At 72.2% G+C, this 113,509-nt stretch carries 100 protein-coding genes (1 of these 100 cut by a window edge); 48 read left to right on the top strand and 52 right to left on the bottom strand.

All coding sequences use genetic code 11. The annotated features are described in order from the left end of the window. From ABZ842_RS08455 to ABZ842_RS08445, 3 genes are all read left to right on the top strand, one after another. A protein-coding gene (locus ABZ842_RS08455) for a nitrilase-related carbon-nitrogen hydrolase (protein ID WP_361533801.1) crosses the window boundary here: on the top strand, positions 1-708 show its 3' portion. 177 nt of this gene lie to the left of the window's left edge; the window shows 708 of its 885 coding nt (coding positions 178-885); its start codon lies off the left edge, out of view; the stop codon is at positions 706-708. After that, positions 705-1,664: a carbon-nitrogen hydrolase family protein gene (locus ABZ842_RS08450; protein WP_361533798.1), complete on the top strand. Its 960-nt coding sequence runs from the start codon at positions 705-707 to the stop codon at positions 1,662-1,664. Before ABZ842_RS08455 ends, ABZ842_RS08450 begins: the two co-directional genes overlap by 4 nt. Positions 1,665-2,026: 362 nt before the next feature. After that, complete coding sequence (locus tag ABZ842_RS08445; RefSeq protein ID WP_361533795.1) at positions 2,027-2,791, top strand: class I SAM-dependent methyltransferase; 765 nt, start codon at positions 2,027-2,029, stop codon at positions 2,789-2,791. Between the two features lie 219 nt (positions 2,792-3,010). On the opposite strand, the gene ABZ842_RS08440 is transcribed toward ABZ842_RS08445, so the two are convergent. The 7 genes from ABZ842_RS08440 to ABZ842_RS08410 all read right to left on the bottom strand — a co-directional run bounded on the left by ABZ842_RS08440 (position 3,011) and on the right by ABZ842_RS08410 (position 9,745). Next, positions 3,011-3,517, bottom strand: a complete 507-nt coding sequence (locus ABZ842_RS08440) for an SRPBCC family protein (protein WP_361533792.1) — start codon at positions 3,515-3,517, stop codon at positions 3,011-3,013. Beyond that, complete coding sequence (locus ABZ842_RS08435) at positions 3,514-3,882, bottom strand: metalloregulator ArsR/SmtB family transcription factor (RefSeq protein ID WP_361533789.1); 369 nt, start codon at positions 3,880-3,882, stop codon at positions 3,514-3,516. Before ABZ842_RS08435 ends, ABZ842_RS08440 begins: the two co-directional genes overlap by 4 nt. Positions 3,883-3,954: 72 nt before the next feature. After that, positions 3,955-4,791, bottom strand: a complete 837-nt coding sequence (locus ABZ842_RS08430; protein WP_361533786.1) for a hypothetical protein — start codon at positions 4,789-4,791, stop codon at positions 3,955-3,957. Positions 4,792-4,955: 164 nt separating this feature from the next. Continuing rightward, complete coding sequence (locus ABZ842_RS08425) at positions 4,956-5,510, bottom strand: GNAT family N-acetyltransferase (protein ID WP_361533783.1); 555 nt, start codon at positions 5,508-5,510, stop codon at positions 4,956-4,958. Between the two features lie 108 nt (positions 5,511-5,618). Then, a complete protein-coding gene (locus tag ABZ842_RS08420; protein WP_361533780.1) occupies positions 5,619-6,953 on the bottom strand; it encodes a VWA-like domain-containing protein in 1,335 nt (444 codons plus the stop codon). Then, entirely contained in the window at positions 6,950-8,191 is a 1,242-nt protein-coding gene (locus tag ABZ842_RS08415; RefSeq protein WP_361533777.1) for a MoxR family ATPase, read from the bottom strand. Before ABZ842_RS08415 ends, ABZ842_RS08420 begins: the two co-directional genes overlap by 4 nt. A 123-nt stretch (positions 8,192-8,314) precedes the next feature. After that, positions 8,315-9,745 (bottom strand): hypothetical protein, encoded by a 1,431-nt coding sequence (locus tag ABZ842_RS08410; protein WP_361533774.1) that lies wholly within the window; start codon positions 9,743-9,745, stop codon positions 8,315-8,317. A gap of 506 nt (positions 9,746-10,251) precedes the next feature. Here ABZ842_RS08410 and ABZ842_RS08405 point away from each other — a divergent pair. From ABZ842_RS08405 to ABZ842_RS08365, 9 genes are all read left to right on the top strand, one after another. Further along, positions 10,252-11,127 carry an SGNH/GDSL hydrolase family protein gene (locus ABZ842_RS08405; protein ID WP_361533771.1) on the top strand — a complete coding sequence of 292 codons (876 nt, stop codon included), beginning with the start codon at positions 10,252-10,254 and terminating at the stop codon, positions 11,125-11,127. A gap of 535 nt (positions 11,128-11,662) precedes the next feature. Beyond that, a complete protein-coding gene (locus ABZ842_RS08400) occupies positions 11,663-12,943 on the top strand; it encodes an alpha/beta fold hydrolase (RefSeq protein ID WP_361534340.1) in 1,281 nt (426 codons plus the stop codon). 13 nt (positions 12,944-12,956) lie between these two features. After that, positions 12,957-13,583, top strand: coding sequence for an MBL fold metallo-hydrolase (locus ABZ842_RS08395; RefSeq protein WP_361533768.1), 627 nt, complete (start codon positions 12,957-12,959; stop codon positions 13,581-13,583). A gap of 56 nt (positions 13,584-13,639) precedes the next feature. Beyond that, positions 13,640-14,419 (top strand): exodeoxyribonuclease III, encoded by a 780-nt coding sequence (locus tag ABZ842_RS08390; protein ID WP_361533765.1) that lies wholly within the window; start codon positions 13,640-13,642, stop codon positions 14,417-14,419. A 132-nt stretch (positions 14,420-14,551) separates the two neighbouring features. Next, entirely contained in the window at positions 14,552-14,998 is a 447-nt protein-coding gene (locus ABZ842_RS08385; RefSeq protein ID WP_361533762.1) for a DUF6278 family protein, read from the top strand. A gap of 211 nt (positions 14,999-15,209) precedes the next feature. Continuing rightward, entirely contained in the window at positions 15,210-15,956 is a 747-nt protein-coding gene (locus tag ABZ842_RS08380) for an amino acid ABC transporter ATP-binding protein (RefSeq protein WP_361533759.1), read from the top strand. Between the two features lie 12 nt (positions 15,957-15,968). Then, a complete protein-coding gene (locus ABZ842_RS08375) occupies positions 15,969-16,883 on the top strand; it encodes a glutamate ABC transporter substrate-binding protein (RefSeq protein WP_361533756.1) in 915 nt (304 codons plus the stop codon). A 17-nt stretch (positions 16,884-16,900) separates the two neighbouring features. Next, entirely contained in the window at positions 16,901-17,545 is a 645-nt protein-coding gene (locus ABZ842_RS08370; protein WP_361533753.1) for an amino acid ABC transporter permease, read from the top strand. Next, the gene (locus tag ABZ842_RS08365; protein WP_361533750.1) at positions 17,542-18,417 is read left to right on the top strand and encodes an amino acid ABC transporter permease; all 876 of its coding nucleotides are present in this window, start codon (positions 17,542-17,544) and stop codon (positions 18,415-18,417) included. Before ABZ842_RS08370 ends, ABZ842_RS08365 begins: the two co-directional genes overlap by 4 nt. Before the next feature lie 229 nt (positions 18,418-18,646). Here the strand turns inward: ABZ842_RS08365 and ABZ842_RS08360 are convergent, their stop codons facing one another. Beyond that, positions 18,647-19,378: a hypothetical protein gene (locus ABZ842_RS08360; RefSeq protein ID WP_361533747.1), complete on the bottom strand. Its 732-nt coding sequence runs from the start codon at positions 19,376-19,378 to the stop codon at positions 18,647-18,649. A 92-nt stretch (positions 19,379-19,470) separates the two neighbouring features. Here ABZ842_RS08360 and ggt point away from each other — a divergent pair, with 92 nt between their 5' ends. From ggt to ABZ842_RS08335, 5 genes are all read left to right on the top strand, one after another. After that, on the top strand, positions 19,471-21,294 hold the full coding sequence (ggt, locus tag ABZ842_RS08355; RefSeq protein ID WP_361533744.1) for a gamma-glutamyltransferase: 1,824 nt from the start codon (positions 19,471-19,473) through the stop codon (positions 21,292-21,294). Positions 21,295-21,490: 196 nt separating this feature from the next. Then, positions 21,491-22,291, top strand: a complete 801-nt coding sequence (locus ABZ842_RS08350; RefSeq protein WP_361533741.1) for a glycoside hydrolase family 75 protein — start codon at positions 21,491-21,493, stop codon at positions 22,289-22,291. 111 nt (positions 22,292-22,402) lie between these two features. After that, positions 22,403-22,657 (top strand): helix-turn-helix transcriptional regulator, encoded by a 255-nt coding sequence (locus tag ABZ842_RS08345; RefSeq protein ID WP_361533738.1) that lies wholly within the window; start codon positions 22,403-22,405, stop codon positions 22,655-22,657. A gap of 126 nt (positions 22,658-22,783) precedes the next feature. Further along, a complete protein-coding gene (locus ABZ842_RS08340; protein ID WP_361534337.1) occupies positions 22,784-23,995 on the top strand; it encodes an AAA family ATPase in 1,212 nt (403 codons plus the stop codon). Positions 23,996-24,310: 315 nt separating this feature from the next. After that, positions 24,311-25,942, top strand: a complete 1,632-nt coding sequence (locus ABZ842_RS08335; protein ID WP_361533735.1) for a VWA domain-containing protein — start codon at positions 24,311-24,313, stop codon at positions 25,940-25,942. Positions 25,943-25,957: 15 nt separating this feature from the next. Here ABZ842_RS08335 and ABZ842_RS08330 read toward each other — a convergent pair whose 3' ends face one another. Further along, positions 25,958-26,638, bottom strand: a complete 681-nt coding sequence (locus tag ABZ842_RS08330; protein ID WP_361533732.1) for an NAD(P)H-binding protein — start codon at positions 26,636-26,638, stop codon at positions 25,958-25,960. A gap of 82 nt (positions 26,639-26,720) precedes the next feature. Between ABZ842_RS08330 and ABZ842_RS08325 the strand changes: the two genes are divergently transcribed. The 6 genes from ABZ842_RS08325 to ABZ842_RS08300 all read left to right on the top strand — a co-directional run bounded on the left by ABZ842_RS08325 (position 26,721) and on the right by ABZ842_RS08300 (position 32,397). After that, a complete protein-coding gene (locus tag ABZ842_RS08325; protein ID WP_361533729.1) occupies positions 26,721-27,131 on the top strand; it encodes a helix-turn-helix domain-containing protein in 411 nt (136 codons plus the stop codon). Then, complete coding sequence (locus tag ABZ842_RS08320) at positions 27,128-27,556, top strand: PPOX class F420-dependent oxidoreductase (RefSeq protein WP_361533726.1); 429 nt, start codon at positions 27,128-27,130, stop codon at positions 27,554-27,556. The genes ABZ842_RS08325 and ABZ842_RS08320 overlap by 4 nt, the downstream gene beginning before the upstream one ends. A gap of 196 nt (positions 27,557-27,752) precedes the next feature. Then, on the top strand, positions 27,753-28,595 hold the full coding sequence (locus ABZ842_RS08315) for a nitrilase-related carbon-nitrogen hydrolase (protein WP_361533723.1): 843 nt from the start codon (positions 27,753-27,755) through the stop codon (positions 28,593-28,595). Then, on the top strand, positions 28,592-29,884 hold the full coding sequence (locus tag ABZ842_RS08310) for an aspartate aminotransferase family protein (protein ID WP_361533720.1): 1,293 nt from the start codon (positions 28,592-28,594) through the stop codon (positions 29,882-29,884). The genes ABZ842_RS08315 and ABZ842_RS08310 overlap by 4 nt, the downstream gene beginning before the upstream one ends. A gap of 80 nt (positions 29,885-29,964) precedes the next feature. Next, entirely contained in the window at positions 29,965-31,368 is a 1,404-nt protein-coding gene (gene hydA, locus ABZ842_RS08305) for a dihydropyrimidinase (protein WP_361533717.1), read from the top strand. Between the two features lie 27 nt (positions 31,369-31,395). Beyond that, complete coding sequence (locus ABZ842_RS08300; RefSeq protein WP_361533714.1) at positions 31,396-32,397, top strand: TIGR03842 family LLM class F420-dependent oxidoreductase; 1,002 nt, start codon at positions 31,396-31,398, stop codon at positions 32,395-32,397. A 297-nt stretch (positions 32,398-32,694) separates the two neighbouring features. On the opposite strand, the gene ABZ842_RS08295 is transcribed toward ABZ842_RS08300, so the two are convergent. Beyond that, positions 32,695-33,030, bottom strand: coding sequence for a VOC family protein (locus tag ABZ842_RS08295; protein ID WP_361533711.1), 336 nt, complete (start codon positions 33,028-33,030; stop codon positions 32,695-32,697). Positions 33,031-33,546: 516 nt separating this feature from the next. Between ABZ842_RS08295 and ABZ842_RS08290 the strand changes: the two genes are divergently transcribed. Next, a complete protein-coding gene (locus ABZ842_RS08290) occupies positions 33,547-34,059 on the top strand; it encodes a MarR family winged helix-turn-helix transcriptional regulator (RefSeq protein WP_361533708.1) in 513 nt (170 codons plus the stop codon). Between the two features lie 53 nt (positions 34,060-34,112). Here the strand turns inward: ABZ842_RS08290 and ABZ842_RS08285 are convergent, their stop codons facing one another. The 15 genes from ABZ842_RS08285 to ABZ842_RS08215 form a co-directional block, all read right to left on the bottom strand. Beyond that, positions 34,113-35,441 carry a cation:proton antiporter gene (locus ABZ842_RS08285; protein ID WP_361533705.1) on the bottom strand — a complete coding sequence of 443 codons (1,329 nt, stop codon included), beginning with the start codon at positions 35,439-35,441 and terminating at the stop codon, positions 34,113-34,115. Positions 35,442-35,619: 178 nt separating this feature from the next. Then, the gene (locus tag ABZ842_RS08280; RefSeq protein WP_361533702.1) at positions 35,620-36,279 is read right to left on the bottom strand and encodes a class I SAM-dependent methyltransferase; all 660 of its coding nucleotides are present in this window, start codon (positions 36,277-36,279) and stop codon (positions 35,620-35,622) included. A gap of 74 nt (positions 36,280-36,353) precedes the next feature. Beyond that, positions 36,354-37,916, bottom strand: coding sequence for an NAD(P)/FAD-dependent oxidoreductase (locus ABZ842_RS08275; protein WP_361533699.1), 1,563 nt, complete (start codon positions 37,914-37,916; stop codon positions 36,354-36,356). 91 nt (positions 37,917-38,007) lie between these two features. Next, positions 38,008-39,990, bottom strand: coding sequence for an adenosylmethionine--8-amino-7-oxononanoate transaminase (locus ABZ842_RS08270; protein ID WP_361534334.1), 1,983 nt, complete (start codon positions 39,988-39,990; stop codon positions 38,008-38,010). A gap of 175 nt (positions 39,991-40,165) precedes the next feature. Next, positions 40,166-40,933, bottom strand: a complete 768-nt coding sequence (locus ABZ842_RS08265) for a cyclase family protein (protein WP_361533696.1) — start codon at positions 40,931-40,933, stop codon at positions 40,166-40,168. Next, complete coding sequence (locus tag ABZ842_RS08260) at positions 40,921-41,439, bottom strand: aromatase/cyclase (RefSeq protein WP_361533693.1); 519 nt, start codon at positions 41,437-41,439, stop codon at positions 40,921-40,923. Before ABZ842_RS08260 ends, ABZ842_RS08265 begins: the two co-directional genes overlap by 13 nt. Positions 41,440-41,468: 29 nt before the next feature. Next, entirely contained in the window at positions 41,469-41,702 is a 234-nt protein-coding gene (locus ABZ842_RS08255) for a phosphopantetheine-binding protein (RefSeq protein ID WP_361533690.1), read from the bottom strand. 24 nt (positions 41,703-41,726) lie between these two features. Further along, the gene (locus ABZ842_RS08250) at positions 41,727-42,932 is read right to left on the bottom strand and encodes a beta-ketoacyl synthase N-terminal-like domain-containing protein (RefSeq protein WP_361533687.1); all 1,206 of its coding nucleotides are present in this window, start codon (positions 42,930-42,932) and stop codon (positions 41,727-41,729) included. Then, positions 42,929-44,203, bottom strand: coding sequence for a beta-ketoacyl-[acyl-carrier-protein] synthase family protein (locus tag ABZ842_RS08245; RefSeq protein WP_361533684.1), 1,275 nt, complete (start codon positions 44,201-44,203; stop codon positions 42,929-42,931). The genes ABZ842_RS08250 and ABZ842_RS08245 overlap by 4 nt, the downstream gene beginning before the upstream one ends. Beyond that, on the bottom strand, positions 44,200-45,213 hold the full coding sequence (locus ABZ842_RS08240; protein ID WP_361533681.1) for a class I SAM-dependent methyltransferase: 1,014 nt from the start codon (positions 45,211-45,213) through the stop codon (positions 44,200-44,202). Before ABZ842_RS08240 ends, ABZ842_RS08245 begins: the two co-directional genes overlap by 4 nt. Continuing rightward, entirely contained in the window at positions 45,206-45,949 is a 744-nt protein-coding gene (locus ABZ842_RS08235; protein ID WP_361533678.1) for an SDR family oxidoreductase, read from the bottom strand. The genes ABZ842_RS08240 and ABZ842_RS08235 overlap by 8 nt, the downstream gene beginning before the upstream one ends. Next, positions 45,946-46,275 carry a hypothetical protein gene (locus ABZ842_RS08230; RefSeq protein WP_361533675.1) on the bottom strand — a complete coding sequence of 110 codons (330 nt, stop codon included), beginning with the start codon at positions 46,273-46,275 and terminating at the stop codon, positions 45,946-45,948. The genes ABZ842_RS08235 and ABZ842_RS08230 overlap by 4 nt, the downstream gene beginning before the upstream one ends. Further along, entirely contained in the window at positions 46,272-47,348 is a 1,077-nt protein-coding gene (locus ABZ842_RS08225; protein ID WP_361533672.1) for an amidohydrolase family protein, read from the bottom strand. Before ABZ842_RS08225 ends, ABZ842_RS08230 begins: the two co-directional genes overlap by 4 nt. Further along, complete coding sequence (locus ABZ842_RS08220; RefSeq protein ID WP_361533669.1) at positions 47,345-48,646, bottom strand: NAD(P)/FAD-dependent oxidoreductase; 1,302 nt, start codon at positions 48,644-48,646, stop codon at positions 47,345-47,347. Before ABZ842_RS08220 ends, ABZ842_RS08225 begins: the two co-directional genes overlap by 4 nt. A 42-nt stretch (positions 48,647-48,688) precedes the next feature. Next, positions 48,689-49,642, bottom strand: coding sequence for an ACP S-malonyltransferase (locus tag ABZ842_RS08215; RefSeq protein WP_361533666.1), 954 nt, complete (start codon positions 49,640-49,642; stop codon positions 48,689-48,691). 657 nt (positions 49,643-50,299) lie between these two features. Between ABZ842_RS08215 and ABZ842_RS08210 the strand changes: the two genes are divergently transcribed. From ABZ842_RS08210 to ABZ842_RS08200, 3 genes are all read left to right on the top strand, one after another. Then, positions 50,300-51,553 carry a cytochrome P450 gene (locus tag ABZ842_RS08210; protein WP_361533663.1) on the top strand — a complete coding sequence of 418 codons (1,254 nt, stop codon included), beginning with the start codon at positions 50,300-50,302 and terminating at the stop codon, positions 51,551-51,553. A gap of 143 nt (positions 51,554-51,696) precedes the next feature. Further along, entirely contained in the window at positions 51,697-52,866 is a 1,170-nt protein-coding gene (locus ABZ842_RS08205; RefSeq protein WP_361533660.1) for an MFS transporter, read from the top strand. Between the two features lie 225 nt (positions 52,867-53,091). Next, on the top strand, positions 53,092-54,003 hold the full coding sequence (locus ABZ842_RS08200) for a glycoside hydrolase family 19 protein (RefSeq protein WP_361533657.1): 912 nt from the start codon (positions 53,092-53,094) through the stop codon (positions 54,001-54,003). A gap of 216 nt (positions 54,004-54,219) precedes the next feature. Here the strand turns inward: ABZ842_RS08200 and ABZ842_RS08195 are convergent, their stop codons facing one another. The 3 genes from ABZ842_RS08195 to ABZ842_RS08185 all read right to left on the bottom strand — a co-directional run bounded on the left by ABZ842_RS08195 (position 54,220) and on the right by ABZ842_RS08185 (position 57,075). Then, entirely contained in the window at positions 54,220-55,287 is a 1,068-nt protein-coding gene (locus ABZ842_RS08195) for a biotin/lipoate A/B protein ligase family protein (RefSeq protein WP_361533654.1), read from the bottom strand. Positions 55,288-55,365: 78 nt separating this feature from the next. Next, complete coding sequence (locus tag ABZ842_RS08190; protein ID WP_361533651.1) at positions 55,366-55,968, bottom strand: hypothetical protein; 603 nt, start codon at positions 55,966-55,968, stop codon at positions 55,366-55,368. 321 nt (positions 55,969-56,289) lie between these two features. Continuing rightward, positions 56,290-57,075, bottom strand: a complete 786-nt coding sequence (locus tag ABZ842_RS08185) for a TIGR02569 family protein (protein ID WP_361533648.1) — start codon at positions 57,073-57,075, stop codon at positions 56,290-56,292. Between the two features lie 198 nt (positions 57,076-57,273). Between ABZ842_RS08185 and ABZ842_RS08180 the strand changes: the two genes are divergently transcribed. The 6 genes from ABZ842_RS08180 (at position 57,274) to ABZ842_RS08155 (ending at position 63,260) form a co-directional block, all read left to right on the top strand. Next, positions 57,274-58,071, top strand: a complete 798-nt coding sequence (locus ABZ842_RS08180) for an inositol monophosphatase family protein (protein WP_361533645.1) — start codon at positions 57,274-57,276, stop codon at positions 58,069-58,071. Between the two features lie 148 nt (positions 58,072-58,219). Further along, positions 58,220-59,638 carry an NAD(P)/FAD-dependent oxidoreductase gene (locus ABZ842_RS08175; protein ID WP_361533642.1) on the top strand — a complete coding sequence of 473 codons (1,419 nt, stop codon included), beginning with the start codon at positions 58,220-58,222 and terminating at the stop codon, positions 59,636-59,638. Between the two features lie 40 nt (positions 59,639-59,678). Then, positions 59,679-60,209, top strand: coding sequence for an O-acetyl-ADP-ribose deacetylase (locus ABZ842_RS08170; protein ID WP_361533639.1), 531 nt, complete (start codon positions 59,679-59,681; stop codon positions 60,207-60,209). Between the two features lie 130 nt (positions 60,210-60,339). Further along, complete coding sequence (locus tag ABZ842_RS08165) at positions 60,340-61,821, top strand: AlkA N-terminal domain-containing protein (protein WP_361533636.1); 1,482 nt, start codon at positions 60,340-60,342, stop codon at positions 61,819-61,821. Positions 61,822-61,897: 76 nt separating this feature from the next. After that, positions 61,898-62,458, top strand: a complete 561-nt coding sequence (locus tag ABZ842_RS08160) for a methylated-DNA--[protein]-cysteine S-methyltransferase (RefSeq protein ID WP_361533633.1) — start codon at positions 61,898-61,900, stop codon at positions 62,456-62,458. 82 nt (positions 62,459-62,540) lie between these two features. Beyond that, a complete protein-coding gene (locus ABZ842_RS08155) occupies positions 62,541-63,260 on the top strand; it encodes a Sir2 family NAD-dependent protein deacetylase (protein WP_361533630.1) in 720 nt (239 codons plus the stop codon). A 33-nt stretch (positions 63,261-63,293) separates the two neighbouring features. Here the strand turns inward: ABZ842_RS08155 and ABZ842_RS08150 are convergent, their stop codons facing one another. From ABZ842_RS08150 to ABZ842_RS08140, 3 genes are all read right to left on the bottom strand, one after another. Next, the gene (locus tag ABZ842_RS08150) at positions 63,294-63,881 is read right to left on the bottom strand and encodes a DUF6506 family protein (RefSeq protein ID WP_361533627.1); all 588 of its coding nucleotides are present in this window, start codon (positions 63,879-63,881) and stop codon (positions 63,294-63,296) included. A gap of 119 nt (positions 63,882-64,000) precedes the next feature. Next, complete coding sequence (locus tag ABZ842_RS08145) at positions 64,001-64,507, bottom strand: NUDIX hydrolase (RefSeq protein ID WP_361533624.1); 507 nt, start codon at positions 64,505-64,507, stop codon at positions 64,001-64,003. 261 nt (positions 64,508-64,768) lie between these two features. Further along, positions 64,769-65,878 carry an ADP-ribosylglycohydrolase family protein gene (locus ABZ842_RS08140; RefSeq protein ID WP_361533621.1) on the bottom strand — a complete coding sequence of 370 codons (1,110 nt, stop codon included), beginning with the start codon at positions 65,876-65,878 and terminating at the stop codon, positions 64,769-64,771. Between the two features lie 62 nt (positions 65,879-65,940). On the opposite strand from ABZ842_RS08140, the gene ABZ842_RS08135 reads away from it, so the two are divergent. Continuing rightward, positions 65,941-67,653, top strand: a complete 1,713-nt coding sequence (locus ABZ842_RS08135; RefSeq protein WP_361533618.1) for a GNAT family N-acetyltransferase — start codon at positions 65,941-65,943, stop codon at positions 67,651-67,653. 8 nt (positions 67,654-67,661) lie between these two features. Here the strand turns inward: ABZ842_RS08135 and ABZ842_RS08130 are convergent, their stop codons facing one another. The 15 genes from ABZ842_RS08130 to ABZ842_RS08060 all read right to left on the bottom strand — a co-directional run bounded on the left by ABZ842_RS08130 (position 67,662) and on the right by ABZ842_RS08060 (position 89,082). Next, positions 67,662-68,885, bottom strand: a complete 1,224-nt coding sequence (locus ABZ842_RS08130) for a hypothetical protein (protein WP_361533615.1) — start codon at positions 68,883-68,885, stop codon at positions 67,662-67,664. An 86-nt stretch (positions 68,886-68,971) separates the two neighbouring features. Then, positions 68,972-71,266 carry a hypothetical protein gene (locus tag ABZ842_RS08125; RefSeq protein WP_361533612.1) on the bottom strand — a complete coding sequence of 765 codons (2,295 nt, stop codon included), beginning with the start codon at positions 71,264-71,266 and terminating at the stop codon, positions 68,972-68,974. After that, positions 71,259-72,083, bottom strand: coding sequence for a hypothetical protein (locus tag ABZ842_RS08120; protein WP_361533609.1), 825 nt, complete (start codon positions 72,081-72,083; stop codon positions 71,259-71,261). The genes ABZ842_RS08125 and ABZ842_RS08120 overlap by 8 nt, the downstream gene beginning before the upstream one ends. A 143-nt stretch (positions 72,084-72,226) precedes the next feature. Beyond that, a complete protein-coding gene (locus ABZ842_RS08115; RefSeq protein ID WP_361533606.1) occupies positions 72,227-72,961 on the bottom strand; it encodes a Crp/Fnr family transcriptional regulator in 735 nt (244 codons plus the stop codon). Between the two features lie 134 nt (positions 72,962-73,095). After that, positions 73,096-74,946 (bottom strand): AMP-binding protein, encoded by a 1,851-nt coding sequence (locus ABZ842_RS08110; protein WP_361533603.1) that lies wholly within the window; start codon positions 74,944-74,946, stop codon positions 73,096-73,098. A 147-nt stretch (positions 74,947-75,093) separates the two neighbouring features. Beyond that, on the bottom strand, positions 75,094-75,948 hold the full coding sequence (gene pssA, locus ABZ842_RS08105; protein ID WP_361534331.1) for a CDP-diacylglycerol--serine O-phosphatidyltransferase: 855 nt from the start codon (positions 75,946-75,948) through the stop codon (positions 75,094-75,096). Next, positions 75,941-76,600 (bottom strand): phosphatidylserine decarboxylase, encoded by a 660-nt coding sequence (locus ABZ842_RS08100; protein ID WP_361533600.1) that lies wholly within the window; start codon positions 76,598-76,600, stop codon positions 75,941-75,943. Before ABZ842_RS08100 ends, pssA begins: the two co-directional genes overlap by 8 nt. Positions 76,601-76,781: 181 nt before the next feature. Beyond that, complete coding sequence (locus ABZ842_RS08095; RefSeq protein WP_361533597.1) at positions 76,782-77,987, bottom strand: acyl-CoA dehydrogenase family protein; 1,206 nt, start codon at positions 77,985-77,987, stop codon at positions 76,782-76,784. Then, a complete protein-coding gene (locus ABZ842_RS08090) occupies positions 77,984-78,502 on the bottom strand; it encodes a MaoC family dehydratase (protein ID WP_361534328.1) in 519 nt (172 codons plus the stop codon). Before ABZ842_RS08090 ends, ABZ842_RS08095 begins: the two co-directional genes overlap by 4 nt. A gap of 5 nt (positions 78,503-78,507) precedes the next feature. Beyond that, entirely contained in the window at positions 78,508-79,479 is a 972-nt protein-coding gene (locus ABZ842_RS08085; RefSeq protein ID WP_361533594.1) for a CoA ester lyase, read from the bottom strand. Continuing rightward, the gene (locus ABZ842_RS08080) at positions 79,476-81,488 is read right to left on the bottom strand and encodes a protein meaA (protein ID WP_361533591.1); all 2,013 of its coding nucleotides are present in this window, start codon (positions 81,486-81,488) and stop codon (positions 79,476-79,478) included. Before ABZ842_RS08080 ends, ABZ842_RS08085 begins: the two co-directional genes overlap by 4 nt. Before the next feature lie 23 nt (positions 81,489-81,511). Next, positions 81,512-82,885 (bottom strand): crotonyl-CoA carboxylase/reductase, encoded by a 1,374-nt coding sequence (ccrA, locus tag ABZ842_RS08075; protein WP_361533588.1) that lies wholly within the window; start codon positions 82,883-82,885, stop codon positions 81,512-81,514. 388 nt (positions 82,886-83,273) lie between these two features. After that, positions 83,274-86,150, bottom strand: coding sequence for a Tat pathway signal sequence domain protein (locus ABZ842_RS08070; protein WP_361533585.1), 2,877 nt, complete (start codon positions 86,148-86,150; stop codon positions 83,274-83,276). Between the two features lie 179 nt (positions 86,151-86,329). Continuing rightward, positions 86,330-87,214, bottom strand: coding sequence for a TetR family transcriptional regulator (locus ABZ842_RS08065; protein ID WP_361533582.1), 885 nt, complete (start codon positions 87,212-87,214; stop codon positions 86,330-86,332). 83 nt (positions 87,215-87,297) lie between these two features. After that, entirely contained in the window at positions 87,298-89,082 is a 1,785-nt protein-coding gene (locus tag ABZ842_RS08060) for a 3-hydroxybutyryl-CoA dehydrogenase (RefSeq protein ID WP_361533579.1), read from the bottom strand. A gap of 417 nt (positions 89,083-89,499) precedes the next feature. Between ABZ842_RS08060 and ABZ842_RS08055 the strand changes: the two genes are divergently transcribed. Continuing rightward, complete coding sequence (locus tag ABZ842_RS08055) at positions 89,500-90,069, top strand: adenylosuccinate lyase (protein WP_361533576.1); 570 nt, start codon at positions 89,500-89,502, stop codon at positions 90,067-90,069. Positions 90,070-90,129: 60 nt separating this feature from the next. Here ABZ842_RS08055 and ABZ842_RS08050 read toward each other — a convergent pair whose 3' ends face one another. After that, entirely contained in the window at positions 90,130-90,720 is a 591-nt protein-coding gene (locus tag ABZ842_RS08050) for a hypothetical protein (RefSeq protein WP_361533573.1), read from the bottom strand. A gap of 286 nt (positions 90,721-91,006) precedes the next feature. Between ABZ842_RS08050 and ABZ842_RS08045 the strand changes: the two genes are divergently transcribed. Next, positions 91,007-92,407, top strand: a complete 1,401-nt coding sequence (locus ABZ842_RS08045; RefSeq protein ID WP_361533570.1) for a helix-turn-helix domain-containing protein — start codon at positions 91,007-91,009, stop codon at positions 92,405-92,407. Between the two features lie 39 nt (positions 92,408-92,446). Here ABZ842_RS08045 and ABZ842_RS08040 read toward each other — a convergent pair whose 3' ends face one another. Continuing rightward, on the bottom strand, positions 92,447-92,971 hold the full coding sequence (locus ABZ842_RS08040; protein WP_361533567.1) for a GNAT family N-acetyltransferase: 525 nt from the start codon (positions 92,969-92,971) through the stop codon (positions 92,447-92,449). Positions 92,972-93,039: 68 nt separating this feature from the next. Beyond that, positions 93,040-94,092, bottom strand: coding sequence for an Rv2578c family radical SAM protein (locus ABZ842_RS08035; RefSeq protein ID WP_361533564.1), 1,053 nt, complete (start codon positions 94,090-94,092; stop codon positions 93,040-93,042). Between the two features lie 199 nt (positions 94,093-94,291). Here ABZ842_RS08035 and ABZ842_RS08030 point away from each other — a divergent pair, with 199 nt between their 5' ends. The 8 genes from ABZ842_RS08030 to ABZ842_RS07995 all read left to right on the top strand — a co-directional run bounded on the left by ABZ842_RS08030 (position 94,292) and on the right by ABZ842_RS07995 (position 106,416). After that, the gene (locus tag ABZ842_RS08030) at positions 94,292-94,738 is read left to right on the top strand and encodes an SRPBCC family protein (RefSeq protein WP_361533561.1); all 447 of its coding nucleotides are present in this window, start codon (positions 94,292-94,294) and stop codon (positions 94,736-94,738) included. Positions 94,739-95,050: 312 nt separating this feature from the next. Further along, positions 95,051-97,483: an MFS transporter gene (locus tag ABZ842_RS08025; RefSeq protein ID WP_361533558.1), complete on the top strand. Its 2,433-nt coding sequence runs from the start codon at positions 95,051-95,053 to the stop codon at positions 97,481-97,483. A gap of 180 nt (positions 97,484-97,663) precedes the next feature. Continuing rightward, positions 97,664-100,252 (top strand): SpoIIE family protein phosphatase, encoded by a 2,589-nt coding sequence (locus ABZ842_RS08020; protein WP_361533555.1) that lies wholly within the window; start codon positions 97,664-97,666, stop codon positions 100,250-100,252. Positions 100,253-100,413: 161 nt separating this feature from the next. After that, entirely contained in the window at positions 100,414-101,160 is a 747-nt protein-coding gene (locus tag ABZ842_RS08015; RefSeq protein ID WP_361533552.1) for a class I SAM-dependent methyltransferase, read from the top strand. A 61-nt stretch (positions 101,161-101,221) separates the two neighbouring features. After that, the gene (locus tag ABZ842_RS08010; RefSeq protein WP_361533549.1) at positions 101,222-102,055 is read left to right on the top strand and encodes a M55 family metallopeptidase; all 834 of its coding nucleotides are present in this window, start codon (positions 101,222-101,224) and stop codon (positions 102,053-102,055) included. Next, on the top strand, positions 102,048-103,412 hold the full coding sequence (locus ABZ842_RS08005) for a M20/M25/M40 family metallo-hydrolase (RefSeq protein ID WP_361533546.1): 1,365 nt from the start codon (positions 102,048-102,050) through the stop codon (positions 103,410-103,412). Before ABZ842_RS08010 ends, ABZ842_RS08005 begins: the two co-directional genes overlap by 8 nt. Before the next feature lie 11 nt (positions 103,413-103,423). Then, positions 103,424-105,436, top strand: coding sequence for a prolyl oligopeptidase family serine peptidase (locus tag ABZ842_RS08000; protein ID WP_361533543.1), 2,013 nt, complete (start codon positions 103,424-103,426; stop codon positions 105,434-105,436). Beyond that, entirely contained in the window at positions 105,433-106,416 is a 984-nt protein-coding gene (locus ABZ842_RS07995; protein ID WP_361533540.1) for an LD-carboxypeptidase, read from the top strand. Before ABZ842_RS08000 ends, ABZ842_RS07995 begins: the two co-directional genes overlap by 4 nt. A 248-nt stretch (positions 106,417-106,664) precedes the next feature. Here the strand turns inward: ABZ842_RS07995 and ABZ842_RS07990 are convergent, their stop codons facing one another. Next, positions 106,665-107,732, bottom strand: coding sequence for an adenosine deaminase (locus tag ABZ842_RS07990; protein WP_361533537.1), 1,068 nt, complete (start codon positions 107,730-107,732; stop codon positions 106,665-106,667). Positions 107,733-107,755: 23 nt separating this feature from the next. After that, on the bottom strand, positions 107,756-108,502 hold the full coding sequence (locus tag ABZ842_RS07985) for a GntR family transcriptional regulator (protein ID WP_361533534.1): 747 nt from the start codon (positions 108,500-108,502) through the stop codon (positions 107,756-107,758). 171 nt (positions 108,503-108,673) lie between these two features. Here ABZ842_RS07985 and ABZ842_RS07980 point away from each other — a divergent pair, with 171 nt between their 5' ends. From ABZ842_RS07980 to ABZ842_RS07965, 4 genes are all read left to right on the top strand, one after another. Then, the gene (locus tag ABZ842_RS07980; RefSeq protein ID WP_361533531.1) at positions 108,674-108,925 is read left to right on the top strand and encodes a lipopolysaccharide assembly protein LapA domain-containing protein; all 252 of its coding nucleotides are present in this window, start codon (positions 108,674-108,676) and stop codon (positions 108,923-108,925) included. 79 nt (positions 108,926-109,004) lie between these two features. After that, positions 109,005-109,577: a GNAT family protein gene (locus tag ABZ842_RS07975; protein ID WP_361533528.1), complete on the top strand. Its 573-nt coding sequence runs from the start codon at positions 109,005-109,007 to the stop codon at positions 109,575-109,577. 31 nt (positions 109,578-109,608) lie between these two features. Beyond that, positions 109,609-110,508 (top strand): arginase family protein, encoded by a 900-nt coding sequence (locus ABZ842_RS07970; protein ID WP_361533525.1) that lies wholly within the window; start codon positions 109,609-109,611, stop codon positions 110,506-110,508. Between the two features lie 132 nt (positions 110,509-110,640). Further along, positions 110,641-112,611: a DUF5107 domain-containing protein gene (locus ABZ842_RS07965; RefSeq protein WP_361533522.1), complete on the top strand. Its 1,971-nt coding sequence runs from the start codon at positions 110,641-110,643 to the stop codon at positions 112,609-112,611. A gap of 43 nt (positions 112,612-112,654) precedes the next feature. Here the strand turns inward: ABZ842_RS07965 and ABZ842_RS07960 are convergent, their stop codons facing one another. Continuing rightward, positions 112,655-113,008, bottom strand: a complete 354-nt coding sequence (locus ABZ842_RS07960; RefSeq protein ID WP_361533519.1) for a VOC family protein — start codon at positions 113,006-113,008, stop codon at positions 112,655-112,657. Between the last annotated feature and the right edge of the window lie 501 nt (positions 113,009-113,509).

Genomic DNA, 113,509 nt, shown 5'->3' with positions numbered 1-113,509 from the left:
CTGGCCAACACCGGCTACGTCTTCACCGACGCGGCCGAACTGCGCACCGCGGCCGAGCCGCCCGACGGCGAGACGATCACCCGGTGGGCGGCGCTCGCCGCCCGCCACCGCCTCGTCATCGTCGGCGGCTTCGCCGAGCGCGGCGAGGACGGCCACGTCTACAACGCAGCAGCCCTCGTCGACCCGACCGGGCTGCGCGCCACCTACCGCAAGGCCCACCTGTGGAACGGCGAGAAGACCTGGGGCTTCACCCCCGGCGCCGGTGCCCCGCCCGTCGTCGACACCCTCCACGGCCGCATCGGGTTCATGGTCTGCTACGACCTGGAGTTCCCCGAGTGGGTGCGGCAAGCCGCCCTGGCCGGCGCCGAGCTGCTGTGCGGCCCGGTCAACTGGCCGCTGTACCCGCGCCCCGAGGGCGAACGACCGGGCGAGATCGTCCGCATCCAGGCCGACGCCGCCGTGAACCGGATGTTCGTCGCCGTTGCCGACCGCACCGGCACCGAACGGGGCCAGGACTGGCTCGGCGGCAGCGTGATCGTCGACGCCGACGGCTACCCCGCCACCGAGCTGCGGCTGGGCGAGGAGGCGCTCCTCACCGCGACCCTCGACCTCGCCGAGGCCCGCAACAAGGCCGTCAGCGAACTCAACGACGTCCACGCCGACCGGCGCCCCGCGCTGTACCGACACCTCGGGCAGGAGCAGCCATGACCACCACCGTCGCCATCGTCCAGCAGCCGCCCGCCCTCCTGGACCTCGAAGAGTCGCTGCGCCGCGCCACCGCGCACGTCACGGAGGCCGCGCGGGCGGGCGCGGACCTCGTCGTCTTCCCCGAGACCTGGCTCACCTGCTACCCGGCGTGGGTGTTCGGGCTGGCCGGCTGGCGGGACGCGGAAGCCCGCCACTGGCACGCCCGGCTGCTGGAACAGAGCCCGGTACTCGACCCGTCGGGCGACGACGCCCTGGCCCCGGTGCGGGCCGCGGCCCGGGAGCACGGGGTGAGCGTGGTGCTCGGCCTGAACGAGCGGGCCGCGCGCTCCTCCGGTTCGCTCTACAACTCGCTGGTGACCATCGGCCCGGACGGCGGCACCCTCAACGTGCACCGCAAGCTGACCCCCACCCACACCGAGCGGATCGTGTGGGCGGCCGGCGACGGCGCCGGCCTGCGCGTCGTCGACACCCCGGCGGGCCGGGTGGGTTCGCTGGTCTGCTGGGAGCACTTCCACCCGCTGGCCCGCCACGCGCTGCACGCACAGCACGAGGAGATCCACGTCGCCGCCTGGCCCGACATGCCCGAGAGCCATGTGATCGCCGCCCGCTCCTACGCCCTGGAGGGCCGCTGCTTCGTGGTCTCGGCGGGCCTGGTGCTCTCCACCGACGACGTCCCCGACGACCTGCTGGCGGCCTACCGCAAGGGAGTGGGCCCCGAAGCCCCCACGGACGGCCCGCTGTTCACCGGAGGTTCGAGCGTGGTGGCGCCCGACGGCTCCTGGGTGGTGGAGCCCGTCCACAACGAGGCGCGCATCATCACCGCCACCCTCGACCCGGCCCGCCGCTACGAGGAGACCCTGGACCTGGACGTGGCGGGCCACTACGGCCGCCCCGACGTCTTCACCCTGTCGGTCGACCGGACCCGACGCGACGGCGGGGTGGACTTCACGAACTGACCGCCGGGCGCCCGGCCGCGCCTACTTGTCGCGGCAGGCGTCGACCCCCACCGCGGGCCGTCGAGCGCCCTCCCCAGCCGGTGCAGCGCCCCGGTCGCGTCCCGAGCGCTGTCCACGGACGCCACCCGGGGATCGTCCCGCAGGAGCGACAGCAGCTCGTCAAGTGCGGGTGACTCGCCGTCGACCGCCAACACGCGCAGCATGGTGCCGCGTTGCAAGGGCGTGACCCGGGCGGGCGGCACGGCCCGGACCGCGCGTTCCGCATCCGGCGCCCGTCAAAACGCGCGTACTCCCGTGCGTCGGACACTACGATTCGCGTCGGAGATTCGCCTCGGATCCGGCCGCCAAGCCCTGGAGGACCCGTGAACGCTCGATACGACGCGGTCGGCGACGCGTACCGGCAGTTCAAGACGACCGCCGCCATCCCCGTTCCGGAACGGCGGCTGTTCCACGACCTGCTCGGGGACGTCTCCGGGCTGCGGGTGCTGGACCTGGCCACCGGCTACGGGCTGTACGCGCGGCTGGCGCTGGCGCAGGGAGCGGCCGAGGTGGTCGGCGTGGACATCTCCGCGGAGATGGTGCGCGGCGCCCGTCGGGCCACGGCCGGCGACGAGATCGCCTTCCACACGGCCGACGCCCGCGACCTCCCCGAGCTGCGGGACTTCGACGTGGTCACCGCCGTCTGGCTGTTCAACTACGCACAATCCCCCGACGACCTCGCGGACATGGCGGCGGGCGCCGCCGGCGCCCTGCGCCCCGGCGGCCGGCTGGTCGCGATCACCGTCCATCCCGCATACGACGCCGCCGGCCCGGACTGGATCCGCTACGGCCTCGTCGTGCACGACGTCGCCCCCGTCCCGCGCGGACAGCGTTTGGACGTGTCCCTGTCGACTCCGACGCAGGACATCCCGCTGACGGTCTTCCGCTGGGACGCCGACGTCTACGCCGAAGCGATGACCCGCAACGGCCTGGACGCTCCCACGTGGCGAGTACCCCACATCCCCGCCGAGGAAGCGGCGCGCTGGGAACCCAACTACTGGGACGCGGCCGTGGCCAACCCCCTGATCGCGGGCTTCTCCTGCGTACGGGGCGCGGCCGACCCCGGGGGTGCGAAGGCCCGCAGTTAGGGCCTGGTCGCCGACGGCCCCCTCTCGCCCTAAGTCGTGCCCGTAAAGTCCAGCGTGGCCCGTCCGCCGGTGCCGCTGTCTTGGCAGGCGCGCTGGCTCCGTGGGGGGCGGAACTGCGCGAACAGCCCACCACCGGCCAGTGGAGACCAACGCTCTCCCAGGGAAACGGCGGCTACGTCAAGAGACGCAGAAACGCGCGCGGGACTTCGCGGCTACGACCTAGCCGGCGAGGGAGGCGAAGTAGTCGCGCTGGGCGGGGTAGTAGTCCTCGAACTTCGGCTTGTCCGCGTCCGCGTCCGCGCCCTCGCCGGAGGCGCAGAGCAGGTCGAGGTAGTACTCCCAGCCCGGCCCGATCTCACCGATTCCGTCCGTGCCCTTGAGGTGGTGGATCAGTTCCAACTCCGTCGTGCCGCCCGAGGCGGACAGTCGGAGCTCCATGTGCCAGTCGCCCGCTTCGTCGGGCATGGAGACGACCAGCCGACGCGGCGGCTCGCACGCGTGGATGTGCAGGTCGCACCAGGGTGCGCCCTCCTCGAAGGACAGCCGGACCTTGACGGTGCGGCCGGGCGCGGCGTCGCCTTCCCAGGGCCCGAACCACCGCGCCGTCCGCCCGGGCTCGGTGACGCTGGCCCAGACGTCGTCGATCGGGGCCCGGAAGGTACGCGTGAGGGTCAGGACGTGGCCGTCGGCGGTGGGCGCGAGCCGACCGGTGGGTACGGGAGTCATGCGGTGTCCTCCGTGTGCTCTCGGTGCTGGATCGTGCGGTGCTCGGCCCGCTCGCGGCGGGTGCGGTGGACCTCGGTCTCCAGGGCGTCCAGCCGATGGCCCCAGCCGGCCGGGGCGCGCAGGACGGAGATCCACTCGGCGAGTTCCGTCAGGGCCGCCGGGTTGAGACGGTAGAGCCGCCTGGTCCCGGTGCTCTCGTCGTGCACCAGGCCGCTTTCGCGCAGGACGCGCAGGTGCCGACTGATCGCCGGACGACTGATGGAGAAGCGGCCTGCGATCTCACCTGCGGTGAGGGTGGTCCCGCGCAGCATGACGAGGATGTCCCGGCGTACGGGGTCCGCGATCGCGTTGGTCACCTCATCCATGGGAGCAAGCGTAACCTACAGGTTACGCTTTCGGGGTCCGTCCCCCGCGCCGTCGGCCTCCTGAGTGACTGTCTACCCGCCGCCGCCGCATCCCCCGCCGCATCCGCCGCCGCAGGCGTCCCCGCCCCCGCTGTGCGACCAGGCACCTCCCGCGGCCCCCGCAGCGCCCTTCGACCCCGGGGTTGGCCTCGGGCGGATCGCGCCGCGGTCCACCGCTGAACGGATCCGCTGCGGAACTCCCGCCAAGGCGGCGTCGACCCTAGCCAGGCAGTACTGGTTGAAGTCCGGCCAACGCAGGGTGTACTCGTCCGGCCAAGCCCTGCCGCAGAGCCAGAGCACACCCCACACGAGTACTCCCGTACAGACCCAGAGCATGGCGTCGTTGCCCGGCGCCGGGAAGGGCGCCTGCGTCTTCCCCGCCTGAATCGTGATCCCGAAGCCGACCACGGCCGCGGCGTAGAACGCCACCGTCCGGCAGGAATCCATGAACCACCGCATCTTCGGCACGCGTTCCGCGAGGACGCTCCGGTAGGGCTCGAAGTCCGCGTGGTCCGACGCCTCGTAGACGAGGGCGCCCGCGGACCCCCGCCGCCGTATGCCGCCGAGGTAGGCACCGAGCACGGGATCCGCCGGTTCGGGAGCCCCCGGCACGGCGGTGAGCACGCCGTACGGCGAAACCCTGGCCGCCCCCGCGTCCACCAGCAGATACGCGGCCGTCCCCGTGGCGTTCAACTGATAGGTCGCCAGTCGGGCAGCCTCCACCGGCCCGATGCCCTCCCGCATCACGCGCCTGATGACCGCCCGGTCGGGCCACCCCCGCATCAACGACCAGCAGCCCAGAAGGACATTGACCCCCACGTGACCCAACAGCCACCAGATAACGAAGCGTCCCTCGTCGGTCAACCACATCGCGGCAGCCCCCCGGGCAATCGACTGGCGGCTATGTGCCCCGTGCAGCACCACCCCAAGCACGGTGCAGGAGCCACACTCCTACGACGGCACAGTGTGTCGTGATGCCTGCACGGCCAGGTCGGTCCTTCGCCGGCCCGGCAGCGAAATCCGTAAGACAGGCCCTAGGCACCGGCCGTCGGGTGCCACTCGCGGCGGAGGAGGCCGAAGATCCAGGAGTCGGAGACGTCGCCGTTGACGACGCAGTCCTCGCGGAGGGTGCCTTCGCGGACGAAGCCGAGCTTCTCCAGGACCCGGGCGGACGCCACGTTGCGGGTGTCGGTCTCGGCCTGGACGCGGTTCAGGTCCAGGGCGTCGAACGCCCACCGCAAGACGGCGTGCGCGGTCTCCGTGGCGTAGCCGTGGCCCCACGCGGCGGGGGCGAAGACGTAACCCAGCGACGCGCTGCGGAAGTCCGGGTTCCAACTGGTCAGGCCGCACCAGCCGATGAACGCGCCGTCGCGGTCGACGGCCACCCGCGCCCCCGTGCCTTCCTCCTCGATGGTTCGACAGGTCGCGAGGAAGCGCTGGGCGCGGGCCGGTTCGGTCCACGGCGGGGAGTCCCAGTAGCGCATCACGTCGGCGCTGCTGTGCAGCGCGTAGAGCGGGGCCGCGTCGGCGTCGGTGAACGGCCGCAGTCGCAGGCGGGCGGTGTGTAGTTCGGGGGTGGGCAAAGACATGGGGAGCATCCTGCCGCGTCACGCGCGCCCCGGCCATCCGTTTATCCGGACGGACGGACGGAGGTGCGCCGTCCGCTTCATCGGGCCGGCCGGCATCGCCGACGGCACTCAGTTCGACGCCGGCGCACCGATGTGCACCACGCGCGCCCACGCGGGCGGTGCGTCCGGTACGTAGTCGTGGTCCTCGCTCCACCGGCGGCGCACCCCCATCCGTGGGAACAGGCCCACGACCGTGCGACACGACGGCTGGGTGCGCGGCCACGGCGTCTGCCCGTCGGTCAGCGCCACGACCACGTCCGGCCTGGGCCGGGTGCGCAGCGCCCTCGCGAAGCCCGCGCGCAGGTCCGTGCCGCCACCACCGACCAGCGGTATCTCCTCCGCCTGGCAGAGCGTGCGCACGACGTCGGCCGTGGCGTCGCACGAGAGCACCGACACCAGGTCGCGCCGGCCGCCCACGGCCCGGGAGATCGCGGCGACCTCCAGCAGCGCACTGCCCAACTCGGCGTCGCTGACCGACCCGGAGGTGTCGATGACCACGCAGACCCGCGGCGGGGTGCGCCGGATGCTCGGCAGCACGACGCCGGGCAGCCCCGCCGAGCGGCGCGACGGCCGTCCGTAGGTGTAGTCACCGCCCGAACCGCTGCCGTACGCCGCCGAGCGGAGCGCCGCGCCCAGCAACTCCCGCCACGGCTGCGGCGGGTGGAACGCCTCCTCGGCCCAGCGCCGCCAGCCCTTGGGCGCGGTGCCGGGGCGGGCGGAGATGCCCTGCGCCACCCGGAAGCGGACCGCGTCCTGCTCCTGCGCGCTGAGGCCGTGCGCACCGTCCGGCCCCAGTTCCCACGGGCGCTCCAGCCCGTCGGCGCCGCTGCCGCAGTCCAGCCAGACCAGGCCCTGGGTGCGCGGTCCCAGCCCGAACTGGCGCAGGTAGTCCTCCATCAGCTCGCCCGAGCTCAGCCCCAGGGACTGGGGGGTGACGGCGTCCTCGGGGAGGACGAGGACCTGCGCGTCGCCGTCGTGCGCGGCGCGGTCGTGCGCATCGATGTCGAACGCGTCGTCGTTGATCTCCATGTCGGCGGCGATGTTGATGCGTAGCCGGGCCCCCGGGCCGCTCAGTTGGCGCTCGCGCAGCACGCGGTCGCCGCGGCCGTGGTGGTCGCGCAGCAGGTGCGACACCTCGTGCACCCACACCGCGGCGAGTTCCGCCAACGGCGTGCGGTCGACGAACGCCGGGGAGACGTAGCACCGCCAGTACCGGTCGACGGCCATCGTCGGCACCCGGGGCGACTCCACGGGGTGCAGGGCGAACAGCGCCGTCGCCAGATAGGGCCGGGCGCGGGCGGCGAACAAGCGCGCCGCGAAGAGCTTGTCGCGATCCAGCTTCGCCGACGTGACCGACGTGACCGACGTGACCGAGGCGGGCGGGGCGGGCGGGGCGGCCGTCATCGGCCTGCCCGCGCCGAGACCGGAACCCTGGCCGCGGCGTCGTCCGCGCGCCGCGACAGGGAGATCACCCCCGCGAGTCGCTCGATGGACTCAGGGACCTCCCAGTCCTGCTGGCGCAGGGCGGCCAGCGTGGTCGCCGGGACCACCACCAGATCGGGCGCCCCGGTCTCCAACGCCCGTACCAGCAGGGCCCACGCCGCGTCCCAGCGGGACTTGTCCGGGCGGTTGCGGACCGCCGCAACCACCCCGTCCAACGCGGCCTGCCGTCGGTCGCCCCGCTCGGGCAGCACCGCACCCGAGGGGTCGGCGAGCAGTGCTTCGGGGTCCGGCAGGTCCATCCGGTCCAAGCAGGCCAGCATCTCCAGCCCCGGCCCGTCGCCCACCGCGCCCCTCACCAGCAGGGACAGCACCTCCCTGGAGGAGCCCGCGGCGGTCGCGAAGGCGATGAGCCGCAGCGCCATCTCCCAACTGCGCGGCGAGGGCCAGGGCCCGCCGCGCCCGGTCTCCTGCTGCGGCAGCCGGTGAACGAGCGGGGGACGCACGGCGAGCAGCCCGCAGACCGCGCGGCGCGCGAGGTCCACGGCCTGGGACAGGGCTTCGGGGTCGAGTTGCGGCAGGGTCGCCCGGGGCCAGGTGCCGCCGAGCCCGCGCACCACGACCTCGTGGTCGTGGGTCCACTGGAGGTGGACGAAGCGGTTGGCCAGCGGCGGGCTCAGCTCCCAGCCGTCCGCCGCCGACGAACGCGGATTGGCCGCGGCCACGATCCGCACCCCGGACGGCAGCCGCAGCGAGCCGATCCGCCGCTCCAACACGAGCCGGAGGAGGGCGGCCTGCACCGCAGGGGGCGCGGTGGACAGCTCGTCCAGGAACAACAGCCCCCGGCCGGCCCGGACGAGTCGTACGGCCCAGTCGGGCGGGGCCATCGGAACGCCCTGCACGGCGGGGTCGTCACCGACGACGGGCAGCCCGGAGAAGTCGGAGGGCTCGTGGACGCTGGCGATCACGGTCGTCAGCGGAAGCTCCAGGGCCTCGGCGAGCTGGGTCAGGGCGGCGGTCTTGCCGATCCCCGGCTCGCCCCACAGCAGCACCGGGAGGTCGGCGGCGACGGCGAGGGTCAGGGCCTCCAACTGGACGTCGGGGCGCGGTTCCGTGGTCGTGGTGCGCAGCAGGGTCAACAGCTCCTCCGCGACGTCGAGCGGCAAGGAGCCACGGGCTGCGGGCGTGCTGGGTGCGGTCATGGGTGATCACCTGTGGGTCGGTTCCGGGCACGCGTGCGGGCGCGCGGTGTGAAAACAGCAGGAGCAGGCAGAAGCCGGGCGAAGTCGGTCGGAAGGTATGGAGTACCGGAGGTCGGGGGAGCGTCAGCGCAGCGTGGCGTGGCGCGGACGTGCCCGCTGGTGGCGCGGCTGGCGTTCGGGTCGAGGAGCGGAGCCGGTCAGGTCCGTCCGGTACAGGCCGTAGTCGATCCGCCGCCGGGCCGCCCCTTCCAGCGCGTCCCGCAGCGGGCCGCTGCGCAGCACCGCGCTGGGCCCGAGCAGGGCCTCGACGACGGCGAACGCGCCGGCGAAGTCGCCGTGGTCCAGCCGCTCGCGGACCCCGGGGAGGCAGTCCGGGCGCCGGTGCGCCTCGTCGATCGCCTGGAGGCAGGGCAGCGGGGTGCCGGTCAGCGCGACGAGCAGCTCTTCGCGCCGGATCTCGTCCGGACCGTGGTCGAGCGCGGCCAACACCCCGTCGACCAGGGCGATCCGATGGCGGGCGCCCCGGCAGTCGACGTGGTACGTCCCGCCCGGCGGGTCATGGACGAAAGACGGTCCGGTCGACGCCCGCCCCGGCGCGATGGCGGACGCGACCAAGGGGTGCAGGGAGTCGACCGTGAGCAGACCGGCGCGGAGCAGTTGGAGGTCGGGCAGCGTCCAGGTCGCCGCGTCGGGCAGGGTCGGCAGCGCGGACGAGCGGCCGGCCCGCGTCGACGCCGCGGTGATCCGCCACCGGGGCGCCCCCTCGGGGCGCGCGCCGCCACCGTCCACACCCCAGCCGGGGTCGTCGCCCCGGACCAGGTCCAGGGCCAGCCGGTGCCGGGCCCCGAGCCGTACGACGACGGTCCCTGCCGTGCGCCCCGCGGCGTCGAGCACGATCCCCGCCTCGGCCGCCCAGCGGTCGACGGCGCAGGGATACCCGTCGGGCACCAGCTCCGCCGGGTAGGGGCCGGACGGGTCCCGCGCCGCGGCACCGGGCGGAACGTCGGCCCCGCAGCGCGAGGGCAGCTCGTCGCTTCGGCGCGCGTCCCACAAGTGCCGGTGCAGGTCGAGGCGGTGGCGCCGGTGCGGCCTGGGGTGCGGATGGCGGCGGGCGCCGGCGTCGAGGCGATCGCCGTCCCAGACCCCGAGGGCGATCCGCTGGCCGGCGTCCGCCCAGGCCGGTGGCGTCCGCACCACCAGGTGCAGCGGTCGCCGCCCGCGGTGCGCCCCGGTGTCGTAGCGGGCCAGGGCCAGCGTCAGCCCCGGGCGCAGCAGTCCGTCGGGAGCGATCCGCGGGAGGTGCCAGCGCAGCAGGTCGGGGGCGAGGTGACGGAGGTCGGCGCGGAGCCGGGCCGCCACGTCCGTGCCGTGGGAGCGCTCGACCGTGCGGAGTTGTACGTCGACGTCGACGCCGGCTGCCGCACACGCCCCGGCCCAGTCGCCGGCGGTGCGGCGCGCGGTGGCGGTCTCGATCATGGAGGGCGGTACGGCGAACTCGCGCACGCGCCGCCAGAGGGCGAGGAAGGAGTCTCCCCGCGCGGTGTGAGTGGGCATCAGCACTCACCTTGCGCGGTGGGAGCCCCCAATCTGACAATCGATTGAGTGGTCATCGCGGCGATCGTAGCGCCGGGCCACGGCGACGGCCAGGACTTTTCCCGCCCCTCGCCCCCCGCCTCCCGCCCCCCGGGCCCAGGGCTGTCTTGTGGATCAGGCTGGATGACCACGATCGCGCGTTCGCTCGCCACCCGCGAGGCGCGCCGAAGGCTCATCCGCTGCCGGTGAAACGTCCCTGGAATTCGGTCGGTCCGATGCATTGACCTCGGTTCTGACTCGCCAGTAACTTCAAGTTCCGGCAGCCGACGGGCCCTTCTCCAGGGTCGGGTGCTGCTGATTCCGTACGCCGACGAACGGTCACCCCCACACCACGGCGACCCCCTCTTCCTGCGCCCGCTCGATGCGCGTGGAGCACCCTCCTGCGCGCACCGGGCACGGCCGTGCCCCAGCAGCCGGCTTGCCGGTACCCCCTTGTCAGGATCGGGTCGACATCCCAGGAGGACGACATGTCCCTACGTTCGGTCGGGCGCTGCCTCGCGGCGACCGCCATCGCGATCTCCCTCACCGGCGTGGCCGGGCCCGCGCACGGCGCGGACGGCGCCGAGCCCCTGAAGTACGTGGCCCTCGGCGACAGCTACGCCGCGGGGTCGGGCGTCCTGCCCTTCGCGCCGTCCGCGCCGCTCGTCTGTCTGCGCTCGGCGAAGAACTATCCGCAGGTCATCGCCGGCGCGACCGGTGCCAAGGTGACCGACGTGACGTGCGGGGGCGCCGAGACCCGGCACTTCGAAACGGCCCAGTACCCCGGCGTCGCCCCGCAACTCTCCGCGGTGACCACGGACACGGACCTGGTGACGATCAACATCGGCGGGAACGACAACTTCGTCTTCGCCGGCGCGGTCATCGCCTGCGGCTCCGCCGGCGTGCTCTCCGGCGGCAAGGGCAGCCCGTGCCGGGACGCCTGGGGCCCCCACTTCGAACGGCTCATCGAGCAGAAGACGTATCCGGCGGTCAAGGCCGCGCTCAAGAAGGTGCAGCAGAAGGCGCCGAAGGCCAGGGTCGCCCTGGTGGGGTACCCCTGGCTGCTGCCGGCGAAGGCGGACAAGTCCTGCTTCGCGAAGATGCCGATCGCCGAAGGCGACGTGCCCTACCTGCGGGCCATGCAGGGCCGCATGAACGAGATCCTGCAACGGGCCGCGCAGGAGACGGGCGCGGCGTACGCCGACATGGCCCGCGTCTCCGACGGCCACGACGCCTGCCAGCCCCGCGGCACCCGCTGGGTGGAGCCCGTCTTCTTCTTCGACCAACTCAACCCCGTCCACCCCAACGCCCTCGGCGAGTCGAAGATGGCCACGGAGGCGATGCGGGCGCTGAACATCGGCTGAGCTCCGCCTGCGTCCGCTAGGGGGCTTCTGATGGATCTTGCTGGGCTCGCGTGCCCTGGCGCCGTTCCCCCTGGGCCTTCGGCCCGGGAGGTGCCCCCACTCCGCGTTGTCGTCGGTCGCCGACGGCCCCCTGTGCCCTGCGGGCACGGTGGGACCCCCACCGCGTCGACTCCCTCCTCCGCTGGGGGTCCCCCGTGCCCGCAGGGCACAGGGGGAAGATCCACCGCACCAGAACCCTCCCCTACGCCCGGAGGGCGTGGGAGGAACCCCCACCCTCAACCAGCCTGATCCATCAGAAGCCCCCTAGTGCTGTGACCGGAAAGGTTTGCCGGGTAGCTCGCGGCGTCCGGTGCGGTGCGTCGCAAGGCGGAGGATCTCCCGTGTACTGGACGTACTCGGGTGATGCGACAACGCAGCGAGGTGCCGTGCCGGGCGTCGCGAGCCGGTGAACCTTTCCGGTCACAGCACTAGGTTCACCCCCAGCGATGTGACATCTCGTGGCAGATGAGAGGGTCGCCCGGTGAGTGAGACACCGATGAACACCCTGCAATACCGCTGTGACGGGCCGGATGACGCTCCGGTCGTCGTCCTTGGTCCCTCACTGGGTACCACATGGCACATGTGGGACCGTCAGATCGCGGAGCTGTCCCGGACCTGGAGAATCTTCCGCTTCGACCTGCCCGGCCACGGCGGCGCCCCGGCCCACCCCGCGTCGTCCGTGGCCGACCTCGCCGACCGGCTGCTGGCCACCCTCGACGGGCTCGGCGTGCAGCGCTTCGGCTACGTCGGGTGCTCCATCGCCGGCGCCGTCGGGCTGGACCTGGCGCTGCGGCGGCCGGACCGGGTGGCCTCGCTCGCGCTGGTGGCCGCGTCGCCGCGGTTCGGCACCGCGGACGAGTTCCGCCAGCGCGGGGTGGTGGTGCGGACGAACGGGCTCGACCCCATGGCGCACGCCGCCCCCGAGGCGTGGTTCACCCAGGGCTTCGCTTCGGCCCAGCCCGCCATCGTCGAGTGGGCCGTGCAGATGGTGCGCACTACCGACCCCGGGTGCTACATCGCCGCCTGCGAGGCGCTGGCCGCCTTCGACGTACGGTCCGAGTTGGGTCGCGTCGGCGTCCCCACCCTGGTCGTGGTGGGCTCCGAGGACAAGGTGACCGGGCCCGCCGAGGCCCGCACCCTGGTCGCCGGCATCCGGGACGCCCGGCTCGCGCTGGTGCCCGGGGCCAGCCACCTCGCGCCCGTCGAGCAGCCCGCCGCCGTCACCGACCTGCTGGTGCGGCACTTCTCCACGGTGCCCCAGGACACCCTGTCCGCGATCCCCATCCAGCAGCAGGCCGTGCCGTCCGTGTCGATGCCGGCGATCTCGCCGCCCGTGGCCCCGGTGGCGCAGATCGCCGCGGCGCCCGCGCCGCCCGAACTGCCCGAGCAGGGTCGGCCCGATCCGTACGAGCCGGGGATGAAGGCCCGCCGGGAGGTGCTCGGCGACGCCCACGTGGACCGGGTCACCGCGGACTCCGACGGATTCGACGGGCCCTTCCAGGACCTGGTGACCCGCTACGCCTGGGGCGAGGTGTGGACGCGGGAGGGCCTGGACCGGCGCACCCGCAGCGTCGTCACGCTCACGGCGCTGGTCGCGGGCGGCCATCTGGACGACCTCGCGGTGCACACCCGCGCCGCCCTGCGCAACGGCCTCACCCCCGACGAGCTGCGGGAGATCCTGCTGCAAGCCGCCGTGTACTGCGGAATCCCGGCGGCGAACGCCGCCTTCGCCGTCGTGCGCACCGTCGTCCAGGAGGAGACGACCCCGCGGACGTAGCAGGATGGGGTGCATGAGGCTGACCAAGATGAAGCACTCCTGCATCCGGCTGGAGAAGGACGGAGCCACCCTCGTCGTCGACCCCGGCGCCTTCAGCGAGGAGGACGCCGCGGTGGGCGCGGACGCCGTGCTGGTGACGCACGAGCACCCCGACCACTACGACGAGGGGCGGCTGCGCGCCGCACTGGAGGCGGGCGCCGAGGTGTGGACGCTGAAGAGCGTCGCCACCGAGCTCGCCGCGGCGCATCCGGGCCGGGTGCACACCGTCGGCCACGGCGACGCCTTCACCGCGGCCGGCTTCGACGTCGAGGTGCACGGCGAACTCCACGCCGTGATCCACCCCGACCTGCCGCGGGTCACCAACGTCGGCTTCCTGCTCGACGGCGCCGTCTTCCACCCCGGCGACGCCCTGACCGTGCCCGAGCGCCCGGTGGACACGCTGATGCTGCCGGTGATGGCGCCCTGGAACAAGATCTCCGAGGTGATCGACTACGTTCGGGAGGTCGCGCCGCGACTGACGATCGACATCCACGACGCCCTGCTCACCGAGCTGGCCCGACCGATCTACGACCGGCACGTGAGCACCCTGGGGCGGGCCGAGCACCAGCGGCTGGCCCCCGGAGACGCACGGGAGGTGTGACCGCCCGGCGCCCCGCCGACCGGTGACTGTCAGACCCCGGCAGTAGGCTTCGTGCCATGCGGATCGCCACGTGGAACGTCAATTCGATCACCGCCCGGCTGCCCCGGCTGCTGGCCTGGCTGGAGAGCAGCGGCACCGACGTGCTGTGCGTCCAGGAGACCAAGTGCACGGCCGAGCAGTTCCCCGCAGACGAGCTGCGCGAGCTGGGTTACGAGTCCGCGGTCCACGCCGACGGCCGGTGGAACGGCGTCGCGCTGATCTCCCGCGTCGGCCTCGCGGACGTGGTGAAGGGGCTGCCCGGCGGCCCGGCGTACGACGGCGCGCAGGAGCCCCGGGCGATCTCCGCGACCTGCGGCCCGGCCCGCCTCTGGTCGGTGTACGTGCCCAACGGCCGGGAGGTCACCCACGACCACTACGCCTACAAGCTGGAGTGGCTGGCCGCGCTGAAGACGGCGGTGGCGGCGGACGCCGCGGGCGCCCTCCCCTTCGCCGTCCTCGGGGACTACAACATCGCGCCCGCCGACGAGGACGTGTGGGACCGCTCCGTCTTCGAGGGCAGCACCCACGTCACCGAGCCGGAGCGGGCCGCCCTCGCCGAGCTGCGCGGAACGGGCCTCACGGACGTGGTCCCGCGCCCCTTGAAGTACGACCATCCGTTCACGTACTGGGACTACCGTCAGCTGGCCTTCCCGAAGAACCGCGGCATGCGCATCGACCTCGTCTACGGGAACGCCCCCTTCGCAGCCGCCGTGAAGGACGGCTACGTGGACCGCGAGGAGCGCAAGGGCAAGGGCGCGTCCGACCACGCGCCGGTGGTGGTGGACCTCGACGTCTGAGCGGGCCGGAGTCCGGGCCGACGGCGTGAGCGGGCGCCGCCCTTCGGGTCCGCAGGATCTTCACCGCTCCCGGGGATCCTTGACGCGCGTCCTTGTGGTCCGCGCGTCGGGGAAGATGCGAGGCTGACTGGTATGAACATCCCTTTCCTGGACAACTGGCTCAAGCGGCACGGTCCCGAGCGGAAGGACGCCCTCGCGGCGGCCGTGGACGATCCCGAGCGCGCCGCCGCCATGGCGGAGTTGTTCGCCGAGTGCGAGCTGCTGCGGGTCAGGGTGGAGCGCATGGGGCTTGAACTGGACGACACTCCCGCGTCCTTGTCCGCCCTGGACCAACTCCCGCCGCGCTGGCGGGACGACCAGGAGGAGCTCCCCTGGTTCGGCAACGACGCCGGCCTCTATCTCGGTACGGTGATCGTACGGACGGTGCGCGGCGCGTCCTGGCACGTGTGGCCCGGCGGCCACCCGGTGGTGCGGCTCGCCTCCGGCCGGGAGATCGGCGTGGTCGAGGCCGGGCTCGACTGGGCCCTGTACGGCGCCCCCGAGCTGTCCCAGGTGTATGCGGAAGCGGCCGAAGCCTGACCCGTACGGCCCCTGGCCCCACTGCCCCGCCGCCCCACGGTCCCACGTCAACCCGGCGTCGACGTCCGCACTCCGGCCGCGCCCAGATGAGCTGATCTATCAGCCAATAAATACGGCTTATGCCCCTTTTGTGCGTGTCGTGCGCTAAGTCCCCTACGAGGGTGGATAGTTTGCGCTGACCTCGACTCAGCGACAAGTGGGTGGGCAGCGTATGGCCGTCGTCGATCCGTTGATCGAACTGCGGGATGTGAACAAGCACTACGGGCAGTTGCACGTCCTGCGGGACATCAACCTCTCCGTCGGCCGCGGCGAAGTGGTCGTCGTCATCGGCCCGTCCGGGTCCGGGAAGTCGACCCTGTGCCGGACGATGAACCGGCTGGAGGCCATCGAGTCCGGCCGCATCACCATCGACGGGGAGCCGCTGCCGGAGGAGGGGAAGGGGCTCGCCCGGCTCCGTGCCGACGTCGGCATGGTCTTCCAGTCGTTCAACCTCTTTGCGCACCGCACCGTGCTCGCCAATGTCTCCCTCGCCCCCGTCAAGGTCCGCGGCCGGAAGAAGGACGAGGCCGACCGGCGCTCCCGCGAACTCCTCGACCGCGTCGGACTCGCCTCCCAGGCGGACAAGTACCCCGCCCAGCTCTCCGGCGGCCAGCAGCAGCGCGTGGCCATCGCCCGCGCCCTCGCCATGGAACCGAAGGTCATGCTCTTCGACGAGCCGACCTCCGCCCTCGACCCCGAGATGATCAACGAGGTGCTGGAGGTGATGCAGCAGCTCGCCCGGGACGGCATGACGATGGTCGTGGTCACCCACGAGATGGGCTTCGCCCGCTCCGCGGCCAACCGCGTGGTCTTCATGGCGGACGGCCGCATCGTCGAGGACCGCGCCCCCGAGGACTTCTTCACCCACCCGGAGAGCGACCGAGCCAAGGACTTCCTCTCCAAGATCCTCAAGCACTGACGGGGGGACACCATGCCGCGCACCCGACGCGCCCTCGTAGCGCTCGCACTCCTGCTCGCCACCGTCCTCGTCGCCGCCTGCGGCAAGGAGGGCAGCCCGCCCGTCAAGGGACCGCAACCCGACGAACTGCCCGTCTACCAGGTCAACACCGCCTTCGAACTGCCCGAGTCCCCGACCTGGCGCAGGGCCAAGAGCCGCGGCCACCTCGTCGTCGGAGCCAAGGAGGACCAGCCCTACCTCGGCGAGAAGGACCCGGCGACCGGCGTGTACTCCGGCTTCGACATCGAGATCGCGAAGATGGTCGCCGCCTACCTCGGCTTCGGCACCGACGCCATCCGCTTCCGCACCATCGCCTCCGCGAACCGCGAGACCGCCCTCCAGAACGGCCAGATCGACTTCTACGTGGGCACCTACACCATCAACGACATGCGAAAGAAGCTCGTCGGCTTCGCGGGCCCCTACTACATGGCGGGGCAGTCCCTGCTGGTGCGCACCGACGAGCACGACATCAACGGACCCGAGGACCTCGACGGCAAGCGCGTCTGCTCGGCCACCGGCTCCACGCCCTACCAGCGCATCCAGCGCGACTTCCCGAAGGCGATCCTCGTCGGCTACGACACCTACTCCATCTGCGTCGACAACCTCCTCACCTACCAGGTCGACGCCGTGACCACGGACGACGCCATCCTCATCGGCTACGCCGCCAAGGCGCCCGACGAACTGAAGATCGCCGGCAAGCCGTTCTCCCAGGAGCCGTACGGCATCGGTGTCCCGCGCTCCGACAACGCCCTGCGCTTCGCCATCGACGACGCCCTGGCCGCCGGTGAGAAGAACGGCTACTGGAAGCAGGCGTACGACGCGACCCTCGGGCTCTCCGGCGTACCGGCGCCACAGCCGCCCCCCATCGACCGCTATCCGGCGAGCTGAGGAGGAGCCACCGCGTCATGGACGTACTGACCGACAACATCTCCCTCTACTGGCAGGGCTTCCTCGGCACCGTCGAGCTCACCTTCTACTCGTCGGTGCTCGCCCTCGCCCTCGGCTTCCTGATGGCCTCCTTCCGGGTCGCGCCCGTGGGCTCGCTGCGCGCCTTCGGCACGGTCTGGGTGACCGTGCTGCGCAACACCCCGCTCACCCTGCTCTTCTTCGCGGTGGTCCTCGGACTGCCGCGGTTCGGGATCGTGCTGCCCTTCGAGGTGTTCGCCGTGCTCGCCCTCGGCTGCTACACCTCCGCCTTCATCTGCGAGGCGCTGCGCGCGGGCATCAACACCGTGCACAAGGGGCAGGGCGAAGCGGCGCGCAGCCTCGGCATGACCTTCGGGCAGACCCTGAGCACCGTGATCCTGCCCCAGGCGTTCCGCCGGGTCATCCCGCCCGTCGGCTCCACCCTGATCGCGCTCGCCAAGAACTCCGCGATCGCCGGCGCCTTCAGCGTCACCGAACTGCTCAGCACCTACAAGACGCTCAGCGAACTCGGCTACAACATCATCTGGACCTTCGTCTGGATCGCCGTCGGGTATCTGATCATCACCCTGACCATCAGTGCGCTGTTCAACGTGCTGGAGAAGCGCTACGGAGTCGCCGGATGACCGATTCCACCGCCCTGTACGACATCCCCGGGCCGCGGGCCCGCCGGCGGCACCGGGTGTACGGGCTCGTGTCGACCCTCGCCATCCTCGCCCTCCTGGGCTGGATCCTGTACCTCCTCTTCGACACCGGCCAGTTCACCGCGGCGAAGTGGACCCCGTTCGAGTACAAGGGGATCCAGGAACTGCTGCTCCAGGGGCTCGGGAACACCCTGAAGGCGTTCGCGTACGCGGCCGTCCTCTCCCTGCTGCTCGGCGGGCTCCTCGCCACCGGCCGGCTCTCCGAACACCGGCCGGTGCGCTGGCTGTCCACCCTGCTGGTGGAGTTCTTCCGGGCCATGCCCGTACTGGTGATGATCTTCTTCATCTTCGTGGCGCTGAAGGTGCAGCCGCTGCCCGCGCTGGTCGCCGGGCTGACGCTGTACAACGGCTCGGTCCTCGCCGAGGTCTTCCGCACCGGCGTCAACTCGGTGGACCGCGGCCAGCGGGAGGCGGCGTACGCGCTCGGCCTGCGAAAGACGCAGGTGATGTCGTACGTGCTGGTGCCCCAGGCGGTCCGGGCCATGCTGCCGGCGATCATCAGCCAGTTGGTGGTGGCGCTGAAGGACACCTCCCTCGGCTATCTGATCACCTACGAGGAGTTCCTCCACGCCGGCAAGCTGATCGCCTCCAACCTCGACTACGACCTGCCGTTCATCCCGGTCGTGATGGTGATCTCGCCGATCTACATCGGGATGTGCATGCTGCTGTCCTGGTTCGCCAACTGGGTGGCCAAGCGGCAGCGCAAGAACCCGAAGACGGAAGGGGTGGAAGTGGCGCCCGCGGAGCCGGGGCCGCTGCTGCACGGCGCCCCGACCGCACCCGACCGGCCCTGACCCCCAACCCACGACGTGCCCGCCCGGCACCAACCAGCCCCCGGCGGGGCCCCGGCGGCAGCCGGTGATCACTTCCCGTACGACCGGACCGTTCCCGAAGGCGGCCGGACGACGACGGGAAGAAGGTCAGCTGCCCGCCCCGCGGACCGCCGAGGCCGAGCGGGTCCCCGCCGCTGCACCGACGCGGCGGGGACCCGGCCTCCGTCCCGCGCGCCCCGTTCCCCCCAGGTCAGTTGCCGCCGTCCGCCGCCGCGACCGGCGCGGTCCGGGCCGCCGCGGTGACGTCGTCGACCAACTCGACCACGTCGGGCCCGTACGCCTCGGAGTTGACGACCCTCAGCAGCAGGCAGAAGGAGTCGTTGCCGTGGGTACGGGCCAAGTCCTGGTAGTGACGCACCAGATAGCGGGCCGCGGCCTGGTTGTTGATCGACCGCTGGCCGCAGAGCAGGAACACGGGCCGCTCCTGCCCGCTCGGCGTGAGCCGGGCCAACAGGGCGTACTCCTCGGCGCCCCGCTCCGCCCGGTAGGTCTCCGATCCGATCCGATACGCGTTGCGGTGGGGCTCGTTCGCCTCCGTGGCGATCCGCACACCGGGCAGGAGGGTTCGCAGGTGCGCCTTCATCCGCACGTTTGACGCGGGCCCGCCGACGCAGAACTCCGTCTGCTCGCCCACCCCCTGATGGTGCCCGTCGTGCCAGATGACCTGCATCTGCGCCCCGCAGTCCTTGATCAGCCCGGACAGCTCCAGCAGCGCGAAGACGTCGTAACGGCGCACCGCGCTCTCGTGCCCGGCCTCGCGGTTGACCACCAACAGGGCCTGCGAGTTGGTGGGGAGGCCGAAGAAGTCCTGCGTACGGGCCAGCCGGCGGCGCCAGCGGGCGGTGCGGGCCAGCCACCCCAAGGTGCCGCTGATCCCGGCGGCGACGAGCCCCAACACGATGTTGCGTATGTCGTCGTTCATGTGTGCGGATGCTATCCGCCGCGGGCGGCGCCCCTGACGGTGCCGGCGGTGGCCGCTACGCTGCCGCGCACAGGTTTCGATCGGAGGTACGAATGCGTCGCTCCACCGTACGGACCACAGCGCCGTTGGCCGCTGCGCTCACCGCGGTCCTGCTCGGCGTCGCGGCCCCGCCCGCCGCAGGCGCCGCACCGCCGGGGCCCGCCGCGGCACCGCCCGTCAAGAGCCCGCTCGCCGTCGGGCACGGCGGCGCGGTCGCCAGCGTGGACGCGGACGCCTCCGCCGCCGGGATCGAGGTGCTGCGGCACGGCGGGAACGCCGTGGACGCGGCCGTGGCGACCGCAGCGGCCCTCGGCGTCACCGAGCCGTACTCCGCCGGCATCGGCGGTGGCGGCTACTTCGTCTACTACGACGCTAAGAGCCGCACCGTCCACACCGTCGACGGCCGCGAGACCGCGCCCCGCTCCGCCGACGCGTCCCTCTTCCTGGAGGGCGGCCGACCCATCCCGTTCGAACAGGCGCAGACCAGCGGGCTAGGCGTCGGGACCCCCGGCACACCGGCGACCTGGGAGACGGCGGTACGGGCCTGGGGCAGCCGATCCATGTCCCAACTCCTCAAGCCCGCCGAAGACCTGGCGCGGGGCGGCTTCACCGTCGACGCCACCTTCCGCGCCCAGACCGAGGCGAACCAAGCGCGGTTCGCGGACTTCCCCGACACCGCGAAACTCTTCCTGCCGGGCGGGCGGCTCCCGGTCGTCGGCAGCACGATGACCAACCCCGACCTCGCCGGCACCTACCGCCAACTCGGCCGCGAGGGCATCGGCGCGCTGTACCGGGGCGACATCGCCCGCGACATCGTGCGGACCGTGCGCAAGCCCCCGGTGCGGCCCGGCGCCACCCGCGTCGTGCGCCCCGGCGATCTGACGACCCGGGACCTGCGCTCGTACGCGACGCTGCGCCCCGCCCCCACCAAGGTGAGCTACCGGGGCCTGGACGTCTACAGCGCGCCGCCGTCCTCGTCCGGCGGCACCAGCGTCGGACAGGCGCTGAACATGCTGGAGCGCACCGACTTGGAGAAGGCGTCCCCGGCCGCGTACCTGCACCGCTTCATCGAGGCCAGCCGGGTCGCCTTCGCCGACCGGGGGCGCTGGGTGGGCGACCCGGCGTTCGAGGACGTGCCCACCAAGGCGCTGCTGTCCCAGCGGTTCGCCGACGCCCGCGCCTGCCTGATCAAGGACGACGCGGTGCTCAGCAGCCCGCTGGCCCCCGGCGACCCGCGGAACCCGAAGCCCTGCGCCAGTAGCGGGGCCGCCGCGCCCACGACGTACGAGGGCGAGAACACCACCCACCTCACCACCGCGGACAAGTGGGGCAACGTCGTCGCGTACACCCTCACCATCGAGTCGACCGGCGGCAGCGGCATCACCGTCCCCGGTCGGGGGTTCATCCTCAACAACGAGCTGACCGACTTCTCCTTCGCCCCGGCCAACCCGGCGGTGCACGACCCCAACCTGCCGGGACCGAACAAGCGGCCCCGGTCGTCGATCTCGCCGACGATCGTCCTCGACGACGGGCGTCCGGTGCTGGCCCTCGGCTCGCCGGGCGGCGCGACCATCATCACCACCGCGATCCAGGTGCTGACGGGCCGTCTGGACCGGGGACTGCCGCTGGTGGAGGCGATCGCCGCGCCGCGCGCCAGCCAGCGCAACCAGGCGACGACGGAGCTGGAACCCGGGCTGTGGAACGGGCCGCTCAAGGGCGAACTGGAGCGCATCGGCCACAAGTTCCGGCTGAACAACGAGATCGGCGCGGCAACCGGGATCGAACGGCTGCCCGACGGGCGTTGGCTGGCCGCGGCGGAGAAGGAGCGCCGGGGCGGCGGCTCGGCGATGGTGGTGCGGCCCAGCGGTCGACCCTAATCGCCCTCCCTCGTACGGGCGTACTCCATTGGGCTCCTCGTGCGAAGGTCCCGCGCGGCGTCAACGGCCGTGCGGGACACCGGACATGGGCGCCGGCGCCACCCGTACGGACGCCAGGGCCCAGGGATCGGTCCTCACCGAGAACGGGTAAGGACGCTTTTCCGCGCGGTATCCGCACAGAAAGGCGACCCAGCCCATGCACTCTCGCCCCATCGCCCTCACCGCCGCAGTCGCCGCGGCGCTCCTCGCGGCGGCCACCCCCGGGCCGCGGGCGACCGCGGGCGCGGCGCAGCCGCCGCACGGCGACGCCCGCGAAACGCACGGGGCGAGGGCGGTCCGCGCCCCCCTGGTCGCCGCCCGCGACACCGCCGGGGCCCGGGCGGACCGCAGCGCCGGCGAGGCCCGCGAGGGCGCGGTCAGCGCGGCCGAACTGCTGGCGAAGGTGAAGGACTGCACCCCGGTCTCCCGGGGCTCGTACCGCACGGATGCCGGGGCCGCGGCGACCGTTCCGGTCTGCGGCACGGACGAGGTGGTGCACTGGACCGCGGACATGGACGTCTCCTGCGACGGCCAGTCCACGCCGCAGTGCAATGCGCAGAACGACCCGTGGTTCATCGAGGACACCGCCTTCCGGCAGTCCGACGGCAGACCGCTGGACGCGGCGGCCCTGCCCTACGTGGTGGTGCCCGGGCCCAGCGAGACGTGGCGGCACGCCGAGTCCGGCGTCCGCGGCGGCACCGTGGTCGCGGTCGTCCACGACGACCGGGTGCGCTACGGCGTCGTCGGGGACACCGGGCCGAAGGACGTGATCGGCGAGGCGTCGCGCGCGATGGCCAGGTCGCTCGGCATCGACGACGACCCCGTGTCCGGAGGTGTCGCATCGGACGTGACGTACGTCCTGTTCCGCGACTCCAAGGCCAGCCCGATCGAGAGCCACGCGGCGGCGGCGAGCTTCGGTGGCGAACTCGCCCGCCGCTTCGTCAGCGGCAGCGGCTGAGCCGCTGACCTGCGGGTCCGGTGGTTCGTCGGTCCGGGCTTCGGGGGTCGGCCCGCTCGATCGCCGCAGCGCCAATTATCATACCGGCTGTTCCGGTATTAGAATGACGGCATGGTGCGTACCCCCCTCACCCCCGAAGAGCGCGAACGCGGCGAACGGTTCGGCCGGCTGCTGCGCGAGGCCCGCGGCGACCGCAGCATGGTGGACGTGGCCGCGCGGGCCGGGATCTCCGCGGAGACCCTGCGCAAGATCGAGACCGGTCGGGCGCCGACCCCGGCGTTCTTCACCGTCGCGGCCCTCGCCACGGCCCTCGGACTGTCCATGGACGAGCTCGCCGCCGACTGCGCCCCCGTCGCCGCCGCCTGAGAAGGCACGCCCTAGGTTGGGGGCGTCCCCCTGTCGGGCTGTCGGGGGAGCGCCCCGGCCCCGCTGGGCGTCACGGGCGAGTCACGGGCGAGGAGTGTGCACATGGGCGCGCAGGACGCGCACGACATGCCGGACGGTCCCGGCGCGCACGGCGAGCGGGCCGCGGCCACGGCCGGGCGGCTGCGGGCGATCTGCGACGAGCTGTCGGAGCGCTTCTACGAACGGGCCGACGTGGTGCGCACACTGGTCGTGGCGCTCCTCGCCGGACGACACTCGCTCGTCCTCGGCCCGCCCGGCACCGCGAAGTCCGAACTGGCCCGCGAGCTCACCGGCAGGGTCGACGGCGCGGCCTACTGGGAAATCCTGCTGTCCAAGTTCACCGCCCCGACCAGGATGTTCGGCCCCATCGACGTCGCCGCGCTGGCCCGCGGCGAGTACCGCCAGGTGTACGACGGCCGCGCCACGACCGCGCACATCGCCTTCATCGACGAGATCTTCAAGTGCTCCACGGCCGCCCTCAACGAGACCCTGGGCTACCTCAACGAGCGGATCTACCACCCCGAGAGCGGCGGCGAACCGATCCGCTGCCCCCTGATCGGGGCCATCACCGCGAGCAACGAACTCCCCGACGGCGAGGACTCGGCCGCGATCTACGACCGGCTGCTGGTGCGCATCGAGGTCGGCTATCTGGCCGACCCCTCGAACTTCGCCGCGCTGGTCCGCTCCGCCGTCACCCGCCCGACGCCGCCGCAGCGCACCACCGTCGAGCTCGCCGACCTCCAGCGGGCCGTGACCGGGGACGTACCCGCCGTGGCCGTACCCGACGCGATCGTGGACGCGATCTGCACCCTGCGGGCCGCCCTGCGCCGCAAGGAACTCGTGGCGTCCGACCGCCGCTGGCGGCAGGCGGTGGGGCTGCTCCAGGCGTCCGCGTACCTCGACGGCCGTCCGGCGGTCGCCGAGACCGACCTGTCGGTGCTCACCCACGTGCTGTGGTCCTCCCCGACCGAGCGCCCGACGGTCGAGCGCGAGGTGCTGCAACTGGTCAACCCCGACGCCCGGGAGGCGCTCGACCTGGCCGACGCCATCGAGGAGCTGGAGGTCCAGCTCGACGCGATGGCCGGACAGTCCCGCGAGGCGCTGAGCGAGTGGGTCATCACCAAGGCCCACAACAAGCTCGCCACGGCAGGCCGGCGGCTGGCCGAGCTGCACACGGAGGCGGCCGGCGCCGGCCGCTCCACCGCGGCGATCGACCGCGTCACCGGCCGCCAGCGCGCGGTCCGCGCCCGGGTGCTCACCGAGGCGCTCGGCCTGGACGCGAGCCTGGTGCAGAACTAGGCCCTGTCCGCGAGGTCCCGCGGGTTTCCCTGCGGCTGTGGACGTTGCCGCCGTTTCCCCGCGGGAGCGTTGGCCTCTGCCGCCCGTCTGTGGCTGTTCGCGCAGTTCCTCGCGCCCCTGTTTCGCTGCCCCTTGTCTGCGAGCTGCACGTGGAGGTCTTTGGGGGCACGGGGAACTGCGCGAACAGCCCACCACCGGGCCGCAGACGCCGTCATCGCACACCGCCCACGGCGCCATCGCGCCACCGCGCCTGCCGCGGACAGGGGAGCATGCCTAGGATCGATCGCCGCAGGGGGCGTGGGGGAGCGTGGGCGCATGAGTGGGGCAACGAGCGGGTACGACGCGCTGGCGAGCCGGGCCGGGCGGTGGCTCGCCCGGTCATCCGCCGTCGTCGCGCGACACACCGGCGCCGTCGTCGCGGACCCCTTCGACCCGATCGCCTGGCGGGACACCTACGCCCAGTCCGCCGCGCTGCGCGAGCTCGCCGACGAGCTGGCCGTACGCCACGACCACGTCGCCGACCTCCTCAGCGACGTCTTCCTCGCCGCCTACAAGACCGGACCGCAGGTGCGCGACGCCGCCGAGATGCGCCCCTCCCACCTGGTCAACCACCAGGTGATCAGCGCGCTGACGGCGGCACCGCGCTTCGCCGAGCTGCGTCGGGAGACGATCGGCGACCCCTACGCCGCCGCCCTCGCCGTGCTCGCCCAGGCGTCCGAGCTGCGCCAGCTGCTGGAGCGCTGCGAGGAAGCCCAGGCGCGGGCCGAGCAGGCACAGGGCGCCGAGCAGGACGCCGCGCGCACGGCAGCCGCCGTCACCCGGGCGCTCCAACAAGCCGCCACAGCCGATGCCGCCGACGGCGAGAACGGCGAGAACGGCGAGAACGGTGAGAACGGTGACGTACAGCGGGCGATCGAAGCAGCCGAAGCGGCCGAGTCCGCCGCCCGACGGGCCGCGCACGTCGCCGCGCAGGCCCTCGCCGCCGCGACCCCCGGCGTCCGCAGCGCCGCGCGCAACGCCGCGGCGAAGGCCGCCAGGACCGTACGGCAGGAGGCCGAGTCGATGCGCGCCTGGGGCGTCGACCCCGGCGAGCTGGAGCGCCTGTCGTACGACGAGCGGGCCCGCCTCGCCGAACGGCTGCGCACCAGCCGCCTCGCGCAGTGGGCGGAGCTGATCGGCCGCTTCCGCCAGATGGCCAGCGGCGAACGTGCCCGCAAGGTGGAGCACGCCACCGGCGAACTCGTCGGCGTCACCCTCGGCGACGACCTGTCCCGCGTCGTCCCGTCCGAACTGGTCGCCCTCGGCCTGCCCGAGCTGCGCGCCGTCTTCGCCGCCCGCTACGCCGCCGGCGAGCTGATGCTCTACGACAGCCGCGGCGAGCAGACCACCGGCCGCGGCGCCGTCGTCGCCTGTGTGGACACCTCGCACTCCATGTACGTGGAAGGGCCCGGCGGCGTCTCCCGGGAGGCGTGGGCGAAGGCGTGCGCGCTGGCGCTGCTGGACCAGGCCCGCCGGGGCAAGCGCGACTTCGTGGGCGTCCTGTTCTCCTCCGCCGACCGCTGCCGCGTCGTCCGCTTCCCGGCCGACCGGCCCGCCCCGATCGGCGACGTGCTCGACTTCGCGGAGACCTTCCTCGGCGGCGGCACCAGCTACCAGACGCCGCTGTCGGTCGCGGGCGACCTCCTCGCCGAGGAGTTCGCCGACACCGGGCGCGCCCGCGGCGACATCGTGCTGATCACCGACGACGAGTGCGACGTCACCGAGGAGTGGATGCGCGGCTGGAACGACGTGCGGCGCCGGCTCGGCTTCCGGGTCTTCGGCGTCGCCATCGGAGCGCCGCGCGCCACGGAGACCGGCTCCGCGCTGGACGCCCTGTGCGACAACCTCCGCGCCGTCGAAGACCTCACCGACGTCCACGCCGCGGCGGACCTCTTCCGCGTGATCTGACCCGGGGGAGGGCTCTCACGAGGAAACGGCCAGTTGGATGCGGCGGTGGCGCGGTGCTTCGACCTCGTCGAGGAGGGCGAGTGCCAGGTCCGCGTGGGAGATCCGACCGCCGCCGTCGATCAGGGCGCCCTCGGCCGTACGGTAACGGCCGGTCCGCGGAACGTCCGCAGCCAGCTCCAGGGGCGGGCAGACCATCAGCCAGTCCAGCGCGTCCGCCGACCCGTGCAGCGTCTCGAACTCCGCCACGTGGCCTTGCGAGAACACCCGGTGCAGTTCGGGGAAGTCCGGCCCGTCCATCATCCGCACGCCGGGTGAGACCTCCAGCGTGGACGCCACGCCGAGGGTGACGAAGCGCCGTACCCCCGCTCTCGTCAACCCGCTGACCATGGCCTTCGCCGCGGTGACGAAGAACTCCTCGGGGCTCACGTCCAATCGGACCGCGGCATTGATCGCCGCCCGGTGCCCCGTCGCGAGAGCCGCCACCGAGGCGGCGTCCGTCGCGTCGCCCCGCGCCACCGTGACGCCGTCGCCCGCGAGGTCCGGGTGCCGCGCCGGGTCCCGTACCACCGCCGTGACGGCGTGCCCGCGGCGCACCGCCTCCGCGACCGCGGCACGGCCGACCCGGCCCCCCGCCCCGAAGACGACGATCGCCGTGCCGTCGTCCGTACCGTGTGCGTGCTTCGTGTCGTCGCTCATGGCCGTGACCGTACGGCGGCACCCTCCGGTTACTTCAACGGTACTGGCGCCGACCCCAGGGCGGTTGGGGGAGCATGGGGGCATGGACGCCGTACGAGAGCCCCTGCCCCGGGACATGTTCGCGGACGCCTGCCTGGCTCCGATCCAGCCCTTCCGCTTCGGCGACAAGTGGTCCGCCCTGGTACTGCGCTGTCTGGAGGGCGGTCCGCGCCGCTTCGGCGAACTGCGGGTGCCGCTGCACTGGATCACCCCCAAGGTGCTCACCGAGACCCTGCGCGCGATGGAGCGCAAAGGCTTCGTCAGCCGCACCGTCCACGACGAGCGCCCGCCGCGGGTGGAGTACCGGCTCACCCCGCTCGGCCGGTCCGCAGTCGGCCCGCTGAACACGGCGTGTGCCTGGGCGCGGGAACACCTCACGGAGCTGGTGGCCGCGCAGGAGTCCGCCGCCCCGGACGGCGCGGCGGACGCCGACGGCGTACCCTCGGCCCCGTGACAGCAGCCACCGCATTCGCCCCCGCGCGCTACATCAGCGTGACGACGTATCGGAAGAACGGCACGGGCGTCGCCACCCCCGTCTGGTTCGCCGAGGACTCCGGGAAGCTGTACGTCTGGACCAACAGCGACTCCTGGAAGGTCAAGCGGCTGCGCAACGACGACCGGGTCTCCGTCGCCGTGTGCGACGTGCGCGGCAGGGTCGCCGAAGGAGCGTCGACCGCGCAGGGCACCGCGGTGCTCCTCGACGGCTCGGGCACCGACGCCGTGCGGGCGCTCATCGCCCGCAAGTACGGCTGGCAGTTCACCCTCGTCGACCTTCCGGCCCGGCTCGTACGGCGCGGCAGGACCCCGCACACCGGCATCGCCGTGACGCTCGCCGACGACGCCCCCGGCACTTCCGGCACCGAAGCGCCCGGCGCCTGAGGGCGCGTCAGCCCACCGGCCCGCCGTCCGGGTGAAACGCGATCGGCGCCCCCCGTTCGCGGCGATGGTCTTGCCCCGCTGTGTGACGGGGCTTACGTTCTCCATCTACGTTCCACGTCTACGTGCGTAGAGGCGACGCGCCGTCGGTCGTTTCGACGGGGCGGCGCTCGCCGACGCCCGGCCGAAGGAGCAGCAGATGGCCCATGTCGTACGCGCCGCACTCGTCCAGGCGACCTGGACCGGCGACACGGAGTCGATGATCGCCAAACACGAGGCGCACGCCCGCGCCGCCGCGGAGCAGGGCGCCCGGGTCATCGGCTTCCAGGAGGTCTTCAACGCCCCCTACTTCTGCCAGGTGCAGGAGCCCGAGCACTACCGCTGGGCGGAGCCCGTGCCCGACGGGCCGACGGTGCGGCGGATGCAGGAGCTGGCGCGGGAGACCGGGATGGTGGTCGTGGTCCCGGTGTTCGAGGTCGAGGGCTCCGGCTTCTACTACAACACCGCAGCTGTCATCGACGCCGACGGCTCCTACCTCGGCAAGTACCGCAAGCACCACATCCCCCAGGTCAAGGGGTTCTGGGAGAAGTACTACTTCCGCCCCGGCAACGCCGGCTGGCCCGTCTTCGACACCGCCGTCGGCAAGGTCGGGGTGTACATCTGCTACGACCGGCACTTTCCCGAGGGGTGGCGACAGCTCGGCCTCGGCGGCGCCCAACTCGTCTACAACCCCTCCGCGACCTCCCGCGGCCTGTCCGCCTACCTCTGGCAGCTGGAGCAGCCGGCGGCGGCCGTGGCGAACGAGTACTTCGTCGCGGCCATCAACCGCGTCGGCCGCGAGGAGTACGGCGACAACGACTTCTACGGCAGCAGCTACTTCGTCGACCCGCGCGGCCGGTTCGTCGGCGACCTCGCCAGCGACGAGGACGAGGAACTGCTCGTGCGGGACCTCGACTTCGACCTGATCGACGAGGTCCGCCAGCAGTGGGCCTTCTACCGCGACCGGCGCCCCGACGCGTACGAAGGGCTGGTGCAGCCGTGAGCGACTCCGTCACCCCGCTGCACGAGCGGCACCGGGCCGTGCTGCCCGACTGGCTGGCCCTCTACTACCGGCGCCCCATCGAGATCACCCACGGCGAGGGCCGGCACGTCTGGGACGCGGACGGCAACCGCTACCTCGACTTCTTCGGCGGCATCCTCACCACCATGACAGCGCACGCCCTGCCCGAGGTCACCAAGGCCGTGGCCGACCAGGCGGCGCGGATCGTGCACTCCTCCACGCTGTACCTCAACCGGCCCATGGTGGAGCTCGCCGAACGGATCGCCGCGCTCTCCGGCATCCCCGACGCCCGGGTCTTCTTCACCACCTCCGGCACCGAGGCCAACGACACGGCCCTGCTGCTCGCCACCGCCCACCGGGGCACCAACCAGGTCCTGGCGATGCGCAACAGCTACCACGGCCGCTCGTTCTCCACCGTGTCCATCACCGGCAACCGCGGCTGGTCGCCGACGAGCCTGTCCCCGCTGCAACGGCTGTACGTGCACGGCGGGGTGCGCACCCGCGGCCCGTACGCGCAACTGACGGACGAGCGGTTCGTCGACGCGTGCGTGGCCGACCTGGAAGACCTGCTCGGCCACGCCCGCGCCCCCGCCGCGCTGATCGCCGAGCCGATCCAGGGCGTCGGCGGCTTCACCTCGCCGCCCGACGGGCTGTACGCCGCGTTCCGCGAAGTCCTCGACCGGCACGGGGTGCTGTGGATCTCCGACGAGGTGCAGACCGGGTGGGGGCGGACCGGGGACCACTTCTGGGGCTGGCAGGCCCACGCCCGCAACGGCCCGCCCGACCTCCTCACCTTCGCCAAGGGCATCGGCAACGGCATGTCCGTCGGCGGAGTCGTCGCCCGCGCGGAGGTCATGAACTCGCTGGACGCCAACTCCATCTCCACCTTCGGCGGCTCGCCGATCACCATGGCCGCGGGGCTCGCCAACCTCTCGTACCTCTTGGACCACGACCTCCAGGGCAACGCCCGACGCGTGGGCGGGCTGCTGATCGAACGGCTGCGGGCGGTCGCCGCCGGCGTCCCCGCGGTGCGCGAGGTGCGGGGCCGGGGCCTGATGATCGGCATCGAGCTGGTCAAACCGGGCACCGAGCACGCCGATCCGGAGGCGGCGTCGACCGTGCTGGAAGCGGCCCGGGCAGGCGGACTGCTCATCGGCAAGGGCGGCGGACACAACACCAGCACCCTGCGGATCGCCCCGCCGCTCACCCTCACCGTCGCCGAAGCGGAAGAGGGTGCGGCCGTCCTGGAGCGGGCCCTGCACGCCCTGTGACGGCCCGTCAGCCCCGTACGCCGACGCCAATTGCCGACACCGGCACCGTACGCCCACGTACGAAAGGGAGCGCACCAGCCATGAGCAGCACCCGCACCCTGATCCGCGGCGGCCTGGTCGTCACCGCGGCCGAGGAGACCCACGCCGACGTCCTCGTCGAGGACGGCCGCGTCGCCGCGCTCGCCGCGCACGGCTCATCCGCCGCGCAGGGCTGGACGGCCGACCGCACGATCGACGCCACCGGCCGCTACGTCCTCCCGGGCGGCGTGGACGCCCACACCCACATGGAACTGCCCTTCGGCGGCACCTTCGCCTCCGACACCTTCGAGACCGGGACCAGGGCCGCGGCCTGGGGCGGGACGACGACGATCGTCGACTTCGCGGTGCAGTCACAGGGCCACTCGCTCCTGGCGGGCCTGGACGCCTGGTACGCGAAGGCCGACGGCAAATGCGCGATCGACTACGCGTTCCACATGATCGTTTCGGACGTCAACGAGCGGACCCTCAGGGAGATGGACCGGCTCGTCGAAGCCGGAGTGACCTCGTTCAAGCTGTTCATGGCGTATCCCGGCGTCTTCTACTCGGACGACGGGCAGATCCTGCGCGCCATGCAGCGGGCTTCCGGCAACGGCGGGCTGATCATGATGCACGCGGAGAACGGCCTGGCGATCGACGTCCTGGTCGAGCAGGCGCTGGCGCGCGGGGAGACCGACCCCCGCCACCACGGCGAGGTCCGCAAGGTGCTGCTGGAGGCGGAGGCCACCCACCGGGCCATCCAACTCGCCCGGGTGGCCGGATGCCCGCTCTACGTCGTCCACGTCTCGGCCGAGGAGGCGGTGGCCGAGTTGGCAGCCGCCCGGGACAAGGACCTGCCCGTGTTCGGGGAGACGTGTCCGCAGTACCTGTTCCTGTCCACCGACAACCTCGCGGAGCCCGACTTCGAGGGCGCCAAGTACGTCTGTTCCACCCCGCTGCGCCCCAAGGAGCACCAGGCCGCCCTGTGGCGGGGGCTGCGCACCAACGACCTCCAGGTGGTCTCCACCGACCACTGCCCCTTCTGCTTCCGCGGGCAGAAGGAACTGGGCCGCGGCGACTTCTCCAAGATTCCCAACGGGCTGCCGGGGGTGGAGCACCGGATGGACCTGCTCCACCAGGCCGTGGTGGACGGGCACATCAGCCGCCGCCGCTGGGTCGAGATCGCCTGCGCGAGCCCGGCGCGGATGTTCGGCCTCTATCCGCGCAAGGGCACCATCGCCCCGGGGTCCGACGCGGACATCGTCCTCTACGATCCGCGGGCCGAGCAGGTCATCTCCGCCGAGACCCACCACATGAACGTGGACTACTCGGCGTACGAGGGCAAGCGGATCACGGGCCGCGTCGAGACCGTGCTCTCGCGCGGCGAACTCGTCATCGACGGACGCGAGTACACGGGGCGGGCCGGTCACGGGACCTTCGTCCCGCGTTCCACCTGCCACTACCTGTAAGCACCGCAGGCAGCAAGGAGCCGCCCCATGGACTTCGGACTCGTCCTCCAGACCGATCCGCCCGCTTCGGCCGTCGTGGAGTTGATGCAGCGTGCGGAGCGCGCCGGGTTCCGCTACGGCTGGACCTTCGACTCGGCGGTGCTGTGGCAGGAGCCGTTCGTCATCTACAGCCGGATCCTGGCCGCCACGCAGGAACTCCACGTGGGTCCCATGGTCACCAACCCGTCCACCCGCACCTGGGAGGTGACCGCCTCCACCTTCGCCACCCTCAACGACATGTTCGGCAACCGCACCGTCTGCGGCATCGGGCGCGGCGACTCCGCGATGCGGGTCGCCGGGCGCAGCCCCAACACGCTGGCGCTCCTCTCCGAGGCCATCGACGCCATCCGCGACCTGGCGGAGGGCCGCGAGGCCCGGGTCGACGGCAACCCGATCCGCATCCCCTGGATCCGGGACGGGAAGCTGCCCGTCTGGATGGCCGCGTACGGCCCCAAGGCCCTGGCCCTGGCCGGGCAGAAGGCGGACGGGTTCATCCTCCAACTCGCGGACCCCTACCTGACGCAGTGGATGGTGACCGCGGTCCGCGAGGCAGCCGCGGCGGCCGGACGCGATCCGGAGTCGATCACCATCTGCGTCGCGGCCCCGGCGTACGTGGGCGAGGACCTGGCCCATGCGCGCGACCAGTGCCGATGGTTCGGCGGAATGGTCGGCAACCACGTCGCGGACCTGGTCGCCCGCTACGGCCAGCACTCGTCGGCGGTCCCCGAAGAGCTGACCGACTACGTGAAGTCCCGCCACGGCTACGACTACAGCCACCACGGCCGCGCGGGAAACCCGTCCACCGACTTCGTCCCGGACGAGATCGTCGACCGCTTCTGCCTCCTGGGCCCCGTCGAGGCCCACGTCGCGAAACTCCGCGCCCTGCGCGACCTCGGCGTGGACCAGTTCGCCGTCTACGCCATGCACGACGCCCGGGAGGACGTCATCGACGTCTACGGCGAGCAGGTCATCCCGGCGGTCAACGGCTGAGGCCGAACTGCTGCCGTCCCCGGGCGCCACCGCGGACGGCCAGCAGCCCCTGCTTCCGAACCGGTCTTAGGGCCTGTCTTACGGATCTTGCTGGGCTCGCGTGCGCTGGTGCCGCTCTCCCTGGGCCTTCGGCCCGGGAGGTGCCCCCACTCCGCGTTGTCGTCGGTTGCCCATGGCCCCCTGTGCCCTGCGGGCACGGGGGGAAGATCCACGGCACCAGACCCCTCCCCCTACGCCCGGAGGGCGTGGGGGGACCCCCACCCTCAACCAGCCTGATCCGTAAGACAGGCCCTAGCCCTATCCGGCCGCTTGGAAGATGCTGAACTCCACTCCCTGGTCATCGACGCAGTTGGCGAACTTTCCCGACGGGATGGTCACCGTCTCGCCCGCCGTGCCACCGAGCTCGCGGACCCGCTCGGTGGCCGCGTCCAGGTCGTCCACGCCGAAGTAGACGCGCGGGAACTTCGACGTGTCACCGTGCGAGGAGCCGCCCATCGGGTTCGGGCCGTGAATCATCGAGTAGCCCGGGAAGTTCCCTGCCTTGAACTCCCACCCGAACAGCGACTGCCAGAACTTCGCCGTTGCCCCGGCGTCCCTACCGGGCAGGTCGAAGAAGACGATGTCTCCACTCATGGTGCTCTCCTCGTGCGTGTCGATGTGGACTGCGGTAGCTGTCAGAGCGTCGATGGACGGAACGCACCCGCGGTGCGGTGGCCTGAGCGGACGGGCAGTTGCCATCACGCCTCCCTCGGAGGCCCGGTGCTCTGCATCCGAACCCTATCCTCATGGAGGCTGACGATCTAATGTCTCTACTGTTCATGTTGGATTCGATCAGTCATCTTGTCAATCCGGGGTAAAGATGATGAAGGGCGCTGCCTGTCAGGCTCCGTGGCTGCATCACTCCCGCCCCTCGGGCGGTGGGTAGATGGCTGATACTTCTTGTATGTTGATCAGAGGTGACCTCGTATAGAGGTGCGACGAAGCCCTCGACCTCGTTCGAGTAGCCCCTGACGGTTGGTCGGTGAATGGGTCCGGGTGCGAGGCGTGGGATGCCACTGGCTCGTCAAGTCCGGTAGCGCTACGCTCGTCATAGCGGCTGACTGTCTTGGCTGACTACAATCAAATCACTGAGCATAGACAGGTCGGACGATGAATGACATTGGTCAAACGGATATCAATCCGAACGGATCGCCAACCCTGCCGCCGAACTTCGCGAACTCGATCGGGTTTCTGCTGAACAAGGCCGGGCAGCTCCTGACCGCGCAGTTCGAGAAGGAGCTGGCTCCGTACGGACTCAGCGCGCGGAACTGGGGGATCCTCCGGTTCATCGACGTCAACGGCAACCGCTCGCAGCAGTACATCGGTGAGCACCTGCGGATCGACCGGTCGACGATGGTGATCCTGGTCGACGAGTTGGAGCGGAAGGGCTACGTCGTCAGACTGCGTGATCAACACGACCGCCGGCGCTACGCCGTGACGCTGACCGAGTTCGGAGAGCGCCAACTCCGCAGCGGCCTCGACTCGGTCGAGGAGAAGGTAACGAAACGGTTCCTCGCACCCGTCAGCGAACAGAGCCGCGAGCGCTTGATCTCGATCCTCGTCTCGCTGGTCGTACCCGAGGACGTCGTTCCCGACGACGTCGCGTCGTCCGGCACCGACTGAGGGAAACGCGCTGAGCCGCCGGGGGCGAAGTCCCCACTAGGAGGCCGGAGTCGTCACCCCGCCTCTGGCCGCTTCGCGCCTACGGGTCGGGCGAGTTCGGCGCATCCCGACTCCCCGATCCGCTGCCGGGCCAGGTCCCGCAGATCCGCGTCGATCACGTGGCTCGGATAGGCCCAGCGCAGAAGTGGCGCGGTCATGGCAGTGGTGACGAGGGCCATGACCACCATCAACGAGTACAACTCCATGTCGAGCAGACCCAGTTGAAGTCCGACGCCGAGGATGATCAGTTCAGTGAGGCCGCGGGTGTTCATGAGGATGCCCAAGGTCGTGGCCGACCTCCCGGACTGGCCGGCGAACCGTGCCCCCAGATAGGCACCACCGAACTTGCCGCCGATCGCCACCAACAGGATCAGCCCCAGTTCACCGAGCCCGTCTCCGCCCACCGTGGTCAGGTCCACCTTCAACCCCGACACGGCGAAGTACGCAGGCAACAGCATCCAGATGATCGTTTCGAACCTGTCCCTGATCGCCACACGCAACTCCTCCGTGCCACGCCGTGGCACGATCGCGCCGGCGAGGAACACGCCGAAGATGAAGTGCAGCCCCAGCCATTCGCTCAGTGCGCCGGAGACCAGCAGCAGCACCGTGAGCGCGGCCAGCCGTGTGGCACTGAGACGTCGCTCCACGGTGCCGTCTTCCGGGTCGCCTCGGTCCTGGGACGGCGCGCCCAAGAGCCGGCCGAGCAACGGCCGCAGCGCCCACACCATGGCCAGGGCGTACGGCACCACCAGCAGGACCTGCCAGGAGTTCTGGCTTCCGGTGAAGGTGAGCAACCCCGCGAGCAGGAGCCAGGCCACCACGTCGCCGACGGCCGCACTCGCCAGGGCCAGTGCGCCGATCCTGGTGTGCTGGATCCCCCGGTCGGTGAGGATGCGGGCCAGTACCGGGAACGCGGTGATGGACATGGCCGCGCCGATGAACAACAGGAATCCCAAGCGGTTTTCGATGGGGTGGTTCTTCCACAGGTACAGCGCCAGCAGGACGCCCAGTCCGAACGCGCAGACGATCGACCCGAGCGCCACCCCGGCCGTCGCCCGCCCGTTCCCGCGCAGGAGCCGGTAGTCGAGTTCCAGGCCGACCAAGAACATGAAGAGGGCGACCCCGAGGTTGCCGAGCGCGGTGAGCATCGGCCGGGTGTCGACGGGCACGAGCGCTTCCGACAGCGCACCGTGGAACAGGGTGGGACCGAGCAGGATGCCGGCCAGGATCTCGCCGACGACCGCAGGCTGACCGCACCGCCGCGCGAGGCGCCCCAGCACGTGCGCGAGTGCGAGTATCAACGCCAGACCGACCATGATCATGGCTGTTTGATGGGTGGTCACGAGCGCTCCTTCTACACGGGTGCGGTCCTTCGCGTGGGCAAGGAGAACAAGCGGCTCCGGCGGCCGGGCACAGGGTCCTGGCCGTCGGTCGCCGGGCAGTCGGGCCGGGGAACGGGGACCTTGTGCAAAGAAGGCACCGGCCCACGCCGTCCGTGCGGGGGCCGGTGCGGGAAGGCGACTACCGCTTGTGCGCGACGAGGAGTAGCGCCGGGACCAGCACCCGACCCTTCTCGTCGGTACCCAGAGCCTTGTCGCTGAGCTCCGGAGCAAGCCGCGCCGCGATGCAGGACGGCTCCAGCCGGTCGATCGCCCAGTCCTTCTCCACGAGCGCCGCCAATTCGTCGGCGGTGAACAGGGTCGGACCCTTCGGCATGACCGTCCGTGCCTGCTGGGCGAACGTGAGGATCGAGAGCGTCGCGTCGTCGGTGGTGGAGCGGGCGAGGCACGTCAGGTAGTCCGCGCGCTTGTCGTCCGGGACGGCCGGTATGGTTCCCGAGTCGACGACCGCGCCGAAGCGCCCCTCGTAGCCCTGTAACGTGGTCAGGTCGGCCACGTCGAACGTGAGGGGGAGGTCGTGCCCCTCCGCGGCCTGTTGCGCTGCCGCGATGGCGGACGGTGCGGAGTCGAGCCCGACGACCGTGTACCCCCGCCGTGCCAGGAACAGGCTTGTGACCCCGACTCCGCAGCCGGCGTCCAGGACGTCGCTGCGGAACACCCCTTGCGGTTCGAGCTCGGCCAGCTTGGGTTGCGGCTCCCCGATGTTCCACGGCACCCAGGGGACGTTCTGCGCTGACTCCCGCCCCTGGTAGACGGCATCGAAGTTGGTCTCTTGCTGCATGGCGGAATCTCCTGTCGATGGTCGGTGGTCGATACGACTCGCCGGAGCCGGGGCAGTTGCGGAGGGAGCGTCGTTCAGCTCGGCCGGAGCACCGGGCCCGGATCGATGCCGAGATCGGTGAGGATCGCCTGGACCCCGGCGCGTGCTCCGCAGTTCGCCCCACCGCCCGGGTGGGTCGACGGGCCGACGAGGAAGAACCCGTCGGCCGGCAGCCGATACCCCATGTTCGGCATCGGCCGGTTCCCCAGGTACTGGTGGAGCTGCTGACCGAGGTGGCTGGCGTCGCCGCCGGGCCAGGACGCGTTGAACCGGGCGGCGTCGAGCGGTGATTTGACGCTGCGGGAGAGCACCTTCGTCGAGTCCATGTTCGTGGTCAGCTTGCAGAACGTCGCGAAGATCTCGTCGAAGATCTCTTCCTTGCGCTCGTCCCAGCCCTGCCCGTCCAACTCCATGGGTGCGTAGCCGAGGAGGTACAGGGTGTGCTGGCCTTCGGGCGCCCGCGTCGGGTCCCAGACGCTCGCGACAACGGCGCTGGGCATGCCGACCGCCGTCGTGCCGTACTTCAGAGCATCGAAGGACCGGCGCAGCTCCGGCAGGGGCAGTGCGAACTCCTGGATTCCAGCACGGGTCACCTCGTCACCCGCGACGTACACCGGAGCCTCGCTCAACGCGAGGTGACCGACGAGGCAGCTGAACGCGGTCCGTTTGCCGCGCAACGCCTTCGCGTCCCACTCGGGTCCGAAACGGTGGTCGGCCATCTCGGGGATCTGACGGATGTTGAGGTTCGCCACGACGGCCCGTGCCGCGGTGACCTCCTCGCCGGTGCCCAGCCGCACCCCGGACACCCGCTGCCCCTCGAACAGGAAGCGGTCCACCGGGGCGCCGGTCCTGATCGTCCCGCCGAGGTCGACGAATGCACTGGCCAGGGCCGCGGAGAGGGCGCCGGATCCGCCGACGGGAAACCCCACGCCGTATCGGTGCATCGTCGGTACCATCGCCAGCAGAAACGCGCCCGTGCCGCCCTCCTCCGGTGCACAGATGAGCTCGGACACCCACCGCGCGAGCGCGGCCTTGATCTTCGGGTGCTCGAACCACTCGTCGATGACGTCGAGGTAGCTCATCATCAGCAGCCGCGTCATTTCCCGCCCGGCCTCGGTCCGGCCCAGCAGGGCGAAGAAGTCGCCCATCGGCAGCGGCGGCGAGAACATCGCGTCGACGAGCATGTCGAGCATGCCGTCGGCGAACTCGTGGAAGCGCAGGTAGTTCTGCGCGTCGACGGGGGAGATGGCGGCGATGGTCTCCGCGGTCCGGCCGGGGTCGCGGTGGAACTCGATGTGCTCCCCGTCCGGGAAGGCCACGGCGATGGCCGGGTCAGGGAAGACGTACTCCAGTCCGTACCGTGAGAGCAGGCCCAGCTCGTCGTTCCGGATCAGTGGGTTGAGCTGCACGAACACATGGGCGATGGCGTGGAGGTCGTGCCGGAATCCGGGCAGGGTGATCTCCTGGGTCACCACGCCTCCGCCCACCTCGTCGCTCGCTTCGAGCACGACGACGTCGAGCCCGGCCTTGGCCAGGTAGGCGCCGGCCGTCAGCCCGTTGTGGCCTCCGCCGACGACGATCACATCGTGGTCTGGCATCGATCGCTCCTTGTCGAGTGGGTCGGTCCGGACGGACCGACCGGGTCCCGGTCGAGCACCCGCACGGGGGTTGACACAGCTGTGGACATAGCTAGTGCCGTGGCGGATTCGGGTCCGCCCCGACGCTTGCGGCGGCGACCATCGCGGCACAGATCCGCGCGATGTCGTCGTCCGTGCAGACGTAGGGCGGCAGGCAGTAGATCAGGTTCCCGAAGGGACGCAGCCACACGCCGTTGTCGACCGCCGCCTCGGTCATTCGCTTGTCGACGGGGTGGTCGAGTTCGATCACCCCGATGGCGCCGAGGACCCGGACGTCGACGACGCCGTCGAGGTGCACCGCCTCCTGCAGCCCTCGGCGCAGCGCCCTCTCGATTCGCGCCACGTCGCCCTTCCAGTCGCCCTCGACGAGTAGACCCAGCGAGGCGTTGGCCACGGCCGCCGTCAACGCGTTGGCCATGAACGTCTGTCCGTGCACCAGCACCGGCCGCTCGCCCCGCCGGATCCCGTCGGCGACACGCGTCGTGCAGAGGGTCGCGGCCATGGACATGTACCCGCCGGTGAGGGTCTTGCCGAGGCACATCACGTCGGGCGTGACGCCGACGTGATCGGCGGCGAACAGGGCGCCGGTGTGGCCGAAGCCGGTGGCCATCTCGTCGAAGACCAGAAGTACGTCGTGCTCGTCGGCGAGCTCGCGCAGCACCTTCAGGTACCCGGGGTCGTGGAAGCGCATCCCCCCGGCGCTCTGCACCACGGGTTCCACGATGATCGCCGCCAACTCGTCGGCGTGTTGCGCGACGGTCCGCGTCATGGCCTCGACGTACTCCGGATCGATCTGCTCGCCTTCGGTCCGTGTCGGATCGGCGGTGGCGTTGCGCAGGCTGGTGGCGGATGACGCGGGCGGAGCGGGCAGGAACACCTGCTCGGGCAGGAGTCCCTGCCATGACGCGTGTCCGCCAGCGTCCGGGTCGCACACGCTCATTGCGTGGAGAGTGGCGCCGTGGTACCCGCGGCGCCAGGTCAGCATCCGGCGCTTCTCGCTCCGCCCCGACGAGCGCCAGTACTGGAGGCACATCTTCAACGCGACCTCGATCGACACGGCCCCGGAATCGCAGAAGTACACGTGCTCCAGGCCGTCGGGCGTCAGGTCCACCAGCGTGCGCGCGAGCCGGATCGCCGGCTCGTGGGTCAGACCGCCGAACATGACGTGCGGGAACCGACTCGCCTGCTCGGCCAGTGCCTTGTCCAACACCGGGTTGCGGTAGCCGTGGACGGCGGCCCAGAACGAGGACATTCCGTCGATGAGTCGCCGGCCGTCGGCGAGGGTCAGGCGGACCCCTTCGGCTTCGGTGACCAGCAGTTGGTCGTCCACACCCGGCATGGGCTGGAAGGGATGCCACACATGGGCCCGGTCCAAGGCGAGCAGTTCGGCGGAGTCCGTCGCGGCGTTGCGGTTCGCGGGAGCGCCGGCGCCGTCCGCAGTGGCCCACCGTTCGACGTCCCGGCCGAGCCAAGCCATCATCCGTGTGGTGTCGTCGGCTCCGGGTGCAGAGGGCTGCGCCTCACCGATGCGCCCCGGGCCGCGCAGCGCCGCTTCCGGCACCTGCGCGCAGGTGTACACGATGTGGGCGAGCAGGGAGTCAGGCAGCTGGAGCGGCCGTCCGGTCGCCGCCGCGATGTCCCAGGCGTGCACGACGACGTCCGAGACTGGGAACGCCAGCGCCCTGGCCAGGTTCTGGCGCCCGGCCGGTGTGTCGACCTGCAGCTCGGGATCGGCCTCGGCGACGGCCGTCCGCGCCGCTGCCGCCGCGTCCCGCCATGCCTTGACTGCGTCGCCGGCGGCGGCGTCCCCGGGCTGTGAGGGTGCGGACTGCGTGGGCTCGCCCCGCGCGATCAGGGCGACCTTGCAGAGGGTGCCGATGACGTGTCCCACGACGTCCCGGGTGGACCAGTCGGAGCACGGGGACGCGGTGTCCCAGTCGCCGTCCTGAACGCCCGTCAGCGTTGCGTCGAACATGCTCACCGCGTCCGCCAGTGCCGTGCCGATGTCCGGTGGCGCACCGGTCTTGACGGGCATGGACGTTGTGTCGTTGCTCATGGGTACGAGTCCTTTCCTGTGGTGCGCGGGCCCTTACGTGACGTCCTTGCCTCGCGTCCTTGCGAACGGACGGGCCGGTTTCCTCCCCGATGGGGGCTCCCGGGCGGGGAGCGCGTGCCCGCCCGGGAGCGGTGCGCCTGCCCCGGCCGGGCCGTCACCCGTCGGACTGGACGAACCTGCCGGTCACCGCCACGACGCGGGTCCATCCGGCCCCGGCGTTCACCACCGGTATCGGGAAGCACATGACGGTGAATCCGGTCGGGCCCGGCAGGTGCCCGAGGTTGGCCAGCTTCTCCAGTTGCAGGTACTCGCGTTCCCTCCCGTACACGTGCGCAGGCCAGAGCATCTTCCGATCCCCGGTGCGCCGGTAGTCCTCGATCATGCTCGCCATCGGTCGGTCGAGCCCCCACGCATCGATGCCGATCACGCGGACCCCCCGGTCCACCAGGAACCGGGTGGCGTCACCCGACAGGCCGGGGTACGTGGTGAGATACTCGGCGCTTCCCCACAGCCGATCCGCCCCGGTCCACAGGAGCACGATGTCTCCGTCGCCGACGGCGTGTCCGGCCACGGCCAGTGCCTCGGACACATCGTCCTCGCCGATCTCCTGACCGGGTTCGACGTGGCGCACGTCGAGTCGAACCCCCGGCCCGATGCACCACTCCAGGGGAACCTTGTCGATGCTCCGAGCCGGTTCACCGCCACTGTGCGGGCCGTAGTGCAGCGGCGCGTCCATGTGGGTCCCGGTGTGCGTCGTCAACGTGATCGTCTCGCTGGAGATCGCCATGCCGTCCGGGAAGTCGTGCGTCTTCAGCCCCAGCACCGCCGGCCCCTGCTCGTGCGTGAGCGTGTCGATACGCACCGGGGTCGCTTCCCCGGCGTTCGGCCCCGTGGGCACGCTGAGGTCGATCAGCGCGGCCACGACGCGGCCTCCTTCGCCCTCGCGGCGCGTCGCTCGGCCTCGTCCCGAACTGCCGCCAGATGCGCCGTGCTGTTGCGCTCGACTGCCTCCGAGAGCATTCGGTGGGCCTCGGCATGGGTGAACTCTCCGGCCACCTTGCCGTCCGCACCCTCCTGGCGGGCGGCGAAGTCGTGGGTCAGCACGACTTGGGTGCGGTCCGGTCCGTACGGAAGTGCCCGCCACTCCCCGCTCATGTGCTCCACGAGCGGTGCCGTCTCCAGTTGGCGATAGGCGACGACGCCCAGTTCCGGATTCAGGTCGCGGCGGGTGGTCCACGCCTGCAACTGCCCGCTGACGTCCACCTCCAGTCGGGCGATCTCGTAGCCTTCGCCCCGCTCCGTGACGACGGCGGACTTGGTGGCGCCGAAGAGGTTCGGGTAGTTCTCGATGTCGGTCAAGACCTCCCAGACGACGCTCTGCGGCGCCTGCGCGGTGACCGTGTGCTCGGTGTGCTGGGTGTTCTCCATGGCGGCTCCTCGTGAGAAGTTGGGCTCGCTCAAGCCAGGTTGTCCAGGAAGACGACCAGGTCGCCGACGGTCGTGACGGACTTCAGCACCTTTCCGTCGACCTTGCTGCCCGGTGCGAGTTCGGTCACGATCTCGACGAGCTCGGCCGAGTCCACGCCCAGGTCGGCGCGGAGTGCGGCCCCGCTGGTGATTTCCGACGGCTCCAGGCCGACTTCGACGAGGACGTCGTGCACCTGCCCGTAGGTGTTCTTGGTGCTGGTCATGACACCTTCTTTCGCATGGGGCGATCAGATGGCCCGCAGTACGCTCGCGGCGATCGTGCCGTCGGCGCCCCTGGCGAGCAGGGCGACGGTGCGTACGGGCGTCTCGCGCGGTGCGCCGACGACGATGTGCGCGTTCCGCGGGCGCTCGCAGCCCGCCACCGCCGGGATCGTGTCGTGCCGCAGGCTCAGTAGGGCGACCGCGGTGTCCACCGCGGGCGCGGCGCCGAGGAGGTTGCCGGTCACCGGCTTGGCCGTGGTGAGGGGGACGGGACCGAGCACCGAGTGGATGGCGGACAGCTCGGACTCGTCGGCTCCGGCGGCTCCCTGTGCGTCGAGGGCGACGCAGTCGACGCGATCGGTGCCCGCCTCGTCGAGCGCCGCCGTGAGGACCGCGGCGAGTGCCCGGGCGCCGGACGGCGCGAACACCTCGTCCTCCGGTGCGTGTTGGACGGCGAAGCCCACCAGCCTGGCCAGCGGTACCGCCTCCCGCGCCCGGGCCGTCTCCTCGCGTTCCAGGACGAGCATCACGGCGCCCTCTCCGACGCAGAAGCCGTCCGCCGCGTCGTCCCCGGGCCGATAGGTCCCGGTGGGTGAGAGCCGTCCCGAGGTGGTGCAGAACGTGTAGGTGTACGGAGTCACGGGCGCCTCCGCACCGCCCGCGAGCATGAGGTCGGCGCGTCCTTCGGCCACCGCCCGGGCACCGTAGCCGATGGCCAGCGCGGCACTCGCACTGTCCGCCACGAGGGTCTTGCTGAAACCAGTCAGCCCGTTTCCGATGGTGATCTGGCCCTGTGGTGCCGTGGGGAACCACGCCGACGCGACGTGCGGGCTGACCCCGGTGTAGCCCTGGTCCAACAGTCCGCGCAGGCTCGGTTCGGTGATGTCCCAGCCACCGAACATGTTGCCCACGTACACACCGGTCCTCTCGGCGTCCTCGCTCGATGCGAGGCCGGCGTCGTGCTGGGCGGACCTGGCGGCCGAGAGGGCCAGTTGGCAGAAGCGGTCCATGCGCTTGCGCACCCGCGGGGTGAACGTGCCGACGGTCTCCCGCTCCGTCTCCTCGGTGAGGACACCGGCGTTGGGGCACGGATAGGAGTCGGTGTCGAACCGCTCGATGGGCCGCACGGCGCTTCTGCCCTCGGTCACCGAACGCCAGAGCTGGTCGGGGTCCGAGGCGCCCGGCAGGGCGAGCCCGATTCCGGTGATCACGACACCACCGGTCGTGCTCATCGTCCACCCCCTTTGGAGCCGTGCTTGCGGGGGCTGCCGAGCACGACGGTGGAGTGGATCCCGCCGAAACCGCTGGAAAGGCTGGCGATGACCTCCGCCCGCTCCTCCCGTGCCTCGTTCGGTACGTAGTCGAGGTCGCAGGAGTCGCCGGGGGAGTGGTGGTTGATCGTCGGTGGAATCACGCCTTCCTCCAGAGCCAGTACGCACGCCACGAACTCCAGCGCGTTCGCCGCGGCCAGCGCGTGGCCGACCATCGACTTGATCGAGCTGACCGGGGTCCGATAGGCGTGCGCCTTGAGCACCGCTTTGATCGCGTTGGTCTCGCACAGGTCGTTCTGCGGTGTCGAACTGCCGTGCGCGTTGACGTAGTCGACGCTCGTGGCGGGACGTCGGGCGTCGTCCAGCGCGAGCTGGAAGGAACGGGCGAGATGCTTCCCCTCACTGTCCAGGTCGGTCATGTGGAACGCGTTCGACGTGCTTCCGAAGCCCAGGACCTCGGCGAGGATCGGCACCCCACGGCGGCGGGCGTGTTCCCATTCCTCCAGCACGGCCACACCGGCCCCCTCGCCCAGTACGAAGCCGTCCCGATCGGCGTCGAAGGGTCTGGAAGCGGCCTCGGGGTCGTCGTTGCGCGTGGACAGGGCGCCGATCACGTCGAAGCAGGCGACGACGAACGGGGTCAGCGGAGCCTCAGCGGCGCCGGCGACGATCACGTCCGCCTCACCGCGGCGGATCGTGTCGAGAGCGAGACCGACCGCGTCGTTGCCTCCGGTGCAACCGGTGGCCGGGGTCATCACCGGGCCGCGTATCCCGTGGGCATCGGCGATGGCCGCCGCGGGCCGGTTGAACGTGGCCGCGACGTGCAGCCGCGGATGGGCCGCGGCTACGTCGATCGCGGCCGTGCCACCCCTGCTGATCTGCGGGAAGTGCTCGGTCATGAACTTCGTTCCGCCGATCGCGTTCGCCATGATGACGCCCATCCGCTCCGGGGCGACGTTCGCGTCGAGCAGACCGGCAGAGGCGACGGCCTCCCGGGCGGCCCGCAGCGCGATGCGGACGACCCGGTCGTCCCCGGTGCCGTGCTCGACGGAGAGGCCGGGAAGGTCGCACTCCGGGAGCGTCCCGTAGATCCGGGAGGCCAGCCGGGACGTGTCGAACTCACGGCCGGCGATCACTCCGGAGCGGCCGGCGCAGAGTCCGGCCATGAAGTCCTTCGTCCCGACCCCGTTGGGGGCCAGGACTCCGAGCCCGGTCACCGCGACCCGCTTCACGAATGCCTCCCGCGCGTCGCGACCACGAGCGTGCCCGGCCCGGTCGGCGACCTCAGCTGCCGGCACACCGGAAGGCCCGACTCGGTGAGCCATCGGCCGTAGTCGTCGAGCCCATGGGCCGAGCCCGTGCTGGTCAACAGCATCTGTAGGGAGAAGAACGCGCCCACGGGATCGGTCTCCGTGTCGTCCGGGACGATCTCGTCGAGCAGGAGCACACCGTTGTCCGCCAGCGCTGCCGAGCACAACTCGAGGATCTTCAGCACCCGTTCGGGCGGGTATCCGTGCAGCAGATTGCCCAGCAGCACCACGTCGTACGGTCCGCCCCAGGGCGTGGCGAACAGGTCTCCGGCCCGGTACTCGACCCGGTCTCCCAACCCCGCCTCGCCGGCGCGCCTGCGGGCCTCGGACACCGAGACCTCCCGGTCGATGCCAACGACCGTACCGTCCCAGCTCTCGGCCAGGGCGCGACCGGAACCGCCGTACCCGCACCCCACGTCAAGGATCCGGGGCTGCGATGCGACCAGGTCGCCGGCGACGCCGGCGATCCAGCGTCCGGTGCCCACCGCGAGCGCGTCCAGATACGGCGTGATCTGGGCCCAAACGTCGTCCGCCCGGTCGGCGAAGATCTCCTTGCACGGGGTGCCGGTGCGCACCGCCTCGGTGAGCTGGGGCCAGATGCGGAAATTCAGCTCCCGGTGGATGTGCCGCATGTCCCCGAGGTAGGCACGCGAACCACGGACCAGGTACAGGGCGGTGTCGTCGGTCAGCTGATAGCGGTCGCCCTCGCGGTGTACGAACTGCGCGGCGTGCAGCGCGGTGAGCAGCGCACGCAGGCCGCGCGTGCTCGCACCGGTGCGGCGGCCCAGGGCCTCCAGTGTGGCGTGGCCCTCGGCGATGGCCGTGAAGACGTCCAAGTCGAGCGCCGTGACCAGGGTGGCCGTACGGCCGAGCCCCCAGGCGAAGTCAAGGATCCGGGCCGGTGTGGTGAAGGCTCCTGGCTGCTCAGACAAGACTCAGTCCTCCGTCGACGACGAGCGTCGCGCCGGTCACATAGGACGACGCGTCGGACACCAGGAAGCGGGCGACGTCGGCGACTTCGTGCGCGGCGCCGAGCCGGCGCAGAGGAATCCGTCCCCGCTCTGCTTCGGCCTGGTCCTCGTGTCCTCGAATCAGCTTTCGGGACATGGGGGTGTCGATGAATCCGGGGACGATCGTGTTGACCCGGATGCCCGCCGGCCCGTAGGCGACGGCGAGATCCCGGGTGTGCGCGACGACTCCGGCCTTGGCCGCGGTGTACGGCGCCCTCATGGGGCTCGGCTTGAGCCCGCCCGCGATGCTCGAACAGGTCACGATCGATCCGCCCGGGGGCATCGAGGGGAGTACCGCGCGGCAGACACCGGTGGTCCCCCGCAGGTTGACGTCGAGCGCTCTCGTCCACAGCTCGTCGTCGATCTCGGCCGGTGGCCCCCAGTTCGCCACCACGGCGGCGAACGTCAGGCAGGCGTGGACCTCGCCGGCCCGGGCGACCAGGTCGGAGACCGCGTCACGCACCGATTCGGGGTCGGACACGTCGAGCGGTCGGACGCCGAGCAGGTCGGTCTCCTCGGCGAGGGACTTCAGACCCACCGCGTCCACGTCGACGGCCAGCACCGATGCGCCCGCTGCCGCGAGTACCCGGGCGGTGGCCCGGCCGATCCCCGATGCGGCGCCGGTGACGAGACAGACCTTGTCGGCCAGCTCGTTCATGCCTGCACATCCTCTTCGTCCAGGGTGTTGGCGAAGGCGACGCCGATGCCTCGCCTGCGGACCCAGGCGTCCACCACGCCGCTCATGGCGGGGTGCGTGGAGAAGGTGCGCAATTGCGCGAGATCGGTGAACTCCCAGCGGGCGGCGACCGAGTACAGCGACTCCGTCGCCGCGTCGTCGGCCGGCAGCGGAACGTGCTCGCCGGCCGTGAACCGTTCGACCACCCCCGTGCTCCGGGTGGCCTCGACAAGCTCCTTGCGGAACCGCTCCCGGTCCGTCTTCGACATCGTGTCCGGGTACCGGTAGAGGACGACATGCGCGATCATGCGGCTGCTCCCTCGTCGTTGACGGTCAGCGGCTCGCCCAGCCCGAGGAGGGACCTGGCGTTGCCGGATTCGATGGCGTGGACCGTTTCCGTCGGGAGCGACGCTCCCCGCAGCACCTCAAGCGCACTGGCGCGCCCGAGTTCGCCGGGTGTCACCGGGAAGTCGCTGCCGAAGAGGATGCGTTCCGCGCCGAGTGCTTCGAGGGCGCACTGCAGCCCGTTGGCGTCGGCGGAGTGCGTGTCCGCATAGATGTTGCCCGCGTAGTCACGCAGGTGGCGCAGTGCTCCGGAGGCCCGTGCCGCTTCGGCGTCCGCACCGCCGACGAGCCGGTGGATCAGGTCGAACCGACCGAGCGCGAGCGGCAACACACCGCCGAGCTGGCCGAAGACGAGTCGCAGTCCGGAGTGTTGGTCCAGCGTGCCGCGCAGCACCAGGCGCATGACGCAGACCGTCGTCTCGACGAGCATGGACAACGAGCCGGTCAGCAAGTGTTGTGCGCGGCCGGGCAACGGTGAATCGGACCCGAGCTGGAACTTCGCCGAGGGGTGTACGAACAGGACGACGCCGCGTGCCTCGGCGGCGGCCAACACCGGGGCGAACTCCGGATCGTCGAGGAACCGCAATCGGCCGGTCGAGGGCTCCAGGTACGCGGTGTTCACCGATACGGCGGGAATGCCGCCGTCCGTGGCCGCCCGGTCGATCTCGGCCTCGGCCGACTCGACGAACCGGGGATCCACCCAGCGCGCAGCGCGCAGTCGACCACCGGTCCGTGCGGACCACGCCCGCATCTCGTCGTTGACCGTGGCAATGGTCTCGGCCGGCCCTCGCCGCCGCCTTCCGCGCACCGCGGCCGAGTGCAGCGCGGTCACGGCGTTCGAACTGTGCGTCAGTACGGTGATCTCGATCCCGTGCAGGTCGGCGTCGGCCAACTGCTGCTCCGGGCCGTCGAACGCGGGGGACCGCCAGAGGCTCGCGGGGCCCTCGGCCGTCGAGCCCGACTCGGTGAGCCAATCCAGGAACGCTGCCTGGACCCACGACGGCAGGCCGTGCGCGTGCGCGTCGACGACCGTCATCGGGCCACCGACTGGACGTTCGCCCACTCCTCGCCCTTGTTGCGGCTGCTGGCGCGGCGGCCCTCGGCGACGCCCTCCGGCGCCGCGTCGTGGTGCGGCTGCATCACCGCCAGTTCGGCGTTGAGGCCGGAGACCATGATGATGAAGTCGTCCCGGGCGGTCATCCAGCCGATCGGGTCGATCAGGTCCTTCGCCTTGGCCCAGTACGCCTCGACGTTCCTGCTCGCGTCGTAGAAGAAGCGGACGAAGGACAGCACGTTGCCCAGGAACTCACGCAGGCCCTCGTCATACGCCTGTGCGAACTCCTCCTCGCGGTCGGGCTCCTGGAGCATTGCGGAGACGGTCGCAGCGGCCGAGCTGGCGCCCTTCATCGCGAGCGTCACCCCGGTGGAGAACAGCGGATCGATGAACGCGGCGGCGTCGCCGACGAGCAGGTATCCGGGCCCGAAGAACCGGGTGCACGTGTAGGACCAGTCCTTCGCCGTACGACACCCGGCGACCCGGGTGGCGTTCCTGAGCAGCTTCTTGGCCTCGCGGGAGGTGGCTATCTTGCTTTCGAGCAGTTCCAAATTCGGTCGGGCGTCGGCTGCCATCCGGTCGTTGGGGCCGACGAATCCCACGCTCTGGGTGCCGTCTGACAGCGGGATGACCCAGAGCCAGCCGTCCGGGTGGTTCTCGACGAGGATGTTGCCCGACAGCTCGTCGGGAAGCCGATCTCCACCTTGGTAGTAGGTCCACACGGCCAGGTTCTTGAGGTCGTCGTGCATTTCGACCAGCCCGAACTCCCGGGCGAGGAGCTTGGACTGGCCGGAGGCGTCGATGATGTAGCGGGCCTCCGCCCGGATGGGCTCCGTACCGCGGCCGATCGAATAGGTCACGCCGGTGGCCCTGCCATCGGTGGTCAGCACCTCGCGTACCGACGCGTGCTCGATGACCATGGCTCCGAGCTTGCGGGCGTGCTCAAGCAGGAGGAGATCGAATTCGGCGCGCTTGACCTGCCACGTGTAGTCGTATGGGCCGCTCTCCCCGAAAGCGATGCTCCAGAGCTTGCGCTCGGCTCCCCAGAGCAGCGAGATGCCTGCCTTGCGGGTGAAGCCGGCGGCGTCGATGGTCTCCCGGACTCCGAGTTCGTCGACGACGGAGTTGAGGCCCGGGATGAGCGACTCACCGATGTGGTAGCGGGGGAACTGTTCCTTCTCCAGGACGAGCACGTCGTGTCCGGCCTTGGCCAACAGGCCGGCCGTGGTGGCGCCGGAGGGGCCTCCACCTATGACGATGGCATCGTAGGTTGCGGTCATGTCGGACGTCTCCTTCTGTTCCGTGGAACTTCCGGTCGTGTCTCAGCCGCGCGTGCCGATGACGGCACGCAACTCGTTCGTACTGCCGCAGGGATGGACTTGCTGTCCGCGATCGACCTTGCGGATCAGGCTTCGGAGCGTGGTTCCGGGTCCGACCTCGACGATTCGGTGCGGTCGGTGGTCGAGGATCCGACGGGCCGTCCGCGTCCAGTGCACGGGGGCGGTGATCTGGTGGGCGAGTGCGTTGCGGTAGTGCTCCAGGTCGGTGACCAGACCTCCGGTGACGCTGCTGACCATCGGCGTGTGCCCATGGCGCAAGGGCAGGCCGGCGATCGTGGCCATGAGTGTGTCCTGTGCGGGTCGCATGAGCGGCGAGTGGAAGGCGCCTGCGACGGACAGGGGTTGGGTGACGGCGATCGATTCCTCGCGGATCGCCTCCCCTATCTCCTCGACGGTCGCGGCATCGCCGGAGATGACGGTCTGCCGAGGAGCGTTGTAGTTGGCGATGACGGCGGTGCACGGGTGCCCGTCGTCGCGTCGTCCGGGGTGCCGAGCCAGGGCCCGGGCGACTGCTTCCGGGTCGGTGCCGATCACCGCCGCCATTGCACCGGGCCGCTCGTGGCAGCAGCGGGCCATGGCGTCTGCGCGTTGGACCACGGTGGCGGCGGCCTCGTCCAGGTCGAGCCAGCCGCCCGCGACCAGGGCGGTGAACTCACCGAGGCTGTGGCCCGCGACCAGTTGAGGTACGACGCCCTCCGCGGCGAGCGCCCGCGTCATCGCCGCGCCGAACGTGAACAGGACGAGCTGGGCCGTCCTCGTGTCGCGCAGCCAGTTTTCCGGGCCGTGCACCATCGGCTCGATCACCGGACGACCCGTGACGGCCTCGACGTGTTCGAACACCTCTGATAGCTGAGGCCGATCGTGCATCAGGTCGGCCCCCATCCCGACGAACTGACTGCCTTGGCCGGGATAGACGAATGCTGTCTTGATCGACATCTCTGTGCTCCCCCGTTAACCGCCGTCATACTTACGGACCGTCTGTAGGAATGTCAATCTATGTCATAGATGATCAGCGATATATATGATTAACCCGGCATCACGCCATTGCGAAACGCGTCAACGCGGCGAGGCGCGGTGAGGTGTGGTGTCGGGGCGTGCGGGCTCGACAGTGCCCGCATGGGGCCTGGGGTCCGGGTTCCGTGGGCCGATCCTCCAGGCGAACGGACGGGGCCTCAATGGGCCCGGTCGATCGAGGCGGTTCCAGCCCTGGTGTCCGCATGATGCGCAATCACAAGGATGCGGTGCATGGCTGGCCTTCTGGTTGCATGTCATCATTCAGCAAGATTGACAGTCAAGCAAATAATCCGGCATGCTGAGCAAAATCACACCCGTGATGCCTGCTCCGAGACGTTGAGATCGATGGCGTCCCATCAAGTGGTGTAGCCGATTAAGTCAGCGCTACGCGCAGGCAGTCGACCTGTCCGACCTTGCCGACCGGCCTGTTCGGGGCTCGTCGGGTCGGGACCGGCGGGAGCGGTCGTGCGGCTCCTGCCAGGACTCACCCGCTGGCCCCGTGCGGGCGCGTCGGCGGGCGAGTCCCCGGCGACACCACGTCAAGGGACGTGACCTTCAGGTGACAGAGGAGGGTAAAAGGTGAGCTCTTACACCCAGCGGGCGTCGATGGCCGAAGTCGACCGCCTACTCGGCGAGTTGTTCTCGAATCCGGCGTGCGCCGCCGACCCGTACCCGACCTACCACCGACTGCGCGCGGTCGCACCGGTGGCTCGCAGCGAAGCCGGCCACTGGGTCTTGAGCGGGCACGCCGAGGTCGTGGAAGTTCTTCGATCGTCCGAGGTCGGGAAGGACGTACAGAGTTTCATCCGTGCGCAGGGCGTGGAGAACTGGGCGGACCACCCGTCCTACACGCGTGTGCTGGAACACCTCATGTGGGCGAACCCTCCCAAGCACACGCGGCAACGAAAACTGGTGAGCAAGGGGTTCACGGCCCACTCCATCGCCAAGTTGGAACCCAAGATCGAGCAACTGGTCGACGAGCTCTTGACGCCTCTCTGCGAGAAGGCGGGAGAGGTCGACCTTCTTCGCGAGTTCGCCTTCCCGCTTCCGGCTGCGGTCATAAGCGAGATCATCGGAGTGCCCAGGGCGGACTGGCCGCGTTTCCAGCAGCTCTTCCGGGACGTGACGCTCTCGATGGAGCCGCGTCCGAGCCAGGCGCAACTGGCCACAGCCGACGGCGCGGCGATAGAGATCAACGAGTACTTCGAAGAGCTGATCGCCGAGCGCCGCAAAAACCCGGCGGACGACCTCGTCTCCACGCTTCTCGCGGTGGAGGAGAACGGCGAACAGCTGACTCACCGTGAGCTCATGAGTCTGGTTCAGTTTCTCTTCGGCGCCGGGTTCGAAAGCACGACGAACCTGATCGGCAACGGCATGCTGGCCCTGCTGCGCAACCCCGATCAGATGCACGCCCTCCGCAGCGAACCCGACCTCGTGTCAGGGGCGGTGGAGGAGCTTCTGCGGTACGACGCATCTGTGCAGCTGAGCCCCAGGACCGCACGCAACGACCTACGGCTCGGTGACGTCACGATCCCGGCCGGCGAATCGATCGTGACGTTGCTCGGCGCGGCGAACCGTGATCCGAGTCGATACCGCGACCCCGATCGGCTGGACGTGCGCCGGACCGAGGTCAAGCCGGTTTCCTTCGGCGGCGGCATACATTTCTGTCTCGGTGCAGCACTTGCTCGACTCGAAGGTCGGATTGCCTTCCAGGGGCTGATGCGGAGGTTCTCCCGAATCGAACTCTCCGAGGAACCGGTGTGGAAGACGTCCTTGACCCTGCACGGGCTCCAGGGGCTTCGAGTCGATCTGACGCCCTTTCCTAAGCGCTGACATGCGATGGGGGTTGCGGGACAGCCCTTGACGCGACGCACCGGACCACACAGGCAGTTCAGTTTGTTCGCCACACAGGAACGAGGCCGAGATTGAGTCCCACAGAGGTTAGCGAACCCGGGCAGCAGGGTTCCGTCCCCTATATGAAGCCCCTTCTTCCACTTGCCCTGGCGACCTTCGCGGTCGGCACCGACGCGTTTGTCATCGCCGGGCTGCTGCCCGCCATCGCCTCCGATTTCGATGTCAGCATCGCAGCCGCAGGCCAGTTGGTCACGGCCTTCGCCTTGACGCTCGCCATTGCCGCACCGATTCTTGGTTGGCTGCTGAGTTCGCTGGACCGTCGTACGGCGTTACAGGCGGCGCTGGTCGTGTTCGTCGTGGGCAATGCGGTCACGGCGTTGAGTCCCAACTACACATTGGCGCTCCTCTCCCGTGTCCTCACAGCTGTCGGGGCGGCCACCATCACGGCCACGGCTTCGAGCGCCGCGGTGGCGGTCACGCCGGAGGAACGGCGCGGGCGTGCGATGGCGTTCGTCATCGGAGGTCTCACCGTCTCGACGGCGCTGGGCATGCCGTTGGGCAACATGCTCGGCAACGTCGACTGGCGTCTGACGCTTTGGGCGGTGGCCGCCACCGGTGTCGTCGCGGCCATCGGCATCACGGTGGGGCTGCCCAAGATCACGCTGCCGTCGACGAGTCTCGGCGCACGCCTGGCGCCCCTCCGTAAACCCGAGATGATCGTCACCCTGCTGGCGACCCTGCTCGTGATGGGTGGACACTACACGCTCTACACGTACATCGGGGCGGTCACCGAGGATGCCACCGAGGGGGCGTTCGCGCAGGCGCTGACCCTGATCCTGTTGGCGTGGGGCATCGGCGCGGTCATCGGCAACATGCTCGCCGGCTATCTCGTGGACAGCCTTCCCGCGGTCCGCGTGGCGGTCACGGCACTCGCTGCTGCGACACTCCTGCTCGGCATGAGTTCCTTGACGGTCAACAACCTGGCCGTCGTGATCGTTTGGGCCGGGATCTGGGGCATCACGGACGGGGCCCCATCGGTGATTCAGCAGTATCGGCTGGTCAGCTTTGCGCCGCCCTCGGCTCCCGTCCTGTTCGGCCTCAACTCCTCCGCCGTCTTCCTGGGCGTAGCGCTGGGAGGTGGGCTCGGCGGCCTCGCCCAGGACTGGCTGCCGGTGACCTCGCTCGGCATTCCTGCGGCCTTCCTCGCTCTGATCGCCACCGTACTCACCGTCGTCCACGCCAGGACGGCCAAGGCGGAAGGTTCACCCGAAGCCGTCCGGGCCGGCCGCTGACGCGATGCACCTTCGCGTCCGGCGGGGAACGCGGCCCTCGCGCGCCAACTGGTACTGAAATAGATCCAGTTGTTTCAGAAAACGGATTGGTCTATACCTTGACCGCGCCCCGCTCGGGGCGCTTGGGTATGCGTAACCACCCCCCAACACGGCGTGTCTGGTCGCCTCGGTGTCCCACTGGGGCTACCAGGCATGTCCGCGGACGCACGAAAGGTCGACTGCACCGTGCTCAAGACCCGAATGAGAGCCCTGATGGCCGCCGTGCTCGCGGCGGGCTCGCTGTTGGCGACGGCCCTCGTGCCGACCGCCACCGCCGCCCCTTCCGCCGCTCCGGTGGACGAGTGCGCCGTCGCCCCCGCCTGGGCTGCCGGGCAGAACTACCGCGCGGGTGACATCGTCAAGTACACCGACGGCAGCATCTACATCGCCGAGCGGGCCAACCCCGGGTACAACCCTGTGGTCAGCACGTACTACTGGGACCCCTACACCTGCGGCACGGGCGGCAACCCCGACCCGAACAGCTTCGTGGTGAGCGAGGCGCAGTTCAACCAGATGTTCCCGCGCCGGAACTCCTTCTACACGTACAAGGGCCTCACCGACGCCATGAAGGCGTTCCCGGCGTTCGCCCACACCGGCAACGACACGATGCGCAAGCAGGAGGCCGCGGCCTTCCTCGCCAACATCAGCCACGAGACCGGCGGGCTGTACTACATCAAGGAGATCGACGAGCGGAACTACCCGCTCTACTGTGACCGCAGCCAGCCCTACGGCTGCCCCGCGGGCCAGGCCAAGTACTACGGCCGCGGCCCGATCATGCTGAGCTGGAACTTCAACTACAAGACCGTCGGCGACTGGTTGGGCATCGACCTGCTCAACAACCCCGACCTGGTCGAGACGGACCCGGCCATCTCCATGATGACGGCGCTCTGGTACTGGAACACCCAGGACGGCCCCGGCCCGGTGACCGCCCACGACGCGATGGTCAGCGGCGCCGGCTTCGCCCAGACCATCCGTGCCATCAACGGCGCGCTCGAATGCGACGGCGGCCACCCCGCCCAGGTCCAGAGCCGCGTCAACCGGTACAAGAACTTCACCCAGATCCTGGGCGTGCCGACGGGTTCCAACCTCTCCTGCTGACCCGGGAGAACGACGGGTGGTGAAGGAACCGGTCGAGGCCCGCAGCGGCCAGCGCTTGATCGCCGATCGTCGCGGGGACGGGGCGTCAGGCGGGGCCACGGGGCGGCGACCGGTCCTCTCGACGCGCACCGTCGCCGAAGCCGCTGAACTCCACGAGTGAGTTGCAAGGATTCCCGCCCTGGCGCGTGAGTGCCGCGGCAAGGGCGGGGATCTCGCTCACGGGACGCGGGCGGTCCACTCCTCGCTGGCGAACTTGGTGCGCACCAGCTGCTGTGCGCGGGTGACCTCCTCGGCGGTGAGGTCACCCTCCGTCAGGCCGTAGCGGCTGCGGAAGGACTCGATCATGCGCTCGATGACGACCTCCCGCGGCAGGCCCGTCTGACGGCGCAGCGGGTCCACGCGCTTCTTCGCGCTCCGGGTGCCCTTGTCGGAGAGCTTCTCCCGGCCGATGCGCAGTACCTCGGTCATCTTGTCCGCGTCGATGTCGTACGACATGGTCACGTGGTGCAGCACCGCGCCGGGGCCGCCGTCCGGGCCGACCATGCGCTTCTGGGCCGCGCCCGCGACCTTGCCGACCTCGGTCGCGATGTCGTTCAGCGGCTGGTACCAGGCCCGGATGCCCATGTCCGCGAGCGCGCCGAGGACCCAGTCGTCGAGGTAGGCGTAGGAGTCCGCGAAGGACAGCCCGGAGACCATGGCCTCGGGTACGGACAGGGAGTACGTGATGGTGCTCTTGGGCTCCACGAACATCGCGCCGCCGCCCGAGATGCGGCGCACCACGGTCACGCCGTGGCGGGCCGCGCCCTCGGGGTCCACTTCGTTGCGCAGGGACTGGAAGCTGCCGATGACGACGGCGGGGGAGTCCCACTGCCAGACGCGCAGCGTCGGAGGGCGTCGGCCGGCCGCCACCTCCGCGGTGATCACTTCGTCGAGCGCCATGTGGAGGGCGGGCGGCTGCGGGGGCTCGTGGATGAGCTGCCAGTCGTAGTCGCTCCAGTCGGTGGCCTGGGCGAGGGCCCGGCGCACGGCGATCGCCACGCTCTCGGACGTGAAGCCGAAGAGGACCGCCGACGGGGGCAGTGCGCCCTCGATGCGGGCCTTGAGCCCGGCGGTGTCGGTGTCCGACGGGGCGCCCTCCAAGGCGGAGTCCATCCGCTCGATGGCGTCGTCGGGCTCCAGGAAGAAGTCTCCGCTCACCCGGACGTCCTTGAGTCGCCCCTCGTCGTCGACGTCGAGGTCGACCACGACCAGCTTGCCGCCCGGGACCTTGTATTCGCCGTGCACCGTACTCCTCCGCCTGCCAAGCGCCGCGACCGGGCCGCTGCCGGCCCGGCCCCTGCGGACCAACGCTATCCGCACCGGTCAACAACCGGCGGCGCCCGATCCTTCCGTCGGCCGCCCCGCCCAGCGGGTCAGCGCCCGGGCGCGCCCGAAGCGGCGGGCGGGGGCGTCGGCGCCGCGGTGCACCCAGGCCACGCGTCCGTCGGGGCGCACCAGGACCTCGCTGGCGCCCATCAGCTCGTGGCGGGCGTCGCACTCGCTGACGACCGCGGTGTCGACGCGTCCGCCCCAGCCGGCTTCGACGTCCTCGCACAGCCCCTGCTCGCCGGTGAGGTCGAGCAGGACGAAACGGCCCGGGGCGAACAGTTCGTACACCCGGGTGGCGGTGGAGTCCTCCACGGTCACGTCGACGTCCGGCATCCGCCGGCCGACCAGCGCGTCCGGCTCCGGTCCGTCGCTGTTCCCGCCGTCGGCCCCGTCAGTCCCGTCGACGGGCGGCAGCGGCGGATAGTGGGTGTCGATCGCGGAGACCCGGCCGGCGAGCCAGCGGTTGAACTCCGGCGCCTCAAGAGCCCGGGAGACCAGCGACCGCAGCGCGGTCGCCGGCCCCGCGTACTGCGCCATCAGGGGCAGCTCCATCATCAGGGTCTGCACCTGGGTGTTCTCGGTGACCGAGACTCCCACGGGCCGGCGCTCCGCTGCGGCCCGCCCGTGGCCGTTCGCGCAGTTCCCCGCGACCCTAAAACCCCCTGCTCCAGCCCGCAGACAAGTGACGGGGCAGCAAATCAGGTGGCGCTGGGGGTACCACCACGCCCCTAGGGCGTAGGGGGCGGAACTGCGCGGACAGCCACCACTGGGCCGCGGTGGTCGTGACTTCCGCAGGGAAACGGCGAGGACGCGCCACCCGCCGGCCGGTGGAGGCCAATGCTTCCGCAGCGGAAGGCGGCGGTGTTCAGAGGCGCGGGGGCAGCCGCAGCGCGGCAGCGCGCGCGGGGCGTCAGATGGTCAGAGGATCCACGCGCACGCCTTCGCGTATGCGTCCCGCTGCGTCGGCGACAGGGGCTCCGTGTGCGTCGCGATGCGGAACACCAGCGCGCGGACCAGCATCTGCCGCCACTGCGGCAGGTGCGACCAGAGGTCCAGCAGCGACCGCTCGGCGTCCCACCAGCACACCGCGTCCACCACGACCACCGCCGTGGCCCAGGCCGTCGGCCGCCAGTAGGGCGCCCAGTCGATGACCGCCGGCGGTCGACCCGGCTCGAACAGCACGTTGCCCAGCAGGTCCCCGTGGACCAACTGCGCCGGTACGGACACCGGCCGGCGCGCCGCCAGCAGTGGTGCCAGCAGGTCCGTTCCCGGGGCGCCGGGAACCGGCTCCCGCTCGCCCCAGGCCAGCCGGTCCGCCTGCACCCAAGGGTTGTCCCGTACGTCCAAGAAGCGCGGGCGCGGGAGCCCGGCGATCGCCGCGTGGAACGCCTCGCCCGCGCGGACCACCTCGTCCGGGCGGTGCGGATCGGCCGCGCCCCCGACGTGTACCCACGCCTCCCAGCCGGCCTTCGACCAGGAGCCGTCGGCCGCCGGAAGGGGGCGGGCGACGCGGAAGCCCGCGTCTTCGGGGACGTGCTTCAGGACGCTCGCGCGCCAACTCGTCTCGGTCGCGAACGAGGTGGGCTTGAGCACGACGTCGCCCGCGCGCCAGGTCGTGCCCTGCCCGCCGGGCAGCGGCACGGCGGCGGTGCCCGCGCCGAAGGAGGCGAGCACGGCGGGGGAGGGGGCGGTGGGCCGGTCCATGGCTCCGCAGGGTAGGCGGTGCACGGACAAGAAGGCGCGGAGTTTTTCCCGCGCCGGCCCCGCGCCGGCCCAGCCCCGACCCCACGCCGCCGGCCCCGCCCTCGTCGTCGAGTGACCGGCCTCACCAGGCCCCGGCGCAGGTCAGCGCCGTCGCCGTGCTTAGCTGGACGGGTGATGCATCATTTGCTCTCCGGAAAGATGTCCGACGTCGAAGAGGCGATCCGCGAAGCCGCCGCCGTCGAGATCATGCCCCGGCACCGCCAACTGGCCGCGGACGAGATCATCCAGAAGACCGGCCCGCACGACCTGGTGACCGTCGCGGACCAGCTGGCCGAGAAGCACCTCACCGCAGCCCTGACCGCGATCCTGCCCGGCTCCGTCGTCGTCGGCGAGGAAGCCGTCTCCGCCGACCCCGCCGTGTACGGAGCCGTCAGCGGCGACGCCCCCGTCTGGATCGTCGACCCGGTCGACGGCACGCGACAGTTCGTCCGCGGAGAGGCCCGCTTCTGCACCCTCGTGGCCCTCGCGCACCACGGCGAACTGCTCGCCTCCTGGACGTACGCCCCCGTCCTCGACGAGTTCGCCACCGCCGTGCGCGGCGGCGGCGCACACCTCAACGGTGCGCCCCTGAACGCCGGCTCCCCCGCGCCCGACGCGGACCTCACGGTCGCCATGTCCCACCCCGACTACACCACCCCCGCGCAGAAGGAGGCCCTCCTCGGCCTCGACGTCCCCGGCATACGGGCCCGCCCTTGCGGCTCGGCCGGCATGGAGTACCTGGCGATCGCCCGCGGCCAGCTCGACGCCGTCGCGTTCTCCTGGGAGTACGCCTGGGACCACGCCGCTGGCCTGCTGCTGGTCACCGAGGCGGGCGGGGCGCACCTCACCCTTGACGGAAGCCCCTTCCGCATCGCCGGCGGGAACCGGCTCCCCTTCACGGCGGCACGCGACGCGGACACGGCCGGCCGCATCCGCACGGCCCTGGCCGACGGCTGACAGCTGCCTTCGGGCGACGGATGATGGAAGACGGACGGTCGACGACGGCCGGCCCGCGGCACGTGCTATCACGAGTGCCCCTTGGGGCGCCCGTGCCCGCCGGAATATCCTGAGGCCCGCTGTCCGTCGGTCGACGAAGGAGTCCGAAGTGCCGCCGATGCTGGATGCCGTCGTCGTGGGAGCGGGCCCCAACGGACTGACGGCCGCCGTCGAACTGGCCCGCCGGGGCTTCTCCGTCGCCGTCTTCGAGGCCCGGGAGACCGTCGGCGGCGGTGCCCGCACCGAAGAGCTGACGCTCCCCGGGTTCCGACACGACCCCTGCTCCGCCGTGCACCCCCTCGGCATCGGGTCGCCCGCGTTCGCCGCGATGCCGCTCGACCGCCACGGGCTGGAGTGGCTCCAGCCCGAGCTGGCGCTCGCCCACCCCTTCCCCGACGGCACCGCCGCCGTGCTCGACCGCTCCGTCGGCCAGAGCGCGATGTCCCTGGGCGTCGAGGACGCCGGCGCGTACCGCCGGCTCGTCGAGCCCTACCTCGGCCACTGGGACGCCGTCGCCGCCGACTTCCTGCGCACCCCCTGGGAACGGCTGCCCAGCGACCCGTACCGCTTCGTCCGCTTCGGACTGACCGCGCTCCAGCCGGCGACCTGGACCGCGCGCCGGTTCCGCGGTGAGAAGGCCCGTGGGCTGCTCGCCGGCCTCGCCGCCCACGCCATCGCCCCCACCTCCGGCCTCGCCACCTCCGGCATCGCCCTGATGTTCGCGCTCGCCGCGCACGCCCGCGGCTGGCCGGTGCCGCGCGGCGGCTCCCAGGCGATCTCCGACGCCCTCGCCTCCTACCTGCGCTCCTGCGGCGGCACCGTCCACACCGGCGTCGAGGTCAAGCGTCTGGACGAGCTGCCGCCCGCCCGCGCGTACGTCTTCGACACCTCCCCGACCGCGCTGGCCCGCATCGCCGGGCTCGGCCGCGCCTACGACGGCTACCGCTACGGCCCCTCCGCCTTCAAGATCGACTACGCGCTCTCCGGGCCCATGCCGTGGACGGCGCCCGAGGCCCGCGTCGCCGGGACCGTGCACATCGGCCCCACCGCGGAGGAGATCGAGGCCGCGCTCGCCGCCGCCGTCGGCGGGCACGAGCCGGAGCGGCCGTTCCTGATCACCGCCCAGCCCAGCCTCGTCGACCCGAGCCGGGCGCCCGAAGGCAAGCACACGTTCTGGGTGTACGGCCACGTGCCCGCCCGCTGGGAGGGCGACGCCACCGACGCCATCGAGCGCCAACTGGAGCGCTTCGCCCCCGGCTTCCGCGACCTGGTGCTCGCCCGCGCGGTCTCCGGGCCGCCCCAGCTCGCCGCCCACAACGCCAACTACGTCGGCGGCGACATCGCCTGCGGCGCCTTCGCCGGGCTCCAGACCGTGCTGCGCCCCAAGCTGGCCCGCGTCCCGTACGCGACCGCCCACCCCGCCGTCTTCCTCTGCTCGTCGGCCACCCCGCCCGGCCCCGGAGTCCACGGCATGTCCGGCCACTGGGCGGCCAAGGCCGTCTGGCGGCGGCTGCGCGCGACCGCTTGAAACCGCTCCGGGGCACCCGGAGCGGTGGGAGGATGACGCCATGACGCAGCAGCCCGCCATCGTGCTCGTGCGCGGAGACATCACCGAGCAGCACGTCGACGCCATCGTCAACGCGGCCAACACCTCGCTGCTGGGCGGTGGCGGAGTGGACGGCGCGATCCACCGGCGCGGCGGCCCCGAGATCCTCGCCGAGTGCCGTGCGCTGCGCGCCTCCCACTACGGCCGCGGCCTACCCACCGGCCAGGCCGTGGCCACCACCGCCGGCCGGCTCGACGCGGAGCACGTCATCCACACCGCGGGACCGGTCTGGTCCGCCGAGCACGACCGCAGCGACCTGCTGGCGTCCTGCTACCGCAGCGCGCTCGCGCTCGCGGCGGAGCTCGGTGCCAAGACCGTCGCCTTCCCCGCGATCTCCACCGGCACCTACGGCTGGCCCATGGACGACGCCGCCCGCATCGCGGTCCGCACGGTGCGGGCGGCGACCCTGCCGCCGGTGGCCGAGGTCCGGTTCGTGCTCTTCGGCGAGTACGCGTACGTGGAGTTCGGCGCCGCTCTCGCGGCCCGGTACTGACCAGCGGCCCGGTACTGACCGGCGGCCCGGTACTGATCGACGGCCCTCGGCACGGCGAAGTGCCGGCAGACGAAGGGCGATGTCGTTTTCTCGCCAGCCCGAGGGTGCTCGATGCTCCATCCTTGAAGGCATGCACACCGACACCGAGCGCTGTGTCCGCGCCGTGCAGTCCAAGGACGCCCGGTTCGACGGTTGGTTCTTCACCGCCGTGCTGACCACCGGGATCTACTGCCGCCCGAGCTGCCCCGTCGTGCCGCCCAAGCCGGAGAACATGACCTTCTACCCCAGCGCCGCCGCCTGCCAGCAGGCCGGCTTCCGCGCCTGCAAGCGCTGCCGCCCCGACACCAGCCCCGGATCGCCGCAGTGGAACGCCCGCGCGGACGCCGTGGCCCGGGCGATGCGGCTGATCAGGGACGGAGTGGTCGACCGCGAGGGCGTCCCGGGCCTGGCGACCAGGCTCGGCTACTCCACCCGCCAGATCGAACGCCAGCTCCGCGCCGAACTCGGCGCCGGCCCGCTCGCCCTCGCCCGCGCACAGCGCGCGCAGACCGCCCGGGTGCTGATCGAGACGACCGCGCTGCCGATGGCCGAGGTCGCCTTCGCCGCCGGCTTCGCCTCGATCCGGACCTTCAACGACACCGTGCGCGAGGTCTTCGCCCTCGCCCCCGGCGAGCTGCGGGCCCGCTCCGCCAGGCGCGGCACCGAGTCCGGGCACCCGCCGACCCCGGGCGTGATCGCGCTGCGGCTGCCGTTCCGCCGCCCGCTGAACCCGAGCAACCTCTTCGGGCACCTCGCCGCGACGGCCGTGCCCGGGGTGGAGGAGTGGCGGGACGGCGCGTACCGGCGCACCCTGCGCCTGCCGTACGGGCACGGCGTCGTCGCCCTGAGCCCGCGGCCCGACCACATCGCCTGCCGGCTCTCCCTCACCGACGCCCGGGACCTGACCATCGCGATCAGCCGGTGCCGGTGGATGCTGGACCTGGACGCCGACCCCGTCGCCGTCGACGACCACCTGCGCACCGACCCCCTGCTGCGGCCCCTGGTGGACGCCGCGCCGGGCCGCCGGGTGCCGCGGACGGTGGACGCGGACGAGTTCGCCGTACGGGCCGTGCTCGGGCAGCAGGTGTCGACGGCCGCCGCCCGCACCCACGCGGCACGGCTGGTCACCGCGCACGGCGAGCGGATCGAGGACCCCGAGGGCGGGCTCACCCACCTCTTCCCGACCTCCCGGGCGCTGGCCGGTCTCGACCCCGAGGCCCTGGCGCTGCCCCGCACCCGGCGCACCACGCTGACCACCCTCGTCGCCGCGCTCGCCGACGGCTCGCTACGGCTCGGCGTGGACAGCGACTGGGACGCCACCCGCGCCAGGCTCGCGGCGCTGCCCGGCTTCGGCCCGTGGACCGTCGAGGCCGTCGCCATGCGCGCGCTCGGCGACCCGGACGCCTTCCTGCCCACGGACCTGGGGGTGCGGCGCGCCGCGGCCGGGCTCCGACTCCACGCCACCCCGGCCGCGCTCACCGCGCACGCCGCCGCCTGGCGACCCTGGCGGGCGTACGCCGTGCAGTACCTGTGGGCCACCGACGACCACCCCATCAACCACCTCCCGGACTGAGGCGCCGGCCCCGCCACGGGGCCGTGACCACCGCCCGAGACGACCGCAGCACCCGCGAAACAGAGGAAGCCCCCCGATGACCAGGCAGACCACGCAGACCAGGCAAACGAAGCAGACCAGGCAGGCGCGGCAGATCAGGCAGCACATGGTCGTGGACAGCCCCTACGGCCCGCTGACGCTCGTCGCCACCGACGGCGTCCTCAGCGGCCTCTACATGACCGACCAGCGCCACCGCCCCGCCGAGGAGACGTTCGGCGAGCCCTGCGACGAGCCGTTCGACGAGGTGGTCCGACAGCTCGACGCCTACTTCGCCCGCGAGCTGACCGAGTTCGACCTGCCGCTGAACCTCGCGGGCACCGACTTCCAGCGCCGCGTGTGGGAGCAGTTGGTGCGCATCCCCTACGGCGAGACCCGGACGTACGGCGAACTCGCCCGCGACCTCGGCAACCCGAACGCCTCCCGCGCGGTCGGGCTCGCCAACGGCAAGAACCCGATCAGCATCATCGTGCCGTGCCACCGGGTGATCGGTTCGACCGGCAGCCTGATCGGCTATGGCGGCGGCGTCGACCGCAAACAGCGCCTGCTGGCCTTCGAGGAGCCCGCCGGGGTGCCCGGCGCGCCCGAAGCGCTCTTCTGAGGCCCCGCCGAAGCCCCGCCGGGGCCCTCGCGGCACCACAAACCGTTCGCCGGCGCCCGCCCGGGCCGCCTATCGTCGCGGTATGACTCTCGTCGCGATCCTCAGCGGCGCCGGCGTGTCCACCGACTCCGGAATTCCCGACTACCGGGGCCCCAACGGCCTGTGGCGGCGCGACCCGGAGGCCGAGAAGCTGGTCACCTACGACGCCTACATGTCCGACGCGGACGTCCGGCGCCGCGCCTGGCAGGTGCGGCGCACCAGCGCCACCTGGGACGCGCGGCCGAACGCGGCGCACCACGCGGTCGTGGAGCTGGCGGCGCGACCGGACATGGCGGTCCGGGTCATCACCCAGAACGTCGACGGGCTCCACCAGGCCGCGGGCCTGCCCGACCGCAAGGTCCTGGAACTCCACGGCACCGCCCGGACGGCCCTGTGCACCCGGTGCGGCGCCCGCTCGCCCATGGCCGAGGCGCTGGCGAGGGTCGAGGCGGGCGAGGAGGACCCGGCGTGCCGCGTCTGCGGCGGGATCCTGAAGTCGGCGACGGTGATGTTCGGCCAGTCCCTGGACCCGGCCGTCCTCGGGCAGGCGATCGAGATCACCCGCGCCTGCGAGGTCTTCATCGCCGTCGGCACCAGCCTTCAGGTGCAGCCGGCGGCGTCCCTGACGGGGATGGCGGCCGAGGCCGGAGCGCGGGTCGCCATCGTGAACGCGGAGCCGACGCCGTACGACGGAATCGCCGACGAGGTCGTCCGCGAGCCCATCGGCACGGCCCTGCCCGAGCTGCTGCGCAAGCTGACCTGACGCGGGGCACGGCGCCTGCTGCGACGACTCCTCCTAAGCGGGCGTCTGCGTCTGCGTCGGCTTCGAGTGCGGGTAGGCGACGACGCCCACCGGGACGCGCTCGCCCACGGCCTCGATCACCGCGGCCACGTCCGGCGCGCCCCAGTCGCCGTAGAGCTCGATCAGCTGGACGTCGGCGGCGAACTCGGCGGCGACGGCCGCACCGGCGGCCGGCTCCGGCACGGCCACGAACTGCGACGTGGAGGCGCCCTCGGGACGGACGAACCGGTCCACGGCCGGGTCCGCGCCGGGCTGGACGTACAGGAACAGCTCCCGCTGGGCCTCGCCCGCGAACGCCCGCCGCTTGTACTCCGCGACGTCGGTCAGCGACTCGAAGCCGAAGAGCACCGTCCCCACCCGGGCCCGGCCGCCCACTGCGGCCTCCACCGCGGCGGCCCAGGGATAGCCGGTGGCGCCGCACAACTCGACGGTGTCCACGCCCCGTTCGACGTACTCGGCCGCGAGTGCCGCGGCGGCGGCCGGCGTGGGCGCGGTCAGGATGTGCGTGCCAGTGCCGTCCGGGCCGGTGCGCAGGGGCTCGGTGGCCTCGGACCGGAAGATGATCGCCTTCTCGCCGGGCATGGCGTCCTCCATGAACTCGTTGGGCTACCTGGTGCGTTGGTGCGTTCGGTGCTTGTGGTAGCGGCAACGCGAAGGGGGGCCCGGCTGTTCCCGGCACGGCGCCGGAGCCCCCCGGTACGTCATCGGCTCGGCAGCCCGTCCACCAACTCCGCCGGCCCGGAGCCCGAGTCGAGCGCCTCCAGCGCCGCGGTGATCCGGTGCCCCAGCGTCGTCAACAGATAGCCGCCGAGCTCCTTGCGCTCGACCAGCCGCCACGACAGCAACTCGTCCTCCTGGAGCCGGATCGCCGCCAACTGGTCCGGCGTCAGCACCCCGCCGTCGTACACGAACGCGACGACCGGCGGTCGCAGCGGCCCGCGCACCCAGTCGACCGCGAGCAGCCTGCCCGGCTCGACGTCCAGGCCGATCTCCTCCAACGTCTCCCGCCGCGCCGCCTCGCGCGGCGTCTCGCCGCCGTCCGACTCGACCGTGCCGCCGGGCAGCGCCCAGCCCTCGCGGTAGTTGGGCTCGACGACGAGCACCTTCCCCTCCGGGTCCCGGAGCAGGGTCGCCGCACCGGAGAGCACGCGGGGCAGGGAGGCGATGTAGGCGCCGTACGCGTTGTCGTTGTCGTTGTCCTTGGTCACGAACGGCAGCGTAGGGCCTGATCTACGTGACACGCCCCGGGGCGTGTCCCTAGCAACGCGCCCGTGTCCGCGGGTGCGCTGCTCTGTGCGGGCCGGTGGTGGCTGTTCGCGCGGTTCCCCCCTTGACCCCAGAGGGACTCGGGGCCCTCAATGCCCTCGCCGTTTCCCTGCGCGACAAGCCCACCACCGGGCCGCAGACGCCGTCATCGCGCACCCGGCACGGCGCCGCCGCGCCCGCATCCGAGAGAGAGGCACCGACGGCTACGGGCTGTTCGTGGGGCCCGATTCCGACGCGAGGCGGAGCGTGCGCGTCGCCAGGTCGGTGATGCGGACGCCGTCGAAGCCGAACACCGCGCTGCGCAAGCGGTCCTCCAGCGGCTCCGTCCACTGCGCCGGCAGCGCCGCCGCGCCGCACAGCACGCCCGCCACCGAACCCGCCGTCGCCCCGTTGGAGTCCGTGTCCAGGCCGCCGCGGACCGTGAGCGCGATCGTGCGGGTGAAGTCCCCCTCGCCGTACAGCAGCCCCGCGGTCAGCACCGCGACGTTCGGCACCGTGTGGATCCAGCCGAGCCCGCGCGTGCGCTCCTCGGAATCCGCGAGGGCTTCCTCCCATCCGGTGCCCGCGTCGTACAGGGCGATCACGTGCCGCACCGTCCGGGCGAACCGGCTGTGCCCCGGGACCTGCCGCAGGCCCGCCTCCACCGCGGCGCGCGGCCCCGGCGCGGTGAAGGCCGCGGCGATCGTCGCCGCCGCCCACACCGCGCCGTGCACCCCGTCGCCCCGGTGGGACAGCAGCGCGTCCCGGCGCGCCAGCGCGGCGGCGCGGTCCGGGTCGCCGGGGCTGGTCCAGCCGAAGACGTCCGCCCGGATCAGGGCGCCGATCCACTCCTGGTAGGGATTGTCGTGCGTGGCCGTCAGCGGCGGCACCACGCCGTCGACCAGGTTCCGGTACGCCACCCGCTCCGCGGTGAACGTCTGGAGGTACGGCAGCCGCTCCAGCCACACCTGGCCGACCTGCTCCGTCGTGAAGCCGAAGCCGCGGGTCTCCAACAGGTGCAGCCCGAGGACCGCGTAGTCCACGTCGTCGTCGCGGCAGCTGCCGTGCACCCGCCCGCGCACGCACTCGGGCCACTCGCGGCGCAGGTCGAACTCGCCCGGCGCGGCGTCGGCCGGCGGCGGGGGCAGATAGTCCGTCAGGGGGAGCGCGTCGGTGCGGCGCAGGTACGCGTCGATGCGCTCCCGAGTCCAGTAGTCGCCGCGCTCGACCGGTTTGCCGAGCATGTTGCCCGCGACCCGGCCCAGCCAGCCGCCCAGAACCCGATCGGCCAGCCCGCCCGGCTCCGATCCGTCCTCTCCAGGGTGTCCCGTCATGACGGCTGTTGTACCCCGCGCGGCCCGTCCCGACCCGCGGGCGTGCCGCTACGCTCACGCGCGTGTGGATACGCGAGGCCCAGCCGACCGAAGCCGAGGCGCACGCCGTCACCGAACTGGTCCTACGGTCCAAGGCGCACTGGGGGTACGACGCGGCGTTCCTCGCCGAGTGCCGGCGGGAGCTGACCGTGACCGCGGCCGACGTCCTGCCGCGCCGGGTCCTGGTCGCGGAGGGGGACGACGGCGGGCTGCTCGCCGTCGCCTCGCTGGAGGGCGAGCCGCCGCACGGCGCGCTCGGCCTGCTCTTCGTGGCCCCCGAGGCGATGGGGCGGGGCATCGGCAGGACGCTGTACGCGCACGTCCTGGAGGACGCCCGGGCCCTCGGCTTCACCGCGCTGAGCATCGACGCCGACCCGCACGCCGTCGGCTTCTACCGGGCGCTCGGCGCCCGCCCCCGGCCCGACGCGGGCGACGCGGGCGGCGCGCTGCCCCGGTTCGCGGTCGACCTGGCGCCCCGGCCGGCCTGGGCCCGGGCGTGGGCCGACGGGCGACGCGCGGTCCACCTGGGCAACGTCGCCGAGTTCCAGGCACAGTTCGCCCGGGCCGGCCGGCGCCCGCGGTCCGCCGCGTCATCGACGGCGGCCGACCACTACGCCTGCCTCGCCGCCTTCGCCGGCCCCCACCCCGTCGCCGTCGCGCTCCCCGCACGGATCCCCGCCGGCTGGATCGACCTGGTCGCCCGACAACTGCGCTGGGCCCGGGTGGAGGTGTACGACGGGCTCGACGAGGCCGCGCTCCTCGCCCAGGGCGGGCCGGGGGAGCGCTGGCGCGATCGGCCCGTCGTCGCCTGGGGACACACCGACGCCGCGGCGCAGCTGTCCGGCCGCCCGCTGCCGGCCGAAGCCCTGCGGTACGAGTCCAAGGAGCAGTCCCACGCCCTCTTCGGGCAGCTCGCCCCCAAGCACCCGGGAATCCGCGTCCCCGAACGCTGGCCCGCCCCCACCCGCCGCGCCGCGGCCCGGCTGATCGCGGCCCGTGCCCGCACCGGCGCCCGTACGGTCGTCAAGACCGCGCACGGCGCGGGCGGCTCCGGCACCCGGATCGCCACCGGACGCGTCCGCGCGCTGTCCCTGCCGCGCGGCCCGCTCCTCGTCGAGGAGTACGTCACCGGGGACGGCACCCACCCCACGTACGACGGGCTCGTCGACGCCCGGGGCGCCGTCCACGACGTCGGCGTGGCGAGCATGGAGATGGGCGGCCCGGGCGGCACGGCGTACTGCGGCGCGACCGTCGGCCCGGGCGCCGTACCCGACCGCACCGCGCAAAGGGCCCTGCGCTTCGGTCACGACGTGGGCCGCGCACTGGCGGCGGACGGCTACCGAGGCTGGTTCGACGTGGACTTCGTGACCTGGGACGACGGCCTGCTCGCCCCGGTCGAGACGAACCTGCGGCTGACCGGCCCGTCCGTCGCCTTCATGATCAAACTCCGGCTCGACGAGACCCGCGGCGGCGACCACCTCGTGCGCTGCGTGGACCGCGTGGACCTCGGCGCGCGGCTGCCGGACGGGGAGCTGATCGCGTTCCTCACCGAACTGACCGAGCGGTGCGCGGGGGTGGACGCGGTGCTGGTCCCCACGATCCCCTCCGCGGCGTACGGGCCGGCGCCGTGGCTGGGCGTGGCGCTGGCCGCGCGCACCGCGCCGCGTCTGGACGCGGCCGAGGCCCTGGTGCGCACCTCCTGCGGTGCGCTGTCCCGCGTCTTCTCCCCGGCGTGAGCCACGGTCTAAGTGCCGTGCTCGCCGCCACCACCTGCATCGGCACCGGCACCGGCACCGGCACCGGCACCTGCATCGGCATCGGCATCGGCACCGGCACCCGTAGCGTCCTCAGCGGTGGACCCGGCGCCGCTCCCGTCGTCCGCCCCTTCCCAGAAGAGGCTGCGCCGGGGTCCGCCCTCGATCGGCACCTTCGGCACCGAGTCGGTGGTCAGCCGGCGGGCGTTCGTCCGCAGGAACTCGACGACCACCATGGCCTGGTCCCCGAGCTCCCAGCGTTCGAGGAGGCCGCCTTCGATGAGCCGGGACATCAGCTCCATGCCGTCCTGGCGCTCCTTGCGCTGCTCCTTGCGGAACAACTGGCGGATCTCCATGACGTCCTTGGGGTTGCGCGCCATCATCTGCGCCATCAGCGCGTGGTCGCCGCGCTCGATGGCCTGCTGGAAGTCGGTGGCCCAGTCGCGGATCAACGTCCGCTCGTTCTCGTCCCTGAGCAGGCGCAGTTGCTGGTTGAGCCGCTCCAGGTCCGTCTGGTGCAGGACCCGGCCGAGGTTCTTGCCGTGGGCCTGGATCAGCTCGTCGGACGAGATCGTCACGAAGACGTCCAGCTTCAGACCGAAGTCCTCGCCCAGCTTCGCCTGCCGCAGCGCCTTGTGGACCTCGTCGCGCACATCCTCGGCGCTGCCGATGGAGATGGTGCGCGACACGTTCCGCAACTCCTGCTCCAACTCCGGCACGAGCAGCGCGGCGACGTCCGTGACCTGGCTCCTCGCCACCCGGTACGGATCGCTCACCTGCCAGCGGACCCGTATCTCGGCGGGAAAGCTCCGCCCCTTCTCGGACGCCGGCAACTCCGCCACGAACGACACCGTGTGCCAACCCAGTTGCAGTTCAAACGCGGCGTACGGGCGGCGCAGCCAGCGCCACAGGTAGCCCTCCTCGCCCTCGGGCCCCACCGCGAGGGGCCGCCGGTTGCGGTAGTAGAGCACCGTCACCACCTGGGCACTGCGGTGCCGGTACGGCCAACGCGGCCGGTACTCGCGCAGGAAGGGGCCCGGCAGCTCCTGCGGCGAGGCGGGCAGTTCGTCCGGCCTGCCCCGCCGCGGCTCCGGCCGGTCGTACCCCGAGTCGGCGGGAGGGTGCCACGGCCGCACGGGCGGCATCGGGGGCACGGGCGGCGAAAGGGCACGACTCCGCGGCTGCTGGACGTGCAGCGGGTTCTGGGCGTTCATCTCACATCGTCTCCTCGTGCTCCGTGCTCGGCGGTTCGACCGGTCGTGGCGCGGGCGGACTCCTCCGGTTGCGCGACGAGGACCCGTCACCCCTCCACCGCCGCACGCAACTGCCGTACGGTCGCCGGCTTCAGGGGCTCGTCGGGGTCGCGTTCCATCCGGCGCAGGAGGTTGCGCAGCCGATCGGTGTCCTCGGTTCCGCTCACCAGGTGGGGCAGGAAGTCGCACAGGGCGTCCAACAGCGCCGGCTCCCGCTCCCCGCGGCGCATCCACTCGCTCAGCGAGATCTGCAACTCCTCCCGCCACCGCGCGGTGTCCAAGCCGCACCACACCAGGTCGGCCAACATCCGGGTGTGCCGCGGCTCCAGGGTCAAGAGGGCGGCGGCCAGGGGCCAGCCGGGGTACTCCCGCATTCCCGGCCGGTCGTGGAAGCCCCACAGTTCGCGGGGCCGGTTCCACAGCGCCCGGTCCACGGTGGCCAGCGCGAGGTCCCGGCGGTCCTGCCTCCGGTCACCCAGCCACGCCCCCATCCGCCGCAGCACCACCTCGGGTTGCGTCCCGGCGAGCAGCCGGGCGACGCTGAAGGACACCTGCATCCGCAGCTCCGTGTCGTCCTCGCCGGCCAGCCGCCCCAACTCGTCGAGGCTGGCGGAGACCGACGTCGCGACCGTCCCGAAGCCGTGCACCAGGGCCGCGGTGCCCTGGCGGGCCCGGTCGTCGCCGCGCGCCCAGGCCCGTACGAAGTCGCGGACGATCGGACGCACGGCATCGTTGAGGGTCGCCGCCTGGGCGAGGACCGTGGCCGCCGCGACGCGCTGCTGGAGCGAGTCGGCCGACGCCATCGGATCGACGATCGCGTCGAAGGCGAAGGCGTAGTCGAGCGTGCAGAGCGCGCCCGCCGTGATGGCCGCGGGCACCCACACCATCGGCGCCTCGTCGGCGCACTGCGTGCGCAGCCACTGGCACAGCGGATCGCGCACGCTCTGGTAGTCGTCCCACACGTGGGACAGCACGGCCCGGGCGAGCGCGCGCCCCTGCAACCGCACGTTCCGGGTCCTGAGCTTGCGACCGTCGAACACGATCTCGCCGTCGAACAGTTCGGCCCGGGTCGCCGCCAGGCGCGCCTCCTGGTGGTCGCCGAACAGCGCGCGACCCGGCTCCCGATCGGGGAAGGCCGCCAGGGCGAACTCCCACGCCAACCGGTCCGCCGCGGTCGCCGCCACGCTGTAGGGCGAGCCGTTGTAGACGGCGACGGCGGTGCGGAACGCCGCCTGCCGCAGCGCGGCCGTCACGGCGCTCTTGTTGCGCGGCCCGGCACGCGACGTGCTGGCGAACCACGCGCGGGCCTGCCGCGGGGCGAACGTCCTGAGTTCGGCGACGAGCTCGTCGGCGGAGGTCTCCCCCTTCAGGTGCCCCACCAGCAGCCCCGCCAGCGACTCCACCTCGTGCGGCCGTAACCCGTCGAGCCCCAGGGCCTCCACCACGTCCTCGCTCCGGGCGAGCTGCGACGCCCGCTCCAGACCTTCGCCGTCGGCGTGCCCCAGCAGCGCCACGAGGTGCTTGCGCAACACCCCGTCGGCCGACGCCGTCAAGAAGAGCCGCCCGTACCGGCCGCGCAGCAACTCGTCGGCGAACCCGCCGGAGGCGACCACCAGGATGCCGTACGCACGGCGCCGGTCGAGGATCGCGCTGAGCCGGTCCAGGTGCAGCTCGGCGGGGCGTTCGGGAAGCCAGCGGCGCTCGCCTCCGCGCTCGCCGTCCCGTTCGTCCTCCGGGCGGTGCCGGTCGTGGGCGAACGCTTCCTCCCCGCTGATCTCCACCAGGTAGCCGTGCCCCTCCTGGAGGTCCGCCTGGGCGATCGTGTCCAGGTCGGTGCGCGGATCGAGCCGCTCCACCCGGCCGCGCGTCACCGCGTCCAGCAGGGACAGCGCCGCGTAGCGCCGCCCGCTGCCCGGGTCGCCGCACAGCGCCACCAGCCGCTGCTGCTTCAACAGGTCGAGGAGGCCCGCGTAGCGCGGCGGCTCTTCGAAGACCAGCCGCAGCCGCCGCAACTCGTCGCGCGGCAGCGCACCGGACACCAGGCGCGGCAGCCCGGTGCGGTCCCGGTGGTAGTGGTGGTGGTCGCCCAGGTGCACGTCCCCCTGGGTACCGTCGAGGATCGCGTTGCGCCCGTGCACGTCGACGAAGTTGGCCCGCGCGTGCCGTACGGCGTCCTGCGCCCCGATCCCCGCCTGCTCGCCCAGCGGGCCGCTGCGCACCGCACCGTGGCGAAGGCCGTCGTCGGACCCGGCCCCCTGGCCGGCGCCACCACCGCCACCGCCCCCGCCCGCCTTGTCCCCGCCGCCGCCCTGCGGCCCCTTTCCCCCCGGCTCCTCACTCATCGCGGCCACCCTTCGCCGGGTCCGCGTCCGCTTCCGCGTCCGGGGCGTCGTCCGTGCCGTGGACGCCGATGACGTTGCCGTGCACCTCGGCGCCGTCCACGATCTGGTTGTGTCCGTTCACGGTGATCGCGTACTTGGTCGACCACGGCGTCCCGGCGTCGGCGCGCGCAGTCGCCCCAGCCCCCGCCCGGGCCCCCGCCCCGTCCCGCGTCGCCCGGCGCGCGCCGGCCGGACCGCGCTGCGTCGGCACCGGCGTCCCGCCCGGCACCGGCGGCTGCTCGCGCCCCGGCACGTGGAACCAGGCGACCTCGTCGGTCTCCTTCATCTGCACCGCGTACGGGCGGTAGTGCGCCGGCTCCACGAATCTGCCCCCGTCGACGACGACCGAACGGTAGAGGGCGTCGGATACCACGAAGACCACGTCGACGGTGTCGTCCGCGGCCAGGATCCCCCTGGCCGGGGCGCTGTCGCACAGTCGGCACGTCAGGTCGACGGCCCGGCCCACCAACCCCCTGCCGTCGTGGGCGACCGGACCGCCGTGCATGGCGATCCGCAGCCGCAGCGGCCCGTTCAGCCCCGCATTGTGCTCGCGCACGCCCTGGTACACCTCTTCGAGCCAGAGCCCGACCAGCGCCGAGGGCGGTACGTGCGGCGCGAGCGCGGCGAGCACTCCGTCGCCCCGGTCCTCCAGGTGCACCTGCTCCAACCCGACGCCGACCGCGTCGAAGGCCGCCTCGAAGACCTCGTACATGACCCTGCGCGAGCGGAGCTTGGCCCGCTGGCCCAGGCGCCCGGAACCCATGATGTCCGCGCTCACCACCCATCGGTGAACGGCTTCGAAACTGCTCACTCGCACCCCCCTGTCACGACCCTCTCGGCTGAACGACCACGACCTTCCCTTCGGGCTTGGCGACGGCCACCCCCAGGATGGCCGCGCGCGACCCCGGCGTATGTAGCCGTTTACACATCCGACGGGGCCGGGGGACCGTTCCCGGCGAGGAGCCGCAGCGGCTCGGTGTCCATGACGGTCAGGGGCGCGCCCCACGCCCCCGGCCGCAGGGGACGCCTGCTGGCCGTGCGGACGATGCCCTGCTCGCGCAGCAGCCGCAGCGCCTTCGCCACCGCCTCCCGCGTGGAGCCGACCGACGCCGCCAGGTCGTGCTGCGGCAGCGGCAGGCCGATGGTCACGCTGCCGTCGTCATTGCGGCGCCCCGCCCGGTCCGCCAACTCCACCAACCGCGCGGCGAGCCGCTGCAACACGCTCTCCGACGCCAGCGAACGGCGCTCCCCGTCGGCGCTGCGCAGCCGGGAACTGAGCTGCTTGAGCACCAGGGCGCTGACCGCGGGGCTGCCCGCCAGGAACCCGCGGAAGCGATCGCCCGGGATCACGACGGCGTCCAGCCGACCGAGCGCCGTCACAGTGGCGCTGCGCGGCCGTCGGTCCACGGCCGAGAGTTCGCCGACCAACTCGCCGGCACCGCGCAGGGCGAGGATGAGCCGGTGGCCGCGCTCGGTCGCCACGGACACCACCGTCCACCCGCCGAGGATCGCCACCACGTAGGAGGTGGCGGCCCGTTCGCCGAGCACCACGTCGCCCGCTCGGTACTCGCGCGGGGTCCCCAGCGCCAACAGGGCCGTACGGTCCTGTTGGCGCAACGCGTGGAGCAGGGGCTGTTCCTGTTCGATGAGGCTCAAGATGAACGCTCCCGGGACCGGCGCCCACGTGGAGTGCGACACGTTAGGGAGCCGCCACCCCCGCGTCAATCGTCTGCACACGGGCTTCTCGACTTCCTGTCACCGGGCGGCCGACGGGCGCGTACGGACCAGGCTCAGGGCGACCGTCGGCGCGCGGCCGTGCCCTGCACCGCCGCCCAGAGCGCCACCACCCCCGCCGCCGACATCAGCGGCACGTTGAACGCGTAGACCAGCGCCGCCTGCCGTTCCCAGTCCTGCTTCGCCGCCAGTCGGTAGAAGTTGTCCTGCGGCCACCACGACGCCAGCAGGTAGACGATCGACAGGTGCGCCGCCGCCGTCAACGCGCGCGGCGCGCCGTCGCGCGGCATCAGCGTGGGGCCGGCGAAGAGGAAGCCGACGCCCGCCGCGAAGGCCAGGTGCTCCGCGAAGTACAGGCCGCGGAAGAAGCCCGCCCAGGGGCTCGGGACGATCGACAGGTCCGTGGAGCCGGGCCAGAAGACGTCCGTGAGCATGAGGGAGGCGAAGAAGGCGACGAAGGCCGCCAGCCCCCCGACCGTCCGCAGGACGTCGCTCGCCGTCACCGGCCCGCCCTTGCCGCTGGACCGCGTCGGCCCCTTGTCGCTCCGCGGCGCCGGACGGACCAGGCCGCCGCGGTCCAGCTTGCCCGCCGCGGTGCGCGGCAGCGCGGTGAGGGCGACGACGACGCCGGGTATCTCGGACGCCGGGCCCATGCCGCGCAGATGGGCCCGCACGGCCTCCAGTTGCGGCGCCGACCGCCGCGGCTGGGGGACGACGTACGCGATGAGCTCGCCGAACTGCGATCGTTCGACCAGCACGTCCCGCACCTCGGGGTGCGTCGCGAGCCGTGCCTCGATCCGGTACGGGTTGACCTGGCGGCCGTCGTGCCGGAAGCGGTCGGCCATCCGGCCCAGGTACTCCAGCGGCCCCCCGCCGTGCCGCTGTCCCAGGTCACCGGTGGGCACCGCGTCCCCGCCGTCCGGCGGCGTCAGCCAGATGTGCTTGCCGTGGATCTTCGTGCGGACCCCGGGGAACGGCTGGCCCAGGAACACGTGCTGCTCGGGGTGGACCGTGGGCCCGGGGAGCTGGCCCGACTCGAACCAGGTTCCGCAGCCGGCGACCTCCGCGGTGCCGTACACGCTGATCAGCCGGGCGCCCGGCGCGAGAGCCCGCTCCAGGCGCTGGTGCTCGTCGAGCCGGAGCCGTTCGCCGCCGACGGCCACCAGCCGCAGCCCCTCGACCCGGGGGCCGGCGAGCAGGGCCGAGGCCGTCTCGGCGTCGGTGTCCGCGACCGTGTACGGCACCCTCGTGGTGAGCACCAGCGTGGCCCCGGCGCAGAGGGTGCGCAGCCAGCCCACGGCGAACGCGAGCGTGTCGCTGCGGCCGGTGACCAGCACCCGGTCGTCCCGCCGCAGCCCGAAGACCTCCGAGAAGGCTTCGTACGCGGCGGTGAGGCGGGCGTGCCCGACCGCCACCGCCTTGGGCTGCCCGGTGGTCCCCGCGGTGAAGAGGAGGGCGGCGCCGTCCCCGACGGTCGCGTCGGCGGCGTCGGCGTTGACGGGGTCTTCGGGGTGTTCCCCGATCGTCGCCGCATGGCCGTCGAGCAGGATCAGCGGCTTGCCCGGCAGGTCCGTGAGCCGGCCCGAGTGGACCCGGTTGCTGATCACGGCACGGGCCCCGGCGAGCGCCTTCGGCTCGGGCCTGCTGGGCGACGCGACGGCGAAGACGCCCCCGGCCTTCAGCACCGCGAGCGCCGCCACCAGCACGTCGGGCGTGCGCAGCGTGCGGATCGCGACCAGGTCCCCCGGCTCCAGGTGCGCGACGTCGATCAGGTGGTGGGCCAGCCGGTTGGCCCGGGCGTCGAGCTGCCCGTAGGTCAGCTCGCCACGGTCGGTGATTACGGCGGTGCGGTCCTGCCCGTCCCGCACCCGCCCTTCGAAGAGCTGGTGAAGTGTTCCCCCTGACATGACAGCCGATGGTCCCAGAAGCCGGCGCGCATGACGAGGGCCCGGGTGCATCAGCACCCGGGCCCGTCGTGTGTTCCATCGGCTACGAAGGACGATTCCGCCACGAAGGCTTCCGCGCGGCCCGGTGGGGCCGGCGGCAGCGGTGGATCAGGGCAGCTGGGCCGCCCGCGCCTCCCGGCGGTTGTAGCGGAAGGTGTTCACCCGCCGCGCGGTGGCGAAGAGCGGGATCACCGCGCCCAACACCACCTGGAGCGCACAGCCGGTCTGGAGCAGCAGCTGCCCGCCGGGCGCGTCGAACGCCCAGGCGGCCAGCAGCCCCATCGCGGAGACGATCCAGCCGAGCATCGCGACCGCGAGGACGCCCCGCGGCTTGGGGTACTCGACCCGGCTCACCATCAGCCAGGCCGTGCCGATGATCGCCAGCAGGGTCGGGATGAACGGCAGCTCCAGCAGGACGATGGAGACCACCGTCAGTGCCCCGAAGGGGCTCGGCATGCCCTGGAACATGCCGTCCTTCATCGTCACGCAGGAGAATCTCGCCAGCCGTAGCACCACCGCCAACAGCACCACGATCGCGGCCACCGCCGAGACCCTCTGGTGGGCGTCGTCCGCCACCATCCCGTAGACCAGCACGAAGTACGCGGGCGCGAGGCCGAAGCTGATCAGGTCCGAGAGGTTGTCCAGCTCGGCGCCCATCGGGGAGCTGCGCAGCTTGCGCGCCACGAGCCCGTCGAAGAGGTCGAAGATCGCGGCGAGCAGCATCAGGATCACGGCCGTCGCGGCGCTGTGCCGCGCCATGCCGGACTCCCCGCTGCCCTGGAGGTGCGGGATGAGGATCCCGGTGGTGGTGAAGTACACCGCCATGAATCCGCACGTGGCGTTGCCGAGCGTGAGGGTGTCCGCTATCGACAGCCGCAGCGACAGGGGCATCTCCTCGCTGTCCCCGTCGGCCTCCGCATCCGCTTCGGCCGCCCAGCCGCTCTGTGTGTCCGGATCAACCACGGTCAAGGCGAGTCACCCCCGCGGTCGTGGTCTGACCGACTTCGACCGCGACCTCGACGCCCTCGGGCAGGTAGACGTCGACGCGGGAGCCGAAGCGGATCAGGCCGATCCGCTCGCCCTGCTCGACCTTGGTGCCCTCGGGGACGTACGGCACGATGCGCCGCGCGACGGTGCCGGCGATCTGCACCATCTCGATGTCGCCGAGCTCGGTGTCGAAGTGCCAGACGACGCGCTCGTTGTGCTCGCTCTCCTTGTTGAACGCCGGTACGAAGCCACCGGGGACGTGCTCGACGGAGGTCACCGTGCCCGCCAGGGGGGCGCGGTTGACGTGGACGTTCAGCGGGCTCATGAAGATCGCGACGCGGGTGCGGCCGTCCTTCCACGGCATGATGCTCTGCACCACGCCGTCGGCGGGCGAGATCACACGGCCCTCGGCGATCTCGCGCTCGGGGTCGCGGAAGAACCACAGCATGCCCGCCGCCAGCGCGGTGGCGGGCACGGCGACGATCGCGGCGCTCCGGGAGCGCCGCGCGCGAGCCAGGCTGATGGCTGCGGTGGCGACGGTCGGCAGAAGCCACGGCGATGCTCCGCGGGCAACGAGGCGTCCCTTGGGGGAGCCGTCACGGGGTGCAGAGGTTTGGCTGTGGGGCATGGATGACCTTCGTAGCTGATGAATGCCGCGCGGGTAAGGGGGACGGCGGCTTTCCGGCCGATGCTAGCGGTTGCGAGTAGCAACTGGGAAAGCCAGAAGCCCAGTCGGCGGCGGGAAGCTGATGACGGGATGTGACCTACTTCGCGCCACCGACGGGTGCAAAACCCCTGGAACGCGACATTCACCCCTGGAGTCGGTACTCCTCCAGCAGCCGACGACCAATGATCATTTTCTGGATTTCGGCGGTGCCTTCACCGATCAGCAACATGGGTGCCTCCCGGTACAGCCGCTCGATCTCGTACTCCTTGGAGAAGCCGTAACCGCCGTGGATACGGAAAGCGTCCTCGACGACCTCCTTGCAGTACTCCGACGCCAGGTACTTCGCCATCCCTGCCTCCAGGTCGTTTCGCTCCCCGGAGTCCTTTTTGCGTGCAGCATTCACCATCATCGCATGCGCCGCCTCGACCTTGGTAGCCATCTCCGCCAGCTTGAACTGGATGGCCTGGTGCTCGGCGATCGGCCGGCCGAAGGTGTGCCGCTGTTGGGCGTAGGAGATCCCGAGCTCGAAGGCGCGCCGGGCGACGCCGCAGCCGCGGGCGGCCACGTTGACCCGCCCGACCTCGACGCCGTCCATCATCTGGTAGAAGCCGCGGCCCGTGGTGCCGCCCAGGGCCTGGGCGGCGGGCAGCCGCAGCCCGTCCATGATCATCTCGGTGGTGTCGACGCCCTTGTACCCCATCTTGTCGATCTTCCCGGGGATCGTCAGGCCGGGGCGGACCTCGCCGAAGCCGGGCTCCTTCTCGATCAGGAAGGTCGTCATCGAGCGGTGCGGCGGGGCGTCCTGCGGGTGCCCCTCGTCACTGCGCACCAACACCGCCACCAGGGACGACGTGCCACCGTTGGTGAGCCACATCTTCTGGCCGGTCAGGACGTACTCATCGCCGTCCCGGACCGCCTTGGACGTGATCGCCGACACGTCCGAGCCGAGCGCCGGCTCGGACATGGAGAAGGCGCCGCGGACCTCGCCGAGCGCCATCTTCGGCAGATAGGCGTCCTTCTGCTCCCGAGTGCCGTGCTGCTTGAGCATGTACGCGACGATGAAGTGGGTGTTCACGATGCCGGAGACCGACATCCAGCCCCGGGACAGCTCCTCGACGCACAGGGCGTACGTGAGAAGTGACTCGCCCAGTCCGCCGTACTCCTCCGGGATCATCAGCCCGAAGAGTCCGAGCTCCTTCAGGCCCTCCACGATCTGCGTCGGGTACTCGTCGCGGTGCTCCAGCTCGGTCGCGACCGGCAGGATCTCCTTGTCGACGAAGTCGCGGACCGTCGACAGGATCTCCTGCTGGACGTCGGTGAGCCCGTCCGTCCGGGCGAGTCGGGTCATCGCTGCTCCCCCTGCTCCTGGATCTCCGGGCGGCCGGCCTGCTCGCCGCCGCGCTCGGTGACGTACGCCTCGGTCGGCACCATCACCTTGCGGCGGAAGGTGCACACGAGGGTGCCGTCCTGCTTGTAGCCCCGGGTCTCCACGTGCACCACCCCGCGGTCGGCCTTCGACTTCGACGGGGTCTTGGCCAGGACCGTGGTCTCGCCGTAGATCGTGTCGCCGTGGAAGGTCGGCGCCACGTGCTTGAGCGACTCGACCTCCAGATTGGCGATGGCCTTGCCCGACACGTCCGGCACGGACATCCCGAGCAGCAGCGAGTACACGTAGTTCCCGACGACGACGTTCCGGCCGAAGTCGGTGGCCTGCTCCGCGTAGTGCGCGTCGAGGTGCAGCGGGTGGTGGTTCATGGTCAGCAGACAGAAGAGGTGGTCGTCGTACTCGGTGACCGTCTTGCCGGGCCAGTGCTTGTACACGGCGCCGACTTCGAACTCCTCGAAGGTGCGGCCGAACTGCATGGTGATCACGCCTTAGGGGGTGTGAAGGTGCTGGTGCGGGTCATGCCGGCGGCCCGGCCCTTGCCGGAGATCACCAGCGCCATCTTGCGGCTGGCCTCGTCGATCATCTCGTCGCCGAGCATCGCCGAGCCCTTCTTCCCGCCCGCCTCCGACGTGTAGTGCTCGTAGGCGTCCAAGATCAGCTCGGCGTGGTCGTAGTCCTCCTGGGAGGGGGAGAAGACCTCGTTCGCCGCCTCGACCTGGCCCGGGTGCAGCACCCACTTGCCGTCGTAGCCGAGCGCCGCCGCCCGCCCCGCGACCTCGCGGAAGCCGTCCACGTTCCGGATCTGGAGGTAGGGGCCGTCGATGGCCTGGAGGTCGTGCATCCGGGCGGCCATCAGGATCCGCATCAGGATGTAGTGGTACGCGTCCGCCGGATAGCCCGGCGGCTGCTCGCCCACCACCAGCGACTTCATGTTGATCGACGCCATGAAGTCCGCCGGGCCGAAGACGATCGTCTCCAGCCGGGGCGAGGACGCGGCGATCGCGTCCACGTTCACCAGCCCGCGGGCGTTCTCGATCTGCGCCTCGATGCCGATCCGGCCGACCTCGAAGCCCATGGTCTTCTCGATCTGGGTGAGCAGCAGGTCCAGGGCGACCACCTGCTGGGCGTCCTGCACCTTGGGCAGCATGATGCAGTCCAGGTTGGGGCCGGCGCCCTCGACGACGGTCACCACGTCCCGGTAGGTCCACTCGGTGGTCCAGTCGTTGACGCGCACCACCCGCGTCTTGGCGCCCCACTCGCCCTCGTTCAGGTACTTCACGATGGTGTGCCGCGCCTCGGGCTTCGCGAGCGGCGCGCACGCGTCCTCCAGGTCCAGGAACACCTGGTCGGCGGCCAGGCCCTGGGCCTTCTCCAGGAAGCGCGGGTTCGAGCCGGGGACCGCGAGGCAGGAACGGCGCGGACGCAGCGGACGGTCGGTGGACGGGCGGGTCATGCGGGGACCTCCAGGGGGGTGAGCTCGTTCGCGGTGCGGATCTCGTCGACGATACGGCCGATGATCTCGGTGATGCCGAAGTCCTTCGGGGTGAAGACGGCGGCCACGCCGGCCGCCAGCAGATCGGCGGCGTCGGCGCCCGGGATGATCCCGCCGACAACCACCGGGACGTCAGCGGCGCCCGCCGCGCGCAGCCGCGTCAGCACGTCGGGCACCAGCTCGGCGTGCGAGCCGGAGAGGATGGAGAGCCCGACGCAGTGCACGTCCTCGGCGAGCGCGGCCGTCACGATCTGCTCCGGGGTGAGCCGGATGCCCTGGTACACCACCTCGAAGCCGGCGTCCCGCGCGCGTACGGCGATCTGCTCGGCGCCGTTGGAGTGCCCGTCCAGCCCCGGCTTGCCCACCAGCAGCCGCAGCCGGCCCACGCCCAGCTCCTCGGCGGTGCGCGCCGCCTTCGTGCGCACCAGCGCCAGCGGCGTGCCGGGCGCCGCGGCGACGGCGAGCGGCGCGCCGGAGACCCCGGTCGGCGCCCGGAACTCGCCGAAGACGTCCCGCAGCGCCCAGGTCCACTCGCCGGTGGTGACCCCGGCGCGGGCGCACTCCAGCGTCGCGGGCATCAGGTTGTCGGCGCCGGCCGCCGCTTTCTTCAGCGCCGCCAGCGCCTCGGCCGCGCGCGGTTCGTCCCGGCGCTCGCGCCAGGAGTTGAGGGCCGCCACCACCCGGGCCTCGTTCGCCGGGTCGACCGTCATGATCGCGGTGTCCAGGTCGGCGGTGAGCGGATTGTCCTCGGTGGTCTCGAAGACGTTCACCCCGACGATCTTCTCCTCGCCCGCCTCGATCCGGGCGCGCCGCTCGGCGTGCGAGGCCACCAGCTGGGACTTGAGGTAGCCGGACTCGACGGCGGCCATCGCGCCGCCCATCTCCTCGATGCGCCCCATCTCGGCCAGGCACTGCTCGACGAGCGCGTCCACCTTGGCCTCGATCACGTGGGAGCCGGCGAAGATGTCGTCGTACTCCAGCAGGTCGGACTCGTAGGCCAGCACCTGCTGGATGCGCAGCGACCACTGCTGGTCCCAGGGCCGCGGCAGGCCCAGCGCCTCGTTCCAGGCCGGCAGCTGCACGGCGCGGGCCCGGGCGTCCTTGGAGAGCGTGACGGCCAGCATCTCCAGGACGATCCGCTGGACGTTGTTCTCCGGCTGCGCCTCGGTCAGCCCGAGGGAGTTGACCTGGACGCCGTAGCGGAAGCGGCGCTGCTTCGGGTTCTCGATGCCGTACCGCTCGCGGGTGATCCGGTCCCAGATACGGCCGAAGGCGCGCATCTTGCACATCTCCTCGACGAACCGGACGCCGGCGTTCACGAAGAACGAGATCCGGGCCACCACCTCGCCGCGGCGCTCCGCCGGCACCTGGCCGGAGTCGAAGACCGCGTCCAGCACGGCGACGGCGGTGGCCATGGCGTAGCTGATCTCCTGGACGGGAGTGGCCCCGGCCTCCTGGAGGTGGTAGCTACAGATGTTGATCGGGTTCCACTTGGGGATGTGGTGCACGGTGTACGCGATCATGTCCGTGGTCAGCCGCAGCGAGGGCCCGGGCGGGAAGACGTGCGTCCCGCGCGACAGGTACTCCTTGACGATGTCGTTCTGCGTGGTGCCCTGGAGCGCGGTGACGTCGGTGCCCTGCTCCTCGGCGACGACCTGGTAGAGCGCCAGCAGCCACATCGCGGTGGCGTTGATCGTCATCGAGGTGTTCATCTGCTCCAGCGGGATGTCCGCCAGCAGCCGCCGCATGTCGCCGAGGTGGGCGACGGGCACGCCGACCCGGCCGACCTCGCCGCGGGCCAGGACGTGATCGGGGTCGTACCCGGTCTGCGTCGGCAGGTCGAACGCGACCGACAGACCCGTCTGCCCCTTGGCGAGGTTGCGCCGGTAGAGCGCGTTGGACGCCTCCGCGGTGGAGTGGCCGGCGTAGGTGCGCATCAGCCACGGCCGGTCCTTGTGGCGTTCGGTCATCGCGGTGTTCCCCAACCCTTTCCTCACGCGGCGCTGTGGTGGTGTGCGGTCGGCTCCGCGGGTGCGGTTCGGAACCGGTTGATGGCGTCGAGGTGGCGGGCGCGCAGTTCGGGGTCGCGGACGCCGAGCCCCTCGCGGGGGGCGAGGGCGAGCACGCCGACCTTGCCCTGGTGGAGGTTGCGGTGGACGTCGTAGGCGGCCTGGCCGGTCTCCGCCAGCGGGTACACCCGGGACAGCGTGGGGTGGATCTTGCCCTTGGCGATCAGCCGGTTGGCCTCCCACGCCTCCCGGTAGTTGGCGAAGTGGGAACCGATGATCCGCTTCAGCGACATCCACAGGTAGCGGTTGTCGTACTCGTGGGTGTAGCCGGAGGTCGACGCGCAGGTGACGATGGTGCCGCCCTTGCGGGTCACGTACACGCTCGCGCCGAAGGTCTCCCGGCCCGGGTGCTCGAAGACGATGTCGACGTCCTCGCCGCCGGTCAGTTCGCGGATCTGCTTGCCGAACCGCTTCCACTCGCGGGGGTCCTGGGCGCCCTCGTCGTTCCAGAAGCGGTAGCCGTCGGCGTTGCGGTCGATGATCAGCTCCGCGCCCATCGCCCGGCAGATGTCCGCCTTCTCCGGGGAGGAGACGACGCAGATGGGGGTGGCGCCGCCGGCGAGGGCGAACTGGGTGGCGTAGGAGCCGAGCCCGCCGGACGCGCCCCAGACCAGCACGTTGTCGCCCTGCTTGAGCTGCGCCCCGTTTCGGGAGACGAGTTGGCGGTACGCGGTGGAGTTCACCAGGCCCGGGGCCGCGGCCTCCTCCCAGCTCAGATGGGCCGGCTTGGGCATCAGTTGGTTGGACTTGACGAGTGCGACCTCGGCGAGTCCGCCGAAGTTGGTCTCGAAGCCCCAGATCCGCTGCTCGGGGTCGAGCATGGTGTCGTTGTGGCCGTCGCTGGACTCCAACTCCACCGACAGGCAGTGCGCCACCACCTCGTCGCCCGGCCGCCAGGCGTTCACCCCGGGGCCGCAGCGCAGCACGACGCCCGCGAGGTCGGAGCCGATGACGTGGTAAGGCAGGTCGTGGCGCCGGGTGAGCTCGCTGACGCGGCCGTAGCGCTCCAGGAAGGTGAAGGTGGACAGCGGCTCGAAGATGGACGTCCACACGGAGTTGTAGTTCACGGAGGAGGCCATCACGGCCACCAGGGCTTCGCCGGGGCCCAGTTCGGGGACCGCGACGTCCTCCACGTGGAGCGACTTGCGCGGGTCCTTGTCCTTGCTCTGGAGGCCGGCGAACATCTCGGCCTCGTCCTTGTGCACGGTGACCGCGCGGTAGGACTCCGGCAGGGGCAGCGCGGCGAAGTCCGCCGGCGTTGAGTCGGCCGACTGGATCGCGTCCAGGATTTCCTTCACGGTGTTGCCTCCGGCGAAGCGCGTCGGGGGATCGGTTGGGGATCCGCCCGAAGAGAGGGTGAGGTGGCGGTGCTGCTGCTGTGGAGGTGTGCCGTCGGTTCGGCGGGCGGTGCTGTTCGACAGCGCTGGTGGGCGCGGTCGGGCCTGTGACGCAGGCGTCCGGGCGCGTGAACGCGATCGTTCGCGGGGACGGCCGGCGTGCGTGGGGTTCCCGAGCGCCGGCCGCCCGGACGACTTCACCGTATGGCACGCCGTGCCAGGTGACAAGACACTGGGTGCCATGATTTTCGCTCGACTGTCGACGGCACGGCACCGATGAGCACACGGCGCGACGGCCGCCCCGGGGTGGCGGGGGCGGCCGTCGCAGTCTTCGGGTGACCGGGGGCGTTCAGGGGGTCGGTGCCTCCAGGGAGAGGGCGAAGACATGGGCGCGGGCGGTGCCCGACGTCGGGCCGTGCAGCGTCACCGCGGTCAACCGCCGCGCCGCGTCCAGCGGCAGCCGCTGGTGGAACACGGCCGCCTTGGTGCCCACCGGGCCGCCGCGGGTGTGGATCTGCGCGGTGCGGACCGCCTCCGTCTCGCCGTACGCCGGGCCGGCCAGCCACGAGGTGAGCCGCAGTTGGACGGTGGCCGTCGAGCCGTCGGCGTACGCGAGGGTCACCGGCACGGTCACGTTCCCGCTGTCGCCCGCGCCCAGCACGTGCAGCCGGGCGTACGCACCGGACGGCACCTCGATCCGCTGCCCGGCCGCGACCACGTTGTTCTTCGTGCCCTCGCTGCCGTTGGCGAAGGCGAACGCGATCCCGTCGTCCTCCGTCCGCCCCGTCTGCGGCAACTGCGCCATCGGATACGTCCGGCCCGTGCCGTCGAAGTCGCCGTCCCCGAAGAACATCTCGGTGGTGATGGCGTCGTTGTCGAAGTGCGCGGTCAGGTCCACACCCGTCACCCCGCCCGCCGGAGCCAGCGCGGGCAGCCCCCACGGCTGCGCGGGCCGGGTGATCCGCACCGGCCCCACCCGTAGGTCCGGACGCTCGCCGGCCGGGTGCACCACCGCCTGCGCGCCGCGCGCCAGGGATATCTCCACCTCGCCGCCGCCGACGTCCCGCCAGCGCGGGTCGGGCCCTTCGATGCCCGAGACCGCGACCGGGCCGGTGATCGAGTGCCGCACCCGGCAGGGCTCCCCGGCCAGGCTGTGCACCCGCACCCAACGGGTGCGACCGGCCGAGCGTACGGCGCTGACCAGGAACGCGCCCTCGGTGCGGAAGTCGTGCAGCACGACGTCGGCCCACTCGCCCGGCACCCCGGGGAAGATCCGGATGGCGGACCCCCAGCTCTGGCAGAGCATGTCGTGCACGGTCATCGCCGCCGACAGCGGCGTCTCGATCACCGGGCCGGCCTCGTAGTACATGGTGTTCGGCTGGATGAACCGCGCCACCAACTCGCGCAGGTACCGCAGGGCGTCGTCGCCGCGGCCCATCTGGGTGGAGATGGACGCCGCTCCCGAGAAGCTGTAGCCGCGCAGCGCGCCCTCGAAGCTGATCCAGTGCTTCAGCGAGCGGGCGATCAGATCGCGGCTGCCCGGCTGGTCCCAGTTGACCAGGTACAGCGGATAGACCGCCAACAGGTGCGAGTAGTGCCGGTGGGACTTCGCGAAGGGCGCCCCCGCCCCGATCATGAAGCCCTTGTCGTCGACCGGGTAGTCCGTCAACTTCGCCAGCACCTCGCGCCAGCGGGACTCCAGCGGGTCCGTCTTCTTCAGCAGCCGGACCGTCTCCAGCAGCGTCGTACAGCTCCAGCGCAACAGGGCCAGGTCGTAGTTGCAGTCCGGAGCGCTGCCGTACTCGGGCGAGAAGGTCTTCGGCAGGTGCAGCCGGCCGTCCGAGCCGGCGGCGAGGAAGTGCAGGTAGTAGTTGGTCGAGCGGCGCAGCAGCGGATAGAGCACCCTCTCCAGCAGGTCCCGGTCCATGGTGTGGCGGTACGTCAGCCACACGTTGTGCAGCGCCCAGGGGAGGTCGCCCACCTCGGGGTCGCCGACGCCCGGCACCCCCACCTGGCCCCGGTCGTCGCACTGTGCGTCGGTGGAGCGTCGCAGCCCGGCCGAGTCGTGCCGGTACTCCGGCTTGAGCGCGCTCACCAGGACGTCCCGGTTCTCGTCCAGGGTGCGCGGGATCGCGTCCAGCTCCAGGTGGTTGGAGCCGTACACGGGCCAGTACTCCAACTGCGCGTTGAGGTTCCACCACACGCTCGGCCACGGCGTCGGCTCCAGCCACGGCCCGGTCGTCGCCATCACGGGCGCCCCGGCGCGGGCCGCGCACGCCAACTTGTAGAGCTGGATCCAGTAGAAGCTCTGCAGCATCTGGTCGGGCAGCGAGACGAAGCTCTTCCGGTAGAAGCGGTGCCACCAGGCGCGGTGCCCGGCCAGCAGGGCGTCGTCGGAGAGCGCGGCGGCCCTTCGCACGGTGGCCACCACCCGGTCCTTCGCGGTGGCCTCGGGGTACGAGTGGGCCACCGCCAGCAGGAACGTACGGCTGCGTCCGCGGCGCCGCTCCCGGTACGCGCTGGCGGTCTGGCCGCCCGCGTACAGCGCCTGCGTCACCACGCCGGTGCCGTCCTCCTGGGCGGTGACCGGCGGCGGGTTGGGCGCGAAGTCCTTCGGCGGGTCCTCGCGCACGATCCGCGGGCTGATGGCCGGGGACGGGCGGAACTCCCAGCGGAAGCCCTCCTCGCCCCGGCTGGGGTCGGCGCGCACGCACAGCAGGGTGTGGTCGTTGTGGACCAGGGCGCGTAGGGCGATGGTGCCCCGGTCGGTGGTGACGGTGCCGCTGACCTCGGCGTTCCACAGGTCCAGGCGCAGGGCGACGCCGGTGATGGTGCCGACCGGGGTGAGGACGAAGTTCCCGACCGGGAGGCGGGCCACGCCCCACTCGTTGCCCCAGTCGGGCCGGTGGTCCTGGACCTCGCCGTGGTGGACGGTGAAGCGGAGCGCGTTCTCGCCGGGTTGGGCGTACAGGATCGAGCCCAGCAGGCCGTTCCCGAGGAAGGGCCCCTCGTACCAGGTGCGGGGGAGCCGGTGCCACACGAGGTCCTGGCCCGCCAGGAAGCGGGCCCAGGCGGCGTCGTCCATGCCGCGGACGCCCGGACGGCGCCCGGCGTCGGTGCCTTCCGCTGCTGCGGCCGGGCCGCCGCCGGCCGCGCCGCCGACGGCCGCCCCCGTGGCCGCCCCGACGGCCACCTGTCCCAGGAACCCACGACGATCCACGGCCACACTGATCAACTCCGTCCAAGGACGTGCACATTGATCCGATGAGTGAATGCTGTGGAGCGTAGGAAGGGGATGATGGAGCGTCAACCTCTATGACGCGGAGGGAAACATCGGGGGACTGGGGCAGGGGGCAGCCGACGGATCAGGCCGGGTGCGCGGGCTGGGGTCAAGCCCGGCCCGGCTCAGGTGCGGTCGGAGCGGGTGGCGCCGCGGTTCTTCAGCGCGTGCTCGATCGTCCGCATCACGTCGTCCAGCGGCGCGTCCGTCCGCGCCACCGCGACCACCACCTCGTGCGCGTCCTGCCCGCCGGCCGCGGCCGGCCCGGACGCGGCGGCGGACGTCGAGGTCAGCACGGTCGTCTCCACCGCGGCCGGGGCGCGGCCCGCGGCGATCCCGGAGCCGAAGGTGTCGCGGACGATCGCGAAGGCGTGGTCGAGTTGGGCCTCGACGTCGCCCTGGCCGCCCGCCCGCAGCCAGCGCCGCAGCACGTGGTTGTGCGCGGTGACCACCGCGGACGCCGCGACCTCCGCCAGCAGCGGATCGTCATTGCCGTCGTGGTGGTCCCGCTCGTCGAAGTGGCCCAGCAGATAGCGGGTGAACAGCCGCTCGTACCGCGCCACCGAGGCGATCTCCCGCTCCCGGAGCGTGGGCACCTCCCGGGTGAGGCGGTAGCGCTCCACCGAGACCGCGGGGGAGGCCGCGTACATCCGCATGACCTCCTTGATGCCCCGGCACACCGTGTCCAGCGGGCGCTCGTGCGGCGGCGCCGCGTTCAACACGGCCTCCGCGCGCACCAGGGTGTCGTCGTGGTCCGGGAAGATCGCCTCTTCCTTGGAGCGGAAGTGCCGGAAGAAGGTCCGCCGCGCCACCCCGGCCGCCGCCGCGATCTCGTCGACGGTCGTCTCCTCGTACCCCTTGGTCGCGAACAGCTCCATCGCCGCCGCGGCTAGCTCGCGGCGCATCTTGAGGCGCTGGGCTGCCGCGCGGGTGCCCGCGGCGCTCTCCGGGGCGTCCGGGGAGGGCTTGGGACGGGACGGTCGACGACGGGGGTCAGCGGGCTGGGCCATGCCCTGAAAGTACTGCATCCGTGCAGGAGAGCGCGCCCGCGGGGAGCGTCCACGGGGCCCGCGGGCGCCCCCCGCGCCGGCGCTCAGCGGCCGACGTGCTCACGGAAGCCGCGCCCCGTCTTGCGGCCCAGGCATCCGGCGGCGACGAGGTGTTCCAGCAGCGGCGCGGGCGCCAGGCCCGGGTCGCGGAACTCCCGGTGCAGCACCTTCTCGATCGCCAGCGAGACGTCGAGCCCCACGACGTCCAGCAGCTCGAAGGGCCCCATCGGGTAGCCGCCGCCCAGCTTGATCGCCGCGTCGATGTCGTCGACGGTGGCGTAGTGCTGCTCCACCATCTTGACCGCGTTGTTCAGATACGGGAACAGCAGTGCGTTCACGATGAAGCCGGCGCGGTCGCCGCAGTCCACCGGGTGCTTCTTGATCGTCGCGGTCACGGCGCGGACCGTGGCGTGGGCGTCGTCCGATGTCAACACCGTACGGACCAGCTCGACCAGCTTCATGGCGGGCGCCGGGTTGAAGAAGTGCATCCCGATCACGTCCTGCGGGCGGGAGGTCGCCCGGGCGCAGGCCACCACGGGCAGCGACGAGGTGGTGGTGGCCAGCACCGCACCCGGCTTGCAGACCTTGTCGAGCGTGCCGAAGAGCTCCCGCTTGACCTCCAGGTCCTCGGCGACGGCCTCCAGCGCCAGGTCGACGTCGACGAAGGCGTCCAGGGACCCCGCGGGCGCGATCCTGGTCAGCGCCGCCTCCCGGGCGGCGTCGGTGAGCCGGCCCCGCTCGACGGAGCGGGCGAGCGAGGCCGCGATCCGCGCCTTGGCGGCCTCGGCCTTCTCGGGCGATCGCGCCGCGATGACCACCGAGTAGCCGGCCTTGGCGAACACCTCGGCGATGCCGGCGGCCATCGTCCCGGAGCCGGCCACGCCCACCGACCGGACCTCCCGCGGAACGCCGGACCCGACCGCAACCGGGCCCGGGGTCAGCGCGTCCGGCACGGTCTCGGCGCTGCCGGGCGAGGCGTAGGCGTAGAAGCCGCGGCCCGCCTTCCGGCCGGTCAGTCCGGCGTCGCTGAGCTGGCGCAGGATCGGCGCCGGGGCGTGCAGCCGGTCGTGCGAGTCGGCGTACATGGCGTCCAGGACGGTGCGGGCGGTGTCGATGCCGATCAGGTCCAGCAGCGCCAGCGGGCCCATGGGCAGCCCGCAGCCCAGCCGCATCGCCGCGTCGATGTCCTCGCGGGAGGCGTACTTGGACTCGTACATCGCCGCGGCCTGGTTGAGGTAGCCGAACAGCAGCCCGTCGGCGACGAAGCCGGGCCGGTCGCCCACCGCCACCGGCTCCTTGCCTAGCGCACGGGCGAGTTCGGTGACCGCGGTGACGGCCGACGGCGAGGTGAGCACCGAGGAGACGACCTCGACCAGCTTCATCGCGGGCGCCGGGTTGAAGAAGTGCATTCCGAGCACCCGCTCGGGGTGGCGCGACTCGGCCGCCAGCCGGGTCACGGAGAGCGCGTTCGTCCCGGTCGCCAGGACCGCGGTGGGGCGCACGACGTCGTCCAACTCCGTGAACACCCGCCGCTTGGTCTCGTACTCCTCGGTGACCACCTCGATCACCAGGTCGGCGTCGGCCGCCGCGCGCAGGTCGACGGAGGTGCGGAAGCGGCCGAGGGCCGCACGGCGCTCCGTCTCGGAGAGGTGTCCGCGTGCCACGGCGCGCGCGGTGGAGGCGGCGAGCGCGGCGACGGCCCGCCGCGCGGCGGGCTCGCTGACGTCGATGCCGACCACGTCGCGGCCGGCCCTCAGGAGCACGTCGGCGATGCCGGTGCCCATGGTGCCGAGGCCGACGACGGCGATGGAGCGAAGAGGGGTGCCCATGGGGAACTCCAGGGTGAGTGACGACGAATGACGACGGGGAGTGCGTACGCGCGCGGGCGCGGGCCTCGTGGAAGGGCCGTGCACCGGGCGGCGGACGGGGCCGTCGTGGAGCGGAGCATGGTGCTGGAGCAGGCGGCGGGCGCCGTCCCGAACTCCCGCCGTACGCGAACGCGCGGGTGGATCCACGCGTCGTTTTCCGCCGAACCGACCGCACGCGCGACGGCTGCGTCACCAGGCCGTCGCGGTCTCGTGCATCCGTACGGACCGCGGTGCTTCCGTACGGGGCGCGGGGTTGCCCGCTCACCTGAGGTTAACTGGCGGGTAATGAGCGCGCTAGGGTTCGGTCCTGCCCCTTCGGTGTGATCTGGGTCGCTGAGACGGCCCGCGGCGTTGCGGGACGTCGATACGCTGATCGTCATGGACGACGAGTTACGGTCGCTGGCCCGACGGCTGAGGGCCGAGTCGGGCGGCTCGACGGAGTACGAGCGACTGCTCGTGACGGAGGACGAGGAGGAGCTCGCGGGCGTCCTCACGGAACACCAACGCCCGCTGTGGGCACGGGAGCTGGCCGCCTTCCGGCTCGGCTGCGCCGGCGACCGCAGGGCCTTCGAGGCGCTGGTCCTGCTGCTCAACCACCGCGACCCCGAGCGCTGCGTCTCCGCGGCACACGCCCTGTACCGGCTGGCCGACCCGCGGACGCCGCGGGCCGCCGCGGCGCTCGCCACCAACGAACTGCGGGTCGCCTACGCCCTGGTGCCGGTGCGGCTGCTGATCCGCCTTCGGGCGCCCGAGTCCGCACCGGCGCTGATCACCGTCCTGAGACGCCGGCTCCCCGCCGGGGATCCGTACTGGCGGCTGGCGCTGGCCTGTGTGGAGGGGCTCGGTGCGCTCGGCGACGAGCGGGGCCGCGAGGTGCTGACCGCGGCCCGGGCGCACCCCCGACTGACCGCGGCGGCAGCGGCGGCGCTCGCCCGGCTGGCACGCTGACGTGCTCGTACGGTCCCGGCGCCGCGGGGTGCCGGGACCGTACGGACGGGCTCGGACTGCTCAGTACAGCTTCGTCACCGCGGTCCTGGCGGTCTTCTGGAAGCCGCTGAGGGAGGCGTCTTCGAGGTCGCCCAACTGGCCCCAGGCCACCACCGTCACGGTCCGTCCGTCCCGGCCCACCGAGTAGAGCGCGACGTCGTTGGAGCCGCCCACCGGATCGAAGCTGTCGATGCTGTAGACGTGCGCACCCTCCTCCACGGGCAGCTCGCCGTGGTACAGCGCCTCGCCGTCCACGTTCGGGTTCTCCTGCTTCATCCGGTCGAAGCAGCTCTCGACGGCCGCGCGCAGCCGGTTGACGAGCACCTTCGCCTTCGCCTCGCTGGCGGCGACCGTGACGGTCTGACGCCCGTTGGTGTCCAGTTCGGTGGCGTACAGCCGGTGCTTGCTGCTGCTCCGCGGTGCGGCGGTGCCGGCGCAGAAGTCCTCCGGCAGCCCCGGCGTCACGGGGCCCGCCGTCCACGCGGTGGGCGCGGGCGGCATCTCGGCGGCGGCGAGGAACTTCGGCGCCGGCGCGGCGGTGGCCCAGGACAGCGACGTCAGGGAGAGGCCGAGCGCGGCGGTGGTCAGGGCGGCGGTGCGGAGCAACTTCATGGCGGTGGTCCCCCGTTGTTCGGTGAGGTGCGGTCGGTCGATCGGTCGTTCGCGGTGGAGCGCACACCAGCTTCCGCACCTCCCGGGGCGCCGACAAGCGTTCCACCGCCTCCCGCCGCCCTGGAACCGTTCCACCCCCTGTGACGTGGGAGGACGTGAGGGGGTGGAACGGTGCCCCGGGGGACGTACGACGGGACGGGAGCGGAACGTGGGGGCAGCGGGGAACCCGGGGGCGGAGGACGCCGAGCACACGGAGCACGCAGGGCGTCCTGAGCACACTGGTCACATGGGGCACGCTCAGCACACCGCGCACGCACGGGACTTCGCCCGGCGTCTGAACGTGCTGCGGGAGGGCTCCGGGCGCAGTTACGGTGCGTTGGCGCGGCGCGTGGGCGTGAGCGCGTCCACCCTCCACCGCTACTGCTCCGGCGCCACGGTCCCGCAGGAGTTCGCCCCGGTCGAACGCCTCGCCCGGCTCTGCGGCTGCTCCGGCGACGCGCTGGTGGACCTGCACGGCGCCTGGGTGCGGGCCGACGCCGAGCGCACGCGCCGCGTGGAGGCGGCGACGTCCGGGGCGGCGGCTCGGGGCGGCCGGGACCCGGAGCCGGCCCCGCCGGCACCACAGCCACCTGCGCCCGTTGCCGTACCGCCGTCCGAGGACACCGTCGTCCTCGCGGCCGGCCCCGCGGACCGCGCCCCGCGGTCACGGGTGACGCGGCCCCGGGTGACGCGCCGCGCGGCCTACGCGAGCGCCGCCGCGGCGGTGTTGACGGTGAGCCTCGTGCTGCTCGGCACGCTCGAAGAGCCCACCGCGCCCCTCGCCGACCGGACGCAGCGCGAGGCGGTCGAGCCGAACGGCCTCCGCACGGCCGGGATCACGGCACCCCCGTCATCGGCCGCCCCGCGCCCGTCCGCTTCTGCGCCCCCGGGCGGCACGGCCGCGCCGTCCGTGTCCGTCGCGGCGGGCCGCGGCGGTTCCCGGACCGACCCCCGAGCCGATCCTCGGGTCGATCCCCGGGCCGTCCCCCGGACCGGGCCGTCGGGCAGCGCCCCCGCGAGCGACGACGTCCCCTTCACCGTGCTCGTCAACCAGCACGTGTGGAACGCCGGGTGCGACCACTCCTACCTCATCGACCGGGCTCCGTCGGACGTACCGCCGCCGCCCGCCGAGGACGGCGCCGCGCAGTGGGCCGGCGCGCTCGGCGCGCTGCACGGCGGCCGGACCATGGCGCGGATCACCGTGCAGGGCAGGAGCGACCGGGCGGTGGTGCTGCACGGCCTCCGGGTGCGCGTCGACGCGTACCGGACGGCGCAGCCGCGGGGCAACGTGTACCGGATGGACACGGGGTGCGGGGGTTCGCTGACGCCCCGCAGGTTCGAGGTCGACCTCGATCGGTCGCGGCCGGTCGCCCGCTCCGTCCCCGGCCACGACGGGAACGCCCCGCTCCCCGCCGTCGCGTTCCCCTACGCGGTGTCGCAGCGGGACCCGGAAGTCCTGCTGGTGGACGCCCGGGCCGTGCGGTGCGACTGCACCTGGCACTTGGAGCTGGAGTGGAGCAGCGGCGACCGCTCGGGGACCACGCGCATCGACGACGGGGGACGCCCGTTCCGCACGACGGGAGTGCGCGGCGCGCCCGTCCACGCGTACGACGTGCCGCAGCGCCGCTGGCTGCGCTGGTCCGATTGAGCCTGGACGCAGACGCCCTCACCGCACACGAAAATGGCGCTACCGCGTGGCGAGGGCGCGGGCGTAGCGGACCTCGTGGATCGTGGTGTCCTCGATCTCGAACTGCCCCTCGCCGCCGTCCGGGGCGAAGCCCGCCTTCTCGTAGAAGCGACGGGCCGGCGCGTTCTCCCGGAGCACCCACAGCCGCATCCGCTCGGACCCGGAGGCCGACGCGCGTGCGATGAGCTCGGCCAGCAGTGCGCGGCCGACGCCCGTCGACAGGTGCTCCGGCAGGACGTACAGGGTGTACAGCTCGCTCTCGCGCGCGATGGCGTCCTCGTCCCGGCCGGGGCCGGTGCAGCCCCAGCCCACGACGGCGCCGTCCCGCTCCGCGACGAGGTGGGTCGCGCCGCTCCGACCGGCCGCGATCAGTTCGCCCAGCCGCGCGGACTCGTCGGGCACGCTCATCGCGTCCAGGTAGGACTGCGGCACCAGCCCCGCGTAGGCGTGTTGCCAGCTCCGTACCCGTACGAGCGCGACGGCGGTGCGGTCCTCGGTCGTGACGTCCCTGATGTGGATCCCCATCGAGCCATGATCACCGAACGGCGTCGCCGCCGGCCCGCGATTTTCCGCGGCCGGCACGCCGGGCGCGCTCACAGCAGCGTGAGCTGGGTGGGCTCGTGCTCCGGCCGGCCGTCGGGCAGTGCGTCCGGCTCCGGCGCGGGCCGTCGGATGCGTCGGGGCGCGGCGCGGTCCGCGGGGCCGATGCCGAACTCCGCGGCCAGCTCGTGCACGTACCGGGTGATCCGGCGCTGGTACCAGGTGGGGGCGTACGCGCCGGCCGCGTACAACCGCTCGTACCGTGGCACGAGCCGCGGGTGGTGGCGGGCCAGCCACTCCATGAACCACTCGCGGGCGCCGGGGCGCAAATGGAGCACGAGCGGGGTCACCGAGGTCGCACCGGCCGCGGCGATGGCCGCTACGGTCGCCCGCAGTTGCTCCGGCTCGTCGCCGAGGAAGGGGATCACGGGCGCCATCAGGACGCCGCAGCCGATGCCGTGGTCCGTGAGGGTGCGCACCACGTCGAGGCGGCGCTGCGGCGATGGGGTGCCCGGCTCGACGGTGCGCCACAGGGCGGTGTCGACGAAGCCGACCGACACCGAGATCCCGACCTCGGTCACCTCGCTGGCCTGCACCAGCAGGTCCAGATCGCGCAGCACCAGGGTGCCCTTGGTGAGGATCGAGAAGGGGTTGGCGCGGTCGCGCAGGGCCTCGATGATCCCCGGCATCAGGCGGTAGCGCCCCTCGGCGCGCTGGTAGCAGTCGACGTTGGTGCCCATGGCGACGTGCGCGCCCTGCCACTGCCGGGAGGCGAGTTGGCGGCGCAGCAGTTCGGGGGCGTTCACCTTGACCACGATCTGCGAGTCGAAGTCGAGGCCGGTGTCGAGGTCGAGATAGCCGTGGGTCTTGCGGGCGAAGCAGTACACGCAGGCGTGCGTGCAGCCGCGGTACGGGTTGACGGTCCACTCGAACGGCATTCGGGACGCCCCAGGGACCCGGTTCAGGATCGACCGGGCCCGCACCTCGTGAAAGGTGATCCCGCGGAACTCGGGGGTGTCGAACGTCCTGGTGGTGACGGCGGACGCGGCGAAGAGGGCGGCGTCGCCGGCGGGGGCGGGACGTTCGGTCAGATGGTCCCAGCGCATGTGGTCGCCTCCTCGGTCGGCCCGTCGAACAGATCGAGCCAAGAATAGAACACATGTTCCCTTGATCGTCGAGGGGCGCTCGCCCGCCTGCCTCCGCCACCCGGCTCGCCGCCCTTGCGGGACCCGGATTTGGGTCCGCGGGGGCGAGGTGGTTGGCTAGCGGCACCCCCTTGAACCACCTCACGCTGGAGGAACAGCAATGGCGCAGGTCGAGGCCACGACGGAACGGATCATCGCGGCCAAAGCGGAGACCGTGTTCGACACCCTGGCCGACTACGAGAAAACCCGCGCGAAGCTGCTGACCGAGCACTTCAGCGAGTACGAGGTCCGCGAGGGCGGCGACGGCGAGGGCACCCTCGTCCACTGGCGGCTCCAGGCCACCAGCAAGCGCGTCCGCGACTGTCTGCTGGAGGTCACCGAGCCCACCGACGGCCAGCTGGTCGAGAAGGACCGCAACTCGTCCATGGTCACCACCTGGACCGTCACCCCCGCCGGCGAGGGCCGCTCCAAGGCCGTCATCACCACCGTCTGGAACGGTGCCGGCGGCATCGGCGGCTTCTTCGAGCGGACGTTCGCCCCCAAGGGACTCGCCCGCATCTACGACGGCGTCCTTGCCAACCTCGCGGCCGAGGTCGAGAAGGGCTGACGCGCCCCCTCGCGCATCCCCTCCCCCCGCTGCCGGGCGGCCCGTCCCCGACCGTTGCGCAAGCGTCGGGACGCTCACCGGTTCGAGTGGTTTTCCCCGCGGTGTCGGGTGCGCCCCGCGCACCCCGGGCCGCGGGAAAAGCCCCTGATGAGCGCTTGACACGCGCCCCCGCCAAGGCAGTTGGGCCGCCGCCCCGCCCCCGTCCCCGGCCGTCACGGCAGGTTGCTGCTCCTTCACGGTGAATGTGAAGAATGACGCCCGCGCAAGGGCCGCGCGAGGGAATCGACGGGGTTGACGAAGGGGAGCGGACACGTGGGCGGCATCACTTTGGTGAAGGACGAGCAGGCCGCACCGCCGGACCGCGGCGGCCCCCGCTCGCCCGGGCCCCCGCCCCCGCCGGATCAGGAGCTGAGCCCCCGCCGGGTCCGCCTGGTCTTCCTCGCCCTGATGCTCGCGCTGCTGCTGGCCGCGCTGGAGCAGATGATCGTCGCCACCGCCCTGCCGAAGATCGTCGGCGAGCTCCAGGGCCTGGACCGGATGTCCTGGGCGATCACCGCGTACCTCCTCACCTCCACCATCGGCCTGCCGATCTACGGCAAGCTCGGCGACCTCCTCGGCCGCAAGGGCGTCTTCCAGTTCGCCATCGTCGTCTTCGTCATCGGCTCCGCCCTCGCCGGTTGGTCGCGCACCATGGACCAGCTCATCGCCTTCCGCGCCCTCCAGGGCGTGGGCGCCGGCGGCCTGATGATCGGGGTCCAGGCGATCATCGCGGACATCGTCCCCGCCCGCGACCGCGGACGCTTCATGGGGCTGATCGGCGCCGCCTTCGGCCTCGCTTCCGTGGCGGGGCCGCTGCTCGGCGGCTTCTTCACCGACCACGTCTCCTGGCGCTGGTGCTTCTACTTCAACGTGCCGTTCGGCCTGGTCACCCTGCTCGTGGTCAGCCTGGTCCTCAAGCTCCCCAAGCCCACCGCCCGGGCCCGCCTCGACGTCCTCGGCGTGCTGCTGCTCGCCGCCTCCTCCACCTGTCTGGTGCTGCTGACCAGTTGGGGCGGGACCGAGTACGCCTGGGGCTCCGGCACCATCTTGGGGCTCGCCGCCGGCGCCGCGGTCACGGCCCTGCTCTTCCTCGTCGTCGAGGCCCACGCCGCCGAACCCCTCATTCCGCTACGGCTCTTCCGTGACTCCGTCTTCAACGTCTCCGGACTCATCGGGGCCGTCGTCGGCGTCGCCCTGTTCGGCGCGGCCAGCTATCTGCCCACCTTCCTCCAGATGGTCGACGGCGCCAGCGCCACCGAGTCCGGGCTCCTGATGCTGCCGATGATGGCCGGCGTCGTCATCGCCTCCGTCGTCTCCGGCCAACTCATCAGCCGCACCGGCCGCTACCGCATCTACCCCATCCTCGGCGGCCTGCTCTCGGCGATCGGCATGTGGCTGCTGTCCCGCATGGAGACGGACACGTCCCGGTTGGAGTACAGCACCTGGCAGGCCGTCCTCGGCGTCGGCATCGGACTGGTGCTGCCCGTGCTGATCCTCGCCGTCCAGAACTCCGTGCCCCCCGCCGACCTCGGCACCGCCACCAGCGCCAACAACTACTTCCGACAGATCGGCGGTAGCGTCGGCGCGGCCGTCTTCGGCACCCTCTTCGCCCAGCGGCTCGCCGACGCGCTCGCCGACCGGCTGCCCGAAGGCGCCGGGCTCCCCGGGGGCCTGGACCCGGAGTCCATCACCCCGCAGATCGTCCACACGCTCCCGCCCGACGTCCGCGACGCCTACGTGCACGCGTACGCCGACGCCATGCCGAGGATCTTCCTCTTCCTCGTGCCCGTGCTCCTGCTCGGCCTCTTCCTCGCCTTCCTTCTCAAGGAGAAACCACTGGTGTCCCAGAACGTCCCGACCGCCGAGGCCATCGACACCTCCGCGTACGCCGGCGGAGCCGCGCCGGCCGGCTCCGTGCCACCGGCCCGCAGCGCGCCCGCGCCCGTCTTCGGCGTCCCGGTCTGCGGCGCGGTGCTCCACCACGACGGCACGACCGTGCCCCGCGCCGCACTCACCCTCATCGACGTCCGCGGGCAGCAGATCGGCCGCGGCGCCAGCGGCGAGGACGGTCGGTACGCGCTGAGCGTGCCGGGGCCGGGCGCGTACGTGATGATCGCGGCGGCCGGCGGCCACCAACCCCAGGCCGTCGCCGTCACCGTGGGGGAGCGCCCCGTCGAACTCGACGTCGTCCTCGGCGGCGCCGGCCGGCTCGCGGGCTCGGTGCTCACCGCCGACGGCCTGCCGGTGCGCGACGCCACCGTCACCCTCACCGACGTGCGCGGCGACGTGGTCGCCACCGCGCGCAGCGGACGCGAGGGCGGCTACGTGATGACCGAACTCGTCGCGGGGGAGTACACCCTGGCCGCGAGCGCCCCCGCCTTCAGGCCCGCCGCCCTGCCGGTGAGCGTGCAGGCGTCCCGGGAGACCCGGCAGGACATCGAACTCGCCGGCGGCGCGGTGCTGCGCGGCACCGTGCGCGCCGGGGGCGGCCGGGCCGTGGAGGACGCCCGTGTCACCCTCCTGGACGCCGCGGGCAACGTGGTCGACACCCTCACCACCGGGGCCGACGGCACGTTCCGTTTCGTCGACCTGTCGTCGGGCGAGTACACCGTCATCGCGGCCGGCTACCCGCCCGTCGCGACCGTCCTCCAGGTCGCCGGCGGCGGTCGGACCGAACGCGACCTCCTGCTGGGACACGAGGACTGACCACCGCAACCGACCCCCTCCACCGTGACGACGGGGCGCGCACGCCGCCCACGGGCGGAATCACCACCCGATTTGCGCCGGCGCACGACCTATTCGGCTGTTGCGCCACACACGGAGTGCCGCGCCCCGTACGGTGGTGACAGCCGCGCAGCCCCGCGGCGGGGAAGGAGCCCTCCACCCATGGACAGTGGCGTTCCGCCGAGAGCGCCGCGGCAGTTCGCCGCGGCCGGCCGGATTCCGCTTGCCGTGATCGTCGTGGACGGCGACGGCCTGGTCTCGCACTGGTCGACCGGCGCCCGGCGGCTGTTCGGTACCGCCCGGGAGGAGGCGGTGGGACGCAGCGCGACGGACCTGCTCCCGGTCCCCGGCCCGCCCGCCGTCTCCGCACCCGTCGGCGTCGATCCCGACGACAACGCCGACGACAACGCCGACGACAACGCCGACGCCGACGACAACGCCGCCGCCGACTTCGGCGACGGGGCGGACCTCGGCCTCGGTGGCGACGCCGACGAACTCGCGGCCCGCGACCACGAAGCCCACGAGCGCGACGGCATCGGACCCGGCCTCGGGCCCGCGCTCCGGGGCCGCAGCGCCTACCCCACGGCGGGCCGCGCCCGCGTCCCCGCCCCCGGCCGGACCCGGGCCGACGTCCTGTGGTGGGCCTACCCCCTTGCCGGCACCGGCCGCGCACGACTGCTGGTCCTCGCCGCCGACGCGGCCCAACTCACCGTCGCGGACGAGGAGGGCGCGCATCCCGAAGAGGACTTCGACCTCGCCGCCGGGGACGGCGCCCGCGTCACCCCCGCGTTCGGACTCCCCGACGACTTCCCCGACGTCGACGAACTCGTCCGCCGCCTCCCCGAGATCCTGCCGAGCACGAGCGTCCAGGAGGCGACCCGGATCGTCGACCAGGTCATCGAACTCGGCTATCCCGTCCTGGAACTCAGCCACCGGGAACGGGTGCCCGTCACCGCCGACTGGGGCGTCGCGCGGTACGCCGAGCGCCGGGCCCGTCGGCGCGCCGCCCAAGAAGCCGTGGCCGCCGGCCAGCCCGTGGACCGCGCCGGCCTCGATGACGACCTCGAATACGCCGCCGTACGCGAACGGCTGGAGTTCCTCAACGAAGTCAGCGGCTGCATCGGCTCGTCCCTGGACCTCGCCCGCACCATCGAGGAGGTCAGCGCGGCCGTCGTGCCGCGCTTCACCGACGTGGCCGGCACCTATCTGCGCGAACAGGTCGTCGCCGGCGAGGGGTTCCCGGACGGCCCGCCCGACGCCACCACCCTGTGGCACCGGGTCGCCGTGGAGCACGTCGACGAGCCGGGCCGCTGGGACGACGTGGTGCCGGTCGGCGAGTCCATGCCGTTCCCCGAACACACCCCGTTCTTCCAGTGCATGACCAGCGGTTCGCCCGTGCTGGTGCCCCGCATCAGCGAGGAGATGGGCACCGCCATCGCCTCGCAGTTCGAAAAGCGCGACATCCGACCGCTGATCAACGGCCGGTCGATGCTGGTGGTCCCGCTCAAGGCGCGCAACGTGGTGCTCGGCTTCATGATCCTGCTGCGCCACCCCGAAAGACCGGTCTTCAACGACATGGACCGGGTCACCGGCGCCGAACTCGCCGCCCGCGCAGGCCTCGTACTCGACAACGCCCGGATGTACACCCACCAGGAGAACGTCGCCGAGACCCTCCAGGACTCGATGCTTCCGCAGGTCACACCGGAGATGGCCGGCTGCGACACCGCCACCCGCTACCTCCCCGGCACCCGGCTCGGCCGCGTCGGCGGCGACTGGTTCGACACCGTGAAGCTGCCCGGCTCCCGGGTCGCGCTCGTCGTCGGCGACGTGATGGGCCACGGACTGAACTCGGCCGCGATGATGGGCCAGCTCCGCACCGCCGTGCAGACCATGGCCGCCCTCGACCTGCCGCCCGCCCAACTGCTGCGCAACCTCGACGACCTCGCCCAGCGCCTCGGCGAGAAGTACCTGGCGACCTGTCTGTACGCCGTGTACGACCCGATCGGCCACGACCTGGTCATCGCCAACGCCGGCCACGTGCCGCCCGTCCTGGTCCGGGCCGCCGACGGCCGCAGCGAACTCCTCGACCTGCCGACGGGCGCACCCATCGGCGTCGGCGGAGTGCCCTTCGAGAGCCGACGGGTGCGGGTGGCGCCCGGCGACCGGCTCGTGATGTGCACCGACGGGCTGGTGGAGGTGCGCGGTGAGGACATCGGCGTCGGCCTCGCCGCGCTGTGCGAGTCCGCCGCGCACCCCGCCGCGTCCATGGACGCCGCCTGCGACACCATCATCCGCGCGCTGAACACCCGCGGCGGACGCAAGGACGACGTGGCCCTGCTGATGGCCCGGCTCAACGGCATCCCGGCCGAGTCCGTCGCCACCTGGGAGCTGTCCCTGGAGCCGCGCGAGGCGGCCCGGGCCCGCCGTCTGGTGCGCGGACAGCTGCGGCACTGGGGCGAGCACGCCGTCGGCGACACCGTGGAGCTGCTCGTCGGAGAGGTCGTCGCCAACGCCGTGCGGCACGCGGCCGGCCGCCGCGCCGAGCTGCGACTGGTCCGTGCCAAAACGTTGCTCTGCGAGGTCTTCGACGAGGACCAGACCCTCCCCACCCTGTTGGACGCGGGCCCCGACGACGAATTCGGCCGGGGCCTGCGGGTGGTCAGCTCGCTGGCCCGGGAGTGGGGCACCAGCCGCACCGGCGACGGCAAGACCGTCTGGTTCGAGGTCGGTCTGAAGCCCGGCCGGCGCTAACGCGTCCGACCGAGTCCGGTGGCCGGCACCGGTGCTGCCGTCGCCGGCAAGGGGGCCGTGTCCGGCGAATTCGTACGAAGGTGCCGTCTGTGCACTTGCCGTGACAACCCCAGCGCGATACACCGATCTTGACGTCACGACTTTGACCTGGGGAGCTGTTGATGACCGTCACGAGCCGGTACAAGGACGCCTGGGAAGGGTTCTGGAGCGAGGTCAGCGGCGACGAGCCGGGCGAGGTGATCTGGGACGCCGACCCCGCCCTCACCGCGGGGCTGCACCTGGCGCTGTACGAACCGCTCGTGGACGCCCCCGGCCTGCCCCTCCTCGACCTCGGCTGCGGCAACGGCACCCAGACGCGCTACCTCGCCGACCGCTTCCCGCGGGTGATCGGCCTCGATCTGTCGGCCGCCGCGATCGACCTGGCCAGAGCCGCCGTCGCCGCCGAAGCCGAGCCGCCCTCCGGCGAGATCTCCTTCCGCCGTGTCGACGTCGTCGACAAGGACGCGATCGCCGAACTCCACGAGGAGCTCGGCGACTGCAACGTCTACATGCGGGGCGTGCTCCACCAGGCCGACACCAAGGACCGCCGCCCGCTCGTCGAGACGATCGCCGTCCTCATCGGCGCCCGGGGCCGCGCCTTCGTCTTCGAACTGGCCGAGGCCGCCGGCGCGCGCTTGGCCCACCTGGCCCAGGAGCCCTCCGGCCCGCCGCCCAAGCTCCAGCCCGTCTTCAAGCACGGCATCGTGCCGGGCGCCGTCTCCGACTCCGACGCCGTCGACCTCTTCGAGGCCGCGGGCCTCACCGTCCTCGCCGGCGGCGACCTGCCGCTGACGACGACCGAGTACGAGAAGGACGGCTCGCGCATAGAGCTGCCCTCGAAGTGGTCGGTCGTCGGCCGTACGGGCTGACCGCCCACCGCACCCCCCTCCGCACCGGCCGCCCCTTGACCCGGTGCGGTTAGATTGAGCCATGAAGATCCTCATCAGCGCCGACATGGAAGGCGCCACGGGAGTCACCTGGCCGGCGGACGTGCTGCCGGGCACCCCCCAGTGGGAGCGGTGCCGGTCGATGTTCACCTCCGACGTGAACGCCGCGGCCCTCGGGTTCTTCGACGGCGGCGCGGACGAGGTGCTGGTCAACGAGGCGCACTGGACGCAGCGCAACCTGCTGCTGGAACGGCTCGACGAGCGGGTCCAGATGCTCACCGGGCGGCACAAGGCCCTGGCGATGGTGGAGGGCGTCCAACACGGTGACGTCGACGGGATCGCCTTCGTCGGCTACCACACGGGCGCGGGCACCGAGGGCGTCCTCGCCCACACCTACCTCGCGAACTCCATCACCGGGGTGTGGCTGAACGGCGACCGGGCGAGCGAGGGCTGGCTGAACGCGCACGTCGTCGCCGAGTACGGCGTCCCCGTCGTCCTCGTCACCGGCGACGACCTGACCTGCGTGGACGCCGACGGCTACGCGCCCGCCGCCCGCAAGGTCGCGGTGAAGGACCACGTGTCCCGCTACGCGGCGGTGTGCCGCACCCCCACCCGTACCGCGGCCGACATCAGGGCGGCGGCGAAGGAGGCGACCGCGCTGGCCGTCCGGCACGAGCCGGCCGCCGCCGGCCCGTTCACCGTGGAGTTGGAGTTCGACGCGGAGCACCTGGCCGGCTCGGCCACGGTGGTGCCCGGCGTGCAGCCGAGCGGGGAACGCAAGGTCGCGTACACCAGCGACACCATGTACGAGGCGATCCGCGCCTTCAAGGCGGTCACGACCGTCGTCTCGGCGGCGATGGAGGAACAGTATGGCTGAGTCGACGATCCCCACGGGCGTCCCGGCGGACACCGGGTCACCGATCGACGCGCAGGCGCGGGACGAGGTGGTCGCCTTCACCTCCGACCTGATCCGCATCGACACCACCAACCGCGGCGGCGGCGACTGCCGCGAGCGGCCGGCGGCCGAGTACGCGGCCGAGCGGCTGGCCGCCGCCGGCCTGGAGCCCACCCTGCTGGAGCGCACCCCCGGCCGCACCAACGTCGTCGCCCGCATCCCCGGCACCGACCCGACCGCCGACGCACTCCTCGTCCACGGACACCTGGACGTCGTCCCGGCCGAAGCCGCCGACTGGAGCGTGCACCCCTTCTCCGGCGAGGTGCGCGACGGGGTCGTGTGGGGCCGGGGCGCCGTCGACATGAAGAACATGGACGCGATGGTCCTCGCCGTCGTCGGGGCCTGGGCGCGCGCCGGCGTCCGCCCGCGCCGGGACGTCGTCGTCGCCTTCACCGCCGACGAGGAGGCCAGCGCCGAGGACGGCTCCGGCTTCCTCGCCGACCACCACCCCGAGCTCTTCGAAGGCTGCACGGAGGGCATCAGCGAGTCCGGGGCGTACAGCTTCCACGCCGGGCCGGGGATGACGCTCTACCCGATCGCCGCCGGCGAGCGCGGCACCGCCTGGCTGAAACTCACCGCTCACGGCACCGCCGGGCACGGCTCCAAGGTCAACCGTGCCAACGCGGTCAGCCGGCTCGCCGCGGCCGTCGCCCGGATCGGCGAGCACGAGTGGCCGCTGCGGCTCACCCCGACGGTGCGCGCCGCGCTCGCCGAACTGGGCCGGCTGCACGGGATCGACGCCGACCCGTACGCCGAGGACTTCGACGCCGACGGGCTGATCGCCAAGCTCGGCCGCGCCGCCGAACTGGTGGAGCCCACCGTCCGCAACAGCGCCAACCCGACGATGCTGGACGCCGGGTACAAGGTGAACGTGATCCCGGGGCACGCCACGGCCTTCGTCGACGGCCGGATGCTGCCGGGCGGCGAGGACGAGTTCCACGCCACGATGGACCGGCTCACCGGGCCCGACGTGGAATGGGAGTTCCACCACCGGGAAGTGCCGCTCCAGGCGCCGGTCGACTCGCCGACCTTCGCCAAGCTGCGGGCCGCTGTCGAACGCTTCGACCCGACCGGCCACGTCGTGCCGTACTGCATGGCCGGCGGCACGGACGCCAAGCAGTTCTCCCGCCTCGGCATCACCGGCTACGGCTTCTCGCCGCTGAAGCTGCCCGAGGGCTACGACTACTCGGCCATGTTCCACGGCGTCGACGAGCGGGTGCCCGTGGAGGCCCTGCACTTCGGCGTCGACGTCCTGGACCACTACCTGCGGTCGGCCTGAAGGAGCCCGGCATGACGACCACCACGGACACGGTCACGGCGGCGTACGGCACCTGGCCGTCCCCGATCGGCGCGGACCTCGCCGCGCTGCACGACGGACGCCCCGAATTCCTCGGCACGGTCGGCGAAGAGGTCTGGTGGACCGCGCCGCGCCCCGCCGAAGCGGGCCGACGCACCCTGGTGCGCCGGCGCCCGGACGGCCGCGAGGAGTCCGCCCTGCCCGCGCCGTGGAACGTCCGCAGCCGGGTCGTCGAGTACGGCGGCCACCCCTGGGCCGGGATGGTGCGCCCCGACGGCACCGCGCTCGTCGTCTTCGTGCACTTCCCCGACCAGCGCCTGTACGCGTACGAGCCCGATCGGCCCGACGCCCCGCCGCGCCCCCTGACCCCGCTCTCCACCGTGGGGGAGGGGCTGCGGTGGGCCGATCCGCAGCTTCGGGCGGAGCACGGCGAGGTGTGGTGCGTACTGGAGGAGTTCACCGGCGAAGCGCCCACCGACGTGCGCCGGGTGGTCGCCGCCGTGCCGCTCGACGGCTCGGCCGCCGACGACCGTGCCGCCGTACGGGAACTGACCGACGACCGGCACCGCTTCACCACCGGACTGCGGCTCTCCCCGGACGGGCGGCACGCCGCCCGGATCGTCTGGGACCACCCGCGGATGCCCTGGGACGGCACCGAGGTGCTCCTCGGCGACGTCACGGACGACGGCCGGATCGTCGACGTGCGGACGGTGGCCGGCGGGTCGGACGAGTCGGTCTGCCAGGTCGACTGGGCGCCGGACGGCTCGCTGCTGTACGTCAGCGACGCCGCCGGCTGGTGGCAGCCGTACCGCCGGCGGCCGGCGGCTAACGCCGAGGGCACCGCGCTCTGCCCGGGGCGCAACGAGGAGTTCGGCGGCCCGCTGTGGAAGGTGGGCCAGCGGTGGCTGTGCCCGCTGGACGACGGGCTGATCGCGGTCGTCCACGGCCGCGGCACCACCGCGCTCGGCGTGCTCGACCCCGAGCGCGGCGAACTCGTCGACGCCGTCGGACCGTGGACCGAGTGGACGTCGGACCTGGTCCCCCTGGGGGAGCGGGTCGTGGGGGTGGCCGCCGGACCGAGCGGCGGCTACGAGGTCGTCGAACTGGACACCCGCACCGGTCACACCCGGGTCGTGGGCGCCGCGCACCGGGATCCGGTCGACCCCGCGTACTATCCGCGACCCTCGGTGCGCACCTTCACCGGGCCCGACGGCCGGGAGATCCACGCCCAGGTGTACCCGCCCCACCACCCCGGGCGCACCGGTCCCGACGACGAGCTGCCGCCCCTCGTGATCTGGGCGCACGGCGGCCCCACCGGACGGTTCCCGCTGGCGCTGGACCTGGAGGTGGCCTACTTCACCTCGCGCGGCATCGGGGTGGCCGAGGTCAACTACGGCGGCTCCACCGGCTACGGGCGGGAGTACCGCAACCGGCTGCGCGGGCAGTGGGGCGTGGTGGACGTGGCGGACTGCGCGGCGGTGGCCCGGGCGCTCGCCGAGGAGGGCGCGGCCGACCCCGACCGCATCGCGGTGCGCGGCGGCAGCGCCGGCGGCTGGACCGCGGCGGCCTCGCTGACCAGGCCCGACGTCTATCCGTACGCATGCGGCACCATCATCTATCCGGTGCTCGACCTCATGGGGTGGGCCACCGGCGAGACGCACGACTTCGAGTCCCGCTATCTGCACTCGCTGATCGGACCGCTCGACGAGGTCCCCGACCGCTACCGCGAACGCACGCCGCTGCACCACGTGGAGCGCATGGTGGCGCCCTTCCTGCTGCTCCAGGGGCTGGACGACGCGATCTGCCCGCCGGTGCAGAGCGAACGGCTGCGGGCGCTGGCCACGGAGCGCGGCATTCCGCACGCGTACCTGACCTTCGAGGGCGAGGGGCACGGCTTCCGGAAGGCGGAGACGATGGTGCGCGCGCTGGAGGCGGAGTTGGCGTTGTACGCGGGGGCGTTCGGGATCGAGCGCACGGACGTGCCGGCGCTGGAGCTGGAGTCGTGACGGACGTGGTGGGGGTGCGGGAGCCGGCCCCGGCCCCGGTTCCTGCCGCTGTTGCTCCGCTCGTGCGGGCGCGGCGGCTGCGGGTCGGTGACCGGGTCGCGGTCGTCGCCCCCAGCGGGCCCGTCGCCGCGGACGCCCTCGACCGCGGCCTGCACCTGATGCGCGGATGGGGTCTCGACCCCGTCGTCCTGCCGCACGTCCTCGGCGCGCACCCGCGCTTCGGCTACCTCGCCGCGGGGGACGAGGAGCGTGCGCGCGACCTGACGGCGGCGTGGTGCGATCCGTCGTACGCGGCCGTGTTCTGCGCCCGCGGCGGCTACGGCGCGCAGCGCATGGTCGACCTGGTCGACTGGGCCGCGATCCGGGCGGCCGGTCCGAAGGTCTTCGTCGGGTACAGCGACGTCACGGCGTTGCACGAGGCTTTCGCCGTACGGGCCGGCTTCTCGACGCTGCACGCGCCGATGCCGGGCACCGCGAACTTCACCACGGACCAGGCGTCGCGGGAGGCGCTGCGGGCGACCCTCTTCGACCCGGAGACCCAACTCGCCCTGGGTGGGCCGACGGCCCGCACGCTGGTGCCGGGCCGGGCTTCGGGCGTCACGCTCGGCGGCTGCGCCAGCCTGCTCGCGGCGGACCTCGGGACCCCGCACGCCCGGCCGTCGGCGCGCGGCGGGCTGCTCCTGCTGGAGGACGTGGAGGAAGAGGACTACCGCCTGGACCGCATCCTCACCCAGCTGCTGCGCAGCGGCTGGCTGGACGGCGTCGCGGGCGTCGTCCTCGGCTCCTGGGCGGGCTGCGGCCCGTACGCCGCCCTGCGCGAGCTCTTCTTGGACCGGCTGGGCGGCTTGGGCGTCCCGGTGGTGGAGGAGTTCGGCTTCGGCCACGGGGAGACGAACGTGACGGTCCCGCTGGGAGTGCGGGCCGACCTGAACGCGACGGCCGCGACCCTAACCCTGGATTCCCCCGCGCTCACCTACTAGGGCGCTGCCCTCCGCGGCCCGTGGTGGGTTGCTCGCGTCCCGAGGACAAACGACGGGCCCAGGCACATGAGGGGCGCGGGGAACTGCGCGAACAGCCCACCACTGCCCGCAGAGGAAAACACACCCGTCAGGGCCACGGCGGGCATGCCAGGGGGCGCGGAACTGCGCGAGCAACCCACCACGGGCCGCAGCGGCAAGCGCACTCCGCAGGGGGAACGGCGCGCGCGCCCACCGCCAGCCGCGCCGCCTCAGGCGCGCAGCGCGGCGTACGCCGGGAGGATCACGCCCTCGATCAGCCGCTGACGCTCCGGCAGTGGCAAGAACGACGCCTTCGCCGCCGCCACCGTCATCTCCTCGAACTCCACCGCCCCGTACCCGAACGCCTCCACCATGTGCCGGAACTCCTCGCTCATGGACGTCCCCGACACCAAGCGGTTGTCCGTGTTCAGGGTGACCCGGAAGCCGAGCCGCCGCAGCAGGTCCAGCGGGTGCGTGGCGTAGTCCTTCGCCGCGCCCGTCTGGAGGTTGGACGTCGGGCAGACCTCCAGCGCGATGCGGTTGTCCCGGACGTACGCCGCCAGCCGCCCCAGCGTCGCGGTGCCGTCGTCGTGGACCGTGATGTCCTCGGTGATCCGCACGCCGTGACCGATCCGCTCCGCGCCGCACACCTGCACCGCTTCGTGGATGGACTCCGCGCCCACCGCCTCACCGGCGTGGATCGTGAAGTGGCAGTTGTGCTGCTTGAGGTGGCGGAAGGCCGGCAGGTGCCGCGCCGGCGGGTTGCCGATCTCGCCGCCCGCGATGTCGAAGCCGGCGACGCCCCGGTCGCGGTGAGCCACGGTCAGCTCCGCTATCTCCAGCGAGCGGTCGGTGTGCCGCATGCCGGTGAGCAGGGCGCGGACCGCGATCCGGCCCCCGGCGCGGCGCTCGCCCTCGCGGAAGCCCGCGTTCACCGCGTCGACGACCTCGTCGAGGCTGAGCCCGCGCTCCTGGTGCTGCTCCGGCGCGTAGCGCACCTCCGCGTACACCACGCCGTCCGCGGCCAGGTCCTCGGCGCACTCGGCCGCGACCCGCTCCAGCGCCTGGCGGGTCTGCATCACCGCGCAGGTGTGGGCGAACGTCTCCAGATAGCGCTCCAGGGACCCGGAGTCCGCGGCGTCCCGGAACCAGACGGCGAGCGCCGCCGGGTCCGTGGTCGGCAGCGCGTCGTATCCGCACTCCCGGGCCAGCTCGATGATCGTGGCGGGGCGCAGACCGCCGTCGAGGTGGTCGTGCAGGACCACCTTGGGTGCGCGGATGATGTCAGACAAGTGCATGCAGTGGGAGTGTACGCGACACATCAGTTCGACTGGAGCACGGGCAGCGCGGGCGACCCGGTCGGCAGCATGTGCTTGGCCGCGAGCACCGGGGTGTCCCCGACCCGTACGACCTGGGTGACCAGCACCGCCGGGGTGTCCGGCGCGCGGCCGAGCTGATCGCCGCGGCGTCGCCCGAGCAGGGTTGCCGTCACCCCGCTGTGCGCGGTGAGGGAGACCTCGCGGGACGCGCCGGCCAGCACCGAGAGCATGGAGCCCTCGGGCGCGCCGGGGGCGCGGAGGGCCGTCGCGAAGGCCGGGTGCGTCCGCGCCAGTACGTCGTCCGGCGCCGCCCACTCCTGGCTGAGCGCCGCCGCGGTGCCCTCCGCCACCAGTGCGGACTCCCAAAACCGCAGCTCGGAGCCGGCCGCGGCGTGCAGGTGCTGGGTGGTGAAGTCGGTCGGCTCCTCCACGTCGCGGGCGAGCGGTCGCACCCGTAGCGCTCCGCCCGTCCCCAACAGCTCCTCCAGCGGCTGGAGGTGCTCGTAGCCGCGCCGGGGCGGAGCGGCGTTCACCGTACGGCCCACCCCCCTGCGCACGGTGAGCAGCCCGTCTTCCTGGAGCAGCAGCAGAGCCTCGCGCAGGGCGGGCCGGCTGACCCCGAACTCCTCCGCGAGCCGCGGCTCGGACGGCAGCGTCGAGCCGGGTGGATAGACGCCCGTGTGGATCGCGTCGGCGATCCGCTCGTACAGGACCACGACGGGTCGGCGCTGCCGTCGGTTGGTCGTCACACTGCCTCCTGGGTCGGGTGCATCAGCGGCTGACAGGGGCCAGCTTGTCAGACAGCGTCGGGGTGCGGTGGGTGGTTCGCTCGGCGAGCCCCCTTTGTGACGGGCCCGCCGCGTCACCCGTACGGCCCCGCCCCCGGGGTCCGCCAGCCCGGCCCGGGCCATCCTGGTGCCATGAGCCCCAAGGAAGCACCGAGGGTGCGCAGAAGCGGGCGGGGGCGCGTCGCCGACTGGTTCACCCCCGCCAGGACGCTGGTCGTGGCGCTGGTGGTGCTCGCGATCGTCTTCATGGTCGAGAACACCGAGCAGGTCCGGATCCGGCTGATCATTCCGCTCGTCACGATGCCGCTCTACCTCGCCCTGCTGCTGATGTTCCTGGTCGGGGCGCTATGCGGCGGACTCTTCTTCCGCCGCCGTTCCGGTTGACGCACCCGCCCGACGTGCCCGCTCGGCGCGCCCGCCGGCTCCGGTTGACGCGCCCGGGCCGCGCGGAGAGGCTGGCGCGATGTCGTACCTCGCCGCCGGCGCCCGCGTCGCCATCCGTCCGTTCACGCTCGACGACGGCGCGGAGTTCTGCGCGGCGGCCCGGGCCAGCACCGCTCTGCACCGCCCGTGGCTCCACCCGCCGCTGGGACCTGAGGAGTACCGGCGGTACGCGACGAAGCTCATCGAAGGCCGCGGCAAGGGCGACAAGGCCGGCTTCCTCGTCTGCGAGCAGCAGCACGGCGGCCGGATCGCCGGCTTCGTCAACATCAACAACATCGTCGGGGGAGCGTTTCGCAGCGGGGCGCTCGGCTACGGCGCGTTCGCGCACGCCGCCGGCCGCGGGCTGCTGGGGGAGGGGCTGGAGCTGGTGATGGACCACGCCTTCGGTCCTGCGATGTCCCTGCACCGACTGGAGGCCAACATCCAGCCCGGCAACGCCGCCTCCGTCGCCCTGGTGAAGCGGGCCGGCTTCCGCCTTGAGGGCTACTCACCCGACTTCCTCCACATCGCCGGGGCGTGGCGCGACCACGAACGGTGGGCGATCACCACCGAACTGCGCGACGCCCTTGGGCCCAGAGCGAACCCCCGTTGAAGGCGCCAGCCCCCGAGGTGAGGATGGGGCCATGCGAGACATCGTGGTGATCGACGCGCCCTCCAACCTCGGGCTGCGGCCCCCCGCCCCCGGCACCGTCCCCGGCTGCTACAAGCTCGCCGGAGCCCTGCGCGAGCAGCGGATCGTGCAGCGGCTGCGCGCCCTGGAAGGCGGGGTCGTCGTGCCGCCGCGCTACGACCGCGGGACGTGGCAGCCGGGCGACGGCGTCTTCAACGCAGCCGCGATCGCCGCGTACACCCCCCGCCTCGCCGACCGGATCGAACAGCACGTGCGCACCGGTGCGTTCCCGCTCGTCCTCGGCGGGGACTGCTCCATCCAACTCGGCGCCTCGCTCGCGCTGCGCCGCCTGGGACGCTACGGCCTGGCCGCCGTCGACGCGTCCGCCGACTTCCGGCACATCGGCAACTCCGGCGCGGACGCCGTCGGCGCGGCCGGCGGCGAAGAGCTGGCCATCGCCACCGGCCGCGGCCAAAAGGACCTCAGCGACCTGGAAGGGCTCGGCCCCTACCTGCGCGACGAGGACGTCCGGCTGATCGGCATCCGCGACGGCGACGAGGACCTGGTCGAGCTCGCCGAGCTGAAGATCCCGGTGCTGACGGTGGGCGAACTGCGCCGCTGGGGCACGGCCGAGACCGTCGCCGGAGTGGTCACCAGCCTGGAGACCGAAGCGCTCGACGGCTTCTGGGTGCACCTGGACGCCGACGCCCTCGACCCGGAGGTGATGCCGGCCGTGGACTCCCCGGATCCGCACGGGCTGCTGCCCGAGGAGGCCGCCACCGTCCTGCGCGCCCTGGTCCGCTCGCCGCGCTGCGTCGGCATGAACGTCACCATCTACGACCCCGACCTCGACCCGGACGCCAGCGCCGCCGCCCTCCTCACCGACCTGGTGGTGGGCGCGTTCACCGAGTGACCCGGCAGGCCGCGCGCGGACGGCAGCCGTTCGTGCGCGGGCCCTGTTCGCCGCGGCCGGGAACCTGTTCCATGGTCACCGGGGCCCGGGGCACCGGGCCCGTGAAGAAGGCGCGAACGAAGCGAGGTTGCCTTGGCCACCACCGTGCGGCGTACCGTACTGACCCTGCCCGCGGCCCCCGTGGGCCCGGCGAATCCGCTGCCCGCGCTCCGACCGCTCGACGAGGTGCACGTCCTCGACGAGCGCGCCAAGCGGGACCTGCCGCGGGACATGGCCCGGCAGATCGGCTACGAACCGCTGCGCACCCTGCTGCCGGTGCGGATACTCGACGGCTACGGCCGCGACCGCACCCCCGCCGACCTCGACGCGATCGTCATCGAGAACGACCGGCTGCGGGCCACCGTGCTGCCCGGACTCGGCGGTCGGATCCACTCGCTGTACCACAAGCCGACCGGCCGCGAACTCCTGTACGTCAACCCGGTGTTCCAGCCCGCGGACTTCGCGCTCAACGGCGCCTGGTTCTCCGGCGGCATCGAGTGGAACGTCGGCGCGACGGGCCACACCACCCTGTCGTGCGCCCCGGTGCACGCGGCCGTGGTGCCCGCGCCCGACGGCGGCGAGATGGTGCGGCTGTGGGAGTGGGAGCGGCTGCGCGACCTACCGTTCCAGGTCGACCTGTGGCTGCCGGCGGACTCCGACTTCCTCCACGTCGGCGTGCGCATCCGCAATCCGCACGAGCGGACCGCGCCCGTGTACTGGTGGTCCAACATCGCCGTCGAGGAACACGAGAGGACCCGGGTCCTCGCCCCCGCCGACGAAGCCTGGTACTTCGGCTACGAGCGCACCCTGCGCCGGGTGCCGGTGCCCGAGTTCCGCGACGTGGACCGGACGTACCCGCCGCGCAGCGAGTTCCCCGGCGACTACTTCTACGAAGTGCCCGCCCCGGCCCGCAAGTGGATCGCCTCCCTCGACGAGGACGGCCGCGGGCTCGTCCAGACCTCCACCGACCTGCTGCGCGGTCGCAAGCTCTTCGTGTGGGGCTCGGGGCGCGGCGGCCGGCGCTGGCAGGAGTGGCTGACGGAGCCGGGCACCGTCGGATACGCGGAGATCCAGGCGGGCCTGGCCCGCACCCAGTTGGAACACGTACGGCTGGAGGCGGGCGAGGAGTTCAGCTGGCTGGAGTCCTACGGTCCGCTGGCCGCCGACGCGGGCACCGTGCACGGCGACAACTGGGCCGCGGCCGTGGCCGAGGTGGAACAGAAGCTCGCCCGTGCGCTGCCCAGGTCGGCGGTGGACGCCGCGTACGACGCCTGGCGGCCCAGCGCCGACGCCGAACCGGTCCGCACCCTGGCCGTCGGCTCCGGCTGGGGCGCGCTCGAAGTGCTGCGCTCCGGCGTGAAGCTCCCCGGCACGCCCTTCGACGAGTCCACCATCGGCGAGGAACAGGCGCCCTGGCGCGAGCTGCTGAGCAGCGGCGCGCTGCCGCAGCCGCGCCGGGTCGCCCCGCCGGGGCCCTCGCTGGTCTCCCCGGCCTGGCGCGACATGCTGGAGACCGCGCCCGCCGACCCGCTCACCGAGTACCACCTCGGCGTCGCCCAGTGGCATGCCGACGACCGGGCCCAGGCCGTCCGCAGCTGGGAGCGCGGCCTCGAACTCGCCCCGTCCCGCTGGCCGCTGCTGCGCTGCCTCGCCGTCGCCGACCAGGAGGGGGGCCACCCGGAGCGGGCGGCGGAGCGCTGGCTGGACGCCTTCGACGACCTGTGCCAGGAGCGCCGCGACGACGGGGAGGGCTGGACCGCGGCGACGGCTGCGCTGGGGCGGGAGGCGATCGAGGCGCTGCTCGCCGTGGGCCGTACCGCGGACGCCCGCTCCGTGTGGGCCCGGCTGCGCCCCCGGGTCCAAGAACGCGGACGCTTCCGCCTGGTCCACGCCCGGCTGTTGGTCGCCGAGGGCCACCGGGAGGAGGCCCGGGCGATCTTCGACGCGGGCTTCGAGGTGGCGGACCTGCGGGAGGGCTCCGAGGCCCTCAACGAGGTGTGGGCCGAGCTGTCGGAGGAGCCGGTCCCGGACGCGTACGAGTACCGGATGCGCCCGGGGCCGTGACCCGCCGTCGGGACCGCTGGCGGTGCGGCGGTCCCGACCCGAGTCAGGAGGCCGTCTTGCGGTCCGCGTACTCGAAGACGGAGCCGTCGGGGTGCACGGCGAGCAGATTGCGTCCCACCGGCGTGGCCAACGGCCCCGCGACCACCTGCGCGCCCACCGCGGACAGCTTCGCGTACGTCTCCTCCACGTCGTTCACCGCGATGGTGGCGGTCACCTTGCGCAGCACCTCCAACTCCGCCGCCGGACCGGACATCAGCAGGAAGCAGCCGACCGCGGCGGCCGACACCCCGCCCCGGTCGAAGCGGTGCGCGGTGCTGCCGGTGAGCCGCTCGTAGAAGGCGGTGGCGGCGTCGAGGTCGTCGACGCAGATGCGCAGGGTGGTTCCGAGGATTTCCATACGGGGGAGGGTAGTTCGCACCGCCGGACGGCGGAAACGGCGTGACGGTGCGGAGGGTCCCGACGCGGTCGGACCTCCCGCCCCCGCCCCCGCCCGCGTTTGCGACCGTTCCGCCACCGCCACCGCCACCGCCACCGCCACCGCCACCGCCACCGCCACCGCCACCGCGACCAACCACCGCCGCAGCCGCGTCCGTACGTTGGCCCGTGCCCGGATTGGTGGGTCGCTCGCGCCCCTGAATGCACTCGCCTCAGCCCGCAGATGGATGACGGGGGCAGCGAGACAGGGGCGCGGGGAACTGCGCGAGAAACCCACCACCTGGCTGCAGAGACCAACGTTCCCGCAGGACTACGGCGGCTTCGTCCAAGGCGCAGGGAAGCGCGCGGGACCTTCCGGACACGCAAGCCCTAGACGAGTAAGTCCGAAGTCTTCGTGCGCATGAAGCGAGGGTCTCGTTGATCTGTTTGTGACGACAGAACTCGAAACCCTCGCGACAGCACT

Source organism: Streptomyces sp. NPDC047315 (assembly GCF_040643215.1).
In the GTDB taxonomy this organism is placed as follows: Bacteria; Actinomycetota; Actinomycetes; order Streptomycetales; family Streptomycetaceae; genus Streptomyces.
Note: the sequence above shows the minus strand (reverse complement) of the source record. Positions and strands in the feature narration are given on the sequence as shown.

What these genes read in the sequence shown, in the direction of transcription:
- ABZ842_RS08315 (WP_361533723.1), top strand. Translation starts at nt 27,753, where the DNA reads ATGGCCCATGTCGTACGCGCCGCACTCGTCCAGGCGACCTGGACCGGC.
- ABZ842_RS08300 (WP_361533714.1), top strand. Translation starts at nt 31,396, where the DNA reads ATGGACTTCGGACTCGTCCTCCAGACCGATCCGCCCGCTTCGGCCGTC.
- ABZ842_RS07960 (WP_361533519.1), bottom strand. Translation starts at nt 113,008, where the DNA reads ATGGAAATCCTCGGAACCACCCTGCGCATCTGCGTCGACGACCTCGAC.
- ABZ842_RS08340 (WP_361534337.1), top strand. Translation starts at nt 22,784, where the DNA reads ATGCCGGACGGTCCCGGCGCGCACGGCGAGCGGGCCGCGGCCACGGCC.
- ABZ842_RS08430 (WP_361533786.1), bottom strand. Translation starts at nt 4,791, where the DNA reads ATGTGGTTGACCGACGAGGGACGCTTCGTTATCTGGTGGCTGTTGGGT.
- ABZ842_RS08405 (WP_361533771.1), top strand. Translation starts at nt 10,252, where the DNA reads ATGTCCCTACGTTCGGTCGGGCGCTGCCTCGCGGCGACCGCCATCGCG.
- ABZ842_RS08390 (WP_361533765.1), top strand. Translation starts at nt 13,640, where the DNA reads ATGCGGATCGCCACGTGGAACGTCAATTCGATCACCGCCCGGCTGCCC.
- ABZ842_RS08290 (WP_361533708.1), top strand. Translation starts at nt 33,547, where the DNA reads ATGAATGACATTGGTCAAACGGATATCAATCCGAACGGATCGCCAACC.
- ABZ842_RS08110 (WP_361533603.1), bottom strand. Translation starts at nt 74,946, where the DNA reads ATGTCAGGGGGAACACTTCACCAGCTCTTCGAAGGGCGGGTGCGGGAC.
- ABZ842_RS08155 (WP_361533630.1), top strand. Translation starts at nt 62,541, where the DNA reads ATGACTCTCGTCGCGATCCTCAGCGGCGCCGGCGTGTCCACCGACTCC.
- ABZ842_RS08395 (WP_361533768.1), top strand. Translation starts at nt 12,957, where the DNA reads ATGAGGCTGACCAAGATGAAGCACTCCTGCATCCGGCTGGAGAAGGAC.
- ABZ842_RS08150 (WP_361533627.1), bottom strand. Translation starts at nt 63,881, where the DNA reads ATGCCCGGCGAGAAGGCGATCATCTTCCGGTCCGAGGCCACCGAGCCC.
- ABZ842_RS08125 (WP_361533612.1), bottom strand. Translation starts at nt 71,266, where the DNA reads ATGAGTGAGGAGCCGGGGGGAAAGGGGCCGCAGGGCGGCGGCGGGGAC.
- ABZ842_RS08035 (WP_361533564.1), bottom strand. Translation starts at nt 94,092, where the DNA reads ATGCGCTGGGACCATCTGACCGAACGTCCCGCCCCCGCCGGCGACGCC.
- ABZ842_RS08335 (WP_361533735.1), top strand. Translation starts at nt 24,311, where the DNA reads ATGAGTGGGGCAACGAGCGGGTACGACGCGCTGGCGAGCCGGGCCGGG.
- ABZ842_RS08250 (WP_361533687.1), bottom strand. Translation starts at nt 42,932, where the DNA reads ATGAGCACGACCGGTGGTGTCGTGATCACCGGAATCGGGCTCGCCCTG.
- ABZ842_RS08350 (WP_361533741.1), top strand. Translation starts at nt 21,491, where the DNA reads ATGCACTCTCGCCCCATCGCCCTCACCGCCGCAGTCGCCGCGGCGCTC.
- ABZ842_RS08385 (WP_361533762.1), top strand. Translation starts at nt 14,552, where the DNA reads ATGAACATCCCTTTCCTGGACAACTGGCTCAAGCGGCACGGTCCCGAG.
- ABZ842_RS08370 (WP_361533753.1), top strand. Translation starts at nt 16,901, where the DNA reads ATGGACGTACTGACCGACAACATCTCCCTCTACTGGCAGGGCTTCCTC.
- ABZ842_RS08215 (WP_361533666.1), bottom strand. Translation starts at nt 49,642, where the DNA reads ATGTCGATCAAGACAGCATTCGTCTATCCCGGCCAAGGCAGTCAGTTC.
- hydA (WP_361533717.1), top strand. Translation starts at nt 29,965, where the DNA reads ATGAGCAGCACCCGCACCCTGATCCGCGGCGGCCTGGTCGTCACCGCG.
- ABZ842_RS08010 (WP_361533549.1), top strand. Translation starts at nt 101,222, where the DNA reads ATGAAGATCCTCATCAGCGCCGACATGGAAGGCGCCACGGGAGTCACC.
- ABZ842_RS08160 (WP_361533633.1), top strand. Translation starts at nt 61,898, where the DNA reads ATGACCAGGCAGACCACGCAGACCAGGCAAACGAAGCAGACCAGGCAG.
- ABZ842_RS07990 (WP_361533537.1), bottom strand. Translation starts at nt 107,732, where the DNA reads ATGCACTTGTCTGACATCATCCGCGCACCCAAGGTGGTCCTGCACGAC.
- ABZ842_RS08040 (WP_361533567.1), bottom strand. Translation starts at nt 92,971, where the DNA reads ATGGGGATCCACATCAGGGACGTCACGACCGAGGACCGCACCGCCGTC.
- ABZ842_RS08435 (WP_361533789.1), bottom strand. Translation starts at nt 3,882, where the DNA reads ATGGATGAGGTGACCAACGCGATCGCGGACCCCGTACGCCGGGACATC.
- ABZ842_RS08205 (WP_361533660.1), top strand. Translation starts at nt 51,697, where the DNA reads ATGAAGCCCCTTCTTCCACTTGCCCTGGCGACCTTCGCGGTCGGCACC.
- ABZ842_RS08420 (WP_361533780.1), bottom strand. Translation starts at nt 6,953, where the DNA reads ATGACGGCCGCCCCGCCCGCCCCGCCCGCCTCGGTCACGTCGGTCACG.
- ABZ842_RS08400 (WP_361534340.1), top strand. Translation starts at nt 11,663, where the DNA reads ATGAACACCCTGCAATACCGCTGTGACGGGCCGGATGACGCTCCGGTC.
- ABZ842_RS08140 (WP_361533621.1), bottom strand. Translation starts at nt 65,878, where the DNA reads ATGACGGGACACCCTGGAGAGGACGGATCGGAGCCGGGCGGGCTGGCC.
- ABZ842_RS08255 (WP_361533690.1), bottom strand. Translation starts at nt 41,702, where the DNA reads ATGACCAGCACCAAGAACACCTACGGGCAGGTGCACGACGTCCTCGTC.
- ABZ842_RS08275 (WP_361533699.1), bottom strand. Translation starts at nt 37,916, where the DNA reads ATGCCAGACCACGATGTGATCGTCGTCGGCGGAGGCCACAACGGGCTG.
- ABZ842_RS08380 (WP_361533759.1), top strand. Translation starts at nt 15,210, where the DNA reads ATGGCCGTCGTCGATCCGTTGATCGAACTGCGGGATGTGAACAAGCAC.
- ABZ842_RS08260 (WP_361533693.1), bottom strand. Translation starts at nt 41,439, where the DNA reads ATGGAGAACACCCAGCACACCGAGCACACGGTCACCGCGCAGGCGCCG.
- ABZ842_RS08030 (WP_361533561.1), top strand. Translation starts at nt 94,292, where the DNA reads ATGGCGCAGGTCGAGGCCACGACGGAACGGATCATCGCGGCCAAAGCG.
- ABZ842_RS08065 (WP_361533582.1), bottom strand. Translation starts at nt 87,214, where the DNA reads ATGGCCCAGCCCGCTGACCCCCGTCGTCGACCGTCCCGTCCCAAGCCC.
- ABZ842_RS08185 (WP_361533648.1), bottom strand. Translation starts at nt 57,075, where the DNA reads ATGGACCGGCCCACCGCCCCCTCCCCCGCCGTGCTCGCCTCCTTCGGC.
- ABZ842_RS08270 (WP_361534334.1), bottom strand. Translation starts at nt 39,990, where the DNA reads ATGCCCGTCAAGACCGGTGCGCCACCGGACATCGGCACGGCACTGGCG.
- ABZ842_RS08080 (WP_361533591.1), bottom strand. Translation starts at nt 81,488, where the DNA reads ATGACCGAACGCCACAAGGACCGGCCGTGGCTGATGCGCACCTACGCC.
- ABZ842_RS08295 (WP_361533711.1), bottom strand. Translation starts at nt 33,030, where the DNA reads ATGAGTGGAGACATCGTCTTCTTCGACCTGCCCGGTAGGGACGCCGGG.
- ABZ842_RS08425 (WP_361533783.1), bottom strand. Translation starts at nt 5,510, where the DNA reads ATGTCTTTGCCCACCCCCGAACTACACACCGCCCGCCTGCGACTGCGG.
- ABZ842_RS08170 (WP_361533639.1), top strand. Translation starts at nt 59,679, where the DNA reads ATGACGCAGCAGCCCGCCATCGTGCTCGTGCGCGGAGACATCACCGAG.
- ABZ842_RS08225 (WP_361533672.1), bottom strand. Translation starts at nt 47,348, where the DNA reads ATGACGGTCGTCGACGCGCACGCGCACGGCCTGCCGTCGTGGGTCCAG.
- ABZ842_RS08220 (WP_361533669.1), bottom strand. Translation starts at nt 48,646, where the DNA reads ATGACCGCAACCTACGATGCCATCGTCATAGGTGGAGGCCCCTCCGGC.
- ABZ842_RS08045 (WP_361533570.1), top strand. Translation starts at nt 91,007, where the DNA reads ATGGGGCACGCTCAGCACACCGCGCACGCACGGGACTTCGCCCGGCGT.
- ABZ842_RS08090 (WP_361534328.1), bottom strand. Translation starts at nt 78,502, where the DNA reads ATGCAGTTCGGCCGCACCTTCGAGGAGTTCGAAGTCGGCGCCGTGTAC.
- ABZ842_RS08375 (WP_361533756.1), top strand. Translation starts at nt 15,969, where the DNA reads ATGCCGCGCACCCGACGCGCCCTCGTAGCGCTCGCACTCCTGCTCGCC.
- ABZ842_RS08345 (WP_361533738.1), top strand. Translation starts at nt 22,403, where the DNA reads ATGGTGCGTACCCCCCTCACCCCCGAAGAGCGCGAACGCGGCGAACGG.
- ABZ842_RS08130 (WP_361533615.1), bottom strand. Translation starts at nt 68,885, where the DNA reads ATGAACGCCCAGAACCCGCTGCACGTCCAGCAGCCGCGGAGTCGTGCC.
- ABZ842_RS08360 (WP_361533747.1), bottom strand. Translation starts at nt 19,378, where the DNA reads ATGAACGACGACATACGCAACATCGTGTTGGGGCTCGTCGCCGCCGGG.
- ABZ842_RS08020 (WP_361533555.1), top strand. Translation starts at nt 97,664, where the DNA reads ATGGACAGTGGCGTTCCGCCGAGAGCGCCGCGGCAGTTCGCCGCGGCC.
- ABZ842_RS08410 (WP_361533774.1), bottom strand. Translation starts at nt 9,745, where the DNA reads ATGCCCACTCACACCGCGCGGGGAGACTCCTTCCTCGCCCTCTGGCGG.
- ABZ842_RS08235 (WP_361533678.1), bottom strand. Translation starts at nt 45,949, where the DNA reads ATGAACGAGCTGGCCGACAAGGTCTGTCTCGTCACCGGCGCCGCATCG.
- ABZ842_RS08165 (WP_361533636.1), top strand. Translation starts at nt 60,340, where the DNA reads ATGCACACCGACACCGAGCGCTGTGTCCGCGCCGTGCAGTCCAAGGAC.
- ABZ842_RS08230 (WP_361533675.1), bottom strand. Translation starts at nt 46,275, where the DNA reads ATGATCGCGCATGTCGTCCTCTACCGGTACCCGGACACGATGTCGAAG.
- ABZ842_RS08450 (WP_361533798.1), top strand. Translation starts at nt 705, where the DNA reads ATGACCACCACCGTCGCCATCGTCCAGCAGCCGCCCGCCCTCCTGGAC.
- ABZ842_RS08325 (WP_361533729.1), top strand. Translation starts at nt 26,721, where the DNA reads ATGGACGCCGTACGAGAGCCCCTGCCCCGGGACATGTTCGCGGACGCC.
- ABZ842_RS07980 (WP_361533531.1), top strand. Translation starts at nt 108,674, where the DNA reads ATGAGCCCCAAGGAAGCACCGAGGGTGCGCAGAAGCGGGCGGGGGCGC.
- ABZ842_RS08180 (WP_361533645.1), top strand. Translation starts at nt 57,274, where the DNA reads ATGTCCGACGTCGAAGAGGCGATCCGCGAAGCCGCCGCCGTCGAGATC.
- ABZ842_RS08415 (WP_361533777.1), bottom strand. Translation starts at nt 8,191, where the DNA reads ATGACCGCACCCAGCACGCCCGCAGCCCGTGGCTCCTTGCCGCTCGAC.
- ABZ842_RS08055 (WP_361533576.1), top strand. Translation starts at nt 89,500, where the DNA reads ATGGACGACGAGTTACGGTCGCTGGCCCGACGGCTGAGGGCCGAGTCG.
- ABZ842_RS08440 (WP_361533792.1), bottom strand. Translation starts at nt 3,517, where the DNA reads ATGACTCCCGTACCCACCGGTCGGCTCGCGCCCACCGCCGACGGCCAC.
- ABZ842_RS08330 (WP_361533732.1), bottom strand. Translation starts at nt 26,638, where the DNA reads ATGAGCGACGACACGAAGCACGCACACGGTACGGACGACGGCACGGCG.
- ABZ842_RS08095 (WP_361533597.1), bottom strand. Translation starts at nt 77,987, where the DNA reads ATGACCCGACTCGCCCGGACGGACGGGCTCACCGACGTCCAGCAGGAG.
- ABZ842_RS08000 (WP_361533543.1), top strand. Translation starts at nt 103,424, where the DNA reads ATGACGACCACCACGGACACGGTCACGGCGGCGTACGGCACCTGGCCG.
- ABZ842_RS08365 (WP_361533750.1), top strand. Translation starts at nt 17,542, where the DNA reads ATGACCGATTCCACCGCCCTGTACGACATCCCCGGGCCGCGGGCCCGC.
- ABZ842_RS07970 (WP_361533525.1), top strand. Translation starts at nt 109,609, where the DNA reads ATGCGAGACATCGTGGTGATCGACGCGCCCTCCAACCTCGGGCTGCGG.
- ABZ842_RS07975 (WP_361533528.1), top strand. Translation starts at nt 109,005, where the DNA reads ATGTCGTACCTCGCCGCCGGCGCCCGCGTCGCCATCCGTCCGTTCACG.
- ABZ842_RS08005 (WP_361533546.1), top strand. Translation starts at nt 102,048, where the DNA reads ATGGCTGAGTCGACGATCCCCACGGGCGTCCCGGCGGACACCGGGTCA.
- ABZ842_RS08060 (WP_361533579.1), bottom strand. Translation starts at nt 89,082, where the DNA reads ATGGGCACCCCTCTTCGCTCCATCGCCGTCGTCGGCCTCGGCACCATG.
- ABZ842_RS08280 (WP_361533702.1), bottom strand. Translation starts at nt 36,279, where the DNA reads ATGCAGCAAGAGACCAACTTCGATGCCGTCTACCAGGGGCGGGAGTCA.
- ABZ842_RS08050 (WP_361533573.1), bottom strand. Translation starts at nt 90,720, where the DNA reads ATGAAGTTGCTCCGCACCGCCGCCCTGACCACCGCCGCGCTCGGCCTC.
- ABZ842_RS08100 (WP_361533600.1), bottom strand. Translation starts at nt 76,600, where the DNA reads ATGCCCCACAGCCAAACCTCTGCACCCCGTGACGGCTCCCCCAAGGGA.
- ABZ842_RS08085 (WP_361533594.1), bottom strand. Translation starts at nt 79,479, where the DNA reads ATGACCCGCCCGTCCACCGACCGTCCGCTGCGTCCGCGCCGTTCCTGC.
- ABZ842_RS08015 (WP_361533552.1), top strand. Translation starts at nt 100,414, where the DNA reads ATGACCGTCACGAGCCGGTACAAGGACGCCTGGGAAGGGTTCTGGAGC.
- ggt (WP_361533744.1), top strand. Translation starts at nt 19,471, where the DNA reads ATGCGTCGCTCCACCGTACGGACCACAGCGCCGTTGGCCGCTGCGCTC.